The organism is Thalassotalea mangrovi, from assembly GCF_005116735.1.
GTDB classification, from domain to species: domain Bacteria; phylum Pseudomonadota; class Gammaproteobacteria; order Enterobacterales; family Alteromonadaceae; genus Thalassotalea_A; species Thalassotalea_A mangrovi.
The window spans coordinates 1-115,343 of record NZ_SWDB01000027.1 but is presented as its reverse complement, the minus strand read 5'-3'; the positions used below and the strand labels follow the sequence as shown (position 1 = coordinate 115,343).

The window sequence follows — 115,343 nt, the reverse complement described above, 5'->3', positions numbered from 1 at the left end:
TAAATCTAAGTAAACATAGTTAATCTCTATGCTTTTACCCTGGCGGATCTGCATACTAGAGGGCCTGGCAACCGGCACATTAAAACGACCATCACTGCTACTTCGGTACAGGCTGACGGCAAGATCCAAGCCTTTATCATTGCCCGGGTACAAGCCCCTGATACCGGCAACCTCATCGGCAACCGGGATACGCTGGTAATTGTGTCCGACGCTCGGGCCGGGGGCACTGGGGCGTAAATTGGACGGTACTGGCAAGTTGCCAGTTTCATGATCAAGCCCGGACATATGGCCAATCTCATGAACCAATACCGATTGTAAATTATGGCGTCGGGCATTGATGTCCTGCTGGGTCAGCGCCGGGTTTTTATTTTCAGTGAGCCACTGATAATTGGTGTTAAGGCTGATATCTGCCTCGGATAGTTCACAACGACTTTGATAGTATTCAAATTGGGTAATGCCAAGCGTATCGTCATCGAGATCGCTACTAAAGTAAATCTTATTGATGCCATCGCCTAACGAGGAATCGGTAAAATTATCACTGGTGATGGTGTAGTTAAGGTTGCTACCAATAATCTGGTTCCATGATTCAATCGCCGCAATCGCGGTATTTCGGTATCCACTACCGGGTGGAAAAGAAAGATCGGCCAGGCTGATGGTCGCCAGGCCGTCCGGCCAGTGCAGGGCCCCTTGATCGCCGTTACAGCTGTAGTACTGGCTCGCCTGGGTAGACCAGGCCAGGCTCAGTAGGCAAGCACCAAGGAGCAAAGGTCTAGCGGTCATTGTTCGATTAACCTGGCTTTGTTGACGCGAAGCGACGACGGCGAGTATGTAGCTTTGTCTATGCTCTGCACGGGTTTAGCGGTTTGGTTGTGTGGTAACTGCTTAATCTGATTCAGGAAGCTGGCAACGCTGATTGCTGCTAAGTCCTTATTTGCAGGCAGGTTTTTAGGAGCGTTGACGAGGACGACATCTGCGGGTTTAAGGCGGTTAATGGTAATCCGATCGTTATTGATACTAGTCACCGGATTGCCCTGATAGTCATAAATCAGACCGTTATTGATGATAAACATGCCTTGCCCCCAGCCAGAAATTGGCACCATGCGTTCACCATTGCCCTGCAAAAACAGGATAACTTGCTGAGTAATCGAAAATTGTGGAACACCCTGAATCCGTTGAACCAGGCCGTCTACTTCGCCACCGTGGATGACCAGGGTCAGTTGCTCCTGATCGTACGTTCCTCGGATTAGGTTTAGGTCGGCGAGAGTCACAAAACTAACGATAGCGCCATTGGCCATGCGTTGACTGCTGATCGCATCGACACTGGCGATCATGATGGCATCGGCGGCATTGGCCAATTGTGTCAGGGAACGATATTTCAGCGCAGTGGCATTTGCGAACGAGCAGTAAATGCTGATCACAATCAATATTTGTGCGGTAAATACCAGGCGAAATAAACGGATAAGCTGCAACATGTGTGTCGATTATCTTAGTTTTAGAATTAACACTCAGTAGTGGCACTTTCAAAGGCTTGCCATCGGGTGGTTTCAGCAACGCCACCCCGGCGATGAAAGATTACTGAAGCCAAAATCGTCCAGTGATTGGTTGTTATCCCGGACAGCGTCCCTGGTCCGGCAAGGGTTGTATCTTGGTACCGTCAGGAGCTGCACTCATTAATCACCCCTGATTAATTAAAGCTTAGCTCAACAAAAGAAAAGGAGGGAAATTTGCCCCTCAGACCTAACCATCCGCTTTGAGGCGCGCATAAAGAATATCTTTTAACGCGGCACGCTGCATTTTCATTTCATTAAAGTGTTCATCATCCGTTGGCACATTGTTTTCTTCTAATGTACGGATCTTTTTGTCCAATTGGTGATACTCATCACTTTGCGATTTAAACGACGTATCCGTTGCTTTTAATGACTGGATTTTCTCTGCGTATTCTGGGAAGTCGATATCGAGTGCATGGTTTTCAATGGGCATAATGAACCTTTGTCTGTGATCGGGGTTTTAAAAAGTATAGGCAACATTTCTATCCTGACGACCATGATTGGAAAAATCGTGGCGGATTTTTTGATATATGCTTATACCAATCGCATTAAATTATTGCTCACTCAGTGAGAATTTAAAGGCGTTTAGACAAGGCTTTGATTACAGAGAATGGTCGTTCCAGTGTCAAAATCAGTAACGCAGGATAAACGCCTTTAAAACTCACCCGAAGGGAGTTTATCAGAGGCCCATTTACGACCCTATATTTCATTAATATAGAATGACTATATCAATGAAATCTATGTGGTAACTGAACCTCTGCCCTAACTCTGAGTTGTGCACAAACTTAATGTGATTGGTATTATGAGAGCGTGTTGACCTTTGTTGGCCGAATTTTGTTCAATGGGTGTCTGTTAATTGCGAAACTGCCCTCGAAAGATAAACACGCTCTACTAAATCGTAACTTAGGGGGGCGGATTCATGAAACCGCATCAAATTAGACGTGTAAGCGGGCTACATTCGTACCTGCAGTTATGCAGGAGCAGGATAACATTGACTCTTGTGGCCATACCTTGTTGCTTTTTACTGGCCTGTTCTTCAGAGCCACCTACTGTGCAATCCGGTCCCGACAAAGAAGTGAATGAAGCCGGATTAACTCGTGTCGATAATTCGGTGTTGGATTTATCTTACATACGTGAAGATACCGACTGGCGTCAGTACCATAAGCTGATGTTTGCTCAGATAAATGTGAATAACGATCATCCTGATGATTATCGTCCACCTCGTATCGACCCGTTAACGGATGGGCCCAATGCAACCTACGATCTCGATGACCAGACCCTGCGCAAAATGGGGGAAGAATTTATCGAGGTAGCTTATCGGGTGTTTAATGAAGACCAGCCGTTTGAAATAGTCACAGTTGCCGATGCCAATACTCTGGTTATTAATGTTGTAATCACCGATATCCGGCTGGCGGCACCGGTCGAAAAATCACGACGAAGTTATAATTCTATTGGTGGCACGACCTACACGGAATCGTCAGGCAGCCTGGTTATTGCCGCCAGTGTTAAAGATGGCGTTAGCGGTGAAATCTTAGCCCAGGCTTTAGATCGCGGTGCCGCTATTGATCAATGGAAGCAGAATACTCAGGTGTTTAATTGGGGCGATATGCGCACCATTTATCGAAACTGGCTGACCACGTTCAAGAATGGCTTAATGCGGGTAACGGCAGGTTCGAATTAACGCCAAATGGCGCAGCAACCAAGGGATGTTTATCTCGGTTTGATATTTCATCAAACTGCAAATTTGCTGTAACTGAGTTGTCATAAAGCCCACTTAAAGTGTGGGTATGGCGATTCTAAATAGTATTTATCAGGCCGATCTACGTATCTTGCTTTGGTGCCGTAAAGGAAATTCCTGTGATACGTTTCTGACCCTGGTACGAAACCTTTCCAGAACCGGCGACGGTTATCTGCAACTCCTTTTGCCTTGCAGTTACTGGCTACTGGCAGGATCTCAGGCGACGGATTTCTTTATTTTGACCTTGCAGGCGTTCATCATAGAAAGAAGCCTGTATGTTCTTTTAAAGAATACCCTGAGACGGCGTCGACCTCCTCAGGTGGTTCCGGACTTCTCCGCAATTATTCAGGCATCTGATAAATTCAGCTTTCCTTCCGGTCATACCATGGCCGCTTTTACGCTTGCCGGTCTGTTCATTTTTCACCTTGGTGCAGTGGCCGCTCCTCTGTATTTATGGGCAGGTGCCGTCGGCCTCTCACGAGTGATTCTGGGCGTGCATTTTCCCTCCGATATTGTTGCCGGTGCCACTATTGGCACTGGCATCGCATATACAATGGTTGTTTTATGAAAATACTTTATGGAATTCAGGGAACGGGCAACGGACATATTGCCCGTTCAAGGATGATGGCAAAATACCTTGCTGAGTCTGACGTTGACGTAACCTACTTGTTCAGCGGCAGGCCGGCGGAGCGGTACTTTGAAATGGCTGTATTTGGCGACTATCAGTGTCGCCGGGGACTGACCTTTGCTACCCAGGCAGGAAAAATTAATTATTTGCAAACGACCTTCGGCAATAACCTCTGGCAGTTTGCTCGGGAGGTTCGTGAATTGCCGGTTGACGACTATGACTTGATTATTACTGACTTTGAACCGGTGACCGCCTGGGCGGGCAAACTTGCCAGAAAACCGGTATTAGGGATTGGTCATCAGTATGCCTTTGGCAAGAATACGCCACTAGCTGGCGAAAGCTGGTTAGCCAAGAAAATTATGCGCCATTTTGCCCCCGCTGATTACAGCCTGGGATTACATTGGGCACCATATAATGACAATGTATTGCCGCCCATTATTGATACCAGTCTCAGTCGTCAGAAATGTGAAAACTTCTGTTTGGTATATCTGCCGTTTGAGGATCAGCGCCAGGTCACCGCATTATTGAATCAATACCCGGACTATCAGTTTATTCAGTATTCGCCAGAACTGACTGACCAACAGCAGGGCAACGTGCTTTGTCAGCAGGCGGCGCACCAGCGCTTTAAGGAGCATCTTGCCAGGGCCAGTGGGGTGATTTGCAGCTCCGGATTTGAGCTGGTCAGTGAGTGTTTACATCTCGGGTTGCCGATACTGACGAAACCAACCCAAGGGCAAATGGAACAGCATTCAAATGCGCTGGCACTGCAACAACTAAAAAAAGCGACAGTAATGCAGTCACTCGATAACGCTAGCATTCGGCGTTGGTTAGCGCAATTGTCGGTTAATGATAAACGCGTTGCCAGTGCTATTCCGGATGTTGCTCCGCATGTCGTTAACTGGATCCTTGCCGGAGAATGGCAAAGCTACCGGGCTTTGACTGAACTATTGTGGAAGCAAAACAAACCGTCGGAGTAATGTTTATTACCTTGTTTGTTGCTAAAACTGTACAGAATCTTGGAAAGGTCGTAATCTTTTCTTACTATCCCTTAATAGGTAACGTTATGAAAAGGCTATTGATCTCGAGTTTTATTGCATCCTTGCTGATGTTTGTCTGGGGCGCCGTGTTTTGGCAAAGTCCGCTACCCTACAGCGCCACGCAAATGGTCGAAAACCAACAACAGGTTTTAACGGAACTGAACAAGGTATTGCCCGACCCCGGTACTTATGTATTGCCTTCTGCCATGGTACCGGATGCAAACATGGAAGAAGTTATGGCGATGTATGAGCAGGGGCCAATCATTATTGCTCAGGTTAGTGCCGGCAAACCGGCATTCGACCCGATAATTTTTGCCAAAGGTTTCGCTCACTACCTGATCATAGCAATTCTTCTGGGGCTGGCGATGATGCGATTATTGCCGGGCCAGCTTGATCGTTTTACCCGCAAATTTGGACTCGCATTTTTTGCCGCATTGCTGATGGTGGTATTTAGTCACGGTGGTGAATTGATTTGGTGGGGAATTCCCGTTGGCTGGACCTTATGGACAGCATTGTATGAATTTATTGCCATTTTGATTGGCGGATTCATTATGGCCATCGGGATCAAGCCTGCGCCGCAAATCGACATTCAAAACGAATCTTAAAGCCGCAGCTATATAAGTCGCCGATATCGATTGCGGCCGAACCTAGGCTTTGGCAAACTGTGCTCTTATCCCTCTTTGGGGCATAAAAATGGACATTGATGACAGAATTTTATAGGGCAGCCTTTGACTAAGGACAAATTAACAGACAAAGAGTTGGTGCGTTATTCTCGCCACATTATGCTGGATCAGGTCGGTGAACAAGGACAACTGATTCTGAAAAATAGTCATATTATTATCGTCGGTGTCGGTGGGTTAGGTTGTGCGGCAGCTCAATACCTTGCGGCATCCGGCATTGGCCATTTGAGCTTAATTGATCACGATAGCATCGAGCGCAGCAACTTACATCGTCAGATCCTCTTTAAAGTGAATCATTTAGGAAAAAATAAAGCGCAAATCGCCGCAAATCAGCTATTGGCTGCTAACCCGGATATTGTCATCGATGCCATTGACCAGTCAGTGCTTAACGTTAATCTAGTGCCATTACTGGCGTCGAAGCCGATGATACTTGATTGCACCGACAATAGTGATGCTCGTTACTATATCAACCGGATTTGTGTTCAGTACGGTTTGCAACTGGTGTCTGCTGCTGCGATTAACGGACAGGGCCACCTGTTAAGTTTCGACTTATCCTCTGCTGACTCTCCTTGTTATGCCTGTTTGTATCCTGAACCGGTTAATTTGCCACAAAATTGCCAGACCGCTGGCGTGCTAGGTCCCGTTCTTGGGGTGATGGGCAGCCTGCAGGCCACCGAAGCAATACGGCTTCTGCTCGGCAAAACCGAGCACCTCGGTAAGCTGACCCTGTTTGATGCCTGGCAAATGAGCTTCAATGAGTTTCGGGTTAATAAATCCGAACAATGTCGGGTTTGTTGCCGATAAATTTGGCCCGAATTGTAAACGCTCGCTATTCATAATAGCTGTGTTCACCACAGTGTCACTGTTGTTAGTTCGCATCCAGCGCCTCTCTTTACTTACACCGCGATGGCTATAATGAATGCATTAAGCATCATTAAAGGTCGAAGCGATCCATGGACGAATTACCATCTAAGATTCTATGGGGAAAACAAACCCGATTGTCGTTGCAGTATTTTGCAATTGGCACTCATAAATTTTCAGCCGATTTTATCTATGCATTAGTTGCAATCAAACGTGCCTGCGCACAGGTTAATGGCGAATTAAAACGGTTATCAACTACACAAAGCCAGGCGATAATCCAGGCTTGTGATCAGGTTTTGAGCGGACAATATAACGAGCAATTCCCGTTACGAGTCTGGCAAACGGGCTCGGGTACGCAGACCAATATGAACGTTAATGAAGTGCTTGCCAGCGTCGCCAATCAGATTATTCATCAAGCCGGGGCGGAAAACCGCAATGGTGATAAGCAAGATTTACATCCTAACGATCATATCAATCTGTCACAGTCATCCAACGATGTTTTTCCAACGGCGATGCGCATTGTGGTGGCGCAATGGAGTGAACAAAAGTTACTACCGGCAATCGCTACACTGCAACAGCAATTGCAATTAAAACGGGGGCAGTTCAGCCATCAATACACGGTGGCGCGAACCCACCTGATGGATGCGATTCCTATCGGTTCCGGAGCGCTGTTAGCGGCGTTTGACAGCCAGCTTGAAGCGGCAAAAAATGCAGTCCATAGCAGTTTGCAATATGTCCATCGATTGGCGATCGGTGGCACCGCGGTGGGCTCTGGGGCGAATGCACCACAGCGATTTGGCGAGATGGTCAGTCACAAACTGGCTGAACGGTTGCAATTGCCGTTGCAGCAGGATGATAACCTTTATGCTGCGGTCAGTGGTGAAGATGCGATGATTCGCTATAGTGGCGCATTGAAGCAACTGGCGTCGGTTTTACTGAAAATGGCCAATGATTTTCGCTTGCTTGGCAGCGGTCCGCGTTGTGGCTTAAATGAGTGGCAACTGCCAGCCAATGAGCCAGGCAGTTCAATCATGCCCGGTAAAGTAAACCCGACCCAGTGTGAGGCGCTCAGCATGGTTTGCTTCCAGGTTTTCGGTAATGAACTGACCGTTTCACTGGCTGCTGCGAATGGCCAGCTACAACTTAACGCCTGTCGACCGGTGATCATTCACAATGTTATGGAAAGTATCACACTACTCACCGATGCAATGTCCTCGTTTGCCGAAAACGCGGTGGCGGGGTTGAGCGTCAATACCAAGCAAATGCAGCGTAACATGCAACAAAACTTATCGGTAATTACCTTACTTGCCGAGCAGCTCGGTTATGACACAGCGACCCAAATCGTGCGAAAAGCACAACAGGACAATACGTCCTTGGCAGTGGCGGCAAAGGTACTTGGATTATATTCTGAAGCAGAGTTTGAACAATTGATAGCCGAGAAACTGAATCGTTTAGGCGATTAGACAAGCCTTAATTGCTGGTTAATCATGAAATTAATTTTCGGAAATAAAAAAGACGCGTACCCTTATATAGAGCAAGCGTCTTTAATTTTTAAGGTGGTGGAGCGGGGGGGAGTTGAACCTCCTAGATAATGCTCTGAAGCCCTTTAAAAATAAGGGGTGTGGCTTTTGCTGTACCTGAACTGTACCTGAATTTTCAGCCTTTAATCTAGCTCTAATTGGTGTCTGGGGGGTACGAAACCCCCGTCCAAATAGCTGTTTCGGAGGAGCTGTATTCTCATCCGATTTTTGTCAGGGAGGGCTCGCGCCCCTCTTCAAAGTTTAAATTGAACGCCTTAATTTTAGGAAGTTATTATTAGGTTCTGTAATATCTATCCTAAAAGAACATCATTAATTTAATTGCTTTAAAATAAGCTATGGAGAAAATTGGCTAATTAATTCAGTCAATTATACTTCTTCAGGTAGTGGTATGTATTTTTTGCTCAAGGTTTTCGCGTGCTTGGATTCAAATAAATGCTTCTCAAACCATACATGCTTCAAAAATGCTAGCTCATTCCCCACAATATCCTTTCGATCATTTTCATATATTAATGACGCATATTTGAAGATTAAGTCCCAATTATCGTCTTCGATAATATTCAAATAATATACGCCGTTATGATGGAGGATCAGTTCGTTATCGAAAATATTGGGTAAAGATTGGCTACTTTGATACATTTCTATTATGTTTTTATCGAAAACGATCCTTGGATAAACAGATTCTCTACTTTCCAACTCATACGCTTTTGCTACAGCGTGGCTGTATGTAATTCTGCCACTCTGGAAATGTTTAGAGTATGCAATACCGCCTCTTATAAATAACCCTCTTTCAAGAAATGATATAAAAACACTTCTAATGATATTTAAAAAGTCAATAAATTTATCATGAGTATTGCAGGTTATGATAATAGTGTCTGATATCGCTTGAACGCTGAATATTGCTGTATTTACCGAATTAAAAACCTTGAGTGATTGCTCAAGATCTTCTTTAAATTTTTCTTGACCGTTTTGAATGTCTCTTTCTAAGCGATGACGATAAGAAAGCACATCAATTAACGCTGTGTATACGTATTCTGAGCTCATTCAAAAGCCTCAGCGATTTTCTGAATTTCAGCTTTATATTCTTCCATACGATCTTTCCAAGGTTGCCATACCGAACCGTAATACATTTGTCCGTTGCTAGAAGCTTCTTTTGTGTGCTCTTGTTCAATATCAAAAATTGCTCTACCAAACAATTGTGCAACTGGGGCCAAAACTGCCACATCTTTTATTGAAGCTACATAAGGTTTTTTCAAATCAAACCCTTCTTTGGCCGAAAATTTGCCATCTTTACAAAGTGAACTTTCAATTTCTTCTGAAATTTTATCTTGCCACTTGATGTATGATGCTTTGGCTTTTGCTCCGGCATGGACTTTGAAATTTTGTAGAATTGTTCCGGCAAGTTTAGGTTGGCCGGGAAACGGTTCTATTCCATATGGCTCCAGAGATTGAGATATAATCTGATGGCGGTCAATCCATTCACTTATAACATTGCCCAATAATCTAACAGCTTGATAGCAAAACCTATCTGGCACTAAAGGAATAACAATTTCATCGCAGCATACAATAACTGATTTAGTTATCGCACCAGTACTTGGACCTACATCGCATAATATATAATCAAACTCTCTCTCTATCATTAAGGAGCGCAGTAGATTATTTAGGACGATATAGGTGTTTTTTTCATGAATATTTTCTGTAACCGCTTGGTTCCAAGCAGTTCCTAAATATGTTTCTGCTCTTGAAAACTCCAGATCGCCTCGAAAAAGGTACATTGATGGGTAAACATTGTGTTCTGTTAATTCAATAGTATTTTGATCTATAGCTCCCTGTTGACCTTTAAATCTTGGTAGCAGAGCTTCGTAAATTGAAGTACCTGGTAGTGATGCTTCAGGGTCATCTAGGTCATCTCTGGAAGCAAAAAATAATTCGGTAATATTGCATTGAGGATCACAATCGACGATAAGTACCTTTTTACCGATAGATGATAAGTAGGCACCGAGGTTGAAGTTGGTGGTTGTCTTCGAAACCCCACCTTTGTTGTTGTATAAAGCTATTATTTTCGACATCTTTTCCCTCTTTCGAAATAGCATGGTCAATCTGTTAAATTCAACAGTTTGGATCGCGGGAACACCTGAGACTTTTAGACCATTAGCCTTTTCAGCTTTCCCTGTGAAAAATTTGATTAGGTTCAGGAGGTTAAGCGTTTTTTCGCTTATTCACAAGCCTTTGTTTGAGCAGGGAAATAGAAATCGAAATATAAGAGATGGTATTTAAAGAGTCGAAAACAATATCATAGAAACAAGTTAGAGTTATTGAATGACTCAACATTTCATAGTGGCAGTTAATCAACCGTTTAATTGTTTTAAATGGCCGACACTCAGGTTTCTTATCATTAATTTTTAAATGAAAAATGGTACAGGATTGGTACAGAAATATGGAACTATACCTCGGGTTAGTGTACCGACACTGTACCCTTTTCTGTACCATTTTGATGGACTTTATAGCTAGCGAAAAACCTTAAGCTGTTGTTTTTTATGGTTTTTTTCTAACATGAAACAAAAAGCCAAAACCTGCTGGTTTTGGCTTTAATATATTGTTTTTATTGGTTTTTTTTCGATTTAATTGGTGGAGCGGGGGGGAGTTGAACCCCCGTCCAAAAAACCTACATCCTCGGTCCTACATGCTTAGTCACTCTTTTATTTAACCAGTCAGTCGCCGAGCGACAGGCTACGTTCTGGTGAGTCTGATACTGTTTCGCGGTTCACCGTCAGACACAGTTCCCTCGCTAACCCATATTGATATGACCATCGACACCGCAAGCCTATAGGTGAAGCTTTACGGGGATGGCTAGCATTAAGCTGCTAGTGCGAACGTTTCGTCGTTTGCAACTATAGTTTTGCGGCTTTTTACCAGGCCAACCGCCCCTGGGCATGCACCTTGGGTTTCGTGAATCTTGTCGAATCCTAAATCCGCCCCAAAGTGGTCTGGTTTTATGATTAACCAGAAAGCTATTGTAGCTTGTATTTGTTCGACAAACAACGAGGAAAATAATTCAACAACTTTCGCTTAAACATTGCACAAATTGATTTTCACTGTTGTATCCAGGCTAAAAATCGGCGTATGATTGACGCTTGTGGTCATACCAGAAGATGGCTAATATTCTCAGCATTACAATGATTTAACGAAGGCGTTTTATGGCACAACCTCCTAAAGTTCTCGACGTTTATAACAAATGGTCTAAGTTCTCATTTGGTAAACGATTATTTTCCTGGTTCTTTGCCCAGTGGGCCCCTTACTTTAAAACGATAAAGCCACTGGTGTTGGATCTGGAGCCGGGCAAATGTGAAGTCCTGATTAAGAAAAAGAAAGCGGTTCAAAATCATATTGGCACTGTGCATGTGATTGCCATCTGTAATGGTCTGGAAATGGCGATGGGTGCTTGCGCTGAGGCGACCATTCCTGAGCACCTCCGTTGGATCCCAAAAGGGATGACGCTCGACTATACGGCGAAAGCCGGTAGTGATATCCGCTGCGTAGCCGATTGCCGTGATATGATTTGGCAGGAAGGGGATTTTTTAATGCCGGTAACTGCCTATGACAAGAACGATGTGGTAGTCGTTAAAGGACACATCAAGTTGTGGGTAAGCCTGAAACCGAACAAGAAATAATACCAATCACATTAAATTAAAACTCACCCGTAGGGAGTTTATCAGAGGCCCATTTACGGCCCTATATTTCATTAATATAGAATGACTATATCAATGAAATCTATGTTGTAACTGAACCTCTGCCCTAACTCTGAGTTGTGCACAAACTTAATGTGATTGGTATAACTAGTCGATAAAAATAAAAAGCTCCGGCACTTGGCTCGGAGCTTTTTTGGTATTAAGTAAACGCTTATTACTGCAGTTTCTTTTTCATAATACGGCCCTGGTCGACTTTCCATTCCCGCTCTTTGATGTCGGCGCGCTTATCGTGAGTTTTCTTACCTTTACCGAGATAAAACTCCAGCTTTACCCAACATTTTTTCCAGTACATTGCGGTCGCAATTAACGAGTAACCATCTCGTTCAACACTACCGGTCAGGCGATCAAGCTCTCGCCGGTTTAACAATAACCTGCGGCTACGGGTTGGATCACATACCACATGGGTGGAGGCTGCATTTAACGGCAGGATTTCGGCACCTACCAGAAATGCTTCCCCGTCTTTCATCATCACGTAGCAGTCGGAAATATTGACTTTACCGCTGCGAATACTTTTGATTTCCCACCCCTGCAGGCTGATACCCGCTTCAAACTTGTCGGTCAGGGTGTAATTGTGCCTCGCCTTCTTATTTAAGGCGATAGTATTACTATTGGATTGTTTCGATTTTTTCTTTGCCATAACGGCGGATATTATACGTAAAGAATCCCCGAATGGTACTCAAAATCCAGCTTTTTCATCGTTAATTGATTTACACCGCTGCAGGTATCCCGAGACAGTTGATTTTTAATGAGGTTTCAGTATGGCTTTGCTATCATAGCGCAATATTTTTTTAGGGGGTTGAATGCCTGCAATTAATCGAAGTGCGCTGGTGATGCATAGCGCCGCAGATATGTTTAAACTGATCAATGATATCCCTTCATATCCGCAGTTTTTGCCGGGTTGCCGGGATGCGAAAGTCATTAGTCAGGATGATAATTCAATGACCGCGTCTTTGTTGGTATCAAAAGCGGGCGTAGAGAAGTGGTTTACCACAAAAAATGAATTAACCGAAAACCAACGGGTCAGTATGAACCTGTTAGATGGACCGTTTAAACAGCTTAGTGGTGATTGGATAATCACCCCACTTAGTGATACCGCCTGCAAAGTAACCTTACAACTGGAATATGAATTTTCCAGTAAGCTAATTGAATTGGCAATCGGTAAAGTATTCAATACCTTGACCAATAACATGGTAGCGGCGTTTACTCAGCGAGCGAAAGAGGTGTATTAACAACATGAGCGTTGAACAGTTTTTAATTGAAGTGGTTTATGCACTTCCAGAAAAGCAAACTCTGTTATCCTTGCATGTTGATGAAAACTCAACGATAGAACAGGCAATCCAGGCCTCGGGGATCTTACAGCAATTTCCAGAAATTGATCTTAATGTCAATAAAGTTGGGGTCTGGAATAAGGCAGCAAAACTAAAAGATATGATTGAAGATGGCGATCGCATTGAAATCTACCGTCCACTGATAGCTGATCCGAAAGAGGTCCGTAAGCGTCGAGCCGAAAAAGCGAAACAGGAAGGACGCGCAGATAAGGTGACCGGTGGCCGGGTCAACCCATTGCGGGGCGGGTCTAAGTGACGCGAGAGTCACTGGGTGACTAAGGGTGACTAAGGGTGACTAAGGGTGACTAAGGGCGTCTGAAGTGGTTGTAGTTGTGTTAGGTTTTCGACTCAGACTGATCACTGCAAAGCGAATGCAGCATCGAGCCTGAGACTATTATTCAGAGAATTTGTTGTTAGAAAGAAAACAGTCTGGCCAACTTGGATGACTGACATTGACCGGTTTCCTCATCGGTAGAGCCATTAAATGTCTGCTTCACCAGGGCCATGTAGTATTGAATCCTGTCCTGCGCCTTCATTGCCGTTTCGAAAAAGCTATCAGCCTTCTTCACCTGGCGCTCTACCGCCTGATATGCCGGTACTTCGATAAGTTGTGCCAGTGGCTTATTGATTAAAGCATCGTAGGGGGTGAAATGATTACCCATAACCGTGGTAATGTTCACGTGCATGTCTTTGGTAAAGTGGACCTTGCTATCCTCTACAGCTATTGCCTGCGCAGAAAAATGAATTGCCAGCACAGCTGCTACAGCCAGCGAGATTGCGTTTTGTTTCCTTTTCATGCTTCCTCCTTAAGTGGAAGACGTCAAAAAAATATCGAATAAAGCGTGAAATTGACTGGATATCAGTTTACCAGCCCCCGTTCCCCAGTTTTCACAACGACACTGAAGTTGGTTGGTCGTTCATTTATTGTACAGTTAACGGCTATTGTAGGGTAGGCGAGAATAAAGTCAATTACCAATTGTCTGGGACGAATCTACTCTTTCGTGGGACAAACCGCCAGGTGCCGCTGATTCGCTTGATGGAAACTTCACCGCTGCATCGACTTTACTTGGTTCAAAATTAAAGGCTGTAAGTGTTCGTTATTTTTACAGACCAATAAATTTTTCCATTAATAAAATTTTATAAATGTTTTTATCTACCTGTTTTTTCGTAGAAAAGAAATCTTCTTGTGAGGTTGGCCTGAACCTTGCTCCGTTAACCATGCACTTCATTTGTGTTACGGAGGTTATTTTAAATGAAACTGCTAAAAGCTTTAACAATTCCAATAATGGCGGCACTTTTAAGTTTTAGTGGCATTGCTAATGCGGAATTAATCAAAATACTCGACTTTGAAGAGCTTACCGATGCCCTTGGCGAGGGTAATTGGGATAGTCCTTTAATGGTTGAGACTTCAATTCCTGGTCTGTCAGTAACCCTTGAGGTTGGTACAGGGTTTTTGTATCTGGATAAAGGTTCAGGGTTAGGTAACTGTCAATCTGACACTGGCTGCGCGAAAAACCCTGATGACAACTTTAATATTGGTGAAACCTTTACCTTCACCTTTATGGTTGGTGACGAGGTATTCGTACCATTAGGAGCCACCCTTCAGGCTGTCGCTCATGAAGAAGAAGGCTTCTTTGCCGGTAGTCTCGCAGATATGAGTGATGGCGGTGAGTGGGCACTTGATGACAGTACCATTTATACGTTTGCTGAGGGCGAATCGTTCTCAATGACCGTAACCGCAGGTGAGTTTTACATTGCCGCGCTATGGATTGATGATGGCCTGTTACCACCTCAAGCCGTGCCTGAACCAGCTAACCTGGCTTTAATGGCACTTGGTTTACTTGGGCTTGTTGCATCGCGTCGTAAGTTTGGTCGTTAGATTCAAACCATTAGACTATTAAACAAAGCCAGCATAACTGCTGGCTTTTTTGTATATGGAAAATTTTGTTTTAATGAAAGCTCGGCAGGCCTTGGTGTGGCGATATTGCCTTTTATTTGACAGTGCGTTTGCGCTGGCTCATGATCAATTTCTTGGTGTATTTATGCTTCGGATTTTTCAGCACCTGATCGGTCGGTCCTGACTCTATCAACTTCCCATCGTTTAACACTAGCAGCTTGTCACTCAGGTGCTCGACAATATCCAAATCCTGAGATATCAGCAAATAGGCGAGCCCCATTTGTTCCTGCAAATCAAGTAACAGGTTAACCATCTGCGCTCGCAACGATAAGTCCAGAGCGGCGAGAGCTTCATCAAGAATAACCAGCTGTGGTTGTAAGATAATGGCACGAGCCAGGGAAATACGCTGTTTCTGGCCACCCGAAAACATATGTGGATAAAAATGCATATGGTCGGCAAGCAGACCGACTTTTTGCAGGGTCTCGCGAATTTGCACGGTTCGCTCCTGAGCATCCAGGCGGGTATTTAACAGCAGCGGTTCTTCCAGTTGTTGCTTGATGGTCAGGCTGGGGTTGAGGGTATTCCCCGCATCCTGAAAAATCATTCGTACATGCTGGCATCGCTGTTTAAAATTACCGGTTTGCAAATGCTGGCCGTTCAGGTAAATCTCGCCGGTTGTTGGCCTGGCAGCACCGACTAAAAGTTTCGCTAATACCGATTTCCCGGAACCGATGTTGCCGATAACCGCCAGGGTTTCATTGGCATCAAGCTTAAACGACAATGGTTGTAAGACAGTGATGGCTTCTTTTTTCCACCAGTGGTTTCTGACTTTGTAATCTTTGCTTAAGTCTTTAACTTCGATCAGGCTGGCCATCAATAATCTCCTTTATGAGAAAAGTGACAACTGACCTGATGCCCCTGATAGGATCGTATTTGCGGTGCGATAACGCATTTCTTGCGGGCATTGGGACATCGGGGCCCTAATCGACAGCCAATCGGTAAATGTTGCAATACCGGAATAGAACCGGGAAGCGTATCGAGTCGCGATTTCTTTTGCCAATGAGCCTGAAATTTGGGGCTGCTGGCGATTAGCGCTTTGGTGTATGGATGATAAGGCGTATCAAATATTTGTGATGTGGTACCAGCCTCAACGAACTGACCGGAGTACATCACGGTCAGGTAATCGGTCCAGTGGCTGATTTTATCTAATTCATGACTGATCAGCAGAATCGACATATTTTTCAATTGATTTAAACTGGCCAGCAGGCGGAAAATCTGTGCCTGATTTGCAGACTCCATAGACGCGGTCGGCTCATCGGCAATCAGCAGTTTCGGACGCCGTGCCAGGGCCATGGCGATCATGACTCGCTGACACAAAGTGGTGGTGAGCTGGTGCGGATAGGATTTGCTCACCAGGGAATGTTTTTTAATGCCAACCTTGTGCAGTAATTTAACCGCCGCTTCACGTCGTTGTTGTGCCTTTTGCCAGAAAAAACCAGTGAGTTGTTCACTGTCGATGGCTTCTTCAATCTGTTCACCGATGGTGTTCGTGGGATCCAGACAACTCATCGGCTCCTGGAAGATAATGGCGATATCGCGGGTGATGATCTTCTTACGCTCCTCAACACTCAGGCGCAATAAATCCCGTCCCTGCCAATGAAATCGGTCCGCTTCAACTTTCCACTTCTCGTCCAGTACGCCCACGATCGCTTTGGCAAGCAAAGATTTACCGCTGCCTGATTCGCCTACCAGGCCTCGGAATTCACCTTCTTTTAAACTCAGGCTTACGCGCTCGACCGCCTGAATCGGCTCTGAACCAGATTGCAGGGTGATACTGAGGTTTTTAATGTCCAGTAAGTTCATCAGTTCTCTTTTTGCAATTTAAGTGAATGTCGCAAACCTTCGCCAACCAGGTTGGTGACGATAACGGCAATTAGTATCGCCAGTCCCGGCAAATAACTGGTCCATGGCGCGATATAAAATAAATCCAGGCTGTTAGCGAGCATCGAGCCCCATTCCGGCAGCGCAACGGGAGCGCCGAGTCCTAAAAAACCAAGGGCGGCGATATCCAGAATCGCCGCTGACTGAGCCAGTGTCGCCTGGATAATGATTTTATCAATAATGTTTGGGTATATTGAGGTGACCAGTACCCGAAGTTCGGACGCGCCATCAAGTATCGGGATTAATACATAGCCTTTTTGCTGTTCTTCTTTAATCGCATTACGGGTGATATGGATAAACTGCGGAATTAACACCAGACCTATCGCCCAGAGCACGTTGGTCAGGCCAGGTCCGAGAATGGCAACAATAATAATCGCTAGCAGTAATGATGGCATGGATAACACCACATCCAGGAAATGGGTCAGCAAACTGGCCTTGACCCCTCGGGTCAGGGCTGAAACCGAGCCTATTAATACGCCAATGATCAAGGCACAGACAACCACCAGAATACTCAGGCCAAAGGTCAGTGAGGTGCCCTGGATCAGACGTGACAACATATCGCGGCCAAGGTCATCGGTTCCAAGTAAGTAACTGATGTCCCCGTCGGCATTCCAGGCGGGTGGCGTGAGTAGCATATCAAGGTTATTTTCCATCGCCGAATGAGGAGTAATAAAGCTGCCAAAGATGGCAAGCAGTACCAACAATACGTAGCAAAACAATGCCCAGATAGCGACCGGAGTTCGTTTAAACGTCAGCCATAACTGCAAGATAGGGGAGGGGAATTCCTCTTCTATGTAGATCTTATCTCGTGGCATGACGTGTGTACCTTTCTACCGGATTCAAGCTAGCGTATATAAAATCGGCGAGAATATTGATAAAGAATGTGAAGGTTGCCAGCGCAATCAAGCCTCCCTGAATGGCGGTATAATCACGTTGGAAAATGCTGTCTATCAACCAGCTACCAGCACCCTGCCAGTCAAAGATCACCTCGGCAATCATAGCCAGTGTCATCAGGTTGGCAAATTGTAAGCCCATATCACGAATAATCCGCACCAGGGCATTGCGAATACCGTGGTGGTAAATGATCTTGATGTTCGACAACCCTTTGGCTCTTGCTGCCTTAATATAATTGGACTCAAGCACTTCCAGCATTGAAGTGCGAGCCAGGCGAATGAAAATCGTCATTGGCGCAATAGCGACGGTAATTGCCGGTAATACCAGATGCTCCAGAGCGTCCTGAAATGCCTGCCAACGATATGGTGAATCACTGAGCAGAATATCGATAAGTTTAAAGCCGGTGACTTGCTCAATCTCAAACAACAGATTTAACTGCCCTGATGAGGGGAACCAGGACAAGGTGATCGAGAACACCAGAATTAAAATCAGTGCCAGCCAGAACACCGGTAACGAGTATCCGACCATCGCCACCGACAGAATCGCTTTGTCGGTAACCTTATTGTGAAAGATGGCAGCGATAAAACCGAGCGGCACACCAAAAATCATCGCCAGCAATAACGCAGCAAGGCTTAATTCAATGGTAGCTGGCAGGTAGGTGATCAACTCTTCACTGATAGGGTTCTGCGTCGACATCGAAACGCCCATATTGCCGTTAAACAATTCTCTTAGGTAGGCCAGATACTGAAAAAACACGGATTGATCCATGCGATACAGTTTTTCATAGCTGGCCAGTTGCGCGTCCGTGGCATTGACTAACCCGGTGATATTGACAATCGCGGAACCTGGAAAAAAGTAATTGAGACTGAATGCTACAACCGACAACATCAGTAGCGTAAATAACAGTAGATTTAACCGTCGAAGCGCGAACAATACCATGGTTATTGTTTCTCCCCGGCCAGCTTTTTCGTATCAGCGAAGGTGATACCGCCAAATGGCGTCAGAATATTCCCCTGAACCAGACTGGTTTTCGCCTGCGCACGTTTCGCATGGGCGATTGGCAGCAGCGGGAATTCCTCGCTAATCAGTTGTTGCGCCTGCAGGTAGTAGTCACGCCGCTGTTTGGCATTTCGGGTCGACAAGGCTTTAGCAAGCAACTGGTCGAAATTTCGATTACACCAGAAACTGCGATTGCTGCCGGATCTGGCACTGGAGCAACTCAACAATGGCGTGAAAAAGTTATCCGGATCAGGATGATCCGCAGACCAGCCAACCAGCGCGGCCTGATGCTCGCCATCAGATAGTTTGCGTAAGAAGGTCGACCATTCATAGGTGATGATATTGACATTAATGCCAATCCGGGCCAAGTCTGAACGAATTAATTTAGCCATTTTTCGGGCATCAGGGTTATAGGCACGCTGCACCGGTATGGCCCATAAATCCAGGGTAAATCCTTGCTCCAGGCCGGCATCGGCCAATAACTGTTTGGCCTGTTCGATAGAATAGGGTAGTTTCGTCTGGGGTTCGTTGTAGGCCCAGGATGCGGTGGGTAATAACGAGTGAGCAATTTCGGCCTGATCAAAATAGACGGCGTTGATAATTGCTTCCCTGTTAATGGCCAGCGAGACAGCCTGCCTGACCAATGGATTATCAAAAGGTGGCCTGATGGTGTTAAAGGCAAGAAACGCTACATTAAATGAGGTAACTTCTTCCAGTTGTAAATCGTCTCGACTGCGAATCTCCTGAGGGGCAATCGGGTAAGAAATAACATCGCATTCATGGGTCAGTAACTTGGTCAGACGTCCGGTGTTGTTGGGAGTGATATTGAAAATTAATTTCTCGATAGCAACCGGATGTTTCCAGTATTGATCATGGCGCTGATAGCGGATAAAGGCATTAGGGCGGTACTCTTTATACATGAAAGGACCGGTTCCTATTGGCAGGTAATCCAACATAGATAACATGCTTGGTTCGTTTTGAGCAATTAACTGGTCGGCATATTCTTTTGATAAAATCACCGCAAATGGGGCGCCGAGGTTAGACAGAAAAGATGCATCCGGCCGGGTCAGAATAAAGCGAATCGTGTAGTCATCGATCCTCTCAACTTTTTCTACCAGTTGCTCAAACTTGATGCCACGAAAAAACGGGTAGTTGCCGCGAGCAGCACGGTAAAAGGGATTGTTTTTATTGAGGATACGTTCGAAGCTGAAAATAACATCGTCGGCGTTGAGGTTACGCGTCGGCTTAAAATAGCGGGTCTGATGAAACGCAACGTCTTTACGCAGATAAAAGGTTATTTTTTTTCCATCATTGGTAACGTGCCAGGATCTTGCCAGGGAAGGTTCCAGTTGATAGTTATCGCGATTAAAGTCCAGTAAGCGGTTATAAATCTGCCGGGTCGTTGCATCGATGGTTGTGCCCGAGGTGACCAACTGTGGATTGAACGATGTTGGTGACCCCTCTGAGCAATAGACCAGGCCGTCAGTGAATATCGAGTCTTCGGTATTAGCCGGTTCGCAGCCTGAGAGCAGGGTGAGCAAGGCCAACATTAGGTAGCCAGTCATCTTGCTTAGGGGAGAATCACTCTTCACTGTCATTACTATCCAATAAATTGTATTTTTTCAGGTAGCCGCGCAACTGATGATAGGTTAACTCGAGTGCCTGGGCGGTTTTTTTCTGATTAAACTGGTTCGTTGCCAATGCTTCTTTTATCAGTTTAATCTCGTAATCCTGTGACAGGTTTTTTAATGAGACCGGAAATTCAGTGGTTTTGTTTGATTGAACGTTAGTAATTGGTTGCGTCGCAGCAACCTTTTCTGAGTTGTCATGACCATTAACCGGCGCTTTGCTTACGGTTATTTGCCTGTCTGCGGTTTTTACCCGCGCTGCCGGGCGATATGGCGATTCAAAAGGATCGATGACCAGGTTGCTGACCGGAATATGGGGATTGTTATGCCGGTAAACACTTCGCTCAACCACATTTTTTAACTCACGAATGTTGCCTGGCCAATCGTAGTCCAATAGGGCGCGCTTTACTTTCTCATTAAATCCCGAGAACAGTTCAAACTCCAATTCCCGGGCCATATTGATGGCGAAATGCTCCGCCAGAATCAGGATATCTTCCTGTCGCTCTCGCAACGGCGGTAAGGTAATAACATCAAATGCCAGCCGGTCCAGTAAATCAGCGCGAAATTCGCCTTTGTCGGCAAGGGTCGGTAAATCTTCATTGGTTGCCGCGATCAGGCGAACATCAGTTTTGATGGTACGTGAACCGCCGACGCGTTCGAATTCACCATATTCGACTACGCGCAGTAGCTTTTCCTGTATCAGCCCGGAGGTATTGGCAAGCTCATCAAGAAACATGGTGCCGCCATCAGCCTTTTCAAAGCGACCTTCATGACGTTTACTGGCGCCGGTAAATGCACCGCTTTCATAGCCGAACAGTTCACTTTCCAGCAGGTTTTCATTAAGCGCTGCACAATTAAGTTTTAAGTAGCTTTGATCCCAGCGCTTGGATAAGTAATGCAGGCGGGCAGCGACCAGCTCTTTACCGGTACCGCGTTCACCGATAAGTAGTACAGGCTTGGACAAAGGAGCGACCTGGGAAATATGTTCGAGGACTTCTAAAAAACTGTTCGATTGCCCTATCAGGTTATCCTGTTGTTTGAAGCGGCTCATAAACGACCTAATAATTAGTTTATTTCACTAACAAATAGTGTATTTTATTAAAGCCTGTCAGAGAAGTTTTTTTTAACTTTTCTTTTAATCCAGGTAAAACATAGGGTTGCGCGAAGTTTTAAAGTTGGCATTAAAAATGAATAGTAATACCCAGTGATTCGTCATTTGTGCGAACTATGACGAAAATAGACACAACTAAATCAATAAAATGAGGTAATCATTATGGGTGTTTTTTCAAGATTTACAGATATTATCAATTCGAATATCAATAGTCTGCTAGATAAAGCCGAAGATCCGGAAAAAATGGTGCGCTTAATTATTCAGGAAATGGAAGATACCCTGGTAGAAGTACGTTCCTCATCGGCAAAAACCCTGGCTGAGAAAAAAGAACTGACTCGCCAGTTGTCGAGAATTGAAACGGATGTAGCGCAATGGCAGCAAAAAGCTGAACTGGCACTGAGCAAAGGACGTGAAGATTTAGCCCGAGCGGCATTAGTCGAGCGAAAAAAATGTGAAGAGGCTGCCACGGCATTAAGCGATGAGTTGAGCCACTTTGATGATCACATTGTTAAACTTCAGGATGAAATTGCCCAGCTTCAGGAAAAACTGGCAGACGCTAAGGCTCGTCAGAAAGCCATTGTGATGCGAGGTAAAACCGCAACTTCCCGCTTGAAGGTTAAAAGCAAACTGGATTCTGGCAAAGTTGATGATGCCTTATCACGTTTCGACCGTTACGAGCGCAAAATTGACGATTTAGAAGCTCAGGTTGAATCCTACGATTTAGGCTCTAAGTCGCTGGCGGAAGAAATCGCGGAACTGGAAAAAGACGAAAGCGTTGATAGTGAACTGGAAGCTTTAAAAGCGAAGATGCAACCGAAAAAAGCTACGGCGACCAAGAAAACCACTAGCGGTAAAAAATAAACAGAGTAGAAAAGGAGAATTATCGTGGAAGAGTTATTAATGGTTCCTGTCATCCTGTTTATGGCGATTGTCGCTCCGATATGGCTGGTATTGCACTATCGCTCAAAGCGACAAATTGGTCAGGGATTGACAGAAGATGAGTATCAACAATTATCTGAGTTATCGGACCTGGCTGACAAAATGGCGGAAAGAATCAAAACTCTGGAAGCGATTTTAGATGCAGAAACTCCTGACTGGAGGGATAAAGTATGAGCAAGGGCAGAGGCGAATTATTTCGTGACCCGGAAAAAGGTAAACTGGCCGGAGTTTGTGCCGGCCTGGCCGACTACTTCGGTTGGGAAGCCTGGTTAGTACGCATCCTGGTGGTCTCTGGTGTTTTGCTTGGTATGGGTTGGTTTATCATCTTGTATATAGCCGGCTGGTTTATTCTTGATAAAAAACCACATCGAAAAACTGCCAGTGAAATTCATCAGAATTTCAAACAGCAAATGCAGGAAGATGAAATCGTCAATGAGCATATCAAGGTGAAGTCGAGAATCTGGCAGGCGGGCGAACCGCCGAAGCAGGCATTTCGCGATATTCGTACCAAGTTTCATACGCTGGAAACACAATTACAGAGTATGGAACGCTATGTAACCTCAGCTGAGTTTACTGTTTCTCGGGAAATCAATAAGTTATAAACGCAAAGTCGGATCGTGAGGTCTGACTTTTCCTTTCCGTCACTGCTTTGCATTACCTTTCCATCCCTGGTTTTTTCACTTACATTAAGTAAAAGATAACAATGACCCCTGGCTGAAATGGCAATTATAAATCGTAAAAAAATAGCGCGTTGGAAGCACAAACTGCAGTTGGGTGCGAGTGACCTGGTTAATCGTGGTCTGGATCAACACATCAACCTAGCTGTCACAGGATTAAGCCAGAGTGGTAAAACCGCGTTTATTACGTCGCTGGTAAATCAATTAGTAAATGAAGGCCATGGTAAACCGCTGAACTTTTTCAATGCGGTACATGAAGGTCGTTTTATTGCCGCTAAGCGAGTGCCACAGCCAAACCTGCAAATCAGCCGTTTTGATTATGATGCTGCGATGGCAAGGCTGGGTGAGCAGGAACCCGTTTGGCCCGAGCCGACGCGTAGCATCTCACAAATACGCCTGGCGATCCGCTATACACCGCAGGACTCTCTACTTAAATATGCGTCACAAATGTCGACCCTGTACCTGGATATCACCGATTATCCGGGAGAATGGTTGTTAGATTTGTCCATGCTTGAACAGAATTACCAGCAGTGGTCGGAATATATGGCCCAGTTACTGAGTTCAGAGCCAAGACATACTCACGCCAGGGATTTCCTGCAAACATTAGAAGAGCTCGACCCCCTCTCAGCAATGGACGAAAACAGACTGGCTGAGTTGTCACAACAATATACTGAGCTACTGTTAACGTTTCGCAATGATTTGGGATTATCGGTGGTCCAACCGGGCCGGTTTATTTTACCGGGAGAACTCGAAGGGGCCCCGGTACTGCAGTTTGTTCCTTATCCGTTTTTTGACAGGTTAACGGCACAGGACTATAACGCTGCCGATGAACGAAGTTTTATCGGAATGTGTCGGGCGCGTTACGAAGAATATCAATCCGCCATTGTGCGTAAATTTTATAAACAACATTTCGTCAATTTTGACCGACAAATTATTCTAGCCGATTGCCTGACGCCACTGACCAATGGCCCGGAGGCATTCAATGACCTGCAACAGGCGATTGCCCTGATTATGGAGAGCTTTTCTTATGGAAATTCGAACCTGCTGACCCGTCTGTTTGCACCGAAAATTGACCGTATCCTGTTTGCTGCTACCAAAGCCGACCATGTTACCAGTGATCAACATCAGAACCTGACCACCTTGTTGGAGCAGGTGATTATTAAAGCGAAAAAACAATTAAGCTTTGATGCGATTAAAATGAAAACACTGTCCATCGCTTCAATCCAATGTACTGAGCAGGGAAAAAGCGATTATCAGGGTAAACAGCTCCCGGTATTGAAAGGCAAACGCCTTGATAATCATAAGATCATTACCCTGTATCCGGGGTCTGTGCCGGCAAAGCTGCCGCAGCCGAGTTTCTTTAAGCAAAATAACTTTGATTATATTCAGTTTAAACCTATGCATGCAGCAGATGAACATCAGGCATTAGCGAACATTCGAATGGACCAGGTATTGCAGTTTTTGCTTGGAGATAAACTGAAATGAGTCAACCGACAAAGCCAATGGAACAGGAGTTTCAGCAAAAAATTCTGTTCACAGAATCTCATGCCAATAGCCAGGCCAATGGTGAACCGGATAGTCCGGTCGTTCTGCCGGAAGAGGCGTGGCAAGCGATAGATGAAGTTTTTGAAGAAGACGATGTGACGATAGAAAAACAGCGTCCCAAGTGGCTATGGCGGATCGCTGGCATTAGTTTTACCGCGGTTATTGGCTATGAAATGGTGGATTTTTTTATCTCCGGCTTTTCTTCGTCACCGATTATCACCGCTATCTATGCCATCCTTGCAGGTTCGGTGGGCACGATTGCCTTGTTAACCCTGTTTAAGGAGTTGCGTGGGTTACGCCAATATCATCGCCAGCAACATAGCCAGAAACAGGCTGAACAATACCTGCAACTGCAGGGCAGCGGAGATAGCCGCAAGTTTTGCCAGTCCCTGAGTGAGCAGATTCCACTCGATAGTGTGACCGGGCTGCATCAACAGTGGCAACATGATTTAAGTGAACATCTCAATGATAAAGAGGTGTTAACCTTATATTCCCGTCATGTGCTAGCGGATGTCGATAAACAAGCCATGGAACAGGTCGCAAAATTTTCTACTGAGGCAGTGGTGCTGGTAGCGATCAGTCCAATTGCCCTGGTGGATATGATGATATTACTGTGGCGCAATTTACGTATGCTAGATAAGGTGGCGGGTCTTTACGGGATACGCTTAGGTTATTGGAGCAGGATCCGTTTGATAAAGCAGGTTTTTGTAAACATGGTTTACGCTGGAGCCAGCGAAATAATCGCCGATGTCGGAGTCGATATGCTGGGAGTAGGCGCACTTGGAAAACTATCTACACGGATGGCGCAGGGCCTTGGTGCTGGTATGCTGACCGCAAAACTGGGGATCCGCACAATCAAGTTATGCCGCCCGGTACCATTTATTGATAACCCGCCGGGGATTCGTCAGGTTCGCCGTGAAGTGGTCAATCAGGTTCGGCAGTTGATGGCGAACACTGTCTCTTCCAAAAACAACGACAAAACCAATGACTAGATTAAACGTCTATAGGGTGAAAAGTGCGCTGTACTCTTTTCCTTACACCTGTTAAAAATTCCCGGACACGTCTGGGTTTTTATTCTAAAGCCACATTTCATACTATTAGGTCATAAAGTTGTAGATTCATCGACAGACTCAGTTTCGCTCGTTGCATGGCGTTTTTTGTCAGGCACGATGTAAACCATATAACCAGATAAATAATCAGTTTTGTCGATGACCCTGCCAATAAAACCTGAACCCATATCAGGGCAACAAGATAGGAAAAGAAGTTAATGGCTAAGAACACGAAATATGTGTCAAAAGCAGCCGATGAACATGGCATGATCGCATGGACCGAACAGGAAAATCGGATCTGGCAAAAGCTATATGCCCGGCAAATCGACTGTATTCAGGATAAAGCATGTCAGGAGTACCTTGACGGCCTGGCGTTATTAAACCTGCCTGAAGACCGTGTGCCGCAACTGCCCGAAGTCAGTGCGGTATTGCAACAAACAACGGGGTGGCAGTGCGCGCAGGTACCAGCGCTGATTGGCTTTGGTGAGTTTTTCAGATTGCTGTCCGAGAAAAAATTCCCAGTGGCAACCTTCATCCGTGACGAAGACGAATTCGATTACCTGGAAGAACCGGATATTTTCCATGAAATATTCGGGCACTGTCCGTTGTTAACCAATCCGGCATTTGCAAGATTTACCCAAAGGTACGGTGAGCTCGGGTTACACGCCAGTAAAGAAGATCGTGTTTTTCTGGCGCGGCTATATTGGTTTACCGTCGAGTTTGGGTTGTTGCAAACCGAAAACGGACTGAAAATCTATGGCGGTGGAATATTGTCTTCTCCCGGCGAAACTCAATATGCAATGCATGATGAGCGACCATTGAGAAAACCATTCGATGCTGTTGATGTGCTGCGCACGCCGTATCGCATCGATATCATGCAACCAGTTTATTTTTTAATTAATCACATTAATCAGTTAGACGAAATCAGCAATCTTGATTTACCGGCATTAATCGCCGAAGCGAAAGCATTGGGATTGCATGACCCTTTATTTGCACCAAAAATTATTAAACAAGCGAGTTAAGCAATGACAGAACAATTACAAACTCAGGTCTGTGAGGCCTGCCGCGCGGATGCGCCAAAAGTGAGCGACGCGGAATTAGCCGAACTAATTAAACAAATTCCGGATTGGGTACCTATGGCTCGTGACGGTGTAATGATGCTGGAACGTGAATTCAAATTTAAGAACTTTAAATTAGCACTTGAATTTACCAATAAGGTGGCAGAACTGGCCGAAGCTGAGTTTCATCATCCATCGATTCTGACTGAATGGGGTAAAGTGACTATCACCTGGTGGACTCATGCCATCAATGGTTTGCACAAAAACGACTTCATCTGCGCGGCAAAAACCGATGCACTACTAGATAATTAGTAGAATTTTTCATTACTGAAGAAAAAAGCTCCCATGTGGAGCTTTTTTTTTGTAAAATTTAATTTACAGGTGTTAACTCATTCCAATTCGACCAAAAACATAAACAGCGAGTAACTCGGATTGGTATCATTATTCAGGAACCGCAACGTGCGTTTAAAAATTACGTGTCAGGATAGGGTTGGTATCGCACAGGAAGTGTTGGCTATATTAGTCGAGCGGGAAATTAACCTTAAAGGTATAGAAGCCGTTACCGAATCTGGGGAAATATATGTTCATATCCCCGATCTGGAGTTTTCTCAGTTGCAGGATTTTATGCCGCAGCTGCGTTTGATTGGTGGCGTGACGGATGTTAAAACAACGACACACATGCCGTCGGAAAGAGAACATAATTTATTGGAAACCATTGTCCGGACTTTGCCTGACCCACTGATTTCTATTGATATCAGGGCCAATGTTTACGGCTTGAACGAACTGGCCGAACAAAAACTTGGCCTGAAGGAAGCCGAGGTAGCAGGGCAGCCTATCAGTCATTTCATCAAGGGCTTTAATTTTTCCAAATATCTCGATAGTGGCGAAATCCTGCCCCATACCCGTAAGCTACGTTTGCACGATGAAGATTATGTTGCCGATATCCTGCCAATTTATGTACCTGGTGAGAGCGGCAAAGAGGTGTTTACCGGGGCTTTATTGATGTTGAAATCGGAGGCTCGTCTTGGTCAGCAAATTAGTGCCTTTAAACACCCTAAAGGTAACGACTTTGTTGGAATTCAGGCCAGCTCCTCGCAAATGCGCAAGGTTATTCGCGAAGCACGACGCATGGCTGGGTTGGATTCGGCGATTTTGATCCAGGGCGAAACGGGTACCGGCAAAGAGTTATTGGCCCGCTGTTGTCATAATGCCAGTGATCGCAGTGAACATCCGTTTATGATATTAAATTGTGCAGCCCTTCCTGACGATGCAGCGGAAACGGAACTGTTTGGCAAGTACAATCCTGATGGACAAAGCAAACGTGGTTTATTCGATCTTGCTGACGGTGGTACCGTGTTCCTTGACGAAGTCGCTGAAATGTCGCCGAAATTACAAACCAAGCTAATCCGCGTACTTCAGGATGGTAGTTTTCGTCGCATCGATGATGAAAATGAAATCAAGGTTAATGTCCGCATCATTTGTTCTACCAATAAAGATTTGCTGGAACTGGTACAAAAAGGTGAGTTTCGCGAAGATTTGTATTATCGGTTGAATGTACTTGGCGTTACCATTCCGGCACTACGTGATCGTCGTGCCGATATTATTCCGCTGGCCGAAACCTTTTTAAACCGCTCCGCTAAACTCAATCATCGTGGTGAAATGTTTATCGATGAAGAATGCCGTGAGTTTTTAGAGCACTATCCGTGGCCTGGTAATGTCCGTCAGCTGGAAAATGTGATTCTCAGGGCCGCATCTTTAGTTGAAGGTGACACGATAAGTATTGAGCATCTGCAGCTACCTACTTTTACCCGTGACCATGGATATCTGGAGCAGGAATTTAACGGCACCCTCGAAGATGCGGTTAAGGGTTTTGAAGCTGACCTGCTACGTAAACTTTACCCGGCTTATCCCAGCACCCGGCAACTGGCTAAGAAGTTAAGTTTAAGCCACACCGCGATTGCTAATAAACTTCGCGAATACAATATTAATAAGAAGACGGTGAAGATCTAGTTTAGTAACGAGGCTGATGCCTCGTTTCTTTTTTGGAGGGAGACTACGTCTATACAGGGAAACTGCGTCGAGGGAGAGAACCCTTTCGTTGTCAGGTTCTCGGTGACGACTGACATCGCTGACGACTGCGTCGAGGAAGTGTTTTCGAATCTCTCAAACGGTGACAACCTACCGCCTTCAGTACCGTCATCCCGGCGTCGGCCGGGATCTCGTTTTTCATCTTTTTACTGAGATTTCCTGTCGTGGCAGGAAATGACGAAACGTTATGATCTGCTCGCTATATTGGGTGTCTAACGGTGACTAAAGCTGTCTAAAGGTTATGGTCATGGATGACCGGTATGCCGAAAATGCACAAGTGCAAGGATGCACGCAGGTAGAATAACGCAGGAGCAGTTATCGAGGAGCATTTTTCGGTGACAACGAAAAACCTTCAGCACCGTCATCCCGGTGTCGGCCGGGATCTCGCTCTCTCGGCTGTGGCTGAGATTTCCTGTCGTGGCAGGAAATGACGAAACGTTATGATCTGCTCGCTATATTGGGTGTCTAACGGTGACTAAAGTTGTCTAAAGGTGACTAAAGCTGTCTAAAGGTGACAACGAAACACCTTCGGCACCGTCATCCTCGCGTACGCGGGGATCTCGCTTTTTATATTTTGACTGAGATTTCCTATCAAGTAGGAAATGACGAAACTTAGGTGCATTAGCTGCGCTAGAACTGCTGAGGCTTGGCGATAGTGACCGTATGGAATCAACCTCGTGTTGTCAGCCTAAACTTGATGATAAAGAAACGCTTTAACCCGGAGTAACTCCCTGAGTTACGTACCCGAAGCCAATGTTTTCCATTGGCGTACCCGGAATAAATTCAACGAATTTATGTACTCGCTACCGAAGTAAAGCTTTGTCATCGGCAGCGCCTCGATACCTGAAATCTGAATGCTGAAACCTGACGCGTAAAGCTTGGTTTACGACTTTGCCGGGTTTGTCGTAAACATAAAGGCACAAATTTGGCGATTTGTCGCACCCCCTCGCATTGGTCAATACCCTGTTTTCACGTACACTCTTCGTCACTAATTGATATTTAATGATAACGATAAATGGATTAACCAAAGTTGGGTTGAATCTGCTTTACTAAGCCCCAACAAATGAGTTAATCAGCAATGTGTGGAAGAGAGTTTTAAATGAAATTTGCAACCCTTAAAAATAATACCCGCGATGGTCAACTGGTACTGGTATCCCGCGATTTGAAAAAAGCGATTAGCGTCGCTGACGTTGCCACTACGATGCAGCAACTAATCGACAATTGGGCTGACCTGGCGCCTCGTCTTGAGTCAACGTATTCTGACTTAAATGCCGGTGCAATTGAAGGTGCCTTTGATTTTGTTGAGTCTGACTGTGAATCTCCACTACCTCGCGCCTACCAGTGGGCAGATGGTAGTGCCTATGTAAACCACGTAGAGCTGGTTCGCAAAGCGCGCAATGCTGAAATGCCGGAAACTTTCTGGACTGATCCGCTAATGTATCAGGGCGGTTCCGATTCTTTTATTGGTCCACGTGACGATATTGAAATGGGTTCTACCGAGTGGGGCATTGATTTTGAATCTGAAATCGCGGTGATTACCGACGATGTACCTATGGGCGCGACGCCTGAAGAAGCTCAAGATCACATTAAATTATTGATGTTGGTTAATGATGTATCCCTGCGTAACCTGATTCCTGGTGAACTGGCCAAGGGCTTTGGCTTTTTCCAGTCGAAACCATCCAGTGCTTTTTCTCCTGTTGCTGTTACCCCAGATGAGCTTGGTAATGCCTGGGACGGAAAAAAGCTATCTTTGCCGTTAGTCACGCACTTAAATGATGAGTTGTTTGGTAAGCCGAATGCCGGCGTTGACATGACTTTTGACTTTCCAACGATTGTTGCCCACGCTGCTAAAACTCGTCCATTAGGCGCAGGTTGTATTGTTGGTTCAGGTACGATTTCAAATTATGACCGTAGCGCTGGTTCTAGCTGCCTTGCCGAAAAACGTATGCTGGAAATCATTGCTGATGGTCAGCCATCAACACCATTTATGCAGTTTGGTGATAAAGTACGTATCGAAATGTTCGACGAAAATGGCGAGTCAATTTTCGGTACGATTGACCAGACCGTAGTTGAGTATAAGAAATAGAACGATTTTTAAAATCGTATGATTTATAAAAATCGTTGGCTTTAAGCTACAAGCTGTAAGCTATAAGAGGCTTTAAGCTACAAGCTGTAAGCTATAAGAGGTTTACAGCTTGCGGCTTGCAGCTTACAGCTAAATGAAGTGAAGGTGTTATATGATTTCGTTATACGGATATTGGCGTTCATCGGCGGCCTACCGAGTACGCATTGCCCTTAACCTGAAACAGATTGAGCATGAGTTATTGTCGGTTCATTTGGTGAAAGATGGGGGCCAACAACATAGTGCCGAATATAAAGCGTTAAACCCGAATGAATTGGTTCCTACCCTGGTAGATGGAGACTTTACCTTAAACCAGTCGATGGCTATTCTCGATTATCTGGAACATAAATATCCCAGTCCTGCGTTGTATCCACAAGACCTGCAAAAACGCTCGATGGTACAGGCTCTGGCCAATGATATTGCCTGTGATGTTCATCCTCTGAATAATCTGCGGGTGCTCAACTATCTGAGTGATGAATTATCCGTTACTGCCGAACAAAAACAGGCCTGGTATCAACACTGGATTCAGACCGGTTTTATGGCATTAGAGCAACGTTTAGAAAAAACTGCTGGTTTATACTGTTTTGGCGACAACGTGACGATGGCTGATTTATGTCTTATCCCTCAGGTTTATAACGCCAAGCGCTTTAATGTTGACCTTAGCGCATTTCCTACGATTTTGAGAGTCGATGAGAATTGCCAGCAACTCGACGCATTTAAGGCGGCTCTGCCTGAAAATCAACCGGACGCAACCTGATAATTTTTCCTTTGAGGCAGAACAACGACGAATGTTTGCTGCCTCTTTTCACCCTTTTTGAATCACAGTGCCCGTCCCGGCATCCTCATCCTGAATTTTCCTGAACTAATAATTTTTCTTTTTGTCTCAATTAACTAAGCTAAATAAGAGACGGTTTTTTAATTTATTATTGCCCCGATTATCATTACGAGGATCGAATGAACGCTGAACAAAAACAATCAACCGATACACAATCATCGGGACCACTCGGTATCATTATCATTATTATTGTGCTGGTCTTGCTGGGGGCGGGGTATTATATGTTTTTTATTGATAACCCGGCGGATCGTCCTCAACCAGACATTGTCGACTTAAAAGACGAGAAGTTAAAACCGGAGCCTGAAATTCAGGAACCGGAAGATACCGAGCCAGAGCCAATCGAGCCAGAGCCAGAACCTGTCACCACGCCAGAACCACAACCGGAAATGGAGCCAGAGGAAGACACCTTACCTGAGCTCGACAACAGCGATGAGTTAACGCTGGGCCTTATTCGCGAAGTTAGTATGTCGCCGCAATTGCTGGATATATTGGTACCCACTGATGTATTGAGGCGCACCGTAGTATTCGCCGATAACTTTGCTAAAGGACAGGTGGCGACGAAAGAAGCCCCGGTATATTCACCTGATGGAACATTTCAGGCATCACCAGTTAATGATAATGAATTTGTGATTAGCCCGGAAAACTATAGCCGTTATCAAAGTTATATTGAACTTGCCGCCAGTTTTGAGCCTAAGGAACTGGTGGCTATGTATGAACAGTTGTCTCCCTTACTTGAGGAAGCTTATCAGGAGCTGGGTTATCCCGAGCGCTCGTTTGATCAGGTCCGTGATGACGTTATCTCACAAATCCTGGCATTTGAATATCCTGAGCAGAGCCCGGTGTTAATCCAGCCAGGCGTTGTGTATAAATATCAAAGTGAAGACATTGAAGGGCGTTCCGATGTCGATAAATTGCTACTTCGTATCGGTAAAGAAAATGTCCTGCAGCTACAAACAGTTGCCTATCAGTTACAAAAGGAGTTTAATCAATAAATAGCGCAAACCTAAACCGGACTGCCTAGAGCATTTGAAATAGTGCTGACAAACAGCTCACTGTGGTAATGAACGGACAGAGCTTGTTTTGTTGGGTTGTCGTGCTGGTTTGGGAGCGCAACGGATGATAGTGAATCATTCATTAAAGAATGTGTTATTGGCAAGCACATTCTGGATGGAGAAATGGATTTATGAGTACCTTTTTACCGGTAACGCCGGACAATATTCCTCAGACCCAAGCGGGGTTTACTCATTGGCTGGGCCGTAAAATGCTCTCCCTGTCCGGCTGGCAGCTTAGCGGACAACTGCCAAATGAAAAAAAACTACTTGTCATTGTTGCACCGCATACCTCCAATTGGGACTTTATGGTTGGCCTGGCAGCAAAATGGGCCTTAAATCTAAAAGTGAGCTTCCTTGGTAAAGACACGTTATTTAAAGGACCTCTGGGGTGGTGGATGCGAAAACTTGGTGGTATTGCTATTGATCGAAGCGCTCCGCACGGAGTCGTCGGGCAAATGGTTGACGAATTTAACAAGCGGGAACAGTTATTACTGGTGATAGCTCCGGAAGGTACTCGTAAAAAGGTACCGGAATGGAAAAAAGGCTTCATGTTTATTGCCAAGGATGCTCAGGTCCCTGTGCTACCGGTTGAGTTTGATTTTAAGCACAAGCGTATCGTCTTTCACCAAAGCCGCCACATTAGTTCTCAGGTTGAGCAGGAGCTAGATTCCATTAAGGCGCTTTACAGTGCGGAACGGGCGAAGCGGCCGGAGTGTTTTTAGTTTAGCATTAATGTATGCACATTAATGCTGTTAAAGAAGGAGACTAACGTCGGTGAGGAAAGAAACTAGTTTCTTTCGGTGAGGACGTTGTCGGTGAAGACTGCGTCGAGGGAGATATACATCGGTGGGAACTTGAGCAATGCCCCCCTGTCATCCCGGTGTCGACCGGGATCTCGCTCTCACGGCTTTGACTGAGATTTCCTGTCGTGGCAGGAAATGACGAAGCTTTATTACCTGCTAACTATATTGGGTGTCTATAGGTGTCTAGGGGTGTCGAAAGCTGACTAGAGGTGACAACAAATAACCTTTACCTGAAGGAAAGTTTTAATTTTCCGTACCCGGAGCCAATGCTATTCATTGGCGTCCCCGGAATAAAACCTTTGGTTTTATGTACCCGCTACCCTAAAAAAAACTTGCTAGCAGCTAGGCGCAATTTCTGATTGCATGCTAGGAGCTGATTTATCAGCGTGCCAGGAGCGAAGCGTGCTCTAAGCCGGCGTTAAGGCCGTTCGCCCTCCGAAACCTGAGACATGAATCCTGAGACCTGCAAATTTAGCAAAGCGACTCGAAATAGTCGCTTTGCTAAATTTGCACTTTTTCCCTTTTAGGGCTTGCATGCAATGATGTGATTGCGCATAATGCGCGTCGCTGTATTCATTCGTACAGCTTCTGAGGCGCCTCTCTCGGTCCTCCCGCAATGATACTCTGTGAACTCGGCCAGGTCCGGAAGGAAGCAACCGCAGCAGACGACTCATGTGCCGGGATGCGGCTGGGGGAGGGGCCACCAATACTTTTCAAAGGATTCAGGTTTCAGGCCTCAGAATTCAGATTCCTTTATAGCTTACCTTCGCTAAATAAATTTTCGACCATTGGCTAGCATACCTGCTGAATGATAAGTCTTTAGCATGCTTCTTTTATTCGATAGCGACTCTCAGTGTAAACATTAATCAATAATCCAAAAACAAATTCTATCTTTCTTTAGCGAGTATAATGGAATGGATGGTAAGAATAGCGTAGATATGTGTCGAGTATTAAATTCAGGTCAGTCAGGTCTCATAAAACTGGTAACGATTCATGCACTGTTTAAGTATCCACCGACGACAGTCTGACACCGAAAATACGACAACGAGAGTATTTTATCCACCAGCTTAGCTTACCTCTACAACAGTAACGAGGCGTTAACCTCGTTACTTAATCTTCTCGATCTCCACTTCTAGCTTAGCAATAGCCTGTCGGCAGCGGCCTAGCCTCTGATGCAATGTCAGAACTTTAGTTTGCAGTTCGGAACTTTGAGCCGGCGCTCGCTTTAATTCATCCTGGGCATCAAATAGCATTTGTTCAAGTCGCTTTTCAAAGCCCTGGTATTCTGCCAGCTTTTCGTATAGCTCGCGGCTTGGTCGGATTATCTGTGCGGTGATTGATCGTGCTTTCTGACTCGATATCCGTTGTCGACGCTGTAAACGATAGTCACTATCACGATGGCGACTGTCATTCGCTTTTATGGCGGTAATTAACGAAGAGATTTGTAGTTGCAACTGTTCTAACAGGCTATAAGCAAGATCCTGCTGGCTGTGGTCCAGTAAAGTTTGCAGGTGATTTAGCTTTTTCTGAATTTCTGGAATATAGCCACTGTATGTATCATATGAGCGATTAAACAACTTATCGTCGAACAGCGCCTGCTGCTGCAGGTAATAGTGAGAGCGACGATGCCTGTTCTGCTCATCGACCGCCTTTGCATCGAGCACTAACTGTTCAAGTAATTGCTGAAGTCTTTGTATTTGTGGTCTCATCTCGTTCCTTACGACCAGGCGTCTAGCGCAAGTTTTATTGCCATAATGATTACCACGAAAAGAAAGATAGGGCGAATAAATTTATTCCCGTAACGAATTGCCGACCGGGCTCCGAGCCAGGAGCCAAGAATCATAAATAGCCCCATTGACAAACCGACCACAAAGTTAACATGTCCAAGATAAATAAACGTCAGCAAGGAGGTAAAGTTGCTGATGAAATTCATCGAACGGGCAAGGCCGGAACTTAACAAAATATTCATTTTATACAGACCGAGTGATGATACGGTCCAGAACGTCCCGGTACCAGGTCCGGCTACGCCATCGTAAAAACCCAGGCTACAACCTTGCAACCATTGTTTGATACGTAATTTATTGTTCACCTCGGGAAGCCGGTGCGTTTGCTCGGTTGCCGATTTTATGGTGACTGTGTATATCGCACACAACAGGATTATCAGTGGTAACACTTTTTCCAACAACTCACCACTTACCAGATTCACCACCAGAGTGCCGAAAAGCGCCCCAATTGCTGTGGCGACAGCTGCCTGGGCCCAGAACAGGGGGTTAAATAATCGTTTTTTAAAAAATGTCATTGAGGCGGTAAATGATGCAAAACTCGCGGATAGCTTATTGGTTCCAAGCACCATATGAGGAGGCAAGCCTGAGGTTAACAATGCGGGAACGGTGAGCAGGCCACCACCGCCAGCAACTGCATCGATAAATCCGGCGATCAGTCCAACGACAGACAGGGTAATTAATAATGATGGATCGGAAAAAAACTCCAACGGATGTCCCTTTGTAACGGCCTTACCTGACAATAATATGAATGAGCAGAGTTGATAATAATAGAAAGTTAACTCAGTTTGGTGATTGTATCAGTTCTCTGTCAACCGACCAATGAGGAATTTTAGATAGGCATTTTAAAACGGATGAAAGCGGCAGTTATGATTGTCAAGATTGTAATGCTTTGTTACAACTTTTCGTACGAATGATTATGTAATATCTGTAAACGAAGCTTTGCAGTGTAAAAGGAAGAGTAAAGCCAAAAAGTCAAGATAAATGTTAATGAGGTGCTGTAGATCTTAAAATTAGGCTGCTTAAAGCGGGCTGTTGTTCTAAAAACGAAATTATAAGGTTAAAAAAGGGTTAATATTTGCTTGATAAGTGTTCAAAAATGCTGGTTTTGGTTAAAAAGTGTAAAAAAGCTTGTATTAATATTGGTTGATCGGTTGACCTTGGAAAAGTTATCGGTTTAATATCATTGCGACAGATCGGGCAGTAAAGCCCAACTAATACAAAAATACAAAGCATTCAAGCTTTGATTTCTAACAAAAACGAATCACGTAAAGTGGTCCAGGGAGTAAACATGTATAGCAATAATAAACTTGCTAAGTCAGTTCGTCTTGCCCTTATGTTTGGTGCAAGTGCAACTGCAGCTATCTCTGCCAACGCTTTCGCAGCGGAAGAAGAAGCACAAGCAGAAGAAGTAGAACGTATCGAAGTTACTGGTTCTCGCATTAAGCGCACCGACATGGAAGGTGCACTTCCTGTAACAGTAATCGATCGTACTCAAATCGATTTATCTGGTGAGTCTTCAGTTGCAGATTTATTGCGTAACACGACTTTCAACTCAACCGGTTCTTTCCGTCCACAGTCTGGTTCAAGTGCCCAGGGTGTTTCTTCAATCAACCTTCGTGGTATCGGTGCTGACCGTACTTTGGTATTGATTGACGGCCGTCGTTTACCTAAGTCACCTTCTACTGGTGGTACTCAGGATTTGAGCACCATCCCTATGGCTGCTGTTGAGCGTGTTGAAATTCTGACTGATGGTGCATCTGCTGCATACGGTTCTGATGCGATCGGTGGTGTTGTAAACATCATCACTCGTAAAGACTTCAACGGTATGGAAATGAAGCTTGGTGCTGCTCAAATTGAGCACGAAGGCGGCGACCGTGAAGAAGGTTCTGTAGTATTTGGTTCATCTTCTGATACGACTCGTGTATTAGGTGGTGTTTCCTGGAACAAACGTGACATCGTATTTGCTCGTGACTTCCCTTGGTATGAGCCTCAAGCGTCTGTATACGGTAACTCATTCGGTACAGCAGAAGCCGGTTATTACAACTGGACTGCGTTACCAGGTGCTTGTAACGAACCTGATTTCGTAATCTTAGAAAGCTCTGGTGCATTAGCAAACTCTAACGGCGAACAAATCCGTTGTGGTTTTAACTACGCTAACGTTTCTGCCGATGAAGCTTCAACCGGTAACCTGTCTTTATTCGCAAACGCTGAACATGAAATCAACGAAGACTGGACTGTGTTTGCAAACGCAAGCGTATCTAAGTCAAGCTCTTTCGGTCGTTATGCGCCAGTTCCTGACGCAGTATTCGTACCAGCAGACAGCCCGAACAACCCAACTAACCCTGATTCAGCAATGTACGATGCAGCTTTTGGTGAAAACCAGGGCGTTTACGCATGGCACCGTTTTGCGGCTCTAGGTAACCGTGACAACGAAGTTGATTCAGAAGTAATGGATCTTGTTGTAGGTGGTTCAGGTGAAGTTTTAGACAACGTATTTGTTGACTTTGGTGCTCGTCGTACTAAGTCAAAAACTTACGATATCGGTCGCAACTACCTAGTACGTTCAACTGCCGCTGCTTACTTAGCCGACGGTACTTATGATCTGCAATTCCCTAGCCAGAATGATGCAGACGTATTAAACGCAATGAAGGCAACGATTTCTCGTATTTCTGAGTTCAACCAGGACGAAGTATACGCATCTGCCTCATTTGACATCATCGAATTACCAGCGGGTACTATGCAGGGTGTTGTAGGTTTCGAATGGCGTGACGAGTACTACGCTGATCAGTACGATTCACTGTCAGAAGCTGGCCAAATCGGTGGTTCTTCAGGTAACTCTGCTGGCGGTGGTCGTCAGGCACGTGGTTACTACTTCGAAACTCTGATCCCAGTAATCGATAACTTAGAAGTAACTGTTGCTGGTCGTCAGGATGACTACTCTGACTACGGTTCAGACTTCTCTCCAAAAGTTGCTGTTCGTTGGGAAGCTATCGACGGTCTAGTGGTACGTGGTTCTTGGGGTGAAGGTTTCCGTGCTCCAGGTCTTGATATCCTGACTCAGAAAACTGCATTCTCCGCTGACTCAGTGAACGATCCGATCACTTGTGCTGCGGCAGGACAAGATGCTGACTGTGAAATCCAGGTTGATGCATACCGTATTGCTAACCCTAACCTTGAGTCAGAGCAATCTGAGCAAGTAGCTTTAGGTTTAGCTTGGCAGCCACTTGAGTGGTTCAACTTCTCATTGGATTACTACTCAATTGAGATCACTGACCGTATCGCGTTCTTCTCATCTCAGAACCTGATCGACCGTGCTGAAGCAGGTGACCCAATCCCAGCTGGTCTTGGTGTAACTCGTAACAGTGCTGGCGTTATCACTCAAATCGACACTGGTTACGGTAACGAAGGTGACCTAGAAACTTCTGGTTTCGACTTTAACGGTCAATTCACGTTTGAAGTACTTGGTGGTGACTTACGTTCTAACCTTCAGGTTTCTTACATGAATGAGTACACCATTGACGGTGGTCGTGACTACGTAAACGATCCGGGTGTACCAGAGATGCGTGCTACCTTGTCTAATTCTTTCACTATCAGCGACTTTGATTTTGCATGGAACGTCAATTATATTGGTGACACTGCAGAAGACGCAGGTACACAGGAAGGCCACATTCCTAGCTGGACAACTCATGATGTTCAAGCAACCTACAACACTTTCTTCAACAGTAAGATTTCTGTAGGTGTTCAAAACGTTGGCGGCAAGCAGCCTCCACTGTTCGGCTACGACGGTCGTGATTACAACTTCAACCTGTACAACGGTTACGGTCGTATCACTTACGTACGTTACACACAATCTTTCTAAGTTAGTGTGAATCGAATAAAAGCGAGCCTCTGGTTCGCTTTTTTTTTCAGCTTTTGTCAGCATCTTGAATAAATTATTAACGAGTAGCCAACGTCATGAAAAATTGGGATCTTTATTGGAAAACAAATCAGTCACTGGGTACTTTCGGGACAGCAGAAGGTGTATTGGGGATACCGACTTCTTTGGCTAACCATTGGCGTCAGGTATTTCATCGTTATACGGATGCTGGTGAAATAAGAATGCTGGATGTGGGAACAGGAAATGGGGTTTTACCTTTTATTGCTTGTTCGCAGCTGAACAATTTGAATGATATTGTTGCCATCGATCTGGCCAATATCGACCCTCTCAATACGATTACTGATAGCCAGATTACCCAGGTATTACAGTCGGTAAAATTTTTAGGTAATACGTCGATTGAAAACACTCAATTACCAGCCAATTCATTTAACCTAATCACCAGTAATTTTGCCATTGAATATGCGGATCTTGAGATTGCCTTACCGGAAGTATGGCGGTTATTGACACCCGGTGGTGAATTTTATGCAGTCATGCATTCTCCAGATTCTGTTTCTTATCAGGATTCGATTACTGGCCTGAAAGTTATCGATAACTTGCTAAATGAGATGCAGATTTTTAATGCGCTTGAGTCGATGTTTTCAGAACCGGTGTCGGTTTCACAAGCACTCAGAAAAAAACTGTTTAGCTCATTAACTCAATATCGTGGAAGCATATCGGGTAGTGAAGAAGTATTATGGCTCGAACAACAATTAGTAAAAATCGCCGATATATGTATCTGCCATCAAAAGTCAGACTTTGCGACAGGCAAACAAAAACTTGCCTTGTACAAAAATCACACCCTTGCACTTTTTGAACGACTAACGCAACAAATTAAAGCCTCACGACCAAGACCAGAACTAGAAAAATTATTAGGTTCCATCGCTAATGACGAGTACCAATTGCAACCCTTGTCTTTAGAGCAGGAAAGCGTCGCAACCTTATTGGTAATTTCAAAGCCAAAGTAACAGTTATTCAAGCCCCATATACATATTTATATCGGGATGAACAAATATTCGGCAGTAATCCCGAAAAATTCAGCACACCATAAACATTTTTTTGCTTTTCGTTTTGCCTGAATAAATATGCAAAGCATCTTTCTTTTGAGCAATATTCTGCATTAAATAACGCAACCGATATTCAGTCGAATTGTTAACCATAATATCGGCTGAGTGCCCGTAAACTAACCCTTACTATTACTACCCGTTTTTTCGTACGAAAAAACCGGATTTTAAAAGCGTTTATTCACTTTTTCTTCACATATGCGAATTTTTATGAATGAGATTTTCTAAAGTGTTGAGAAAATGAACCGTTAGTAGGTGTTTTTTAATTTGTCAAGTCTTGTCAAACAAATAATATTGAAATAAATTGTTACGGCGTTGTTTAAGTTGTAAACAAATATTAAAACAATTTAAAAAAGCAAGAAAAAATAAAAAACTCCAGGGAGTAGTTATGAAAAATAATAATAGTGGCTTTTTTGGCCGCACTTCATTAGTCAGCACTGCTGTATTAATGGCTTTAAATACGGCTTCTTCTTATGCATTTGCTGAAGAAGCTGTTGTTGAAGAAGAAGTTGAGCGTATTGAGGTTACAGGCTCACGTATCAAACGTGCAGACCTTGAAAGTGCTTCTCCAGTTAGTGTTATCACTACCGAAGACATGAAAATTCAGGGTATTTCCAACGTTGCTGATGCGCTACAAAATCTTACAGCACAGTCGGGTGGTCTAACAGCTGCTGTGAACAACGGTGGTAATGGTAATGCAACCGTTAACCTTCGTGGCTTAGGCTCAAACCGTACGCTAGTTCTTGTAAATGGTCGCCGTATGGTTGCTTCAGGTACTGGTGCAACAGCAACCGTCGACTTAAACACCATTCCTATGGCCGCCGTTAAGCGTATCGAAGTATTGAAAGATGGTGCTTCTGCTGTATACGGTTCTGACGCCATTGCTGGTGTGGTTAACATCATTATGCGCAATGATTTTGAAGGTTTTGAGTTTGATGCCAGCTATTCAGAAACCTCGGAAGGTGACGGTGATGAATCTAGTATCAGTACAACATTTGGACTTTCAAGTGACAAGGGTAACATCACGGTAAACTTAGGTTATTATGACCGTGGTGAAGTTCGTCAAGCAGATCGCCCATATTCTGCGTGTCCTATCGCTGAAGAGATCGATGAGAATGGAAACCCGTCCCTTTACTGTGCCGGTTCGTCTTTCTCGCTTGGTATGAACGCATTTTTGCCTGACGGCCGTCGTGTTCAATTTGAGCCTGGTGGAAACGGTTCAACGTCTCCGCTTGGTTATCACGATTGGATCAATGGTGGTGAGGGTAACGATCGCTATAACTATTCAGCATCTTCATACCTGTTTACTCCTGCTACTCGCTATAACGTTTCAGTTTTGGGTAATTACGAGATTTCTGATAACACTAACTTCTTCGCGGAAGGTTTTTATACAAATCGTCACTCAACACAGCAAATGGCTCCACAGCCAATTTATTATGCGTATGGTGCAAATGGTCGTAACTGGACGATGAGCTCAGATCCAGGTATCTATCCGTTTGTAGGTCTTTATGACTTTGGAACTCCGGGCGTTGATGAAACGATTTATCCTCTGCGTCGTATGCAGGAAGTCGGTCCTCGTGTATTCGAGCAGGAAGTTAACTCAGTACAGTTAACTGCTGGTTTCGAAGGCATGATCGGCGATTATTCCTGGAACGCGTTTTACACATACGGCCGTAACAGCGCGATCGATCGTTCTAAAAACTACATTAACATGGAAAACGCCATTAAATCAGTTAACGAAAACTGTGTGGGCGTAACGGTAACCGGTACTCCGGATAATTACACTGTTGACGGTAACGATCCTTCTCAACCATGTATCAATTACTTTGGTTTAGGTAGCATCAGTGAAGCCGATGCAGCGTACCTACGCTATACCGACCAAGGGACATCAGGTACTGAAATGCACCATATGGGCGCAAGTGTCTCTGGCGACTTATTCAGCTTGCCGGCGGGTGCACTTGGTTTTGCTGCAGGTATCGAACATCGTGAAGAATCAGCGTTTAACCAGCCAGATGCATTCTCTTCTTCTGGTATTGGTTCAGGTAACGCGGTACAACCGACAGCGGGTGGCTACAAAGTAGACGAAGCGTTTGTAGAATTAGTGGTTCCTGTACTATCTGATTTACCACTGGCTCAAAGCGTTGACTTAGAAGCGGCTATGCGTTTCTTCGACTACGATACCTTTGGTTCAGACAACACCTGGAAACTAGGTTTAACCTGGAGAATGAACGACATTATTATGCTTCGTTCTGTAGCGTCTACCGCATTCCGCGCTCCGACTGTTGGAGAGTTGTTCGGCGGTCAATCTGACTCTTACACGAACTACAGCGATCCATGTAATGGTGTAGGTGGTCCTAACGAGAACGCGCAATATGCTGCGGCTTGTGCGAATGACGTTGCAAATGGTTTGATCCCAGGCGATGGCTCTTGGAGTCAAGGTAACGGCCAGGTACGTGCTGTTGTTGGTGGTAACCCGGATCTAGGTCCTGAAACGGCTGACACCTTTACTGTAGGTTTGGTCGTAGAACCATTTGAAGGTTTGAGCTTTACTGTTGATTATTATGATATTGAAGTTGAAAATGTTATCAGCTCTATTGGTGTAGGTACTCGTCTGACACAATGTTACGGCGCTGGCTCTGCAGGTGGTGTTGGTGGTTCTAACTCATTCTGTACAGGTGTTGTGCGTAACGCTGTAGGTGACTTCGACGGTACTCCAGCTACTAACGACAACCTTTCTATCTGGGCTCTTAGCGGTATCGACTATAACATTCAATACAACATTGAAATGTTAGGTCTGGACTGGAATTTCGATTGGGAAGCATCTTATATCGAGAATTGGGAAGTTCAAAGTTTCGCGGGTGAAGATACAGTCGACTACGTTGGCGTAGGTTCTTCTGGCTCTGGTTCTATTCCAGAGTGGAAGCATAACTTTGGCGCTCAGGTACGCGGTGATAGTTGGGCTGTTGCTTATAACCTGTTATGGGTGGATGAGTTAACAACTGAGTCTGTTGCCTTAGGTGGTGACGATCCGGCAGATTATTATGCTCCAACAGCGGATTCGTTCATGTCTCATAACATTAGTGCGTCATGGTACATCACAGATAATATCTCAATTCGTGGTGGTATCGACAACTTGACAGATGAAGAGCCGCCTTACTACTCAGATTACGACGATTCAAACACGGATACTACCTTGTATCACTACATCGGTCGTAACTTCTACGTAGGTACAACAATTACTTTCTAATGAGAAAGTAATTGAGATAAAAGCGATGCTTCGGCATCGCTTTTTTTATGCGAATTGTTTCATATTAACATCAATTTACGGTATTAATGTGCATTAGGAATCAATAAGAGCGATACCACGAATTATGACTGATTTTGAGCATACCGCCCAAATAGTAAAAAAGAACGTTAGCCTTGGGGGCAAAGATCAGAGCATCCAGGCATTAGAAAATCTCCACCAAAGTAATCCCCAAAATAAAGCGCATATCAATCAATTGATTAACTTATACCTGCAACAGGGGCAAATCGAAAAAGCTTGTCAGAGCATGTTTAAATTGCTGACACTGGCTCCAGAACATCAGACGTTGTTTCAGGATTTACTGAAATTCTCCAGCCAACAGGGGCTTTTCATTTACGCAGCTAAAGCAATAGAGCTTGTTAGGTTACAGTCAAATGACGTGAATCCGAATGACTATTTCAACTATGGTTATTATCTGGCTAAGTCTGGGGCAAATGACGATGCAGTTGCTGCTTATCAACAGGCGCTGGATAGGGGCGTAGACAAACCGGAGGAGGTATATGTCGCCATTGCTCAACTATTGGTAAATGCTGATAGACATAAGGCGATTACCCACCTTCAAAAAGCGCTGTCCTTAAAGCCAGACTACATCATTGCAATGTTTAATTTAGCCACGCTTTATGAAGAAATGGGAAACCGGCTGGAGGCACAACAGCTTCTTGAAAATATCCTCGTCCTGGAACCGTTTCACTGCGATGCTTTATCCCGATTAGCAGAGTTGGTGACCGGCAAAGCTAAGCAATTAAAAGTACTTCATGCAATTGACCAGGCACTTAATATAACTAACCTGAATTTGTCAGACAAAATTAATCTGCATTATGCAAGGGCTCATTTGTTCGATAAGTTGGGGCAATTTGATAACGCGTTCCAATCGGCTTTGCAGGCGAATGAGTTAAACAGACAGGTAAACCCTCAATTTGACCTTGAGGAATATGCAAGTAGAGTGAAAAAATTAACGGCATATGTCGATGGCTTAAGTTCTTCACCCCCGCCAATGCCGAGCCCAGTTCCCGTGTTTATTTGTGGAATGTTTCGCTCAGGCTCCACATTGCTGGAGCAGGTTTTAGGATGCCATAGTCAGATAACGCCAGCTGGAGAACTCGCATTTTTCACTAAGTTACGCGAATTTATCCAAAGAAATTTCTCGTCCGGTACCAACCAGGTGAACGAACAAATGCTGAGTAGTTGGCGTAACCAATATGTCGAACTGCTGAGTTCTTATGACAGTGGGCAAAAACTGGTAACTGATAAAAGGCCGGATAATATTGTTAATATCCCCCTGATAAAAGCGATGTTACCTGATGCCAAGTTTATCATTACGCAACGTAATCCACTCGATATCGCTTTATCGGTTTTATTTTTAAGGCTTGGGCCAAGTCAATCTTATGCGACGAGGGTGCAAGATATTTTAGATGTATGCTCGGTTCAGCAAAAATGGTTGCAGGCATTTCAGGAGAAGTATAAAGACGACATTATAGTTGTTAAATACGAGGATATGGTTACGAATTTCACCGAGACTGTGACAACCTTACTGGGTCGGCTGGATTTAAACTTTGAACCAGATTGTTTTAATTTTCATAACGCCACAAATGCGGTACAGACGGCAAGCGTTTGGAAAGTCCGAGAGCCTTTGTTTCAAACATCGCTAGATAAGTGGAAAAATTATCGCATGCATTTAGCGAATCATTCTTGATTGACGCTTTTATATAAGTAAGACGTTGTTAACATGACGGGGTGTTAGTCTAAAAAGAAGAACAGCAAGCCGATACGCAAAATTATGTGTTATCGGCTTGTCTGGTTAATTGGTGTTGTTTGTGCGTCCGCGCTGTAATGTACGTAATGCTTCTTGAGCATCTTGTTTTTCTTTTTCTATTTGCTCAGGGGTTCGACAAATTCGTGTGCCTATATGAGAGCCCGTTACTTTTTCATAACGGCAAATTTTCCCATCATCGTTTTGCGCTATGCGCTCTGACTCAGGGGTGCCCGAGCATGCTGTTATCGCAGTTAATGCAATCATTAAAACTGCGTGTCGGTTTATGTACATTTTGTCTCCTAGTTTTTCTCATTTACTTCATTGAATATACAGCATTTTTGGGATAATTAAAGTGCTTGTTTGGGAATAATGTCAAACGGTGTCGTGACTCTTTTTTCATTGCTTTCAAACGGGGTAGTGCCATGCCAAAAATAAGAGGGGAACAAGACCAACAAACCAGGCTTTGGCGCAAGGCTCTTTTCGCTACTAAGCGGGACAGGGAGTTCGAAACCGGGTTGTCCAAAATTTATATGCCCTTGTCCTGACTCTGATTGTCTCACGCAGGAGGGAACCGAGGCGTAGTAAGCACTACTAAACCAACCGGCTGGGTGATAATGGTTTTTATGAAAACCGCTGCTTTGGAGAATAACTGACCAGGAATCCGTTTCGCTAAAGGCGCCGGTATTTCTCTGTAACAAAGGATGGTTAGGGTCTTTAGGCAGGTTGGCGAGAAACGCACTGATTTGTTCCCGAAACGAACTTACCAATTGCTTTATTATTGGTATTTGATAGTCGAATAACTTTTCACCAGTCTGGCTGCCGTTCACTAAAGTCTGATCAAGAGGGTGTGCTTTCGCATAATGGTACTGGCTAATTACTGTTACCAGTTCCTGATTAAACTCTTCGATACTATTATACCCCTGAGGTACGTTAATCTCGCAGGCCAATATAAATTTCTGATAATCACATAAATAATCATATTGAGCATCCCCCAACAGCCTAAGCGCAATGGATTTATAAGCGAGCCAGCCTTGGTGATAGGGAGACTGTTGCAATAGTAAATTAAATATTTTCAGGGCTCTTTCGGGCTTTTCAATACCCATATAAGCTTTACCAAGCTCTTCTTTCGCAATCTCACTATCTGTATGCGAAGTCGCTAATTTGGCATGTTTAAATGCCCGGTCGAACTTTCGTTGCCTCTGATATAGCCGCGATAATTCTATATTTGCTCCACCGTGTTTTTTATCGTGACGAAGCAACTCCAACAAGGATTGTTCAGCCTCATCAACTAAACCCGCTTGATGTTGCTTTCTCGCTAAGGCTAACTGCAAATTTAGATCGGTAGGGCGTTTTTTAATCGCTCGCTTGTATGACGACAGGAATTCGCTACTTTGACTTTCCCAAAGTATGTGATTTAGCCAGTGGTGAGCATCAATATCGGCCGGCTGATTTTCTACCAGAGCTTCATAGATTTTTTGAGCTTGTGTCGACTGCCCCATTAACGTCAGGCAACTCGCCAGGTTTTTTAGTAGCTCAGGCTGATTTGGTGCCATACTCAACCCCTTTTCAAGTACTAAGATGGCTTTATTCCAAACGCATTGTTTTTTGTATACGATACCGAGATTATTCAGCGCTGCTATGTTTGTTGGGCTATTTTCGATGATGGACTGAAATTCTTGTTCAGCTAATTCCAGTTTTTCCTGGTGTAGGTAACTTTGACCCAACGCCAGTTTAATATTAACGTTGTCAGGATTGAGCAACAGCGCTTTTTTTAACAACAGTTCCGATTCACAATACTTTTTCAACTGGTGATTTAGGAGACCTGATTGATACAAAGCCCGAATATCATTTGGGTTTAATGATAGTAGTCTATTCCATGTAGTTAACGCCTTCATTATGTCGCCTTGCTTTCTATAGTGGATCGCAAGGTTACTGAGTGCGGCTCGATGTTGAGGCGCAATATTTAATACTTTTTGAAGGGTAGCTTCAATCTCTTTGGTATTTCCTGTGGCTTGATCTGCAATAGCCTTCAAATGCCACACATCAGGGTTCTTTGGCTGGATACGTGACAGTTTTTGTAATAAATGCAGCGCTTGTGGGTACTGTTTATTATGTATCAGATTTACAATGTAATTTAAATTGATGGTGGTGTTCATGGAGTCACTAACAACTTGTTTTTTGGTTAAGATACCCTAACCAAATCAAGGTATCCACCGGTATTAAGGATATTTACTGGCAATATATAGTTACAATTTTTTTAAAAAAAATCAGCTCCCACTTTAATCTGTTTATCGAATAGTCGTAATGAGCGCCTTTCCCCTGTTTTACCCTGCTTTAATGTGAAATCAAAAGCTCGTAATGTCTTTTATATTGAAGGCTAGGGCGCAGTTTTCAGGTTTCATTGTCTCTCACGAAAATCAAACAAAGTTACTGTAAAAATGTAAGGCGGCGCGATATGGATACCACAAACCTTGGTTAGAAATTGTCATTAAGTTGTCATTTTTCTGAAGTTTTACTATGGTCTAATTCGTAATACACTGTTTTATTGCATGTTAATAATATAAAAAACTAAGACCAGAAAAGGTCCAGGGAGAAACCATGAATACTAATTCCGTTAGTTTTCACCGGTGTTCTTTAACGTTTTTAAGTAGTGCAGTATTAATCGCGTTAAATTCACTTTCTACAAACGTATATGCTCAGGATGAAGCTGTTGAAGAAGTCGAGCGAATTGAAGTTACCGGTTCTCGGATCAAGAGAACTGACCTTGAAACCCCAGTTCCGGTTACCGTAATCGGGCGGGATGACATCCTTGAGACAGGTGCCTTGAACGTCGCCGATGTCCTTAACCAAACCCCGGTTGCTATCGCGGGTACTGACCAATCTAATTCTGCTTTTACCACCGGTTCGGTGGGCCTGAACACCACTGCCTTGCGTAACTTGGGTGAATCCAGAACCCTGGTGTTAGTCAATGGTCGCCGTTTTGTTTCGGGTGTATCTCCCTCTGTGGGATATGCGGTTGATTTGAACGCCATTCCCGCCTCGATGATTGAACGAATAGAGATCCTAAAGAGTGCATCTTCCGCGGTTTACGGTTCCGATGCGGTCGCCGGTGTGGTTAACATCATCACCCGGAAAGATTTCGAAGGGGTAGAGTTAAACGCCCAAACGGGTATATCCGCCGAAAGCGACCGGGAAAAATATACGGTTAATATGACCGCAGGTAACAGCTGGGACACTGGTAGTGTCACCATGGCGATTGGTTACGATGATGATAAAGGCCTGAAATCGTCTGATCGTGAGTTTTCCGAATTTGACCAGGCCATCGTCCTTGACGATGACGGTAATGAAGTAATCGGCAACATTTTTTCTTCATTCCCGCCAGCGGGCCGCGTTGGTGGTTACAATACCGACGGTACACCATTTAATGGTGCCAGTGATGACAGTGGTGACAGGTTTAACCGGGCATCTTACCGTCAATTGGTAACGCCAATAGAGCGTAAATATGCGGCGTTAAATATCAAACAGGAAGTCAGCGACTCCTTGGAAATGTTTACCGAGGTTAACTGGAACACCTCAAAAACCAATGATTCTACCATCGAACCGGTACCATTTGATGCGATTACCGATGTTTACTTACCGGATCGCGGTGGCGAGGTAGGATTGCTGGTTGGCAATCCGATGGTACCGCAAGGTCTTAGAGATGCCTTGATCGCTGATGGTTTAACTCTGAATGACCCGTTGCCGGGACTGGTACGTCGTATGGTGGAATTTGGCCCACGTTCTACCGATGTTGAGCGTGACACCATTCGCATCGCTTCTGGTTTTGACTGGGACATCAGCGATAGCTGGGTTGTAAACGCCTTTATTAGTTGGGGCAAAACGGACCAACGCCAGGAAAGTGGTGGCCAGGTAAACATTGAACGTACTGCTTTAGCCTTTGATGTCGTAGATGACGGTATGGGCGGTTTGAAATGTCGTAATGACCTTGCTGTATTACAAGGCTGTGTGCCATTGGATTTGTTTGGTGCAGGTACAGTTACCCCTGAAGCGGTTGATTACATCAAGGTTCCAGCCAAAGTATTTGGCCAGGCGGAACAGTTTGTTACCGGTGCCAGTATCGCCGGTGAATTACCGTTTGAGTTGCCAGGTGGTTACATGGGATTGGCTGCGGGTATTGAACACCGCCTGGAAAAAGGCGTGTTTCAACCCGGTGATTTAGCCCAGACTGGTGCTTCCAGTACCAATAAATCGGAACCTACCGATGGCAGCTTTTACACCAATGATGTTTATGCTGAGGTCAGTTTACCGATTTTAGATGCATTGATTGTTGATGCCGCGGCACGTTATGCGGATCATGAAATCGTTGGGGGTCAGACAACATGGAATTTAGGCCTTGAATTTTCGCCATTTGATGACCTGATGTTACGGACCTCATTTGCGACGGCTGTTCGTACGCCAAATATAGCCGATCTTTACGGTGGTCGCGGTGAGACTTTCGCCAATGTGTCGGATCCTTGTAACAATTTACAAGCTGACGGCTCAGATGGACTGGATGCCAATGTTCGGGCGAACTGTTTGTCGATTCCTGAAATTGCGGCGCGGGTTGCAGCACAGGGTGAGTTTGCATTAACTCAAATAGAGGCACAAAGTACAGGTGGTACGATTGGTGGCAGTACAACAGTACAGGAAGAAACGGCCGATACCTTTAGTGCCGGTTTTGTCTGGCAAATCATCGATGACCTATCCATGACCGTCGACTATTACGATATATCCATTGAGGATGCTATCGCAACAACTAGCCGCACAACGGTGCTTACTCGCTGTTTTGATGTTGATCCAAGTACGTTTGATCCAACCTGTACTGATCCATCCGGTCAAATAGGCGCCATTCGTGACGCCAATGGTGCATTGGTCGAGGTCAACTCCGGTACATCAAATGAAAATAACTTTGATACCCAGGGGATCGATTTTGAGTTGTCGTACCGACTTGAAACTGGCGTTGGCGATTTTACCGCCGATTTAGTCTGGAACCACCTGATTGAGTACATCCAGACCAGCATTGAAGATGGTTCTGAGATTGATTTTACCGGCCAGGTATTTACGCCAGAAAATAGAGCCAACCTGAACCTGGGTTATGAGCTTGATAGTTGGGCATTCGCATGGCGCATGCGCTACTGGGATTCATCTGTGGATTCTGTGGACGGCAGTAACTTTAACTTTACTGACTTTGCTGCCCTGGAAGGGGCCAACGTTTTCCCTTCCGTGGTTTACCATGATATTTTCGCCACCTGGTATATTACCGACGCAACCAATGTAACCGTGAATGTGCGTAACTTGTTTGACAAGCAACCGCCGTTTGCGGGGCAGGGTTTTGCCAGTGGTGGTACTGGTATCAACACTGTATCAGAGGCTTATGATGTGACTGGTCAGTACTTCCAGTTCAGCCTGACGATGCAGTTCTAAGGTTTAGCCATGTTAATAAAAGCACCGGCATTGCTGGTGCTTTTTTCCATTTAGAAGTGCTTCTGTGCTATGACGGTGAATGAACAAGTTTTTGATTACTCATTTAAAAACTATTCAGTTTAAAAGCAGTCACTCCTTTAGAGTAAGTCCTATCTACAACCGCCACAGAATTTATTGAAATTCACTTTACTTCTTCCTTCGATCTCAGAGGAACATGCTAGACTTAACAACAGGTACGAAACTTTGGGTAGATGTGTTTGCTGATTATTCCAAAGTGGTGCGAAACGAGCAGGAGATAGCGGTATCTGATCGTTGTATTCAAGTAACATTTCAACAATATCGGTATCGTTTGAACGGAGGTTCATGGTTTAACCTGGGTCGCCGCTAGAATTTGGCTGTTTCCGACGACAATTCATTGGATTCTGTTCGATGGCTTCAGTGCCACTTTGTAAATTGGAAGTTAACTGATTGTCCGGGTTTTTGACGGTGACTGGCAGGTCTGAAATCTTGTTTATGATGTCTTTTTAAGATACAAACAGGTGATTAATATTTGACTTAATACGAGCATCTTAGTACAAAGATGTTAGTCAATATGAATAATCGTGCATTTATTGGCAGTTTTTATTAAAAAAAACGCTATTAAAGCTTAATTTTTAAACAGTTCTTGCGAGTTCAGTAAAATGTTTGACTTTGACGTCAGGCTATTGTCTTATATAGAGCTGTATTTTTAAAAAATCAGAGTAGAAATAACAATTTTGACAACTTGGTTGCTGCATTTTGTTGCAATGAGGTTAACAAGATTGTGTTTCTATTTTTAAAACAACTGAGCACTGAATTTAGTAAATTCAGCACCGCCAAGTATTTGGTAGTGATAAAGTTAAATAGCAATTGGTTGGGAACTATGTCCAAAATAAGCAAGAAAAGCCTAATCGCGTCGTCGATTGTTGGCGCACTGGCTTTGGCAGGTAGCAATTTTGCTTCCGCTGCCAGCCTCAACGAACTTCAAAATGGCGAAGCTACGATCGTTAAAGCTTCAGCTAAGTCTCAAGAGAAAATCAACAGCATCTACGAGCAAACTCAAGAGCTACTGGCTGAGTACCGTACTGTCGTTGACGAAACTGAGAACCTGAAAGTTTACAATGACCACGTACAACGTCTGGTAAACGATCAGCAAGCTGGTATCGATTCACTAGAGCGTCAAATCGGTACTATCCAGGAAACCAAAAAAGGTGTTGTTCCTCTAATGTATAAGATGATCGACTCTCTAGAAGAGTTCATCGCATTAGACATCCCTGTAAACCTGAAAGACCGTACTGAGCGTTTAGAGCGTCTGAAGGACGTAATGAGCCGCCAGGGTATTTCTGTTGCTGAGCAATTCCGTCTGGTATTGGAAGCTTACGAAATTGAAACTGACTACGGTTCAATGTTCTCTGCTTACCAGGGCGATCTGGAATTCGAAGGTAAGAACATTACTGTAGATTTCGTTCACATGGGTCGTACCGTATTGGTTGCTCAATCTCTTGACTTGAAAAATGCCTGGATCTGGGAACACAGTTCTCGTGAATGGAAAGCTCTGGAAGATGAATACCTGAGCCCTATCACTAAAGCAATTCGTATGGCGCGTAAACAAACTGCTCCTGATCTAGTTAAATTACCAGTATATGCAGCGGGGGCTGGTGAATAATGAAAAAGATTATTAAAAGCGCAGTAATCACTGCAACCTTAGCATTAACTGCAGGTATTTCTGTAGCATCTGCCAACACTCTTGATGATTTGTTAAAGCAAGTTAAAGCTGACCGTGTTTCTGAAGCTAAACTTGATCAAAAACGTGAACAGGAATTCCTTTCAGCACGTTCTGACAAGCAGGCGTTATTAAACAAAGCTAAAGCTGAGTTAAAGCGTGAACAAGATCGTAACGCTCGCCTGACTAAGCAATTTGCTGACAACGAGACCATGCTGACAACTAAAGAAGCCGAGCTGGAAGCAGCTAAAGGTGACTTAGGTGAGATGTTTGGTGTTGTGCGTCGTGCTTCTGGTAACGCCTACGGCCGTATCGCAACGTCTATCGTTAGCGCTGAATACCCAGGTCGCGAAGAAGTTCTGGACAAATTAGCCAATGCTAAAGAAATTCCGGTTCTTTCTGAACTAGAAGAATTATGGTTTGCTTTACAAACTGAAATGACTGAATCTGGCAAAGTTTCAACGTTTGACGCTGAAGTTACTATGCTAGACGGTGGCCAGGCGACTCAAACGGTTACCCGTGTTGGTTCATTCAACCTGTTATCCGATCAAGGCTACCTTGATTACAACGATGAGCAAAAGCAAATCCAACCATTAGGTAAGCAACCTGACACAGCGGTTGGTTCTGTTGCTCCTTTCATGGAAACCACTTCAGGTTATGCGCCTCTTTTCATTGACCCTTCAAAAGGTCAAATCCTTAAGCTTGAAACTCAAAAAGCGACTTGGGAAGAGCGTTATCACCAGGGTGGTACCGTTGGTTATGTAATCACAGCGGTTCTGATTTTAGGTTTCTTAATTGCTATCGAACGTCTGATTTTCTTAGGTTCTGTAGGTGCGAAGATCAAGTCTCAGCTTAAGAATACGTCTCAGCCGAACAGCAACAACCCTCTGGGTCGTATGTTGACGGTTTACCAAGAGAACAAAGACATCGATGCTGAATCTCTTGAATTGAAACTTGATGAAGCCATCTTACGTGAAACTCCAAAGGTTGAACGTGGTATCAACATCATCAAGATTTTCGCGGCTATCGCTCCTCTGTTAGGTCTACTAGGTACAGTTGTTGGTATGATTGGTACGTTCCAGTCAATCACACTTTACGGTACTGGTGACCCGAAAATCATGGCTGGCGACATCTCAATGGCACTTGTAACGACTGCTATGGGTCTGATTGCTGCATTGCCTCTAATTCTTGTACACAGCATTGTTGCTGGTCGTGCTAAGACTATTTTCCATGTCCTTGACGAGCAAAGCGCGGGTATCGTTGCTTCTATCGCCGAGAAGGAGAAACAATAATGTTATACCTGATAGAACTTTGGGAATCTGTCAGGGAATTTATTGCGACAGGCGGCTTCGTATTATACTTCGTCGCCTTGGCACTCTTCTTAATGTGGATCTTGATGATCGAAAAGTACTGGTTTTTGACTTCGGTCTACCCAAAAATGAAGCGCGATATTATCGCTCGTTGGGACGCACGTACTGATACGACATCCTGGTATGCACATCGAATTAGAGATGCATGGATTTCTGAAGCGGCAGAGATATTAGACGCACGTATGATAACCATTAAAACCTTGGTTGCTATGTGTCCACTTATCGGTCTGTTGGGTACCGTAACTGGTATGATTGCAGTATTTGAGATTATGGCTGTACAGGGTACAGGTAACCCGCGCCTGATGGCGGCAGGTATCTCAATGGCAACAATTCCAACGATGGCTGGTATGGTTGCAGCCCTTTCCGGAGTATTTTTCAGCTCCCGACTGGATGCTAAAGTTAAAATGGCCAAGGCCAAGCTTGTTGATAGCTTGCCTCATCACTAGAGAGATTTTCTAATGGCACGTAAACGTATTCGTGAAGAAGAAGAAGCTGCAATCGATATGACTCCGATGCTAGACATCGTGTTTATCATGCTTATATTCTTCATTGTTACTACTTCTTTCGTGAAAGAAGCTGGTATTGATGTGCAGAAGCCAAAAGCGGCTAATGCAAGTAAGAAACCATCCGCGAACATCTTTATTGCAATTCGTGAGAATGGTGAAATTTGGATGGACAAGCGTGTAGTTGATGTAGAGCGTGTTTCTGCAAACATCGAAAAACTACTTGCTGAACAACCAACTGATATTGTAATCATCCAGGCTGACAAAGGCGCCCGTCATGGTGTTGTTGTTAAGGTTATGGATGCAATTAAGGATGCAGGAATCGATAAGATTTCCATTGCTGCAGCAACAGGTGCTTAATTATGGTTCGCTTTTTAGTATCAATACTATTGGGCGTGGCTGTAACCTTTGGTCTGTTTGTCTTCATGGCATACTTGATCTCAGGTGGTGCAAAGCGTAATGCAGGTGATCAGGATCAAGTGATCATCGACATTGTGTCGACGCCACCTAAGTCAAATGTTCAGGAGCGCAAACGTGTGCCACCACCACCGCCACCGCCGCCCAAAGTTCCGCCTAAACCACAGGCTCCGGAACCTGACACGAGCAATAACAACAGTGGTCTGTCGTTCAATGTTCCAGGTGTCGAGTTATCCGGTGCATCTGCCGGGATGGATGCTCCAGGTGCTGGTTTCGGTCGTGATGGTGAAGCAACTCCAATCGTCCGGATCGAACCTAAATATCCGATCCAGGCTGCTCGCGACGGTAAAGAGGGCTGGGTACAGCTAAGCTTTACCATCAATGAAGTTGGTGGAGTTGAAGATGTTGAGGTTATCGCTGCTGAACCTAAGCGTATTTTCGACAAAGAAGCCAAGCGTGCGCTTCGTAAGTGGAAATACAAGCCGAAGATTGTTGATGGTAAGCCACTCAAGCAACCAGGCATGACTGTTCAGCTTGACTTCAAAATGGGTCAAGACGGAGGTGCTCAATAATGCTTAAACAAATCATTGGTTCATCTTTGCTTGTTGCTTTTGTTGCAACTGCAACCCTGCCGGTAGCAACGCAAGTTGCTGCTGCAGAGCAACAGGAAAAGCAGAAGAAAAAGACCAAGATCGTTGGTCCGTCAGTAGGTAAAAAAGTTCAGAAAGCTTTTGAAGCCTATTCAGAAGACCGCATTGATGAAGCCTTAGAAATTTTGCTTGATATTGATGCCTCGAAAGAATATGACCGTGCTTACGTGGACCGCTTTATTGCCAACATGTACGCGACTAAAGGTGGTGATGCCAATAGCGCTAAAGCGATTGAGTATCTTGAAAAGGCCACCAAAGGCGATGTTCTAAATGAAAAGGAGCATGCAGACTCAATCAAGTTATTGGCTGATTTGCAGATCCAACAGAAGATGTATCGTGAAGCGTTAGGCAACTACGACGCCTGGATGAAATATACCGGTGAAGAAGATGCCAACACTTACGTCAAGATTGCTCAGGCTCATTACGAGCTGAAAGAGCTGGATAAAATGATTGGCCCAGCGGACAAGGCTATTGCTTTGTACGAAGAGCCTAACCAGAATCCATATATCTTGAAATTGACATCTTATTACGAGCGTAAAAAGTATCCAGAGTCGGTCAAGGTTCTTGAAGAAGTATTGCAGTTGTTCCCAGAAAACAAAACCTGGTGGACACAGTTAGGTATGTTCTACACCCTGGTTGAAGATTATAATCGTGCACTTTACACGCTTGATCTTGCATACAAGCAGGGTTACCTGGAAAAAGAGTCGGAAATCAAAATGTTGGCAAACTTATATGCCAATAACAATGTTCCGTACAAAGCTGCTAAGTTGTTAGAGAAGTATATTGATAACGGGTTAATTCCACGTACCAGTGAAAACCTGTTCTCGATGGCTAACTCTTTCCACGCTGCTCAGGAAATCAAAACTGCCGCTAAATACTTTGGTGATACCGCTAAATTGTCGAACGAAGCCAAGCATTACCGCCGTCAGGGCATGTTGTTGCAACAATCGCAGCAATACACTGCCGCGACTCAGGCATTGCAAAAAGCTATCGATTTAGATATCGATAACAAAGGCTCTGTTTACATGACGATTGCTGAAGCGTACTTCTACCAAGAGAAGTATAAAGAAGCATATGCTGCGATTCAAAAAGCACAGGAAGATCCTAAGTCTCGCCGTGCAGCTCGCAGTTGGGCACAGTACATCAAAGACACAGCCGAGCGTAAGAAAGTTAAAATTTAATATTTAACTGTTTTTACATCGTCTTTTAAAACCAGCCTTCGGGCTGGTTTTTGCTTATAGGGACATAAGTACACTGCATCACAGGGAGGCATGATGCATGTGTTTTTGGATGTATGTATGCCCTGTTAGCTGCCTACACGGAAGTAGGTATATCGAATATGCGGGAGCAAATATTCGATTTGCGGAAGGGGTATGCTTATAGGGACATAAGTACACTGCATCACAGGGAGGGATGATACATATGTTTTTGGATGTATGTATGCCCTGTTATCGTCATGGACGGCGTGTATGTCGAAAATGCATGGATGCCGCCACGGATGGCGGTATATCAATTGTGTATGGAACTGGCAATTGATTCAATTTTCGATGAGCTGCCTACACGGAAGTAGGTATATCGAATATGCCGGGAGCAAATATTCTATTTGCGGAAAGGGTTATTACATGGATGTATGTATGCCCTGTTAGCAGGATGCGGTAAGGGTATGCTTTCATGGACATAAGTACACCGCACGACAATACCGGGAGGGATGAAAGGTATAAAGGCCGCCGCAATTGCCAGGAATCAGCAAATATTAATTTAATTCACAAACTTAGATAATCACCGTATTTTAAGCTATAAGTTATAAAACAATCGTGTAGAGCGATTACACCATTCTGGTCGTAGATGTCACTAAAATATGGAATAATCATTGTTCTTCATTCGTAGTCTCAAATAATAATGTCGGTCTATCATGAACTTAACACATTTAAAGCAGTTGGAAGCTGAATCTATCCACATCATTCGCGAAGTCGCGGCAGAGTTTGATAACCCGGTTATGTTGTATTCGATCGGTAAAGACTCAGCAGTTATGCTGCATTTAGCCATGAAAGCCTTTTACCCGGCGAAACCCCCGTTCCCTTTAATGCATATTGATACGACCTGGAAGTTCAGGGAAATGATTGAATTTCGTGATCGAATCGCTCAAAAGTACGGTATGGATCTGATTACCTATACCAATGAAGAGGGAAGGGCAGCGAACGTTAATCCATTTGATTATGGTAGCGCTAAGTATACGGACATTATGAAAACCCAGGCATTAAAACAGGCCCTTGATAAGCATCAGTTTGATGCGGCATTTGGCGGTGCCCGTCGCGATGAAGAAAAATCCCGGGCAAAAGAGCGCGTTTATTCGTTCCGCGATAAAAACCATCGCTGGGATCCCAAAAGCCAGCGTCCGGAATTATGGAATACCTATAACGGTAAAGTGAATAAGGGCGAGAGTATTCGCGTATTCCCTTTATCGAACTGGACAGAGCTGGATATCTGGCAATATATCTATCTGGAAAATATTGAAATTGTGCCTTTATATTTATCAGCAGAGCGACCTGTGGTTGAGCGAGATGGAACCTTGATCATGGTTGATGACGATCGCATGCCGCTTCACAAAGGTGAGACTCCTAAGATGAAAATGGTTCGATTCCGTACCTTGGGGTGTTACCCGTTAACAGGTGCGGTGGAATCTGAAGCGGTTACGTTGCCGGATGTGATTCAGGAAATGCTATTGACGAAAACGTCTGAGCGTCAGGGGCGGGTGATCGACCATGACTCTTCTGGCTCAATGGAGAAAAAGAAAATGGAAGGTTATTTTTAATCCTGATTAAAAATAACCTTGAAAGCTATAAGGTTGTAAAGCTGTAAGGCGATAAAGAGGTTTTTATTTTACGGCCCTAAAGCCCTAAAGCTTTATAGCCTTAAAGCCGTACAGCTGCAAAATTCAGTTTTATCGGTGGCAGACTGACACGAGTTACAACAATTCCATGTTAAATGGGTTACGGATTAAAATAACGGAGCAACAGGACGAAAAGTAAAACGGCAAAGCAAGGCCATAAAGCTATAAAGCTATAGAGCTATAAGGCGATAAAGTGCTTTTTCCTTACAGCCCTACAGCTTACGGCTTACAGCCTTACAGTTTACAGCTTTTACAACGTCTAACGACTTATTTATGAATGCGATGAATGAACAAACTTTATTAGAAACGGATATTGAAGAATATCTTAAAGTGCATGAAAACAAGGATATGTTGCGCTTTTTGACCTGCGGTAATGTCGATGATGGTAAATCGACGTTGATTGGCCGATTGTTGCACGATTCAAAACTGATCTTTGAAGATCATATGGCGGCAATAAAATCGGATTCTAAGAAATTTAATACCACAGATCAGGAGTTTGACCTGGCATTGTTAGTAGACGGGTTGCAATCTGAACGCGAGCAAGGCATCACTATTGACGTCGCCTATCGTTATTTTGCAACGGAAAAGCGCAAGTTTATCATCGCCGACTGCCCCGGCCACGAACAATATACACGCAATATGGCAACCGGGGCATCCAATTGTGACCTGGCAATTGTGATTATAGATGCCCGTTATGGGGTACAAACACAAACCAAACGTCATAGTTACATATGTTCGTTGTTAGGCATTAAGCACATTATCGTCGCCGTTAATAAGATGGATCTTGTCGATTATTCTCAGGATATTTATCGCAAGATTAAGGAAGATTATAAATCGTTTTCCGAACAGCTGGATATTCCCGATATTCGCTTTGTGCCAATATCAGCCTTGAAAGGTGACAACGTGGTTAATAAGTCCGAGCCGATGGAATGGTACCCAGGCGCGACTTTGATGGCATTACTCGATACGGTGAAAGTAGATACGGATAATAATACCGATGACTTTCGGTTCCCGGTTCAGTATGTGACCCGTCCAAATCTTGATTTTCGTGGTTTTTGCGGCACCATTGCAGGTGGCATTATTCATGTCGGTGATGTGATCACGGCAATGCCTTCGGGTAAAACTTCCTCGGTTAAAAGCATCGTTACCGCCGATGGTGATTTACAATCGGCTTCTGTTGGTCAGGCGGTGACCATTACCCTGAATGATGAAATCGATGTTTCGCGTGGTGATGTGCTAGTAAAGTCAAACAAGCTATCCACGTCTTCCGATAAATTTCGCGCAACCATCGTTTGGATGAACGATGCGGCAATGCAGCCGGGTAAAGAGTATGAATTTAAAATTGGTACCAAAAATACGTATGGCCGGGTGCAAAAAATTGACTATCGTATCGATGTCAACACGCTGGAGCACACTGAAGAAAGTGAGATGCAGTTAAATGAAATTGCGTCTTGCGTCGTTCAGACTAATAACCCGGTTGTCATCGATGAATACGTAAAAGTTAAAGGCACTGGCTCTTTTGTGATTATTGATCGATTGACCAATATTACCGTTGGTGCCGGTATGATTAGTGAGACTACGGTTGCGGATGACGATAAGCCGCAGGCGCGAGAATACTCACAGTCTGAAAAAGACTTGAATGCGTTTATTCGGGCAACCTTCCCCGAGTGGGATTGTAAATCCATTTAGTGATACCTTGATAAGCCGGTTATCCATGACCGGCTTATCCAGTACTCATGTCGTGCTGCGCTGCGCCACAGTGGTTGGATTAGTAGTACTTGCGACTCTCAATTCCTTCAGTTATCTTAAACGAATAATTACAATAAGTTAGAACTTTGTGTTGCTATGATTGTCAACCATAAATACCTGTTCTGACAAAAATCATAGGCGATTCATGCTAAATATCGATCAATGGTTTATGGTGGGTGTGTTTATCACTACCTTTGCAGGATTGATTAAATTCCAAAACGTTCCAGAGCGTGTCTTTGCCGCCTCGACATTGGTTTGTTTAAGCTTTTCATTTGTCAGTACCAAGCAAATATTCACTAATGCCGTTAACCCTGGATTGATCACTCTGATTTTATTGATCACCTGTTCATTTGCCCTGGAAAGAACCAGCTTCCTGCGCATTCTGGCGAATCGGATGATATCCAGAAAAAAGCTGAAATCCTATTTTAGAACCTTGATTGGCACGGCGCTCGCGTCCGCCATTTTAAATAATACGGCTGTGGTGGCGACATTAATATCGCCAATCAAAAACAATAAATTTATCAACCCAGGGAAACTGCTGCTACCTGTCTCATACGCCGCCATACTGGGCGGCACCTTAACCTTGGTTGGAACCTCGACCAACCTTATTGTAAATTCCATGCTGATTGACCAGGGCTTACCTGGGTTAAAATTTTTCGACTTTACCCTGATTGGACTTACAGCTTTAATCGCCTGCCTGTCGGTGTTATTTATCCGCCTTAAAACCTTACCATTCACCGAATCAACAACCAGGAGTGAAAAACACTATTTCGTTGAAGCGGAAGTGATGGAGGATTCAAAATTAATTGGCAGGTCAATTGAAGAGAATGGCCTGCGTAATATTGACTCCTTGTTTTTAGTGGAGATCATTCGTCATGGTCATATGATTTCTCCGGTAACACCAGAAGAGTTTCTGCGACCAGGTGATAAGTTAATTTTTACCGGCGATATATCAAAGGTATTCGTGCTGCAGCAATTTGATGGGTTAAAGCTATTCGCCGAACAGGACGGGTTGTTGCGGGATAACCTGACGCAGGTATTGATTAAACCAGGCAGTGCCATCATCGGTATGACGCTGAAACAGGCAGGCTTCCGGGCGCGATTTGATGCGGCAGTTGTTGCTATTCGCCGTGAAGGGGCCACATTGTCTGGTAAATTGGGCGATTTGGTTATTCAATCCGGCGATTTTCTGGTGCTTGCCGTAGGTAAGGACTTTATTACCCGAACCAACCTGAGTAAGAATTTTTATATAATAACCGGTGTTAAACCGGATAATATGTTAACCGGTTGGCGCGATAAACTAACCTTGTTTGGTTTCCTTGGTTCGATTTCCATCTCGGTGATATTTGAAGTCCCGTTGCTGAAGTGCCTTATCTTTTATATGGCAGCACTGTTTGCAACCAAGTCACTAAGCATCAATGAAATAAAACGCCGCTTTCCATTGGAAATCTGGGTCATTGTAGTGAGTGCCCTGACACTGGCGACGGCGCTTGAGTCTACTGGCCTGTCACAGGTAATCGCCCTGCATGTTCATAACTTTCTATCCGGGCAAAGTGCCATCTTCGCATTTGCAGCGGTGTTTATTATCACCCTGCTGATGACGGAGTTGATTACCAACAATGCCGCAGCGGCGTTAATCTTCCCGATCGCTTATAACATCGCCATCGGTCTTGGCGTAAACCCGGTACCATTTATTATGGCGGTCGCGTTTGGCGCCAGTGGCAGTTTTATCAGTCCTTATGGTTATCAAACCAATGTTATGGTGTTTAACGCCGGTAATTATCGATTAGTAGATTTTGTAAAAGCCGGCATCCCTGTATCATTAACCTATATTACCGTGGTGTTATTTATGATTCCGCAGGTGTTTCCGTTCTGAAGAAGCGGTAAGCGGTAAGTGGTAAATTGCCAGGTGACTGTTTTATTTGGCTCTTGAGTTGGTTGAAAAACTATCGTCGTTTCGAAGATGATAATGGCAAAGTAACGTTGCAGGTACGGAAAAAGAATCAATAGCCGGCTGACAGAAACGACCAATGATTGCCAACCCTGATAGAATCAACATATTGGCCTTGGGAATAGCGAGCAAAACTTACATCTTGAAGCTGTTCCCCTGGAACTAAATTAACACAAAACTAAATTTTAAGGAGTAGGGAATAGCGAAATAGCCAGCCAAGCTTGTCGTTTATATTATAGCTTAGAGCTTATCGCTGTTCCCTGGAACGTTATGCAAACTGAAAACACCGTATGGCATCCGCATCTAGTGACTAAGGCGGACCGTGCCAGATTAAAAAAACAACGTCCCTGTTTGCTATGGTACACAGGACTCAGTGGTTCAGGTAAATCAACCGTGGCGAATGCGGTTGATGATTTATTATTTGAGCGTAAATGCCATACGTATCTCCTTGATGGTGATAACGTCCGCCATGGACTGAACGGCGATTTAGGTTTTAGCGATGAAGACCGGATTGAAAATATTCGTCGCATCAGTCAGGTTTCGAAGTTGTTTGTAGATGCTGGTTTGATTGTCTCTACGGCGTTTATCTCACCGTTTCAATCGGATCGCGATATGGCCAGGAACCTGCTCGACGATGGTGAATTTATCGAAATCTTTATTGATACACCGATTGAAATATGTGAGCAACGGGATCCCAAAGGTCTTTATAAAAAAGCCCGGGCCGGTGAGATCCAGGACTTCACCGGGATTGACTCTGGTTATGACATCCCTCATCAACCGGAAATTCACGTAAAAACTGCTGAGCAGGATATTCGTGCATGTGCAGAGCAAATCGTCGACTATCTGATAACGAATGGTTATGTTAATCAGTAGCAACAAGTTGCTACTGATTAACGGGGTTCAGGATTCAGGTTTCTGGCCTCGGATGGCGAACGGCCTTTAGCTTTCAGCTGCGAGCACATTACATTCCTAGCACGCTATCGCTCCTGGCACACGATTAAAATCGTTCCTGGCATGCAATCAAAGATTGCGCGTAGCAACTAGTAATTTGTTTTAGGGGAGCGGGTATATAAAACCAAAGGTTTTATTCCGGGTACGCCAATCAAAAGCATTGGCTCCGGGTACGTAACTCAAAGAGTTACTTCGGGTGAAGGCTCTTCGTTGTCACCGAAAATTGAATCGGAAATATGTTCCAGACATTTCCGACATACCAGCGTCCATGCCGGCATCCATGCATTTTCGGCATACCGGTCATCCATGACCATAACCGACGATAGTCTGTCACAGAAAATTGCTCCTGCATTTTCTGCAAACAGGCCTTCCCTGGCCATAACCGAGAACCTGACATCGAGAAGGTTATCTCCCTCGACGTAGTCTCCGTCTTTCTAGCAGAGTCGAAGCGGGAGCTTCGACTCTGCATTTGTAACAAAACTTGTAACCCTATAGACCTTGTTATTCGACTGCAGTAGTATCAATATCGATTAAATCCATAAACTTAATTGGAATAACAAAATGAAAACAATGGTTTCGGGCGCTGTATGCTCGTCTTTATTATTACTGGCGGCCTGTAATGGTGAGCCGGCGAACAACGAGAATTCTTCTACCGTTCAGGTAGCTACACAAAAAACGGCACTTACCTCAGGTATTGAAATGGCTAACATGAATAAGGCTATTCGACCTCAGGATGATTTTTATCTGTATGTTAATGGCGGTTGGTTAGACTCGCATCCGATGCCCGCCGATAAAACGGCGATTGGTTCATTTTACGACCTGCGTGATAAAGCTGATGAAGATGTGAAAGCCATCATTGAAGAACTGGCGGTAGCAGGTGAATTGGAAAAGGGTAGTGATGAGCAGAAAGTTGCAGACCTATTCAATTCGTTTATGGATCAAGAGCAACTTAACAAGCTCGGTGTTAAATCGATTGAACCGCTGTTAACGGAAATTGCCGCTATTAACAATAAAGATGAATTGGCAGGCTTTTTCGCGAAAACAGAAATGATTGGTGTAGGATCCCCTCTGCACCTCTACGTAAGTGCTGATGCTAAGCAATCAAGTCGTTACATAGGCCACGTCTGGCAATCTGGGTTAGGGTTGCCAGATCGCGATTATTACTTTAAAGAAGAGCAGCGCTTTAAAGACATGCGTAAAGATTACGTCGCTCACATTGAGAAAATGTTTACTCTTGCCGGTCAGGAAAATGGCCAACAAGCGGCAGAATCTATCATGGCTCTTGAAACTAAACTCGCTAAATTACACTGGACCCGCGTTCAGACTCGTGACAGTGAAAAGCGCTACAATAAGTTTGCCGTTAGCGATCTGAATAGCGTGACCGACAAATTTAACTGGCAAGCCTGGTTAACGACCCTTGGCGCAGACAAGCAGCAGGACATTATTATCAACCAGCCTGACTTTGTCGAAGGGTTTGGTGAACTGGTTGCAGAAGTTTCCATGGACGATTGGAGATCTTACCTAAACTGGCTAGTGATCAATGGTTATGCGTCTTACTTAACGGCTGAACTCGATCAACAGAACTTTGAATTTTATGGCAAAAATATTAACGGTCAGCAAGAGCAAAAGCCGCGCTGGAAACGTGGTGTTAGCCTGGTTAACCGCAATCTCGGTGAAATCATCTCTCAGGTATACGTGAAGCGTCACTTTAAGCCGGAAGCGAAAGCGCGCATGACCGAACTGGTTGAAAACCTGCGTACGGCTTATGGCGAGAGTATCGACGGCCTAGAGTGGATGTCTGAAGATACTAAAAAGGCCGCGCGGGTAAAACTTGCCGCGTTTACGCCAAAAATTGGCTATCCGGATAAATGGGAAGACTATTCTAATATCGATATCAATGCAGATACATTAATTGCCAACCTGCAAAGTGCAAACATATCGAGTTTTCAAAAAGACCTGGAAAAAGTAGGCGGCCCAATTCGTGATTGGGAATGGCATATGACGGCACAAACGGTAAACGCTTACTATAACCCTACGGTGAATGAAATTGTATTCCCTGCCGCTATATTGCAACCGCCGTTTTTCAATATGGCAGCTGATGACGCCGTAAACTATGGCGGTATTGGCGCAGTTATCGGTCATGAAATGGGCCATGGTTTTGACGACCAGGGAAGCCGTTACGATGCCGATGGAAACCTGCGCAATTGGTGGACCGAGCAGGATCTTACTGAGTTTAAGAAACGTGCCAGCCAGCTAGTTGACCAGTACAACGGCTACAAGGTATTTGATGACCTCAACGTTAATGGTGAATTAACCTTAGGCGAGAATATTGGTGACCTTTCAGGACTGACTATCGCTTACCGTGCCTATAAGAATTCACTGAATGGTGAAGAAGCGCCGGTGATTGATGGTTTAACTGGAGACCAACGTTTCTTCATGGGCTACGCGCAGATCTGGCGTGGGAAAGCTACTGAAAAGGCGTTACGTAAAAAGGTAGCTACTGACCCGCATTCTCCGGGGCATTTTAGAGTGTTAGGTTCATTGTCCAATATGCCGGAGTTTGTTGAAGCATACGGTATTAAGGAAGGTGACAAGATGTATATTGCTCCTGAGAAGCGAGTAAAAATCTGGTAACCAGCTCCGAATAAACGGGAGCTTATGCTCCCGTTTTTTATCGCAACCTAATCCCCCTCTTGCCATCCTGGCGCAAACCTTCGCTAATGTCTTGCATTTACCATGGTTCCTTTTTACTATGGTCGTTGCATAAGATTAACCCCCATAAGTTTCAACGAGTTAAACTTATAACGAGTGTGCGAAGATGAATAATAACAAGAAAGCAAACGACGCTGTCGATAACGATGAGTTAACGCCTGAACAGGCGCGGAGACAGTTCATCAAAAAATACGGTAAGTTAGCAGCAGTAACCCCGCTGGCGGTAACGGCATTGATGACACCGAAAACCTCTGCAGCGCCTAAATCCTGCAGACCCAATCAGCAGAATAAACACTGTCCACCAGAGTCGAATGGCTTTTAATCCGGACCGGCGTTAGGTAATTTAAGCTTTAGTGCAACACATTCCCCTGAACAATACACAGCTTCAGTTACTGGTCGATGGGGAGCAGGGACTGTTGTTTTGCCATCAAAGAAATACCCTTCATAAGCTGGAACCTGCCGGGATCGCGTTATTACTGGTCATGGACGCTGGCGTCGATAAGCAACAATGTATCGCACAAATAACCAATTTGAGTCGGCAATCCGTCGAAGATATAGAGAGTCTGTATTGGCTGCTTTCAGGTTTGTACCATGCAAGGTTCGATGCTGATGTAGATGCCAATTTGCCTCCCTCCAACAACGAACCGTTGCGGCAATATCGTGATAGCCTGTATTTTGAAATTGCAAAACGCAATGCCTTCCGCACTGACCGATGCCTGGCTTCGCCGCAAGCTAAGGAAAATTGTCCTGAGCCCGAACTGCTCTGGATTCGAATAGCAGGTCTGGTGTTTCGGCTTTGCTGTAAACATCAACGCCTGCGCACCGAGCTTGAGCAAATATTCAAACCGGTATCGTTCCTGGCAACGGATGTTGCGGGTTGTGCCGAGTTCGCATTTGAAATAAAAATTGGCAAACATGCACCGGCCATCAGCGATGCGCCTGACTCAGAATCCCTCCAATTTGAGTTTTATTCCCAGGGTAAGTTAATTGCAACTGAGCTCAAGTTTAACCAGGTTGCCCCGGTATTAATTGAACGTATTCAGATATTGACGTACCAGGCATCGGGTTTTCGCTTTTGTTTCCACGGTGCCGCCTTGTCTGAAAACCGAAAATTATTGCTGTTGCCAGGCAAATCAGGGGCTGGAAAGTCGACCTTGACAGCTTATCTGGCAAAGCGGGGGTTTGCGGTGCATTCCGATGAAATGATCGCATTCAATGATAAATTCGATGCGTTAACCATCGCAATGCCAATCGCTATCAAACGAGGAGCCTGGGCCCCCCTTGAAAATGAATACCCGCAATTAAAGCACCAGCCAGTGTGGCAACTTAAAGATGGGCGCGACGTTAAATATGTCTGGCCAGACGATGATATTTCACAGGATACATCAACCACGTTTTATTCAGACTGCGATAGTGTTTATTTTATCGCTCCAGACTTTACAACCAGTACTCAACTGAAAAGCCAGGCAATGCCAAAAGAACCTGTACATTCACGCCAGTTAACTGTGATTGAGATGCTGGAGTTATTAATTCGCGGGGGCTATCAGGTTGGCCACGAGTTGTCCGCAAGCGATGTTAAAGACCTGACTAACTTCATGGATAGTGCTGATCGCGACGTGTTGTCATACTGCTCATCGGAACAGGCTTTTCAGTATGTGAAAAAAATCTTAGCCGAAAAGTGATAGTTTTTCTTTAAATGTAAAGCCTGTCAGGGTATGTTGAACAGGTCCTGGCAGCAGGTCGTAGACATGCAATTCTCCAGTCAACCAGCCCCCTGAACACAAAGAATAAATTTTTTATAAGACAGGCAATCACTTATGGGCGCTAAACCAGCAAAAGTCACTCGACAAACCTTTATTGAGTTGGGGCTGCTACTCTCTGACAATACGAAACCGACCGATATCGATCATGACCTGATGATCACTCTACAGACGGAAGAGCTTTATTTGCCGTTAATTGAGTTATCGAATCAATTCTGGCTGACCGGTGCGTTATGTTATCGTCTGAAAAAACTCAAAATATTTTCCCAGCTTCCTCATATTCTGCAACAATACCTTAACGAAGTAAGTACCCTGTACCGACAAAGAAATATCGATATAAAACAGGAGACTACCGATATACATCAGTTACTTGCTGATGCAAACATTGAACACATACTGTTGAAGGGAGCAGCAAGTCTGTTTAATGCGACTTACCCATCACCGGCAATGCGATATATGTGTGATGTCGACATCCTGGTAAACCCGGAGCAACAGCAACAGGCATTTTCGTTGCTTGAACAATACGGCTATCAAACTGATGAAGCTCCTTATGCATTGCACTCGGACAACCACCATCATGCACCGTCATTATGTAAACCGAACAGTATGTGTGGTATTGAAATTCATCGCCAGGGGTTAAAGGCGCCTGCCAGCGAGGTGCTGTCGGACACTTGTATGTGGCAAGGTGCCGAACCCCTTGTTGTTCGGGGAGAACTCACTTGTTGGCAATTGAACCCGACCGACCAGGCGATTCACTGTATCGCTCACAGTGAAATTTCACACTTTGGCTATCGCCAGAAGCACCTGGACCTGCGTCAGTTTTATCATCTGTATCGACTCATCTGTCACTATCAGCAAGACATTGACTGGCGGCGTGTTGAAAAACATTTCCAGCTGGTTAACCAACAAGGATTGTTACAGGCAACCCTGCAAGGAATTGCATTGCTTTTTAACCAGTTAACACCGGTTACACGGGATAATTCAGCGGCGAAACAACATATTGAACAACGTATTCGAATATTTTGTCAGGACTCGAAACTCAGGCAAAAATGGCTGAAGCTGTCGAGAATATTATCGGGTTATGGGCGTGAACAGATTGCCTTTACGTATAATGTATCAGGTATTTTGGGGATTGCTAAAGCGCGCTGCAGGCATTTGATGCGACACGTTAAGTTACTACTTAATAGCGAATACCGACATAACTTTTGGGCGGAGTAAGCTGCAGTATTTGCGGGCATTGCGGCCAGTTTTTGCTTGTCTATTAACGCATCGGGTAACTACTTAAGTAAGGATTTTGTTTCATTTTTTTCAAATCTTGATAGACTGAAAATCAATCAAAACAATAATTAAGAGTCCCTGTGATGGCAAAATTAATTTCGGCCACTTTAGTGTTAACAACAGCTGTACTGGGTATTAGTGCGACATCTGCGTTGGCAATGACACAACAGGACTCATCAGAATTAATCACGCCAGCCTCGAAGAGTGCGCTCGAGTCAGTAAACCGCGAATCTCAGGAACAGCAACTCAAAGCGCCGTCATCGCAATCCGATGCGACACTGACAGCCGCTCAGCAATCAACTACGCAGCAGCAACAAGTAACGTCGGATAACCCTGAGGAAGGTGATAATAAAACGGATGCTGGCGCTCAACAGGACGAAGATAAAGCCAGTGATGAGCGTACCGCCCAGCAAAAACTGGCGGAGCAACGAAAGCTAAACCTTGCTCCACCTCTGCCGCCAAAATCTTTGGGCGGTGGCAATGGCAATGGTGGTTTAGGCTCAGGCCAGATTACCGTGTCCAAAAATTAACTCAGTATTTTCACCCCAATAGAACGGCTGTTACCAATATCGAGCTTGTATGCAGTATCGCTTTCAGTCCCCGCAATTTTTCCTGTTATTGTTGTTAATCTTCTGGTTGCCGGTGCCGCTGGGGTCGAATCGTCCCTGGGCATGGGCGATTCTGGAGATTTGGAGTTTTGGCTTAGTGATGCTCTGGTTGCTGAGCAGCAATTGGCAACAAATCAAGACCCGACTTGCGCCGTATCGATTTTTCCTGTTGGCTTTGACTATCTTCACAGCCTGGCAGGGGCTTCAGTGTATTCCGCTACCGCAGGGCCTTCTCGCTGTGCTATCAAATACCAGCTTGCACTTGCAGTTGCAGGCCGCGTCTGTTGAGCAACCTGATGTGGTGAATGCTTGGTTCACCTTGTCGTTAGATGCCAATCAAACCCTGATAATGTTCGTAAAATCCTGCGCCTACCTGGGGCTTGCCTGCCTGATTTTCTGGCATATCGACAGCCTCCTTAAATTACGCCAGCTACTGGCGGTGATGATACTAGCCGGATTGTTGCAGGCCGTTTATGGCACCTATTCATTATTTACCGATCCCGAGTTTAGTTGGTTTTTTTCCACTAAAACCAATGAGAATGCTACTGGAAGCTTTGTTTATCGTAACCACTTTGCCAATTTTATTGTCCTGACCGCCAGCCTGGTACTTGGTTGGTTACTCGCTATGATCCTCAAAAGTGCCAGGAATTCATCTCGGCAACGTTTTTTTCAGCAATTCTTAAGTGGTTATGTTTCCGGTAAATTTACCTTGCGCCTGATACTGGCCTGTATGGTTATCGCACTGGTTTTATCGCACTCGAGAATGGGTAATTCTGCCTTTTTTATCAGCCTGACATTAACTCTCTGTGTCTGTGTTTTCATTTATCGGAAAAAAAATCCGGCGCTGAAACGTTCTATTGTTATCTTGTTATTCAGTGTGCTTGCCATTGACGCCTTAATTCTTGGAAGCTGGTTTGGAATTGAAAAAGTAAAACAACGAATCGAGAATACCAGTTTAGTCACCGAGTCTCGTGACAATGTAGCAATTGATAGTATTGATTTGGTTTTAGATTTTCCGTTAACCGGCGCAGGTGCTGGTGCGTTTTATACGGTTTACCCAAGTGTTCAGCAACAGGGAGTAAATGGCTTTTATGATCATGCTCATAATGATTATCTGCAATTTGTTATTGAGTACGGGGTACCTGCAAGTGCGCTAATGGCAGCAATCGTCTGGCTGTCTCTGTGGTATGGATTGCAGGCGGCCCTGTATCGAAAACGTTCATTTATACAGGGTGTCGCGCTCGGTAGTGGTATGGCGATCTTTGCGATGCTAATCCATATCAGTGTTGATTTTAACCTGCAGTCACCAAGCAATACGGTCTATTTTATCATCGTCTTATGTATCGCCTGGATTGTTCGTTTTGGCCTCATTCCGGCATCTAACAAGCAGTTTATAACCACTCAGGAACCGCAAAAATCGACCGTAGGGGTTAATTGCTGAAATGTTAACCGTTGCTTGCTGCACGGATATTGATTAACATACCGCTAACAGGCTAATAATAAAAATTAGGCCCCCCGAGATGTTTAATAACAGACAGTATCTTTGCGCTATGATACTGATGTCGTTTCAGGCATCAGCCGTAGAACCAAATGCCATCGACTTAGGTGGTTTTGATCTTATTCCAAGCTTGGTTATTGAACAGTCATTCGACTCCAACATACTAAAGGCGCAAGACGCGAATCAGGAAATCGATTCCTGGATTACTCAGGTGAAGCCAAAACTGGAGTTGGAAAACCTCTATCAGGGCGATGAATACCGCCTTTTCTATGAACTCAATAGTGCCTATTTTTATTCAAGTAGTGACGATAACTTTACCAACCAGGTACTGAAAGGCGAAATTAAATGGGTTTTGGATCGCTACAATCGTTTCAATGTTTTCGTCGACTATGCAATCGATCATGAACGTCGTGGTGAGGGCTATTCAATAGGTTTCGGCGATTATTATCAGCAACCTACTCAATATACGGTGACCCAGGCCGGCGCATTGTACAGTTACGGAGCACTATCAGCATTAGCGAGAATCGACATAAAAGCTAAGGTACGGGATGTTTCCTGGGAAAGCTTGTACGAGAGTGATTTAAACATTGATATTTTAGATGCGGGTAATGGCCTGGCTCCGGACCAGATTGATTTCACGCGCTGGCGCGAATATTCAATGAATGAGGTTGGCGCCACGTTTTTTCGCAAACTGACGGGTAAAACCCAGTTGACGGCCGACCTTATCATCAAAAATTTTAATTACGCTGACGATCCGTTCCAGGCGGATAACCTTGATAGTAAACAGGATGGCTTTTACCTTGGTGTTGAATGGGAATCGACCGGGCTGACCACAGGCTATGCCAAGCTGGGTTATGAACGCAAATCATTCGATTCATCTGCCAGGGGCGATGCTTCCGGAGTGCGATGGCTGGTGGGAGTATTATGGACGCCACTGACATATTCCAACTTTGATTTCTCGACATCAAGGCAGACAACCGAACAGAAAGGTCAGGGTAATGCTATCGATAACACTTATATTGGTTTGCGTTGGCACCATAAATGGTTAAATCGCCTGTCAACAACTCTGAACCTGGCCAGTAGTAATGACAAATATGAAGGCAGTGGCCGCGAAGATGATAATGGGATTTATGGTATCCATGCCAGTTACCATATGCGCCGCAATATCGACGTTGCTGCCGGTGTTAATTATATCGATCGGGACAGTAACCAAAACCTGTTTGACTACTCGGGGATGACGTTTACCGTATCCTTATTATTGACCTTGTAATAGCCATCAAATTAACCAGCGCCCATGCTGTTAACCGAAACTATGTTGTTTAACGTAATGAAAATAAAACTAAATTTAGTCAACCGGACTAACACCTTATTATTCTGCATCCTTGGTTTATTCCACCTCCCTATGGTGAATGCCGGTGAATCGATGGCAATGGAATATCGAATAGACAGTGGTGATAAGATTGCCATTGAAGTATACGGAGAGCCTGAACTTTCCCGGGAAATGCTGTTAAATGACAGTGGTAAGATTAGTTACCCGTTTTTAGGGGAATTAGCCATTCGCGGACTGACATTATTTGAGGTTGAACAAAAGATTCACCAAGGGTTACTGGGTGATTACCTGATCAACCCTAGTGTGTCAGTCAGCATCATTGCCTATCGCCCATTCTTTATCGATGGGGAAGTCAAGAAACCTGGCGGCTATGCCTACCAGCCGGGCTTGACGGTCGCCAAGGCGGCAGCCCTGGCAGGCGGTTTTACTGAACGGGCGTCTTTGCAAAAAATCTTTGTCGTTCGTAGTAGCCATCCGGATAAAACCCCGCAACCCGTCGAACCGCATAGCCTGATTGGGCCGGGTGATATTATCTCCATCAAGCAAAGCTTTTTCTAGGAATGCGTGTGAGTACAACTAAACCTTTCACTGATCACCGACGGTCGATGCAATATGAGGCGAATACGCCAATGTCAGACTCTGCTGATGAAATTGACCTGGGTAAGTTATTTCGGGTGATTTGGCGTCATAAATTGGTGCTGATATCATTTTCCGCGCTGGTAACGGTACTAACCGCTATGGTTATGTCTTCGAAAACGCCAATTTACAGTGCCTCCGCCAGTCTGTTGCTGGAAGCCGAGCAAAACCGGGTACTGCAGTTGGATGATGTGTACGGCGAGGCGACAAGTGCTCAGGAATATTATTATTCTCAACTGGAGATAATTCGCTCGCGTAAAGTGGCTGAAAAAGTCGTTGCAACATTGAACCTTACCGAACACCCTTTTTTTAACCAGCCAAATGAGACACAGCCAAGCCTAAGGCAGACCTTGGTTAACTTATTAAACCCACCAGAGCCGGCTCCTCCTTTGTCGGCAGAGGAAAAAGCTGAACAGAAAAAACAGTCGGTGATTAATTATGTCTGGGGCTCAATGTCGGCGACGCCTATTTCGAAAACCCAGGTGGTAAACGTCGGCTTTGAATCACAGTCACCGCAATTAGCTGCGTTACTGGCCAATGCAATTGCCCAGGCTTACCTTGACAACCATATGGATGTAAACCTGGAGCGGATAGAGAAATCGGCGCTGTGGTTAAATTCGAGTATGGCCGGATTGAAACAAAAACTCGAACATGCAGAAGAGCAATTGGCGGTGTTTGAGGAACGTGAGTCTCTGGTTGATGTACGTGGTATTAAAAGTCTCGCGGCAAAGGAACTGGAAGAGTTATCGGGACAATTACTGCGAGCTCAACAGGAGGTCGACCAGAGTGAGTTGCTTAGTTCACTGGTTGCCGGCAATAGCGATAAGGGCGCTTTAGCGTTCGAAGACCTCAATGCCATACCCGAGGTTTTAAACCATCCGGCAGTACAAAAATTACAGCAGCAGACATTGGCAATCGAAACGAAGAAACAGGAACTTGCCAGCGTTTATGGACCCAAGCACCCTAAGATGATTGCGGTGAACGCTGAACTTGCAAAAGCGCAATTTAACGTTGAACAACAGGTAAATCGGCTGATTAAGAGCCTGGGCACCGATACCAGGCAAGCCAAACAACGGGTTCAACAATTAACGGCGGCAATCGCAGCAGCGAAAACCCGGTTTCAACGATTAACCCGAGTTGAAAATCAACACCGGGAACTGTTGCAGGAAGTGGAAACTAATCGCAACTTGTATGAAGCCTTTTTTTCACGCCTGAAAGAAACCGCACAATTAGAAGGGTTTGAAACATCGGTTGGACGGATTATCGATCCGGCAACGGTTCCTTATGCACCGTCTAAACCTCGTAAGAGCCTGGTTGTGGTATTGGCTTTGATGTTGTCATTAATGTTGGGGGTCGCTTGTGTGCTGTTAATTGAAGCCCTGAATGCGACCATACGCAGCGCCGATGACGTGGAACAAAAGCTTGCGAAAACGTTATTGGGGATCATCCCGCTGATAAATCCGGAGTCGAATAATGCATCATCACCTGGACGGCTAAAGACGTTATTCCGACAGGAGCAGAGATCATCGGCTCATACCCTACCAGCCAATTATTATTTGCTAGATCAGGATCGAGGCTTTAGTGAGGCGGTTCGTACGATCCGCACCAGCATCCAAATGCTCGGTATTGATTCGCCAACGCAAGTGATTGCGGTGACATCCACACTGCCCGGGGAAGGGAAGACTCAATTGAGTAGTAATTTATTTTATGCCCTGGGACAATTACAGAAAACCCTAATCATCGATGCGGATATGCGCCGCCCCAGTATTGCTAAGAATTTTGCCATAAGTTCAAACCAGCCGGGCCTGAGTAATTATATTGCCGGAACGCACCCGCTGGATGATTGCATTGTTGTTGACAAACATAGCCAGATGGATGTCCTGGTAGCCGGCGATTTAGCGCCAAATCCCCAGGAGCTGCTGTCATCCCCCCGATTTAAAACATTGATCGAGAGCTTAAAAGATAACTATGAGCGCATTATTGTTGATACGCCGCCAATACTTGCAGTGAGCGATGCCATCTTGATAGCAGGTTTAAGTGATGCGCTGGTTTATGTGATAAAAGCCGATGATACGAAAGAGCAACAGGTAAAAGCAGCGTTTAAACGACTGCAAACCTCGGGTATTAACGTATCCGGCATCGTGCTCAATCAAGTCGATCTGCAAAAAGCTAAATCTTATGATGCCTTTGAAGGCTATTACGATCAGTATGGTTACAGTACTTAAGCCTTTAACACAGCATCGGGTAGCCATCCTGAAAGTTATCAGCGCAGTTATTCTCGGCTTTTTAATGTATCTGGCGGCATCGTTTGGTATTGCTAACTTATATTTTAAGCAGGCACAACATCAGCTTAATCATTGGCAATTTGCTGGTAACGTCAGTAGCGAGCGTGATTACAGACAGGCGCTTGATGATATTAATAGCGCATTGCTTTTTCATTCCCGGCACAATCAGTATCTCGAATTAAAAGCGCAAATTCTCGAATGGGGGGCAGATGATGGAATCGTCCAACCAACCGGTGCTGTGTTAATGCAGGCTAAGCAGTTATATCTGCAATCGATAAGCTCACGTCCTGCCTGGCCGGCGACCTGGGCGGCACTGGCGATGTTGAAGTGGCGCTTGCAGGAGTTTGACGGCGAGATGATTGGCTATTTGCAACAGGCATTTAAAACGGGCAAAAACAGCCCGGAAGTAAAGTTCGCCTTCCTGGAACTCGGTAAGGTCCTGGCCGACTATTATCCACATCTTTTTCAGCAAATTGAGAGCGAATATCGGTTTTATCAAAGCCTCTAGCTAAATCGCTCGTTTTGCAACTTCATTCGGTTCATCGTGATGCAATGATGATGAAAAAATGCCACCACTATGGCGAGTTCTTTTATCTATTCTATACTTCTTTTTACAACAACAAACGGGCTTAAAGGACGAGTCTTGTTCAATTGGGTATCGCATCAAACTCATTGATTGACGCTTATCGATGTTCGCATGCTGCTCAGTTTTCGGTTGCTGGAAGACCGTAATTGTCCTGTCGTACGACATATCTCCTTGGCTTATATTCGCTGCTTTGTTGCTGTTTGTGGCATCTCGCTTTCACTTATTGTCGTTCTAATTCAGAGTGGAGAAGGGAGTCGCCCGAAATTTTCCTGATTTGATAGATTAGAAAATGGAAGTGCTATGAAAATAATCGTTACCGGGGGCGCAGGCTTTATTGGCAGTGCAGTCATTCGCCATATACTCGAACATACATCGGATCATGTTGTTAATTATGACCGGCTGACCTACGCGGGAAACCTTGACTCAATTCCGCAGCGCTTAGCTCGCCTTGAGGACGGAAATCCTGGCAACTGCCGATATCAGTTTATCAAGGGGGATATTTGTGACGCTGAATTATTCACCGCGTTAATCAATCAATTTCAACCTGACATTATTATGCATCTGGCGGCGGAGTCCCATGTCGATCGCTCAATTGACGACCCAGCGGTGTTTGTTCGCACCAATGTGTTAGGTACCTGCAATTTACTCGAGTGCACACGCAAATATTGGCGTCAGCTTCCCATCAACAGGCAAAAAACATTCAGGTTTTTGCATGTTTCTACCGATGAGGTGTTTGGTGATTTGGACAATAACGACGACAAGTTTGATGAGCAAACGCCTTATGCGCCTTCAAGTCCGTATTCGTCCTCCAAGGCAGGCAGTGATCATTTGGTTCGGGCCTGGGGGCGCACCTATGGCTTACCCGTATTAATTACCAATTGCTCCAATAACTATGGCCCCTATCAATTTCCAGAAAAACTGATCCCGCACATGATTCTCAATGCCCTGCAAGGTCAACCGTTACCCGTGTATGGCGATGGTAGGCAAATCCGTGACTGGCTTTATGTGGACGATCATGCTGAAGCGCTGTTGTCGGTGGCTAAGCATGGTATGCCCGGAGAAACCTATACAATTGGCGGCAATAGTGAGCTGACCAATATTCAGGTAGTGAAAACCATTTGTAATTTATTGAATGCCAAAATCCAGAATAAACCGGCGAATGTCGAGGATTTTAATGACTTAATTACCTATGTCAGTGACCGGCCGGGACATGACAAACGTTATGCCATTGATGCCTCAAAAATCGCCCGGACTCTTGATTGGCGCCCGCAGCAATCCTTTGAGTCAGGCATTGAACAAACTATTCAGTGGTATCTCGATAATGACCAGTGGTGGCAACGGGTGGTCTCGGGAGAGTACCAACTCATTCGATTAGGAGATCGCCGATATCATGAAACCCTATAAAGGCATTATATTAGCGGGTGGTTCCGGTACCCGCCTGCATCCCATAACCATGGGTGTCTCGAAACAACTGTTGCCCGTCTACGACAAGCCGATGATTTATTACCCGTTGTCAGTATTGATGCTGGCGGGCATCAAGGATGTACTGGTGATATCGACACCGGAAGACTTACCCGGTTTTAAACGGCTTTTGCAAAATGGTGAGCGCTTCGGCCTCAATTTAGAGTATGCCGAGCAACCTTCGCCGGACGGGTTGGCGCAAGCATTCATCATTGGTGAACAGTTTATCGGTGATGCCAATGTGTGCCTGGTGCTCGGCGATAACATTTTTTATGGACAACACTTTACCGACAAACTGAAACAAGCGATCGAGTTTGACAGCGGCGCCATGGTGTTTGGCTATCACGTCAAAGACCCAGAACGATTTGGGGTGGTCGAGTTTGATGCCGAAGGCAAGGCTCAAAGCATTGAAGAGAAGCCACAAATACCTAAATCTAACTATGCGGTAACTGGCCTTTATTTTTACGATAACCGTGTCGTTGATATCGCCAAACGAATCAAACCGTCGCCGCGCGGTGAATTGGAGATAACCGAAGTTAATAATGAGTATCTGCGCATGGGTGAATTAAACGTTACCATCCTTGGTCGTGGTTGCGCCTGGCTTGATACCGGTACCCATGATTCATTGGCTGAAGCGGGTAACTTTGTTCAGGCCGTAGAAAAGCGTCAGGGGCTGAAAGTGGCCTGCCTTGAAGAGATAGGCTATCGCAACGGTTGGTTGTCTTCGCGGCAATTGCAAACCTCAATTGAGCGTTACCAAAAAACCGAATACGGACAATATCTGGCGTCTTTGATGCCGATGGAATTGAGTAATAAATACGATGAAAGTTATCGATACAAAAATCTCTGATTTAAAAGTGATTGAGCCACAAACCTTTGGCGATGACCGAGGATTTTTTCTGGAAACCTTTCAGTCGCAACGGTATCGCGAGCTCGTGGGAATCGAGGATGATTTTGTCCAGGACAACTATTCCCGCTCAGGCAAGGGAGTATTGCGAGGCCTGCACTTCCAAATCAAAAAGCCGCAAGGCAAGCTCGTCAGGGTAGTACGTGGTGAAGTGTTTGATGTTGCCGTCGATATTCGTCGTGACTCGCTAACATTCGGCAGCTGGCATGGTGAAGTACTGTCTGAGGACAATAAGCGGCAGTTTTGGATACCGCCAGGCTTTGCTCATGGTTTCGTGGTGCTCTCGGATATCGCCGACTTTGAATACAAGTGCACGGATTTTTACGATCCTGCTGATGAGGGCTCGCTGCTGTGGAATGATATGCAATTGGATATTCAGTGGCCAATGAAGGAGCTTGGCGAGATTACCCTGTCAGATAAAGACAGGCGTGCGGCGCCGTTTTCACAATTTTTAAACAATCAACAGCATTACTGATACCGCTGCAGATAAACCAATTTAAAGGACTAACCCATGAACATACTTGTTATTGGTAAATATGGACAGTTGGCATCCTCGCTCCGCGAGGTCGCAGGTGAACAAGCCGACCAGATGGAGAAGCATTTCTGGTATTTTGCCCCGTCCAGTGAACTGAATGTTGCCGATCGTAAATCGGTACAACAGCTCTTTGCGCGCGTTTGCCCGGACGTGGTCGTTAATACCGCAGCCTACACACAAGTCGACAAGGCGGAGCAGGAAGTAGAGTTAGCGATAGCCGTTAATCAGCTTGGCTGTAAAAACTTAGCCATCGCCTGTGCCAACCTCAATATTCCTCTTGTTCATATTTCAACCGATTATGTATTTTCAGGGGACCATCAATCACCTTACACCCCTGGCGAGAAAACCTGCCCGCAAAATGTTTACGGATTAACTAAGTATCTGGGAGAGCAGGAAGTGATGACCTACTTAAGCCAGTTTGTGATCATCCGCACTGCCTGGGTATTTAGTGAATACGGTAATAATTTTGTCAGGGCGATGATAAAACTGGCACGTCGGAAACAGGAGTTTAATGTAGTCGATGATCAAGTTGGTAATCCGACTTATGCTGGTGATTTAGCGCGCAGCATCGTCGAAATTATCGATGCCATAGACGCGGGAGAAAAACAGTGGGGAATCTATCATTACAATGGCTCCTCATCGACTTCCTGGTATGAATTCGCCCGGGAAATCTTTGCGCTTGCCCACCAACATTCGCTTATTGACCAGCTTCCTTCGATTTCGCCTATCGCTTCTGAGGATTACCCAACAGCGGCAAAACGACCAACGTTTTCAGCCATGTGTAATGAAAAAATAACCCGGCGCTGGCGGGTAAAACCCAGTAACTGGAAAAAGGGCTTAATGAAGGTTATTGACCGGGAGAGGCAGGATATTTGAATGCGCCGACTAACGGCTATAACAAGCTAAAATATGGCGGCAGCAGGATCTTCTTCTATACTTTTCATTAATAAAAACAACCATTAGCATCAAGAGAGTGTTATGGCTTTTACAACAACAAAAATCGCAGTGATCGGCCTTGGCTATGTCGGGCTTCCTCTTGCCGTAGAGTTTGGCAAAAAGTATCTTACCAAAGGCTTTGATATCAATCCGGATCGTATTGAAGAATTGAAAAACGGTCAGGATAACACCCTGGAAGTAAATCCTGAGCAACTGAAAAGCTCATCACGATTAACCTTTAGCAGTGATATCGAGGATATTCGGGCCTGTAACTTTTATGTCGTAACGGTTCCTACGCCAATTGATAAACACAAACAGCCGGATCTGACACCATTGCTCAAAGCCAGTGAAATGCTCGGTAAGGTGATCGATAAAGGCGATATTGTTGTATATGAATCGACGGTTTATCCAGGAGCGACGGAAGAGGACTGTATTCCGGTCATTGAAAAAGTATCTGGGCTGAAATTTAATCAGGATTTTTATGCGGGATATTCGCCTGAGCGGATAAACCCCGGTGATAAACAACATACGGTAACCCAGATCCTCAAAGTTACTTCCGGCTCAACACCGGAAATTGCCGATAAAATTGATGCGATTTATCAGTCGGTGATCACCGCAGGTACCCATAAAGCTTCGTCAATCAAGGTCGCAGAAGCGGCGAAAGTCATCGAAAATACCCAACGTGACGTTAATATTGCGCTTATCAATGAACTGGCAATTATCTTCAATAAACTTGATATTGATACGCTTGAAGTTTTACAGGCGGCGGGTACCAAATGGAACTTCCTGCCGTTTCGTCCAGGCCTGGTTGGTGGCCATTGTATCGGCGTTGATCCTTATTATTTAACTCAAAAAGCTCAGGATATCGGCTATCACCCGCAAATGATTTTAGCAGGCAGACACTTAAATGATGGCATGGGCGAGTATGTGGTCAGCCAATTGGTCAAAAACATGATGAAGCAACATGCCAAGGTGGAGCATGCTAATGTATTGGTTATGGGGTTGACCTTCAAAGAAAATTGCCCGGATCTCCGCAACACCAAAGTCATAGATATTATTAATGAGTTAAAAGAATACAATATGAACGTTGATGTTACCGACCCCTGGTGCAACAAAAGTGAGGCCAAATCTCTGTACGACATCGATGTCATATCGAGACCGAAAACCGATCATTACGATGCGATAATCCTGGCGGTTGCTCATCGTGAGTACCTGGAACTGACCACTTCAGAAATTCGCGAGTGGGGCAGGCGAGGTCATTTTATTTATGACCTCAAATATGTTTTACCCAAAGCCGAAGTTGACCTCAGGCTTTAACACCTGAGGTATCGTGTTAGAGCGTTTCCTTTAGCTCGTACAAGTATTGCAAAGCTTGCCGAGGGCTTAACGCATCAACATCAAGGTGCTGTAACTTATCAATCACCGGATGGTCTTCATTAAAACTGAATGATGCCTGCGGAGCAGCACCTTGTGTCTCAACAGTCACTGGCTGGTTTTGAACAACCGCTTCCAATTCTTTTAATCGTTGTTTCGCGCGTTTTACTACCGCCTTCGGGACACCTGCCAACTGCGCCACTTGCAAACCAAAGCTCTTGCTGGCTGCACCCTCCTGAACCGCATGCATAAAGACAATGGAATCGTCATGCTCGACCGCGTCCAAATGTATATTCGCCAACGTGTCCAATTGCTCTGCCAGTTGCGTTAACTCAAAATAATGGGTCGCAAACAGGGTAAAGGCTTTGGTTTTTTGGGCCAGGTATTCTGCGCAGGCCCAGGCCAGTGACAGACCGTCATAGGTGCTGGTACCGCGGCCGATTTCATCGAGTAATACTAAACTTTTATCACTTGCATTATGCAGGATATTCGCCGTTTCTGTCATTTCCACCATAAAGGTCGAACGTCCCGATGCCAGATCATCGGAGGCGCCGATTCGCGTAAAAATACGGTCGACAATGCCAATTTCCGCCTGTTCAGCAGGTACATAACTACCGATGTGGGCCAGTAACACTATCAGGGCCGTCTGGCGCATATAGGTTGATTTACCGCCCATATTCGGACCCGTGATGATTAGCATTTGCTGCGCTTCGCTCAAGCGGACCGGGTTGGCAATAAAGGGTTGTTCACTCACCTGTTCCACTACCGGATGGCGACCTGCTTTGATATCAATGATACGTTCACAACTAAGTTCAGGTTGCTGGTAATTCAATGATACTGCGCGTTCACTTAAATTGCTCAGTACATCGAGGCTGGCAACTGCATCGGCACAACGTTGCAGTCGATCAATTTCTGGTAGTAACTGGTCGAATAATTCGTCATATAAACGCTTTTCCAGAGCCAGAAAACGACTTTGTGAACTTAGCACTTTTTCTTCGTGCGCCTTCAGTTCTTCGGTGATATAACGCTCATTGTTTTTAAGAGTCTGGCGGCGAATATATTCTGCCGGTACCTGTTCTGATGAGGCTCGGCTGATTTCAATAAAAAAACCGTGTACTTTGTTGTAGCCCACTTTTAAGCTACTAATGCCGGTGCGCTGTCGTTCCTGCTCTTCTAGGTCGGCGAGAAACTGACTGGCACCCTGGCTTAAGTCTCGTAATTCATCCAGCTCCTGGTGATAGTCCTCACGAATAACACCGCCGTCGCGGATCAGGACCGGGGGATTATCGACAATGGCACTCGTTAAGAGATTATGCAGGTGAGTAATTGGCTCGCTTGCGGTTTTTAGCTCGGCCAGTAACGGAGGCAGTTCGCCGCCCAGGATATCCTGGAGTTCAGGTAATAAAGCCAGGGCATTTCGTAACCTTGCCAGATCCCGGGGGCGGGCACTGCGCAGAGCCACCCGGGCAATAATACGTTCAATGTCGCCAACGCCTTTTATCACGTCATAAAGATCCGCATAGATATCCTGATCTATCAAACTGGCAATTGCTTCCTGACGATGTTGCAGCTTCTCAATATTGGTAAGTGGACTGTGCAACCACCGCTTGAACAGTCGCGATCCCATCGGTGATGCCGTTCGGTCGAGGATACTGGCAAGTGTGTTATCTTGACCACCGGCCAGATTCACGGTCAGCTCCAGGTTTTTACGGGTGGCAGCGTCAAGGATCACCGCCTCCTGATATGACTGGGCGGTAATATTACGAATATGCGGCAATGCCGTTCGTTGTGTGTCTTTTACATATTGCAATAAACAACCGCTGGCACAGATACCTAATGCATAGTCCTCAACGCCAAAGCCGATTAAATCTTTGGTGGCAAACTGCTTGGTTAATAATTTATAGCTGGTCTGGTGATCATATTCCCAGTCAGGACGACGTCTGAGTCCTTTGTAAGGCGATAAAATCCCAGGCTGGCTAAACGACTCTGGATAGAGAACCTCGGCTGGAGCAAGACGCTGCAATTCTGCCGATAGTTGTTCTGATGTTTGCGGTTCACACAAATGAAATTTACCAGAACTCATGTCCAGGTATGATACGCCGAATCGACCTTCATGTTCGTACACTGATACCAGCAAATTATCATGGCGGTCCTGTAATAACGCCTCGTCGCTCAGGGTACCTGGGGTAACAATTCTCACTACCTTACGCTCGACCGGGCCTTTGCTCGTTGCCGGGTCGCCTACCTGTTCACAAATCGCCACCGATTCACCGAGCGCGACTAACCGGGCCAGGTAATTTTCCACCGCATGATATGGCACCCCCGCCATCGGGATGGCGTTACCTCCTGACTTGCCGCGGGCAGTGAGGGAGATATCAAGTAAATCCGCCGCTTTTTTGGCATCATCAAAAAACAGCTCATAAAAATCGCCCATGCGGTAAAACAGAAGGATATGCTCAAACTCGCTTTTTATTGCGAGGTATTGACGCATCATTGGAGTATGGCTGGAGAATTGTTCAGGATTCTGGGTCATTAACTTTTATTCGTTATCTAGTGGTAAACGGGCCTGGGGTATCAGACCGAAAACGGATTATTGTTACGGCTGACGCCTTGCCTGTGCACTCGTTCGTTGTCGATGCCACTTTAAGGGTAAAGTCAGTCGCCTAGCGATGATGTTAAAAGATTTACCCTTTGATAGAAAGGGCTAGATGGTTCTGCTGCTGAATTAATAGCAATCAGGTTTGTTTTCAATACAAATACATTATTTTTGTAACCTGTGTTAGAAGGAGCCGTAAACAGCATGTAAATATCCTGTTTTATCACTTGGTATGGTTTAAGTTTTTGTTTTAAATGTATTTTTAAGGTTTTTTGAAAATAATTTAAATTTAGTATTGATACTGTACGATTATACAGTATACTGGGCAAAGTTACTGTATAAACAAGAATACGATTGGAGAGACTAATGGATGCGAACAAAGAAAAGGCCTTATCGGCGGCGTTAGGCCAGATTGAGCGCCAGTTCGGTAAAGGTTCGATTATGAAGCTGGGTGAGAACCGTAGCATGGATGTAGAGACCATTTCAACGGGATCGTTGGGACTGGACATTGCATTAGGTGCCGGCGGCTTACCAATGGGGCGGGTAATCGAGATTTACGGTCCGGAATCCAGTGGTAAAACAACGTTGACGCTGGAAGTGATTGCTGAAGCTCAACGCAATGGTAAGGTTTGTGCCTTCGTTGATGCGGAACACGCGTTAGATCCGATTTATGCGGAAAAACTGGGTGTAAACATCAACGATCTGTTAGTTTCTCAACCGGATACCGGTGAACAGGCTTTAGAAATTTGTGACATGTTGACTCGTTCTGGCGCGGTAGATGTTATCGTTGTTGACTCGGTAGCGGCACTAACACCAAAAGCTGAAATCGAAGGTGATATGGGCGACAGCCATATGGGTCTGCAGGCACGTATGTTATCTCAGGCGATGCGTAAACTGACCGGTAACCTGAAACAATCCAACACCATGTTAATCTTCATTAACCAGATTCGTATGAAGATTGGTGTGATGTTCGGTAATCCTGAAACCACTACTGGTGGTAATGCATTAAAATTCTACGCATCAGTGCGTCTGGACATTCGCCGGATCGGTGCTGTGAAAGAAGGTGAGGAAATCACCGGTAACGAGACCCGAGTCAAAGTCGTGAAAAATAAAATCGCGCCACCGTTTAAGCAGGCTGAATTCCAGATTCTTTACGGTGAAGGGGTTAACAACTTAGGTGAGCTAATTGACTTAGGTGTTAAGCACAAGTTGGTTGAGAAAGCCGGAGCCTGGTATAGCTGTAATGGCGAGCGTATCGGCCAGGGTAAAGCCAATGCGTGTAAATACTTAAAAGAAAACCCAGCAATGGCCAAAGATATCGATGGCAAGCTTCGCGCTATGCTGTTGACAGTAAAAAAAGCCAGTGACGAAGAAGTCACGGAAGCAGAAACTGAATAACGACAATTTTTCGTAACCTAAAAAGCCGCATCAGCGGCTTTTTGCATTTTTAGGGCTTGTTCATTGTTCGACAATGAACGTTTCAATCCTGTAATTAATTTAACTAAACTCATCAGCCACCTAACAAGTACACCTTTCATTTAGACGTCTATACGTTTAGATGTTGAAATGTCTTTATTGATTCAGTAGTATGGTTTCTTCGCTTTTCCGAGGAGGCGCCTGATGCCTATCAAAATTCCCGACCAGTTGCCCGCTCTCGAAGTGTTGGGGAATGAAAATATTTTTGTCATGTCCCACAACCGGGCGGATACTCAGGATATTCGTCCAATGGAAGTGGCAATCCTGAATCTGATGCCAAATAAAATTGAAGCAGAAATTCAAATCCTGAGAATGCTTTCCAATACGCCGTTGCAAATCAACATCGAGCTATTGCGCCTGCATTTGAACGAGTCGAAGAATACGCCACAAGCTCACTTGGATCAGTTCTATCGTTTATTCGATGATATTAAACACAAACACTATGACGGCCTGATAATCACTGGAGCCCCCCTTGGGCAAATTGATTATGAGCAGGTGTTATATTGGGACAAAATTTGCGAAATGTTTGACTGGACGCTTACTAATGTGACATCGACGATGTTTTCCTGTTGGGCTGCCCATGCAGCGCTATATCACTTCTACGGTATTAACAGAACTTTGCGTGAGGACAAATTATCGGGCGTCTATCAACATAATACCCTGGTGACAGATGAAGAGTTGACGCGTGGCTTTGACGAATCATTCCTGGTACCTCATTCCCGCTTTGGTGAAATCAAGCCCGAGGTTTATGCTGGCATTAGTGAGCTGTCTATTCTTGCCGAATCTGAGCAAGCTGGCGCCTATCTGGTAGCGAGTAATGATAAAAAGCTGGTGTTTGTAACCGGTCACCCGGAATATGATGCCAGAACGCTAAAGGATGAGTATTACCGCGACGTTGAGGCCAATCTTGCTCCTTCGGTTCCGGTAAATTATTTCCCCGGGAACAACCCCGAGCTCGAACCCAATAATAACTGGCGCAGTCACGGCAGTTTGTTATTTAGTAATTGGTTAAATTATTACGTGTACCAAATTACCCCTTATATCCTTGAACAGGATAGTCACGATTCCAATGCAGGAAGTTAATTGCAATGTCCGACGCTAACACAACTTTTCAACAACAACTTAAAGAACGTATCCTGGTTTTAGATGGCGCCATGGGCACTATGATCCAAAATCATAAACTGACCGAGCAGGACTTTCGTGGCGAGCGATTTAAAGACTGGCAATGTGACCTAAAAGGCAATAATGACCTGCTGGTGCTGACGCAACCGAAAATCATCGCAGATATTCATCGTCAGTATCTGTTAGCTGGTGCTGACATTATCGAGACCAACACCTTCAATGCCACACCGATAGCAATGGCAGATTATGAAATGCAATCCGTTAGTCGGGAAATTAACCTTGTTGCGGCACAAATCGCCAGAAAGGTCGCCGATGAGGTAACAGCTGAACAACAGGATAAACCCCGGTTTGTTGCTGGTGTGTTAGGGCCAACTAACCGCACCTGTTCAATATCTCCAGACGTTAACAATCCAGCGTTTCGTAATATCGAGTTTGACCAGTTAAAAGATGCCTACATTGAATCAACGACTGCTTTGATAGAAGGCGGCGCGGATTTGATTATGGTGGAAACCATCTTTGATACCCTCAATGCAAAAGCTGCAATCGTAGCCATTGAAGAGGTTTTTGAATCCGTAGGCAAGCGCCTGCCGATTATGATTTCCGGAACCATTACCGATGCTTCCGGCAGAACACTATCTGGACAGACTACAGAGGCCTTCTATAACTCTTTGCGTCACGCCAACCCGGTTGCTTTTGGATTGAACTGTGCTCTTGGTCCAGTGGAACTGCGCCAGTACGTAGAAGAGTTATCCCGAATTAGTGAGTGTGCGGTAAGTGCACACCCCAATGCCGGATTACCAAACGCCTTTGGTGAATACGATTTTACCGTTAACGATATGAATGATCACATCAGGGAATGGGCCGAATCCGGGTTTTTAAACATTGTTGGCGGATGTTGCGGAACCACGCCGGCTCATATCAAAGGTATCGCCGATACCGTCGCAGGTATCACTCCTCGTAAGATCGAGAAAAAGCCCGTTGCCTGTCGTCTGTCTGGCCTGGAAGCACTGACTATCAGTGAAGACAGTTTATTTGTGAATGTAGGTGAGCGCACTAATGTTACCGGCTCAGCGATATTCAGACGATTAATTACCGAAGAAAAGTACGACGAAGCCATAGCCGTTGCTTTGCAACAGGTTGAAAACGGTGCGCAAATCATCGACATCAACATGGATGAAGGTATGCTGGATTCGAAAGCGGCGATGATTACTTTTCTAAACTTGATTGCCGGTGAACCGGATATCGCCAAAGTACCGATCATGCTCGACTCTTCAAAGTGGGATATTCTCGCTGCTGGCTTGAAATGCATCCAGGGCAAAGGTGTCGTTAACTCGATATCGTTAAAAGAAGGCGAAGCGGCATTTCGCGAGCAAGCGAAAACCATTCGCCGCTACGGGGCGGCGGTCATTGTTATGGCGTTCGATGAAGTAGGGCAGGCAGATACCCGCGCCCGCAAAGTAGAAATATGTCAACGGGCTTATCGTATACTTGTCGATGACATTGGCTTTCCGCCCGAAGATATCATCTTCGATCCGAATATCTTTGCCATCGCCACCGGTATCGAAGAGCACAATAACTATGCGGTAGATTTTATTCAGGCAACGAAAGATATTAAGGAAACCTTGCCACATGCCATGGTTTCTGGCGGCGTTTCTAATGTGTCGTTTTCGTTTAGGGGCAACAATCCGGTTCGCGAAGCTATCCATGCTGTATTTCTCTACCATGCCATCAAAAATGGCATGGACATGGGAATTGTTAACGCCGGGCAACTAGCGATTTATCAGGACATTCCTAAGGATTTATTAGAGGCCGTTGAAGATGTGGTGCAAAACAAAGATGACGGTGCTACTGAGCGCCTACTCGACATTGCTGAACAGTATCGGGGGCAACAGTCCGCTGCTACGAACAAAGCCGATTTGGCCTGGCGGGAATTACCGGTCAACAAGCGTCTCGAGCATGCGTTGGTTAAAGGCATTAATGAATTTATCGTTGCAGACACCGAAGAAGCCAGGGTAAATGCCTCCAGACCCTTAGATGTTATCGAAGGGCCATTAATGGATGGTATGAATGTGGTCGGCGATCTATTCGGGGAAGGGCAGATGTTTTTGCCGCAGGTGGTAAAATCCGCGCGGGTAATGAAACAGGCGGTTGCTCATCTACAGCCGTTTATCGAACAGGAAAAAACCGAGGCCAGTTCTAATGGTAAAGTGTTGTTGGCAACGGTAAAAGGCGATGTTCACGATATCGGCAAAAACATTGTCGGTGTTGTCCTGCAGTGTAATAACTTCGAAGTGATTGACCTGGGTGTGATGGTACCCTGCGAAAAAATTCTGCAGGTCGCCAGGCAGGAAAATGTCGATGTTATCGGCTTGTCCGGGCTGATCACCCCAAGCCTTGATGAAATGGTACATGTAGCCTCTGAAATGCAGCGCCAGCAATTTGATATCCCCCTGCTTATCGGAGGAGCCACAACATCAAAAGCCCATACGGCAGTGAAAATTGAACAAAACTATGATCATGGTGTGGTGTATGTACCTAATGCGTCTCGCAGTGTGTCCGTGGTCGGTTCATTATTATCGAAAGAGCTAAAAGCATCACTGTTAGAAAGAATGAGCCGCGAATATGAAACCATTCGGGAACGCCATAACAACAAAGGACCTCGTTCTAATCTGGTAAGCCTTGAAGCTGCCAGGGCAAACCGTTTTCCACTTTCTTTTGAAGAATACACGCCGAAAACACCGAATAAGCTCGGAGTGACGGTGCTCGAACAGTTAGACCTGAATATTATTCGCAATTATATCGACTGGACCCCTTTCTTCTTAACCTGGCAACTGTCTGGTAAGTATCCAAAAATCTTCGAACATCCACTAGTTGGCGAAGAGGCAAAGACGTTATTTGATGATGCTAATGCGATGATTGATGACATTATTGCCAATCAACGAATTCAGGCAAAAGCCGTTATTGGTTTGTTTCCGGCACATCGCAATGGCGATGATATTGAGGTATTTGCCGATGAAGGCAAACAGGACGTTTTAATGACCCTGTGTCAGTTGCGTCAGCAAACTGAAAAGAAAGAAGGGCAGTACAATCGCTGCTTAAGTGATTATCTGGCGGATAAGGATCAGGGCATCAACGATTATGTGGGCGCTTTTGCGGTCTCTGCTGGTTTCGGTGCCGATGAACTGGTTAAAACTTATGACGAAGAGCACGATACCTATAACAGCATTTTATTAAAAGCGGTTGCCGACCGCTTAGCTGAAGCCAGTGCCGAATATCTGCATGAGCAAGTGCGTACTCACTATTGGGGCTATGCCGCTGGGGAACAATTTGATAATGAAGCGTTAATTCGCGAACAATATCAGGGTATTCGCCCGGCTCCAGGGTATCCAGCTTGTCCTGAGCATACTGAGAAAGGCAAGCTTTGGTCATTGCTTAACGTCGAGGAAAACATCGGCATGGAGCTCACTTCAAGTTATGCCATGTGGCCTGGTGCTGCGGTTAGTGGTTGGTATTTTGCACATCCTGATAGTAAGTATTTTGCGGTAGCCAAAATTGATAAAGTGCAGGCGACGGATTATGCCGGGCGAAAAGCGATGGGTATTGAAGAAGCGGAAAAATGGCTGGCGCCAAATTTAGATTATTAATCAGCAGCAATACAAGCTTAAGTAAGGAAAAAAGGGCATCGAACGATGTCCTTTTTTCGTATTGTTCAGCCATTATTAGTCTCAATCCGCAATCCTGTTTATTTACTAATCGGAAGCGATTTGGCTAGTGAATGATTTGTGCTTTGATATATTTGCATAGCTGATTTGTTTGCCAATTGCATACTGGCGTTAAAAACGTCACTAGCTACCTGTATTTTTATTTTTATGTAGGTAAAATGGGCGGGTCTTCAAATACAGATATAGGAACGACGTGTCGGAACAACCAGCGCAAGCAATTAATAAGGAAGTGAAAAAAGCGGCTTACAATTATTTAGCCAGACGAGAACATTCCCTGCAGGAGTTAAGGCAAAAATTAACACTTAAGGAATATTCTGGTGACGACATTGAGCTGGTACTGGAAAAACTGGTTGAGCAGGATATTCAAAGTGACCTTCGTTATGCACAAAGCGTAATCCGACAACGTATTGCAAAAGGCTATGGTCGTTCCTATATCAATAATGAATTGAAACACAAAGGACTCGCCTCTGGTACAATACATGAGGCCCTGATCAGCGAGCCGACCGACTGGTTCGAACTCGCCAAAGGTGTGTACCAAAAGCGATATGGCGACACCGCTATTACTGATCAGAAAGACAAAGCCAAACGCGTGCGATTTTTACAATCCCGGGGTTTTGATTTTGAACAAATTTCCGCTGCAATGACAATAGATGAAGTTGGACAATGACAATGATTAAATCCAGTGCCCAGATTAGACAGGCATTTTTAAACCATTTTGCAAAAGAGCAACACCAAATAGTTGCCAGTAGTTCGCTGGTTCCTGGAAATGACGCAACCTTGTTGTTTACCAATGCTGGTATGGTGCCATTTAAAGATGTATTTCTTGGCGCCGAGTCTCGTAGTTACACGCGAGCCACTTCATCGCAACGTTGTGTTCGTGCCGGTGGCAAGCACAACGATTTAGAAAACGTCGGTTATACCGCGCGTCATCACACCTTTTTTGAAATGCTGGGTAATTTTAGTTTTGGCGATTACTTTAAACCAGAAGCGATACGTTTCGCCTGGTCATTTTTAACTGAGACATTAAAGCTTCCAGTAGAAAAATTGATGGTCACGGTTTATGAAACCGATGATGAAGCGTTTGAAATCTGGAATAAAGAAATCGGCGTGCCGGCTGATAAAATTGTCCGTATTGGTGATAAACCGGGCGGCAAAAAGTTTGAATCCGACAACTTCTGGTCGATGGGCGATACCGGTCCATGTGGCCCTTGTACGGAAATTTTCTATGATCACGGTGAACACATCTGGGGCGGACCTCCAGGTAGCCCGGAGGAAGACGGCGATCGCTTTATCGAGATTTGGAACCTGGTATTTATGCAGTTCAACCGTCAGGCCGATGGGTCGTTGGATAATTTGCCGAAACCTTCGGTAGATACCGGCATGGGCCTTGAGCGTATTGCTGCCATTATGCAGGGGGTACACTCTAACTATGAAATTGACTTGTTCCAGGGCCTGATTAAGGCCGCTGCTGAGCTGCTTGATGTCAAAGACCTGAATCACAACTCGTTAAAAGTTATCGCCGATCACATTCGTTCCTGTAGCTTTATGATTGCCGACGGAGTAATGCCATCCAATGAAGGGCGTGGTTATGTATTACGTCGCATTATTCGCCGTGCCATTCGCCACGGTCACAAGCTGGAAGCCAAATCTCACTTTTTCCATAAGTTGGTGGCTGCGCTGGCACAACAGATGGGCGAGGCCTATCCAGAACTGGTTAAGCAGCAAGCGGTGATTGAAAAAATCCTGCGTATTGAAGAGGAACAGTTTGGTCGCACACTGGATCGTGGCATGGCATTGCTGGAAGACATTATTGCCGGCCTTGACGGCAAACAAATTGCTGGTGCCGATGTTTTTAAACTTTACGATACATACGGATTTCCGGCAGATTTGACCGCCGACATTGCTCGTGAACGCGAAATAACCATTGATGAAAGCGGATTCGAGACGCATATGCAGGCCCAGCGCGAACGCGCTCAGCAGGCTAGCCAGTTCGGCACCGATTACAATGAGCAGTTAAAATCGGAACAGCACACCAGCTTTACGGGTTACACCAACAGCGATTATTCAGCAACTGTCGTTGAATTGTTCAATGACCAGGGCAAGGTATCAACGCTGGGCGCTGGTGAAAAAGGTGTTGTCGTTTTGGATAACACGCCGTTTTATGCAGAGTCCGGTGGTCAGGTCGGTGATACCGGTATTATCAGCGCCGGTGATGCGGAATTTGAAGTGACCGATACGGTAAAACTGGGTAATGCGTTTGCCCATCATGGTATTGCCCGTGGCAATATCCAGCTTAATGCCCGGGTAAAAGCCTGCATTGATGCTGAACGCCGCGCTGCGATTGTTAAAAATCACACCGCCACCCACTTGTTACACGCCGCCCTGCGCAACGTATTGGGTGATCATGTAACGCAAAAAGGTTCGTTGGTTGATGACGAAAAGCTGCGTTTTGACTTTTCCCATTTCGAAGCCGTTACCAGTGACGAGCTGCGGGTAATTGAGCAACTCGTTAATCAACAGATTCGTAACAATAGCCAACGCGAAACGGCATTGATGCAAATTGACGAAGCCAAAGCCAAAGGAGCAATGGCCCTGTTTGGTGAAAAGTATGACGATGAAGTGCGGGTAGTTACACTTGGCGATTTTTCCACGGAATTATGTGGCGGCGTTCATGTCAATGCTACGGGTGAAATTGGCTTATTCAAAATAACCTCTGAAGCGGGTATTGCTGCCGGGGTGCGCCGTATTGAAGCGGTAACGGGTGAAGCGGCGCTGGCATTTGTAGAAGCTCAGACTGATACGTTAGATGCAATCTCTGCCCTGGTAAAATCTGATCGTGCTAATGCGTTGACAAAAGTTGAGCAGGCGATTCAAAAAGCCAAGCAGCTGGAGAAAGAAGTTGCCCAACTTAAGCAAAAAATGGCCGCTCAGGCTGGTTCTGACCTGGTGAGCAATGCCATTGAGATTAATGGCGTGAAAGCCCTGGTTGCCAACGTTGAAGGCAGCGATCCGAAAGCCCTGCGAGATATGGTGGATGACCTGAAGAATAAACTTGGCAGCGGCATAGTTATGCTCGGCCTGGCCAACGGCTCGAAAGTGAACCTGATTGCCGGTGTTACTAAAGACTTAACCAGCCAGGTGAAAGCCGGAGAGTTGGTTAACATGGTGGCGCAACAGGTTGGTGGTAAAGGCGGTGGTCGTCCTGATATGGCTCAGGCTGGCGGCAGTCAACCGGAAAACCTGGATAGCGCGTTAGCATCCGTACAAAACTGGTTGTCCGAAAAACTTTAATTTACAGCAATGGCAATCATTGTTCAGAAATTCGGGGGAACCTCTGTAGGTTCCCCCGAGCGTATCAAAGCGGTGGCCGCGCAGGTCATTGCTACCCGTCAACAGGGACATCAGGTGGTGGTGGTTTTGTCGGCCATGTCTGGTGAAACCAACCGACTGATGGACCTTGCCCGTTCAATCGACCCGGTAGCGAGTGGCAGGGAACTGGATATGCTACTTGCCAGTGGCGAACAGGTTTCTATTTCTCTGCTGGCGATGTCGCTTATCAAACAAGGCTTTTCAGCTGTCTCCTTTCTAGGCCATCAAATCGGTATTCGTACCAATAACCGGTTTAACAATGCCCGTATTATTGATGTTGATAATAAACGCCTGGCAGCCGAGCTTGAACAAGGTCATATCGTAATTATTGCCGGATTTCAGGGTGTTGATTATGAAAACAACATAACTACGCTCGGACGAGGCGGTTCCGATACCTCAGCGGTTGCCATCGCCGCCGCATTACAGGCGAAGGAATGTCAGATTTTTACCGATGTCGATGGTGTTTATACGACGGATCCACGAATTGATCCAACGGCGAGAAGAATTCCTGCAATTACCTTTGAAGAAATGCTGGAGATGGCGAGTTCGGGTGCGAAAGTGCTGCAGACTCGTTCTGTTCAGTATGCGGGGAAGTTTAAAGTGCCGTTGCGGGTATTATCGAGTTTTATGCCTGGGGAGGGCACTATGATCGATTTTCAACAGGAAGCGGCGTCTACCAACCCTGTGAGTGCAGTGACCGCGCAAAAAGAAGAAGCGATGTTTTCGTTGAGCAGTCAGACAGATCTGGTCGCGCTTAATGCCAGGGTTTTCTCCGAACTTGCTGAACTGGATATCGAAGTCGATATGATAGTGCAATCCTGCACCACGCCAGGATTAATGAATCTAAATTTTACTGTGCCTCGTAATGACTTTTATAAGGCTGAGCAGTGTCTGGTGGCATTGCAAGACGAGCTGGGACTGCTTGATATTGAAGGGAACCAGCAACTCGCCAAAGTTTCGGTGATCGGCAATGGTATTCGTTGTCATACGGGGATAACCGCGGCCATTTTCGCAACGCTGGCAGCGGCAAAAATTCGGGTTTTCCTGGTCAGTACCTCTGAAATTAAAATTTCCGTATTGGTGCTAGAGAGTGATTTAAATCATGCCGTGCAGACTTTACATAAAAAGTTTTTGATTAAATTAGAGAATTAATAACTTTTTTTCAGTTTGTTTGCTAAATTTTGGTAATGCGTTAGGTAAATTTTAAGTTAATTTATTTTGTCTGTTCGGTGAGTCTGATAACATTAACGTGATTTCTAATTTAAAGGAGAGCATGAAGGATGCTTATTTTAACAAGACGGGTTGGAGAAACTCTGATGGTGGGCGATGACGTCACCGTCACAGTTTTGGGAGTGAAAGGTAACCAGGTTCGAATCGGCGTAAATGCCCCGAAAGAAGTTTCAGTCCATCGCGAAGAAATTTACATGCGAATTCAGGCTGAAAAAGGGGATGAAGACAACGTCGGTAACCAATAATTAGCGACTGAAAAAACGAGCCTTCAGCACATATTGGCGTGAAAAACCAGCAGGTTGTTTGAATAATCAGCAAACGGAAATAAATCCGAAAAAATCGTTTGACTTATTTTTCGAATCTATTAATATGCACGCCATCGGTGAGGTGGCCGAGAGGCTGAAGGCGCTCCCCTGCTAAGGGAGTATAGGCGTTAAACCCTATCGAGGGTTCGAATCCCTCCCTCACCGCCATTCAATTTTTGAATGGCGATTCGATTGCGGACACGTAGCTCAGCTGGATAGAGTACCTGGCTACGAACCAGGCGGTCGCAGGTTCGACTCCTGCCGTGTCCGCCACTTCTTCTAGGTGGTAAAAAACAAGAAATCAACAGTTCCTGTTGGCGCGATTCCTAACGTGTATAATTGGACAGTATCAAGTACTGTGACACTTGATTGCGGACACGTAGCTCAGCTGGATAGAGTACCTGGCTACGAACCAGGCGGTCGCAGGTTCGACTCCTGCCGTGTCCGCCATTTTTCGAGAAGGCAGAGTTTTCACTCTGCCTTTTTACTTCTTACAAATAGCTGCGAATGATAGTTATCCAGACTAGGCTTTCGCGAATATCGCAGCTATATTTACAGTTTTTGCGGACACGTAGCTCAGCTGGATAGAGTACCTGGCTACGAACCAGGCGGTCGCAGGTTCGACTCCTGCCGTGTCCGCCACTTCTTCGAAAAGGCAGAGTTTTATACTCTGCCTTTTTTGTATTTAATCCCCCTGCAATAACTTTCAACTATTCCACTAATCGCGATATTTTCCTTATCTTTGCAGTGGCTCCAGCCTGAACTAATTGTCGATTTATTGCCCGTAGCTGTTGTTTTTTGTTCACATTTTTTACACTATTTTGACAATTGCTCATTGATTATAAAAATTGGAGTGATTATTCTATTTCTTTTGGACATGGATATGCAGTATGGAAAACATCGCAGAAACCTTTATCGAAGCCGGTACATTAATGGTAGTCGGCATGGTGTTTGTCTTCGCTTTTTTAAGTTTATTAATTGTTGCCATCCACCTGCTTGCTAAAGTTGGACGCTACTTTCCTGACCCGATCTCGGTTGAAAAAACACCTCGGCATCTCCCATCGTCATCTGCCATGGAAAAACCCGTTCCGGCGCCAATCGTTGCCGCAATCACTTCGGCCATCAGCCACTACAGAAAAAATAAAACAACAAAATAGGAGCATTGCATGACAAATCCATTAGGTATTACGGAACTCGTGCTTAGAGATGGCCACCAGTCATTGCTGGCAACTCGGATGCGGTTGGAAGATATGCTACCCATCGCCCCAACATTAGATGAGATTGGCTTTTGGTCGATTGAATCCTGGGGCGGCGCAACGTTTGATTCCTGTATTCGTTATCTCGGGGAGGATCCCTGGCATCGGATTCGTGCGTTAAAAGCGGCTATGCCAAAAACCAAACAGCAAATGTTGTTTCGTGGCCAGAATATCCTTGGTTATCGTCACTATGCTGATGACGTTGTTGAAAAATTTGTTGAACGAGCGCACGTAAACGGGATTGATGTATTTCGCATCTTTGATGCGATGAATGATACCCGCAACCTTGAAACCGCTATTAAAGCGGCTGTAAAGGTCGGTGCCCACGCACAGGGTACGCTCTCATACACAGAAAGTCCGGTGCATACGCTGGAAGGCTGGCTGACCATGGCTCGCAAATTAGAGGACATGGGAGCTCATTCCCTGTGTATTAAAGATATGTCCGGTTTGCTGAATCCTTACGATGCCCAGGAACTGATTATGGGTATCAAAGAGTCCGTGTCTTTACCCATTTCCCTGCATTGCCATGCAACTACCGGATTGAGTGTGGCAACCCACATGAAAGCCATCGATGCCGGAGTCGATGTAATCGATACGTCGATATCATCGATGAGTATGACTTATGGTCATTCACCGACAGAATCTATTGTCTCAATAGTTGAGGGGCGTGAGCGTGACACCGGGCTAGATATGGTAAAACTTGCGGAAGTGGCGGCTTATTTTCGCAATGTTCGTGAAAAATATGCGAAATTTGAAGGTAGCCTGAAAGGCGTTGATGCCCGTATTTTATTGGCTCAGGTTCCAGGTGGCATGTTAACCAATATGGAAAACCAGTTAAAAGAACAGGGCGCCGCAGACAAGCTTGATGAAGTATTAACCGAGATCCCTAAGGTTCGCAAAGACTTAGGCTACATTCCGTTAGTGACTCCAACGTCGCAGATCGTCGGCACCCAGTCGGTGCTTAACGTGCTGACCGGAGAACGTTATAAGTCCATTACCAAAGAAACCGCTGGTGTTTTAAAGGGTGAATATGGTGCGACACCAGATGCCGTCAATGCCGAATTGCAAGAGCGCGTCCTCGCCGGTGAGGCGGCGGTTACCTGTCGCCCTGCCGACTTGCTAACCCCGGAAATGGACAAACTTTCTGAAGAGTTGGAAAGCTTAGCCTCTGAAAAAGGCATTGAACTGGCGGATGACAAGATTGATGACGTGCTAACCTATGCACTGTTCCCGCAAATTGGCCTGAAATTCCTGGAGAATCGTAATAATCCCGATGCCTTTGAGCCAGCTCCTTCGAAGGAAGATACTAAACAAACGCCTGCACAGGTTAGTGCCAGCGTGCCGACCGGTGGCCCGGAGAGTTACTCGGTAAGGGTTGACGGTAAGGTGTACGAGGTGGTCGTGGCACCAGGTGGCAGTATAGAAAATATTGCTCCGGCTGGCGATGACGCCATCAAACAATCGGCTTCAGTGGATTGCTCTGATACCTTAAATGCTCCTCTTGCCGGTAATATTTTTAAAGTTCTGGTGAGTGAAGGTCAGGCAGTTGATGCCGGTGACGTCGTGATGATCATGGAAGCGATGAAAATGGAAACTGAGATCCGCGCGGTGACACCGGGTACAGTTACCGGCATCCTGGTGAAACAAGGCGATTCGGTTGCCGTTGGTGATCCACTGTTGAATCTCGGATAAGGGCATAGTCATGGAGTCGATAATTACCCTATGGGAATCAACGGGGCTGGCCAACTTTCACTATCAGCAATTGATCATGATGGCTGTAGGCCTGGGCTTGTTATATTTGGCCATTGCCAGAAAATTTGAGCCCTTACTTTTACTGCCTATCGGATTTGGTGCCATTCTGACAAACATTCCTATCGCCGGCTTTACTGAAGCCGGTGGCTTATTAAAGTATGTTTATGATGCTGGGATAGACACGGGCATCTTTCCATTACTAATCTTTATGGGCGTCGGCGCGATGACCGACTTTGGCGCCTTAATTGCAAACCCGAGAATGCTATTGCTCGGCGCTGCTGCTCAATTTGGTATCTTTGCTACCTTATTTGGCGCTATTGCGTTGAACCTGATTCCTGGTTTTGATTTTAGCCTCAAAGATGCATCGGCAATTGCGATCATCGGCGGCGCAGATGGCCCAACCGCTATCTTCCTGGCTTCCAAGCTGGCCCCGGATTTACTCGGTGCGATTGCCGTTGCGGCATACTCCTACATGGCCCTGGTGCCCATTATTCAGCCACCAATTATGAAGGCCCTGACTAATGAACAGGAACGCAAGATAGAAATGAAGCAGCTTCGGCATGTAAACAAGTTTGAGAAAATTATTTTCCCACTTGCCGTGTTGATGATGACGATTCTGTTTTTACCGGCGGCGACACCGTTAGTTGGCATGTTCTGTCTTGGTAATTTAATGCGCGAATGTGGCGTCGTTGATCGCCTCAGTTCTACTGCACAAAATGAATTGATCAATATCGTGACCATTTTCTTAGGGCTCGGCGTTGGTTCAAAGTTAAGTGCGGATAAATTCCTCAATGCAGAAACGCTCGGTATTCTCGCCCTCGGCGCGATAGCATTTTCGATCGGCACTGCCGCTGGCGTGTTGATGGCAAAACTGATGAGTAAGGTTTCAAAAGACCCGATAAACCCCCTGGTGGGTGCTGCCGGTGTATCCGCAGTACCCATGGCTGCACGGGTCGTTAATAAGGTTGGCCTGGAAGCCAATGGCCATAACTTCCTGCTGATGCACGCGATGGGGCCTAACGTCGCCGGTGTTCTCGGCTCGGCGGTTGCCGCGGGTGTGTTACTGGCGCTTGTTGGTTAATCATCAATGTAAAACGAGCAACAAGGACAGGTTTTTTCTGCCCTTGTTGCTTTAAAGCGCAGCCTGCAGCAATATGATGACTAAATTGGGAGAATTAACATGTCGAACCATGAAAAAATAAACTACCTGGAATTTCCGGCCAGTGATTTAGGTAAAGTACGTGCTTTCTATGAACAGGTGTTTTCCTGGCAGTTTACTGAGTATGGTGATACCTACCTGGCATTTAATGATGGTGTTATCGATGGTGGTTTTTATCAGGCCGACACGCAAAGTACTCAGCAATCTGGTGGTGTATTAGTCGTTCTTTATTCAACCAATATTGGCGAAACTGAACAAAAGATAGTTGCCGCAGGAGGCAAGATCAGTACCCCGGTGTTTGACTTTCCCGGCGGTCGGCGCTTTCACTTTAAAGATCCAAACGGCAATGAATTAGCGGTGTGGACGGATCAGCCGTAAACGGCGTTACCAAGCCTGCCGCGGGGAATGTTAAATCCGTTTCTCTGCTATATTGTTAGACTGTAATTCATTTTCTGATTGAGGTAGTTATGCAATTACAGCGATTCACCCTAACCACCTTTCTGGTTATTCTGTGTAGTTTATTAAGTTTCAATGCGGTTGCCGATGATTACTCTGACAAATGGCGCATTTATTTCGACGGAAAAGCAACCGAAGATGGCTCTTTTACCCTGACCTTTCAGCAGGAGGGCAGTGATGAAGTGTTAACTGCCGTCGTAGAAATTGAAAAAGGTACCCGGGAAAATAATGCTGCCCGCATTACCCGGCGCCAGCTTGACGGTGAAGTGAAAGGCTACGATGTGGATAAGGAAGATGGGGAAGAAGTACAGTTTAGAACTCGAATTGGCGCCGAAAAGTTTAAGCTGACCATTGATGATAGCAATCTCCATGGCCTGGATGTAAAGCTTAAGAAAAAACGCTTTTAATCAATAAATAACGCTACATACACAGAGCCTACCAATATCGCTCCATGGTGATGTGACCGGGTTCGCGGGTTCTATGTTTGCGAAATCCATGTTCGCTGAGCAGGGTATTGGCGTCGGTGATCATCGCCGGGTTGCCACACAAAATAATGTGTGATGTTTCAGGGGTTAACTGCTGTGGGATTTGCGTTTCCAGCTCCTGATAAAAGTGGGTAATGCGGCCATGTAAGTAGTCTGGGTTCGTTTCCCGGCTGAGAACCGGGTAATAGTGGACGTTTTCCCCCATCTGACTGAGTTCGCTAAGATAATGGATTTTACCTGCGTCGCTAACACCATGTAACACTACAAACTCTTTATATTTTTGCCTTATCTGTGGATCCTTTAATAGTGACAGGGCGATACCTACGCCAGTACCAGTTACCCAAAACCAAAGGTTGTCTGCATCGGGTAGCCGTTGGTGGGTGATAAGGCCATTGGCGTTTTTGTACAGATAAATATCATCGCCGGTGTTTAGCGCTTTAAGCCTGGGCGAAAGTAAGCCGTCAGCGACTTCGACCAGGTAAAACTCCTGAAATTTGTCGCTGGGGTGGTTGATAAAAGAATAGGCGCGGCTGACCAGTTTGCCGTCAATCATCAGTCCAAGTTTGGTAAACTGACCGGCATAATAGGGAGGTAACGGCGCTTGTACCTTTATTGCGAAGCACCCGCCTGTAAACTGCGTTACTTGAACTACCTTGCCGGTAACAAACCTGTCTTGCATGCATGCAACCAAAGTTGATTAATTATGCTTTGGTTATAGCTAAGTTAAATTAACTAAGCAACTGATAATTCCACAGTTTAATGTCATAACCGGGTGGCGAAAAACGCCATGGAGCGCGTCAAACGCGCTAGCCAATGAAAGTATCGTGGTGGTTATTTGCCACCTGCTGGGCGTCTCGGTTGTCCTTTTGAACCCGAACCAGGTCTACCCCGGCGGCGGTTTGAGGTGTTTTTCGCATAAGGGTTATCAGCGCGAGGTGATTGTTTTTTCTTCTCTGGTCTGTGACCGACAGCAACATCCGCGCTTCGTTGTCCGTCCTGATGTTCAACCTTAGGTTTTTTCGGTTTCTTCGGCTTTTTCGGTTTAAATGGTCGTACATCATGAGATTTGGGCAGCTCATTTGATGCCTCAAACCCCTCGACTTCCTGCCGCGGGATCAGTTTTTGGCTGAGGCGTTCTATGGCGACCAATAACTTAAACTCGTCGGCACACACCAGGGAGATAGCCTGGCCGCTACTGCCGGCTCGTCCGGTGCGACCAATACGATGAACGTAATCTTCGGCAACATGAGGCAGTTCAAAGTTCACTACCTGTGGCAGCTGGTCAATATCAAGGCCACGGGCAGCAATGTCGGTGGCGACCAGCGCCCGAATTTTACCTTCTTTAAATTGCGCCAACGCTTTGGTTCTCGCCCCCTGGCTTTTATTCCCATGAATGGCTAAGGCACTGATACCATCCTCCTCGAGGTGGCGTGTCAGGCGATTCGCGCCATGTTTGGTTTTACAGAATATCAATACCTGCTGCCAGTTATGATGACCAATCAGGTAGGATAGTAACTTGGGTTTTTTCTTTTTGTCGGTCGGGTAAACCCATTGCTCGACAGTAACCGCAGTGGCATTAGCTGGGTTGACCGATATTTCTATTGGTTTATGAACCAGCTTTTTCGCCAGTGCTTTTATGTCCTCAGAAAAAGTGGCTGAGAACAACAGGTTCTGGCGCTTTTTCGGCAGTAATTCGAGAATTTTATTAATATCACGAATAAAGCCCATATCTAGCATTCGGTCCGCTTCATCGAGTACCAGAACTTCAACCTGATTGAATTTCACCGCGTTTTGTTGATGCAAGTCCAGCAATCGGCCTGGGGTGGCAATCAGTATATCGACGCCCTTGCGAAGGCGCATCATTTGGGGATTAATTTTTACCCCACCAAACACCACGGCAGAGGATAAGTCCAGTCCCTGGCCGTAAGTCTCAACGCTCTCGGCGACCTGTGCTGCCAATTCCCTGGTCGGGGTGAGAATCAAAGCGCGAATATGATTACTTTTGACTTGTTCACCCTGATTTAATCGCTCAAGGATTGGCAGGGTAAAGCCTGCAGTCTTACCGGTACCGGTTTGTGCAGCTGCCATTACATCCTTGCCGCTTAAAACCGCAGGTATCGCTTGCTCCTGAATAGGAGTGGGATTCTGATATTGTTGGCGTTTAAGGTTTGCAATAATTGCCGGGCTCAGGCCCAGAGCGTCAAAACTCATAGAATTCTCATTGTGGGATAAAGCAGGCCTTTTGACCTGCGTAAGCGGTGGTGCAGGGTACAGTATAGCAAGGGGCGGCGCAATCATTATGGCCGCAGTAAACTGTTTACTCGGAGGTTAGATGGATCATCATAGTAAAAAAGCCAATGATAATCAGATTAAAAGCAGCAATGTACATAAAGCCTTTAAATCCATCTTTGGCACTGTAATTATGCTGTTTCAGGTACCACCACCAGACCAGGCACATGATAATGGGTACAAGAATAAATAATCGTATCATAGTGTTGTAACTTACCGGATTGTTGTTGGTATATTTTTTAAAAGCTTAACTTGCTTGCTTATTGCTTGCAATTATCTTTGCCAAAGGCTTTCTGATGCTATACAGAAATAGCAGGCTGGGGATCACCATCAGTGCCGTGAGTACGAAAAACAATGCCCAATTACCATCCAGGCCATCAACAATCACTCCGGAATAAGAACCAAGGGTTACCCGACCAAAAGTGCCTATTGACGCCATTAACGCATATTGACTGGCGGTAAAGGTGCGATTGCACAGAACCGATAACAGGGCGACAAATGCGACACTGCCCCAGGCTCCGGTGAATCCGTCTACCAGTACCGCTACCGCAAGCAGCCATTGGCTTGGGCCTGTCAGGGCAATCACCGAAAATATCAGGTTAGATAATGCCATCGCGATACCGCCAATAAACAGGCCTTTGATAATCCCAAATCGTATCGTAAAGACACTGCCTATCAGGGAAAATAATATGGTTACCCACCAGTTCATCAGTTTGGAAAAGACTGCGATATCGGTATTGGAATATCCAACTTCCTTGTAAAACACCAGGCTCATTCGTCCCAGGTAAGCCTCGCCAAGTTTAAACAAGAAGATAAACATCAGTACTGACAACGCAAACCGGGTACCGTTGCGGGTAAAAAACTCATGTAATGGTGCTACTAACGTGGTTAACAACCAGGCAATGATGCGGTGTAATCCGTTAACCTGGATTTGCGGCGAGGTTGAAGCCATTTGTGGTTGTTGATGCAGGGCTTTTAGCAGGTAAAACATCAGCCCCAACAGGCCAATGCCGATAACGCTGCTGAATGAAGCTGCATCGCTGCGATCAATTAATTGTTCCGGCCAAAGTGGAAAGCTAAAGCCGGCATAGGCAATTAACGCAATTAAGCTTAACATGCTGGCGATAATGCCTGAGCTAAGCATTGGGTGTTGGGGAACTTGCTGTAAAAAGCCCTGCTGAATTTCATCCTGTTGTTGCGCCCGGTTTGTCTTAGGTTCGGAAGCGACCAATACGACGATTAACAAAACACTCATGATTAATGTCAGCACCAGATAGACCTGTGGCCAGTACAGCTGAGTATGATCGACTAGCAAAAAGGGGATTGCACCAAGGCCGGCATAACCGGTCCACCAGCCAGAGGTTGCCATCGCAGAACCGGCTGCCATACTGGCGTCGTCCTGATCCAGTACATCGATACGATAGGCGTCTATGGCAATGTCCTGAGTCGCAGAGCTTACAGCCAGGCACAAGCCAACGATGGCCATTGTTGCCAGTTGTGAGGTTGCGTCAAACATGGATAACGCACATGCACAGATAACGATGGCGATTTGGGTGAGGAATATCCAGCTGCGCCGCTGTCCCATTAATCGGCCAATAACCGGCAGTTTTACCCGATCGACTAAAGGTGACCAGAGGAAGTTAATCGAATAGGAAACAAAGATTAATCCAAATAAACCCACAGAAGAGCGGCTCAGGCCTTCATCGGTTAACCAGGCAGTCATGGCCGAACCAATCAATACCCAGGGAAAACCGCTGGCAATGCCAAAACAAAAAATCGTTAATAATTTGGGATTGGAGAAATACGATAAAGATTGACGAAATGAATGCACAAATTAGAGTCTTTGTTATGAGCGCTGTCCCGAGACTAGCAAATTATCAGCTGTCCATACAAGGAGAAAAACGCTGGAGGCGAGAAACCGGGTAACAGAGGCGAGAGTTCGCTCGATTTGATTAAACCGGGCGCCATCCGACACAGTGAATTGGATAACGTCCTTGCCCCTCTAAAAAGTCCATGCAGGTTTCTATTTCGAACTTCAGGTTCCAGTCGTTATCAAGGTCGTTTAAGGAGCCTGAACCCAACTTAAGTTCATGCAGTAAATGCCAGAAAACCCGTTCGCGAGCATTGTTCGGTGTGTCATCGGTGACTTTGAGGATGTTCCATTCTTCAAAGCAGTCCCAGATAAACAAATTCAGTTCAGTCGGATGTACTTCTTTTTTTAACAGCGCATTCAGGTAGTACATCAATTGTGAGATTTTTTCATTGATAAAGTGGTCGACTGGCACGGCAACCTCGATGTTTTAGCGCAATTTATTATTTTATGTCAGCGTCTGGCCGCAGAAAAACGTCCTGTATGCTGATCCCTTTTTAGTCAAAAACTAACCTAACGTATTTGCGTGGAAAAGGGAAGAAGGAAGTGTGATTGCAACCTGAAGGTCTCATCGGCTGACAATTGCGACCTTAGGGTCTCATAGGGTGGGGTTGCGACTTTATGTCTCACCGGGTGACAGCTTCGAGCTAGAGCTCTCACAGGGTGACTACGGTGGCTAATGTCTAGTTTAAGTTAATCATTGGCTAACAATCGGCTTGAAAATCCAACTCTTGGTGATAACGGGTTGAAAAGGTTAATGTCTCTTACCAGTGAAACGAAGACGGTTAAATTTCACTTAATACTTATCGAATGAAACTCAAAGACTGCTTGTTGTTGGATTCTAATTCAACTTATTTCGTAATTCATTCCATATCTTAATTTGATAGGAAATCTTAATGTATTAATGGACTTTTATATTCTCTTTTCTTTTATCATTTGCATATATCGGCTCATCTTATTCTAAAAAAAATGACCTTATCGATTCGAAAGATAGCAAATTGGTATATGAATACGCCGCGCATAAAAGTAATGCTCCTTATCAACTGCATTGCTGCATATTCATTTGTTATTTTACTTTTGTTTTTTCTTAAAGCGTTGCGGCAGCCAGGCACAAAGCGGTAAAAAATAAAGTGCTATCAATTAATCATTAATAGCACTTTTAATGCAATTACCTTTGACACAAAAATGTATGCACATGAAAGGTAAATTGCTTACCATTCGGTGTCTTGTGTGCGCTTGCAATTAAATAAGCACTGTGAGTATGTCAAGATTAAACGAGACACAACTACCACATAATTACAAACTCAGTTATTTACAACTTATTTCAACTGTTTTTGGGGTCCACATCGGCCCAATAATTGTACTTGCAGCGGCGCCAGCTAAGCCATTAATAAAGGAAGTTTCGGTTTTAACCGTAACCCACTCCTGCTTTTGACAAACTTTATTTAAATCGACAGGAGAAGAACCTTCATACAATGAAAGTATAAAGTTGTGATGCCATTGCTCTTTATGAACAGTCGCTTCTGTAGTAACAGGTACTTTATCAAAATGAATAGTAGTGCATGCAGATAGCGAAAATATTGCGATAAATGTTAGTGCTTTTTTCATGATATTTCGCCCGCCTCTGAACACCAAACTTTGACTGAATGAGGTGAATAAATGCCTAAAGTAATTAAACCCAGTACGCCCTCAACAAAGGTTTGTTGAGATTGCATCTGGATAACTTCTCGGTTACCACATATTTCAGTCACATTTACTCTATGTTCTCCAACGATTCCCCATAAAAAAAAGTGCTTTGATTCTTCATAAGTTGGTTCGGAAGAGTATTTTGCCGTTTGCTCTGGTTGTATGGTTATTGTTGAGCATCCTGTTAGCATGATGCTAACCAAAAATACAAATTTCTTAATCATATTTAACTCCTTTTAGAATAAGAAATACCTGTCAGATACAGGAAATAAAAGATTATCAGATAACTTAATGAAAATAATTGTTTTTTTTGGGTTGGATCGATCAGGGCCAACTCGACATTTAATTGATAGATTACGCCTACATACGTTTTTTATTATCAATTGCTCACGAGCCGTTATATGAACCGACACGTTTGCGTCCGTCAATATAATCCGGTAATTTGGGTAAACAGTCAGAGGCTGGAATGAGCTGTGAGTTCAATTACTCTTAATGCTTTTGCGTAAGTAAGTGGCAATAATTTCTGCAAGTAAGTTTACAGGCGGCGTTCCGTTATCTCTACTTCGTGATCAAGTATAGAATAGGTCTTTTTGTCTCTTTTTGTCAGAAGAAAACTCTTTAATTTTAGGGATGGTTTTTCAATTAAATGCCAAGAAAAAATCGATAAACATAATGCGATAGTAAAGCTAAATAAGAACACTTGAAGTGGTGAAATATTTTGCCAATAAATGACTAAAGATTGTTGGACTGGCCAAGCGTATATATACATTCCATATGAATAATCCCCAAGTTTGTTATAACTTAGTATGCGCCCAGTAGGGAGATACGCAAGACATAAAATAATGTAGCCCAAGCTGCATACATAAGCAGTATAAAAAGCTTCCTTTCCAAAAATTCGAGATATAAGTACAACTAATATAACGGCTCCTAAATATTTTAAATTCAAATATATGTGCTTCCTGATTAGATATATTGTTCCGCCTATAAAAAAAAGCGCAGTAAACCTAAACAATTTTTCATAAAATGTTGCGAAATAGTCATCATAAAAATGGGCGTAAATACACAGAACTAAGCTACAGGAAGCGATGCCGATTATACCTAAACTTACAAGGTAAGGAGCGAAATTAAACTTTCTTAAAGTAACATATAACATTCCCAATCCTGCGATGACTGCGTACATTCTCAGTTCCCAAGGTAAGGTCCACAATGAACCATTGACCGCCCTGTCAAATGGGGCATTCAAAAACACACCAGGTAGGTTTTGGTAGTCTGTAAATATAATCGTCGAGTTATAGAATAGAAAATCACGAAGCTCAATATGAGTAAGATATTGCGTTAAAGGAAGATCCGTTATAAACGCCCCCCAAAGGCAACACAATATAACTGAACATAGCAAGGCGGGATAAATTCGTAACAACCTCGATATGGTAAACATTATTAAGTTGGTGTTTGCAAGAAGACTTTTGCAGACCAACAAACCACTTGTAATAAAAAATATGTCGACAGCAATCCATCCCAACGAAATCCCAAGGTAATCAGATACAAAAAGTTTCTCTGATGTAGCGAGAGGGAAACTATGGCTAAATATAACCAGGACGGCTGCGAACATTCGGATGAGGTTAAAGTTGTTATTCTTGCCGTCTACTACTGCTGAAAGGTTTAAGCCCACTCCCTGCTTCATAAATAAAATCCATCTCAATCTAACTTAGATCTAATATTAGTACCAAAAGATCATTTTTCTAATATTATGAGACGCGAAGCAGAACTGAGGCTATCGCCGCTTAATTTTAACTAACTTCTTTTGCTCATTATGCGTGCATTAACACTCCCAAATCACCTTATATTAGCAATTGCTAACGGGCAGCTAATGGCACAATTCAGTCATTCAAGGTTGGCCAAGATTCCCTGTAGTATCAGGGAATGACACAAGGGCTTTTGCTTTTTGCTCGGAACAGCGTGTGCTCGGAGCTGATGACATCAGCGTGCTCGGAGTGGCATTTTCTGCCACGTACTCGGAGTATCGCTTGCGATACGTGCTTAGGGAGTTTCAATCCCGTCATTGGCACTTAAGAGGAACTCGGACTTAGTTTAAGATACCGTGTAGTATCACGGTATGACGATTTTGATTTGCTTTTAACTAGGAGCGACGCTGTTTGTCGCGTGCTAGGAACAATCTTTGATTGTGTGCTCGGAGTGACGTTTTCCGTCACGTGCTCGAAGTATCGCCGTTTGATACGTGCTGCGGGAGTTATAACTCCCGCGAAAGGCATCAGCCTTCGTGAATATACCCTTCCGGCATTAACGTCGCTTTGATAAGAATAAGCGGCTCGACTGGCACGTCATCAAGGTTTAAGTCTTCGTTAAACCCGGTTTCAACGCCGGCCATTTCCATCAACAATTCTTCGCCATGAGTCACGTAACCAAAAACGGTATAGCCCCAGTTACGTCCCGGATCGAGGCTGGTGTTATCACCAACGTTGAAATAAAACTGACGAATCGCTGAATGGGGATCGTTCTGTCGGGCCATGGCAATGGTACCGACTTCGTTTTTCAAGCCATTACCCGATTCATTGTATATTTCTTTACCATTTTTGCGGGGGATATGATTGCTGTCGTAACCGCCACCCTGAACCACGAAACCGTCAATCACACGGTGAAAAATCGTATTGTTGTATTCACCGGCAATGACATAGTTAATGAAGTTGTTGACGGCTATAGGTGCTTTAACCCGATTTAATTCAACGACGATGACACCTTTGTTGGTTTCCATTTTTATTTGTGGATACAGGTTACTGGCGGCGATCACTTTCCCTTCAGGTTGTGGGTGAGCCAATGCCTGGGTAACTATCAATGGTAAACAAACTACGATGACCAACAACTTCTTAAGAAACATGTCCTAACCTTTATTAGCTTTTAATGAATGTTTGCAACTGTTCGTCTTCCAACACCTGGCCAATCAGCTTAGACAGTTGGGTATTGAAATCTTTTTGCAGAGTTTCAAGGTTAGCACTTAAAGGTCCACGGCTGGTAGCTCGCAGGGTAAAAGTCTTCGACATAGTTTGTGCCGAATTTTCTAGTTTAACCTGTAGTTTGATGATGGTATTGGCACGATAATCAAGGACGTCCTGATTTACATAAGTGCGGGCACGCTCGACATCAAAAATCACTTTCAGGTCGCTTTGTTCGTTTACGTTCAAGCCCTGGCTAGACAACTGATAACGAAATTGGTTATTCAGTACCTTAGATAGGGCCGCCGAAGAATCGATCGTCGTTGAAGGACGGTCAATATTCAGTACTTCGATGATATGGCCTTTATCGCGACTATCGGTAACCGATATCTTGGCGCTCTTCTGGTCATAAATTCGGATCGGAGTATTCATAATATCCGGTTGCAATTCGACCATGCCGGTTTTTTCCGCACATGCCGAAGTGAGTAATACAGTACCAATAATAAGGAGATTTTTTAGTTTCATAATTTTACCGCAGATAACACAACAAATTTCTTATTACTCGAGACAACACGGGCATTACCAAACAGTCTTTTTAATTTGACATGGTATCCCAGTTGTCTGTTGCCTATTATCCTGACTTCACCACCACTATCCAAGACTTGATAACAATCTTGAAACATTTGCCAGGCGATATGATCAGTGACCGCCTGTTGTTGGTGAAATGGGGGATTACATAAAACCAGGTCAAGGCTCGAAGCCTCTACCTGGCTTAAACAATCGTTCCAGTGAAACTGACAATGGGACAATTGTTGGGGAAAGTTTTGCTCTACATTGATTTTTGCTGAAGCTACCGCCATGTACGATTCATCAAAAAAATGTAGTTTAATATCAGGTTGTTGCTGTAACAATGCTAATCCGAGAACACCATTTCCGCAGCCCAGGTCAGCGACTTTGCTGCCGGTTTTCACTTTCGGCAGGTGCTGCATCATAAAACGGGCACCGATATCCAGGCTATCACGGGAAAACACATTGCTATGGTTGCTAATCGTTAAACTAGGCATGCCTGATTCATTCAATTGCCATTGTTTTAGCTCGGGCAGTGGAGCCTGAAGTTTTACATTTCTGTTAACGAAAATCAGTCGTGATTTTTTCCAGGCGAGCGAAGTCTGGCAATCACCAAGTTGCTGTTCGACCAGTTTTAATGTCGAGGTATGTATCTCTTTTGCCTTGCCAGCAATAATAATTTGCGTACCGTCGTGACAAAGGCGGTGAATCTGTTGCAGCTGATAGTGAAAGTGCGCTTTTATTTTCGGTAGTTTTACCAGCACCAAATCAACTTTATCAGCAGGCATTTCGATGCTGTTACAGAATTCAATATTGTCTTGTGACAGCAGGTTATTGGCCAGGTTTGCTTTACAACCCTGAGTTGCCACATACGAGTCACTAATAAATGTCACCTGTTGCTGGCTAAGGGCGCAACACAGGGCACCGAAACTGTCATTGAAAATGGCAATTTTCTTAGCATCAGTAGTGGGAGTAATTAGAGACTGTTCAACGAGGGTTTTTAGCAGGTATTCATCGCCACTGTCCCAGGCCTGCAGGCTTCGATTGACCTGGGCGGCGGGGAAGCGTTCGAGCACAAGCAACTCCGCTCGCTGGGCATCATCAATGCTGTCGGGCGCTTGGTCTAATAACAAACCTTCCGCTTTTCGCGGATTCAGGCAGGGGCTGAGCATTTGTTTTTGTTCTCGTCGCTTTAATGCTAAACACGATGGCTTAGCAAATGATTCGGTTTCAATGCATCCACTGTGACGGGGATGTTAATTTTTCTTTAAAAATTTAACCAACGAGGCTATTGTCGCATTATTCAAAGTCAGATGCCACAGGCAACCCATGGCTATTTCCAAAAAACTACAAGGTTTTATCAGATCCGATCCCAGATCTAAAGGAGCTCAATATTTCTGCGATGATAACTTGTTGTTTATGCCTGCATTTTATTCACAACAACAGGCCGCGGATATGTTTGTTAACCTGCAGCATGAAATGAAGTGGCGTCAGGAGCAAATTTCCATTTTTGGAAAAAAGGTTTACATCCCACGACTGCAGGCCTGGCATGGTGATCCGGAAAGTACCTATCGATATTCGGGACTGGACTTGATTCCCGAACCATGGACGGCAACACTGAAGCAGATACTTGTGGATGTAAACATGGTCACCGGATTGACGTTCAATTCAGTGCTCGGAAACTGGTATCGTCATGGCCAGGACTCAATGGGCTGGCATAGTGATGATGAAAAAGCGCTTGGCGATAAGCCAGTAATTGCCAGTGTATCCGTGGGACAGGAGCGACGGTTTTGCCTGCGGCACAAAAGCAGTGGCGAAAAGCAGACAATATTATTAAAATCTGGGAGCTTAATAATCATGTATGGGTCGTTACAGGAAAACTGGCAGCATAGTCTGCCAAAATCTGCCAAACCTATGCATGGCCGTATCAATCTTACCTATCGCATCATAAAGCATCCGGTAGTGCCCGTATCTAAGTAACTTCAACGGGTTACTTTCTAGCTAAGAGTTTTTTATATGACAATTGCCGCACAAATCGAACAAAAGTTAATTTCTGAGCTATCACCGACTCATTTGCAGGTGATTAATGAAAGCTATATGCATAATGTGCCAGAGGGCAGTGAATCTCACTTTAAAGTCGTCGTGGTTAGCGAACAGTTTATCGGGCAGCGATTACTGCAACGCCACCGTGCCATCAATGCCGTATTAGCAGACGAGTTAGCAAATCATATCCATGCCCTGGCAATTCACGCCTATGACCCGGAACAATGGCATAAGATGTCTGCCGATCAGGTACCAAGTTCTCCTGATTGCGCGAGTAAAAAATAGAACGGCCGCATTAAAGGTGGGAGAGGGTTGGCAGAACTACTTCCACCGAAAATACGCGTCCGTGCATTTTCGGCATACCAGCCATCTGCGGCTATAACCTTCAAGGCTTGCCTTGACTCCAAATTTGAAGCTTGACTTCAACTCCACCCTCGAATCGTTTTTTGATTCGATTCCACCTTCCACCGAAAATACGCGTCCATTCATTTTCGGCATACCAGCCATATGCGGCTATAACCTTCAAGGCTTGCCTTGACTCCAACTTTGAAGCTCGACTTCAACTCCACCCTCGAATCGTTTTTTGATTCGATTCCACCTTCCACCTTCTTCCTTCCTATTTCCCTCTAATTCTGGTATCAATAGCTAAAAAAATAATAACTCAGCGTCATCAAGGACTTGAAGAAGCCGTTATTTGGGGGATTGAATGTTCGGTCAGTGGCTTGCAAAAGTCGTTACATTCATTGATAAGGTCAATGAAATCCTGGGAAGGCTGATAGCCTGGTTAACCCTTGTTATTGTATTACTTACCTTTTTGGTTGTGGTATTGCGCTATGGTTTCAATATTGGTTCGATCGCGCTACAAGAATCTGTTCTTTATGCCCATGCCACTATTTTTATGTTGGGCGCTGCCTATACCTTAAAACATAATGGCCATGTGCGCGTCGATGTGTTTTATCACCGCTGTAGTGAAAAAACTCAGGCCTGGATAAATCTATTCGGTACTGTGTTTTTGCTGCTCCCGGTAATGATTTTTATGGCCTGGATCAGTAGCGATTTTATCTCCGCCTCCTGGAATATCATGGAAAAATCCCGTGAACCCGGGGGACTGCCATTTGTATATCTCAATAAGTCTTTGATTTACGCCCTAGCTTTTACCATGAGCTTGCAAGGCATTGCCGAGGTTTGCCGTAATGTTTTAATACTGCAGGGCAAGCTCGATGTAAAGCATGAAGAGATGGAGCAGGTGTAATGGAATATTTAGCATTATTAATGTTCGCCTGTATCTGTCTGGTGTTACTTATCGGTTATCCGGTAGCGCTGACACTGGCCGGAACGTCCTTGCTATTTGCTGGCGTAGCGGCGCTTTTTGGAGCATTCGACACCTCTTATTTATCGGCATTTCCCAGCCGAATCTATGGCATTTTAAATAATCAGACCCTGTTGGCAGTGCCCCTGTTCGTGTTTATGGGGGCGGTTCTGGAAAAGGCACAAATCGCCGAGAAACTGTTAACTTCGATGGCGCAACTGTTTTCGAGGTTTCCCGGTGGTTTGGCAATCTCGGTCACCTTGGTCGGTATGCTGCTGGCAGCAAGCACCGGAATCGTCGGCGCTACCGTTGTTACCATGGGTCTGTTATCACTTCCGACGATGCTTAAGCGTGGTTATAACACCTCGTTTTCCACCGGTATTATTTGTGCGACAGGTACCTTAGGACAAATCATTCCGCCGTCCATTGCCCTGGTGCTACTTGGTGATGTGTTAAGTAATGCATATCAGCGGGCGCAGCTGGATATGGGCAATTTTAACCCGGACACGGTGAGTGTTGGTGATTTGTTCGCGGGTGCGGTAATCCCGGGTTTATTGTTGGTTGGACTGTATATTGCTTACATTATTATTATCACCTGGTTAAAGCCAGAAATGGCACCAGCCCATGGTGCAGATAAGGAAGCGGTTAACTGGTCGAGTTTATTGGGTGCATTGCTACCGCCACTAGCCCTGATGGTGATCGTATTAGGTTCGATCCTCGCTGGCTATGCAACGCCAACGGAAGCTGCCGGTGTTGGTGCCTTCGGCGCACTGGTACTCGCCGCTGCGCAAAAGCAGTTAAGCCTGGATGCGTTAAAAGCGGTCATGCAATCGACATTGAAAATCTCCTCGATGGTATTCATGATTTTAATTGGTGCCAGTTTGTTTTCTTTGGTCTTTCGCGGCCTCGGTGGCGAAACCCTGATTCATGGTATTTTCAGTGACCTTCCGGGTGGGGTAATATCCGCAACCATATTGGTAATGGTAGTGATTTTCCTGCTTGGCTTTATTCTCGACTTTATAGAAATTACCTTTGTCGTGATCCCAATTGTTGCGCCGATTTTATTGATGATGGGCTTAGATCCGGTTTGGCTTGGCATTATGATCGCGGTCAATCTACAAACCTCCTTTTTAACGCCGCCGTTTGGCTTTGCCTTATTTTATTTGCGCGGTGTTGCCGATAAGAGTATAAAAACCCTGGAAATTTATAAAGGTGTATTGCCCTTTATCCTGATCCAGTTGATATTGCTGGTGGCCCTGGCAATTTTCCCGGAGCTCGCGACCTGGTTACCGGATAATTTGTATTCCTGATGGTTGTGGTTGTCGGTCATTGAAGCGTGTCGGCCAACCTAGTTAAAAATAATAAGGACAATAATGAAAAAACAGACGATTAAAGCGTTGCTTATTGCCGGTCTTACCCTGGCGATGGCTGCCTGCGGTGAAAAACAGGTTCAGTCCGGCAGCGATGCGGCGCCACAAAAAAACTATAAGTGGAAACTTGTTACCTCCTGGCCCAAGAATTTTCCGGGTCTGGGCATGGGGCCGGAAAAATTTGCCAAATATGTGAATGCCATGAGTAATGGCCGGTTAACCATTGAAGTCTTTGGCGCCGGACAATTAGTTCCGGGATTTCAGGTATTTGACGAAGTCTCGACCGGTGGCGCGCAAATGGGCCATAGCGGAGCCTATTACTGGAAAGGAAAAGCACCAGCCGCGTCGTTTTTTGCGGCGGTTCCGTTTGGGATGAACGCTCATGAAACCAATGCCTGGTTACATTATGGTGGCGGTCTTGAGTTGTGGCGCGAGCTATACAAACCGTTTGGCGTGATCCCGATGGCTGGTGGCAACACCGGTGTCCAGTTTGCTGGCTGGTTTAACAAAGAGATTAACAGCATGGCAGACCTAGAAGGTCTTAAAATGCGCATTGGTGGCATCGGTGGTGAAGTGTTTAAACGCGCTGGTGGAGTACCGGTCAATATGCCGGGTGGCGAGATATTTTCATCATTACAAAGCGGTGCGTTGGATGCATCGGAGTGGGTCGGACCTTATAACGATAATGCCTTTGGCTTTTATAAAGCCGCTAAGTATTACTATTCTTCCGGCTGGCAGGAACCGCAGGCAACGTTAGAATTCCTGATTAACGAAAAAGCATTTAATGAATTACCAGCCGACCTGCAGGAAATTATCGAAGTGGCAGCACGTGCAGTAAATCAGGATATGCTTGATGAATACACAGCGCGTAATGCCAACGCCCTGAAAACTTTGGTAAATCAACATAATGTTGAAGTGCGCACTTTCCCTGAGCCGGTGATGCAGGAACTAAAAAAACTCAGTGAAGAGGTAATCATGGATATGGCGAAACAGGATGCAATGGTCGCGAAGGTGTGGGACTCTTATCAAAGCTTCTATCAGGACATTCGCGAATATCATCAGCTTACCGAACAAGCCTATTATCAAAATCGACAGTAATGTCGTAATACCAATCACATTAAGTTTGTGCACAACTCAGAGTTAGGTCAGAGGTTCAGTTACAACATAGATTTCATTGATA

The 115,343-nt window shown here is 45.0% G+C and carries 99 protein-coding genes, 4 tRNA genes and 2 other RNA genes (1 of these 105 running past the window's edge); 74 read left to right on the top strand and 31 right to left on the bottom strand.

The features are described 5' to 3' along the window. The 3 genes from E8M12_RS11305 to E8M12_RS11295 form a co-directional block, all read right to left on the bottom strand. A protein-coding gene (locus E8M12_RS11305) for a matrixin family metalloprotease (protein ID WP_136736247.1) crosses the window boundary here: on the bottom strand, positions 1 to 780 show its 5' portion. The gene continues 687 nt to the left of window position 1, outside the view; only the first 780 of its 1,467 coding nucleotides appear in the window; it begins with the start codon at positions 778 to 780; the stop codon falls past the left edge of the window. Further along, on the bottom strand, positions 777 to 1,472 hold the full coding sequence (locus tag E8M12_RS11300; protein WP_136736246.1) for a hypothetical protein: 696 nt from the start codon (positions 1,470 to 1,472) through the stop codon (positions 777 to 779). The genes E8M12_RS11305 and E8M12_RS11300 overlap by 4 nt, the downstream gene beginning before the upstream one ends. A gap of 265 nt (positions 1,473 to 1,737) precedes the next feature. Further along, a complete protein-coding gene (locus E8M12_RS11295; RefSeq protein WP_136736245.1) occupies positions 1,738 to 1,980 on the bottom strand; it encodes an HP1242/YdcH family protein in 243 nt (80 codons plus the stop codon). Positions 1,981 to 2,598: 618 nt separating this feature from the next. On the opposite strand from E8M12_RS11295, the gene E8M12_RS11290 reads away from it, so the two are divergent. The 6 genes from E8M12_RS11290 (at position 2,599) to E8M12_RS11265 (ending at position 7,954) form a co-directional block, all read left to right on the top strand. After that, the gene (locus E8M12_RS11290; RefSeq protein ID WP_246034117.1) at positions 2,599 to 3,228 is read left to right on the top strand and encodes a DUF3313 family protein; all 630 of its coding nucleotides are present in this window, start codon (positions 2,599 to 2,601) and stop codon (positions 3,226 to 3,228) included. Between the two features lie 106 nt (positions 3,229 to 3,334). Then, the gene (locus tag E8M12_RS11285; RefSeq protein ID WP_136736243.1) at positions 3,335 to 3,853 is read left to right on the top strand and encodes a phosphatase PAP2 family protein; all 519 of its coding nucleotides are present in this window, start codon (positions 3,335 to 3,337) and stop codon (positions 3,851 to 3,853) included. Further along, positions 3,850 to 4,890, top strand: coding sequence for an MJ1255/VC2487 family glycosyltransferase (locus E8M12_RS11280; protein WP_136736242.1), 1,041 nt, complete (start codon positions 3,850 to 3,852; stop codon positions 4,888 to 4,890). The genes E8M12_RS11285 and E8M12_RS11280 overlap by 4 nt, the downstream gene beginning before the upstream one ends. 86 nt (positions 4,891 to 4,976) lie before the next feature. After that, positions 4,977 to 5,555 (top strand): hypothetical protein, encoded by a 579-nt coding sequence (locus tag E8M12_RS11275; protein ID WP_136736241.1) that lies wholly within the window; start codon positions 4,977 to 4,979, stop codon positions 5,553 to 5,555. A gap of 123 nt (positions 5,556 to 5,678) precedes the next feature. After that, positions 5,679 to 6,434, top strand: coding sequence for a HesA/MoeB/ThiF family protein (locus E8M12_RS11270; protein ID WP_246034115.1), 756 nt, complete (start codon positions 5,679 to 5,681; stop codon positions 6,432 to 6,434). 149 nt (positions 6,435 to 6,583) lie between these two features. Beyond that, positions 6,584 to 7,954 carry a class II fumarate hydratase gene (locus tag E8M12_RS11265; protein ID WP_136736240.1) on the top strand — a complete coding sequence of 457 codons (1,371 nt, stop codon included), beginning with the start codon at positions 6,584 to 6,586 and terminating at the stop codon, positions 7,952 to 7,954. 444 nt (positions 7,955 to 8,398) lie between these two features. On the opposite strand, the gene E8M12_RS11260 is transcribed toward E8M12_RS11265, so the two are convergent. The 3 genes from E8M12_RS11260 to ssrA all read right to left on the bottom strand — a co-directional run bounded on the left by E8M12_RS11260 (position 8,399) and on the right by ssrA (position 11,008). Continuing rightward, a complete protein-coding gene (locus E8M12_RS11260) occupies positions 8,399 to 9,073 on the bottom strand; it encodes a hypothetical protein (protein WP_136736239.1) in 675 nt (224 codons plus the stop codon). After that, positions 9,070 to 10,098, bottom strand: a complete 1,029-nt coding sequence (locus tag E8M12_RS11255; protein ID WP_136736238.1) for a ParA family protein — start codon at positions 10,096 to 10,098, stop codon at positions 9,070 to 9,072. The genes E8M12_RS11260 and E8M12_RS11255 overlap by 4 nt, the downstream gene beginning before the upstream one ends. A gap of 557 nt (positions 10,099 to 10,655) precedes the next feature. Further along, positions 10,656 to 11,008, bottom strand: a transfer-messenger RNA (tmRNA) gene (gene ssrA / locus E8M12_RS11250). Positions 11,009 to 11,226: 218 nt separating this feature from the next. On the opposite strand from ssrA, the gene E8M12_RS11245 reads away from it, so the two are divergent. Next, a complete protein-coding gene (locus E8M12_RS11245; RefSeq protein ID WP_136736237.1) occupies positions 11,227 to 11,700 on the top strand; it encodes a hotdog fold domain-containing protein in 474 nt (157 codons plus the stop codon). Between the two features lie 232 nt (positions 11,701 to 11,932). Here E8M12_RS11245 and smpB read toward each other — a convergent pair whose 3' ends face one another. After that, positions 11,933 to 12,415 carry an SsrA-binding protein SmpB gene (gene smpB, locus E8M12_RS11240; RefSeq protein WP_136736236.1) on the bottom strand — a complete coding sequence of 161 codons (483 nt, stop codon included), beginning with the start codon at positions 12,413 to 12,415 and terminating at the stop codon, positions 11,933 to 11,935. 163 nt (positions 12,416 to 12,578) lie between these two features. Between smpB and E8M12_RS11235 the strand changes: the two genes are divergently transcribed. Together E8M12_RS11235 and E8M12_RS11230 are read left to right on the top strand one after the other, a co-directional pair. Further along, positions 12,579 to 13,007: a type II toxin-antitoxin system RatA family toxin gene (locus tag E8M12_RS11235; protein ID WP_136736235.1), complete on the top strand. Its 429-nt coding sequence runs from the start codon at positions 12,579 to 12,581 to the stop codon at positions 13,005 to 13,007. Between the two features lie 4 nt (positions 13,008 to 13,011). Then, positions 13,012 to 13,362: an RnfH family protein gene (locus E8M12_RS11230; RefSeq protein WP_136736234.1), complete on the top strand. Its 351-nt coding sequence runs from the start codon at positions 13,012 to 13,014 to the stop codon at positions 13,360 to 13,362. A gap of 157 nt (positions 13,363 to 13,519) precedes the next feature. Here E8M12_RS11230 and E8M12_RS11225 read toward each other — a convergent pair whose 3' ends face one another. Further along, positions 13,520 to 13,903: a hypothetical protein gene (locus E8M12_RS11225; RefSeq protein WP_136736233.1), complete on the bottom strand. Its 384-nt coding sequence runs from the start codon at positions 13,901 to 13,903 to the stop codon at positions 13,520 to 13,522. A 455-nt stretch (positions 13,904 to 14,358) separates the two neighbouring features. Here E8M12_RS11225 and E8M12_RS11220 point away from each other — a divergent pair, with 455 nt between their 5' ends. Continuing rightward, positions 14,359 to 14,985, top strand: a complete 627-nt coding sequence (locus E8M12_RS11220; RefSeq protein WP_136736232.1) for a PEP-CTERM sorting domain-containing protein — start codon at positions 14,359 to 14,361, stop codon at positions 14,983 to 14,985. A gap of 112 nt (positions 14,986 to 15,097) precedes the next feature. On the opposite strand, the gene E8M12_RS11215 is transcribed toward E8M12_RS11220, so the two are convergent. From E8M12_RS11215 to pspF, 6 genes are read right to left on the bottom strand one after another with little or no spacing between them, the layout of a single operon-like run. Further along, a complete protein-coding gene (locus tag E8M12_RS11215; protein WP_136736231.1) occupies positions 15,098 to 15,877 on the bottom strand; it encodes an ATP-binding cassette domain-containing protein in 780 nt (259 codons plus the stop codon). Continuing rightward, on the bottom strand, positions 15,877 to 16,866 hold the full coding sequence (locus E8M12_RS11210) for a peptide ABC transporter ATP-binding protein (protein ID WP_136736230.1): 990 nt from the start codon (positions 16,864 to 16,866) through the stop codon (positions 15,877 to 15,879). Before E8M12_RS11210 ends, E8M12_RS11215 begins: the two co-directional genes overlap by 1 nt. Continuing rightward, positions 16,866 to 17,759 carry an ABC transporter permease subunit gene (locus E8M12_RS11205; protein ID WP_136736229.1) on the bottom strand — a complete coding sequence of 298 codons (894 nt, stop codon included), beginning with the start codon at positions 17,757 to 17,759 and terminating at the stop codon, positions 16,866 to 16,868. Before E8M12_RS11205 ends, E8M12_RS11210 begins: the two co-directional genes overlap by 1 nt. Beyond that, positions 17,746 to 18,777, bottom strand: coding sequence for an ABC transporter permease (locus E8M12_RS11200; RefSeq protein WP_136736228.1), 1,032 nt, complete (start codon positions 18,775 to 18,777; stop codon positions 17,746 to 17,748). The genes E8M12_RS11205 and E8M12_RS11200 overlap by 14 nt, the downstream gene beginning before the upstream one ends. 2 nt (positions 18,778 to 18,779) lie before the next feature. After that, a complete protein-coding gene (locus tag E8M12_RS11195) occupies positions 18,780 to 20,435 on the bottom strand; it encodes an ABC transporter substrate-binding protein (protein ID WP_246034114.1) in 1,656 nt (551 codons plus the stop codon). Next, entirely contained in the window at positions 20,419 to 21,516 is a 1,098-nt protein-coding gene (gene pspF / locus E8M12_RS11190; RefSeq protein ID WP_136736227.1) for a phage shock protein operon transcriptional activator, read from the bottom strand. Before pspF ends, E8M12_RS11195 begins: the two co-directional genes overlap by 17 nt. 222 nt (positions 21,517 to 21,738) lie before the next feature. Here pspF and pspA point away from each other — a divergent pair, with 222 nt between their 5' ends. The 13 genes from pspA (at position 21,739) to ffs (ending at position 34,441) form a co-directional block, all read left to right on the top strand. Beyond that, positions 21,739 to 22,437 carry a phage shock protein PspA gene (gene pspA, locus E8M12_RS11185; RefSeq protein WP_136736226.1) on the top strand — a complete coding sequence of 233 codons (699 nt, stop codon included), beginning with the start codon at positions 21,739 to 21,741 and terminating at the stop codon, positions 22,435 to 22,437. Between the two features lie 39 nt (positions 22,438 to 22,476). Then, positions 22,477 to 22,689 carry an envelope stress response membrane protein PspB gene (gene pspB, locus E8M12_RS11180; protein ID WP_136736254.1) on the top strand — a complete coding sequence of 71 codons (213 nt, stop codon included), beginning with the start codon at positions 22,477 to 22,479 and terminating at the stop codon, positions 22,687 to 22,689. After that, positions 22,686 to 23,117, top strand: coding sequence for an envelope stress response membrane protein PspC (pspC, locus tag E8M12_RS11175; protein WP_136736225.1), 432 nt, complete (start codon positions 22,686 to 22,688; stop codon positions 23,115 to 23,117). Before pspB ends, pspC begins: the two co-directional genes overlap by 4 nt. A gap of 117 nt (positions 23,118 to 23,234) precedes the next feature. Beyond that, entirely contained in the window at positions 23,235 to 24,677 is a 1,443-nt protein-coding gene (locus E8M12_RS11170) for a YcjX family GTP-binding protein (protein ID WP_136736224.1), read from the top strand. Beyond that, complete coding sequence (locus E8M12_RS11165) at positions 24,674 to 25,729, top strand: YcjF family protein (protein ID WP_136736223.1); 1,056 nt, start codon at positions 24,674 to 24,676, stop codon at positions 25,727 to 25,729. Before E8M12_RS11170 ends, E8M12_RS11165 begins: the two co-directional genes overlap by 4 nt. A gap of 275 nt (positions 25,730 to 26,004) precedes the next feature. Continuing rightward, positions 26,005 to 26,808, top strand: coding sequence for a phenylalanine 4-monooxygenase (gene phhA, locus E8M12_RS11160; protein WP_136736222.1), 804 nt, complete (start codon positions 26,005 to 26,007; stop codon positions 26,806 to 26,808). A 3-nt stretch (positions 26,809 to 26,811) separates the two neighbouring features. Next, complete coding sequence (locus tag E8M12_RS11155; RefSeq protein ID WP_136736221.1) at positions 26,812 to 27,156, top strand: 4a-hydroxytetrahydrobiopterin dehydratase; 345 nt, start codon at positions 26,812 to 26,814, stop codon at positions 27,154 to 27,156. A gap of 147 nt (positions 27,157 to 27,303) precedes the next feature. Next, a complete protein-coding gene (gene tyrR / locus E8M12_RS11150; RefSeq protein WP_136736220.1) occupies positions 27,304 to 28,854 on the top strand; it encodes a transcriptional regulator TyrR in 1,551 nt (516 codons plus the stop codon). A 1,177-nt stretch (positions 28,855 to 30,031) separates the two neighbouring features. Continuing rightward, positions 30,032 to 31,018, top strand: a complete 987-nt coding sequence (locus tag E8M12_RS11145) for a fumarylacetoacetate hydrolase family protein (protein ID WP_136736219.1) — start codon at positions 30,032 to 30,034, stop codon at positions 31,016 to 31,018. 154 nt (positions 31,019 to 31,172) lie between these two features. Next, positions 31,173 to 31,811 (top strand): maleylacetoacetate isomerase, encoded by a 639-nt coding sequence (maiA, locus tag E8M12_RS11140; RefSeq protein ID WP_136736253.1) that lies wholly within the window; start codon positions 31,173 to 31,175, stop codon positions 31,809 to 31,811. A 197-nt stretch (positions 31,812 to 32,008) separates the two neighbouring features. Then, a complete protein-coding gene (locus tag E8M12_RS11135; protein WP_136736218.1) occupies positions 32,009 to 32,881 on the top strand; it encodes a DUF3014 domain-containing protein in 873 nt (290 codons plus the stop codon). 191 nt (positions 32,882 to 33,072) lie between these two features. Further along, positions 33,073 to 33,663, top strand: coding sequence for a lysophospholipid acyltransferase family protein (locus E8M12_RS11130; protein WP_136736217.1), 591 nt, complete (start codon positions 33,073 to 33,075; stop codon positions 33,661 to 33,663). A gap of 681 nt (positions 33,664 to 34,344) precedes the next feature. Further along, an RNA gene (gene ffs / locus E8M12_RS11125) (signal recognition particle sRNA small type) lies at positions 34,345 to 34,441 on the top strand. A 409-nt stretch (positions 34,442 to 34,850) separates the two neighbouring features. Here the strand turns inward: ffs and priC are convergent. Both priC and E8M12_RS11115 read right to left on the bottom strand, forming a co-directional pair. Further along, positions 34,851 to 35,453, bottom strand: coding sequence for a primosomal replication protein PriC (priC, locus tag E8M12_RS11120; protein ID WP_136736216.1), 603 nt, complete (start codon positions 35,451 to 35,453; stop codon positions 34,851 to 34,853). A gap of 8 nt (positions 35,454 to 35,461) precedes the next feature. Continuing rightward, positions 35,462 to 36,235 (bottom strand): TSUP family transporter, encoded by a 774-nt coding sequence (locus E8M12_RS11115; RefSeq protein WP_136736215.1) that lies wholly within the window; start codon positions 36,233 to 36,235, stop codon positions 35,462 to 35,464. 581 nt (positions 36,236 to 36,816) lie between these two features. Here E8M12_RS11115 and E8M12_RS11110 point away from each other — a divergent pair. From E8M12_RS11110 to E8M12_RS11095, 4 genes are all read left to right on the top strand, one after another. Further along, positions 36,817 to 39,387: a TonB-dependent receptor gene (locus E8M12_RS11110; RefSeq protein ID WP_136736214.1), complete on the top strand. Its 2,571-nt coding sequence runs from the start codon at positions 36,817 to 36,819 to the stop codon at positions 39,385 to 39,387. 95 nt (positions 39,388 to 39,482) lie between these two features. Beyond that, positions 39,483 to 40,409, top strand: a complete 927-nt coding sequence (locus tag E8M12_RS11105) for a class I SAM-dependent methyltransferase (protein ID WP_136736213.1) — start codon at positions 39,483 to 39,485, stop codon at positions 40,407 to 40,409. A gap of 544 nt (positions 40,410 to 40,953) precedes the next feature. Then, positions 40,954 to 43,752 carry a TonB-dependent receptor domain-containing protein gene (locus E8M12_RS11100; protein WP_169303126.1) on the top strand — a complete coding sequence of 933 codons (2,799 nt, stop codon included), beginning with the start codon at positions 40,954 to 40,956 and terminating at the stop codon, positions 43,750 to 43,752. Positions 43,753 to 43,876: 124 nt separating this feature from the next. Then, complete coding sequence (locus E8M12_RS11095) at positions 43,877 to 45,502, top strand: tetratricopeptide repeat-containing sulfotransferase family protein (protein WP_136736211.1); 1,626 nt, start codon at positions 43,877 to 43,879, stop codon at positions 45,500 to 45,502. Between the two features lie 105 nt (positions 45,503 to 45,607). Here E8M12_RS11095 and E8M12_RS11090 read toward each other — a convergent pair whose 3' ends face one another. Together E8M12_RS11090 and E8M12_RS11085 are read right to left on the bottom strand one after the other, a co-directional pair. After that, positions 45,608 to 45,853 carry a hypothetical protein gene (locus E8M12_RS11090; RefSeq protein ID WP_136736210.1) on the bottom strand — a complete coding sequence of 82 codons (246 nt, stop codon included), beginning with the start codon at positions 45,851 to 45,853 and terminating at the stop codon, positions 45,608 to 45,610. A 56-nt stretch (positions 45,854 to 45,909) separates the two neighbouring features. After that, a complete protein-coding gene (locus tag E8M12_RS11085; RefSeq protein WP_136736209.1) occupies positions 45,910 to 47,718 on the bottom strand; it encodes a tetratricopeptide repeat protein in 1,809 nt (602 codons plus the stop codon). A gap of 442 nt (positions 47,719 to 48,160) precedes the next feature. On the opposite strand from E8M12_RS11085, the gene E8M12_RS11080 reads away from it, so the two are divergent. The 11 genes from E8M12_RS11080 (at position 48,161) to cysC (ending at position 63,169) form a co-directional block, all read left to right on the top strand. After that, complete coding sequence (locus tag E8M12_RS11080) at positions 48,161 to 51,025, top strand: TonB-dependent receptor plug domain-containing protein (RefSeq protein ID WP_136736208.1); 2,865 nt, start codon at positions 48,161 to 48,163, stop codon at positions 51,023 to 51,025. 910 nt (positions 51,026 to 51,935) lie between these two features. Next, a complete protein-coding gene (locus tag E8M12_RS11075) occupies positions 51,936 to 52,709 on the top strand; it encodes a DUF3450 domain-containing protein (RefSeq protein WP_306416222.1) in 774 nt (257 codons plus the stop codon). Further along, positions 52,709 to 54,058, top strand: coding sequence for a MotA/TolQ/ExbB proton channel family protein (locus E8M12_RS11070; protein WP_136736206.1), 1,350 nt, complete (start codon positions 52,709 to 52,711; stop codon positions 54,056 to 54,058). Before E8M12_RS11075 ends, E8M12_RS11070 begins: the two co-directional genes overlap by 1 nt. Continuing rightward, positions 54,058 to 54,582, top strand: coding sequence for a MotA/TolQ/ExbB proton channel family protein (locus E8M12_RS11065; protein ID WP_136736205.1), 525 nt, complete (start codon positions 54,058 to 54,060; stop codon positions 54,580 to 54,582). Before E8M12_RS11070 ends, E8M12_RS11065 begins: the two co-directional genes overlap by 1 nt. 12 nt (positions 54,583 to 54,594) lie before the next feature. Further along, a complete protein-coding gene (locus tag E8M12_RS11060; protein ID WP_136736204.1) occupies positions 54,595 to 54,999 on the top strand; it encodes an ExbD/TolR family protein in 405 nt (134 codons plus the stop codon). Positions 55,000 to 55,001: 2 nt separating this feature from the next. Beyond that, on the top strand, positions 55,002 to 55,628 hold the full coding sequence (locus E8M12_RS11055; protein WP_136736203.1) for an energy transducer TonB: 627 nt from the start codon (positions 55,002 to 55,004) through the stop codon (positions 55,626 to 55,628). After that, positions 55,628 to 56,887, top strand: a complete 1,260-nt coding sequence (locus tag E8M12_RS11050; protein WP_136736202.1) for a tetratricopeptide repeat protein — start codon at positions 55,628 to 55,630, stop codon at positions 56,885 to 56,887. Before E8M12_RS11055 ends, E8M12_RS11050 begins: the two co-directional genes overlap by 1 nt. A 731-nt stretch (positions 56,888 to 57,618) precedes the next feature. Next, positions 57,619 to 58,518, top strand: a complete 900-nt coding sequence (gene cysD, locus E8M12_RS11045; protein WP_136736201.1) for a sulfate adenylyltransferase subunit CysD — start codon at positions 57,619 to 57,621, stop codon at positions 58,516 to 58,518. A gap of 360 nt (positions 58,519 to 58,878) precedes the next feature. Further along, on the top strand, positions 58,879 to 60,285 hold the full coding sequence (cysN, locus tag E8M12_RS11040) for a sulfate adenylyltransferase subunit CysN (RefSeq protein ID WP_136736200.1): 1,407 nt from the start codon (positions 58,879 to 58,881) through the stop codon (positions 60,283 to 60,285). A 205-nt stretch (positions 60,286 to 60,490) separates the two neighbouring features. Further along, the gene (locus E8M12_RS11035) at positions 60,491 to 62,221 is read left to right on the top strand and encodes an SLC13 family permease (RefSeq protein WP_136736199.1); all 1,731 of its coding nucleotides are present in this window, start codon (positions 60,491 to 60,493) and stop codon (positions 62,219 to 62,221) included. A gap of 345 nt (positions 62,222 to 62,566) precedes the next feature. Next, positions 62,567 to 63,169 (top strand): adenylyl-sulfate kinase, encoded by a 603-nt coding sequence (gene cysC / locus E8M12_RS11030; RefSeq protein ID WP_136736198.1) that lies wholly within the window; start codon positions 62,567 to 62,569, stop codon positions 63,167 to 63,169. Positions 63,170 to 63,426: 257 nt separating this feature from the next. Here cysC and E8M12_RS11025 read toward each other — a convergent pair whose 3' ends face one another. Continuing rightward, positions 63,427 to 63,627: a hypothetical protein gene (locus tag E8M12_RS11025; RefSeq protein ID WP_136736197.1), complete on the bottom strand. Its 201-nt coding sequence runs from the start codon at positions 63,625 to 63,627 to the stop codon at positions 63,427 to 63,429. A gap of 181 nt (positions 63,628 to 63,808) precedes the next feature. On the opposite strand from E8M12_RS11025, the gene E8M12_RS11020 reads away from it, so the two are divergent. From E8M12_RS11020 to tviB, 15 genes are all read left to right on the top strand, one after another. Continuing rightward, complete coding sequence (locus tag E8M12_RS11020; protein ID WP_136736196.1) at positions 63,809 to 65,881, top strand: M13 family metallopeptidase; 2,073 nt, start codon at positions 63,809 to 63,811, stop codon at positions 65,879 to 65,881. 184 nt (positions 65,882 to 66,065) lie between these two features. Then, the gene (locus tag E8M12_RS11015) at positions 66,066 to 66,281 is read left to right on the top strand and encodes a hypothetical protein (protein WP_136736195.1); all 216 of its coding nucleotides are present in this window, start codon (positions 66,066 to 66,068) and stop codon (positions 66,279 to 66,281) included. Between the two features lie 31 nt (positions 66,282 to 66,312). Continuing rightward, entirely contained in the window at positions 66,313 to 67,641 is a 1,329-nt protein-coding gene (locus E8M12_RS11010; RefSeq protein ID WP_136736194.1) for a hypothetical protein, read from the top strand. A gap of 135 nt (positions 67,642 to 67,776) precedes the next feature. Continuing rightward, entirely contained in the window at positions 67,777 to 68,937 is a 1,161-nt protein-coding gene (locus E8M12_RS11005; RefSeq protein ID WP_136736193.1) for a nucleotidyltransferase family protein, read from the top strand. Between the two features lie 143 nt (positions 68,938 to 69,080). Continuing rightward, complete coding sequence (locus tag E8M12_RS11000; RefSeq protein WP_136736192.1) at positions 69,081 to 69,527, top strand: hypothetical protein; 447 nt, start codon at positions 69,081 to 69,083, stop codon at positions 69,525 to 69,527. Positions 69,528 to 69,576: 49 nt separating this feature from the next. Further along, the gene (locus E8M12_RS10995; protein WP_136736191.1) at positions 69,577 to 71,046 is read left to right on the top strand and encodes an O-antigen ligase family protein; all 1,470 of its coding nucleotides are present in this window, start codon (positions 69,577 to 69,579) and stop codon (positions 71,044 to 71,046) included. Positions 71,047 to 71,125: 79 nt separating this feature from the next. Then, entirely contained in the window at positions 71,126 to 72,373 is a 1,248-nt protein-coding gene (locus E8M12_RS10990; RefSeq protein WP_136736190.1) for an outer membrane beta-barrel protein, read from the top strand. A 57-nt stretch (positions 72,374 to 72,430) separates the two neighbouring features. After that, positions 72,431 to 72,991: a polysaccharide biosynthesis/export family protein gene (locus tag E8M12_RS10985; RefSeq protein WP_246034112.1), complete on the top strand. Its 561-nt coding sequence runs from the start codon at positions 72,431 to 72,433 to the stop codon at positions 72,989 to 72,991. Positions 72,992 to 72,999: 8 nt separating this feature from the next. After that, positions 73,000 to 75,294, top strand: a complete 2,295-nt coding sequence (locus tag E8M12_RS10980) for a GumC family protein (protein ID WP_169303125.1) — start codon at positions 73,000 to 73,002, stop codon at positions 75,292 to 75,294. Next, positions 75,278 to 75,862: a hypothetical protein gene (locus E8M12_RS10975; protein ID WP_136736188.1), complete on the top strand. Its 585-nt coding sequence runs from the start codon at positions 75,278 to 75,280 to the stop codon at positions 75,860 to 75,862. The genes E8M12_RS10980 and E8M12_RS10975 overlap by 17 nt, the downstream gene beginning before the upstream one ends. 378 nt (positions 75,863 to 76,240) lie before the next feature. Further along, complete coding sequence (gene rfbB / locus E8M12_RS10970; protein WP_136736187.1) at positions 76,241 to 77,344, top strand: dTDP-glucose 4,6-dehydratase; 1,104 nt, start codon at positions 76,241 to 76,243, stop codon at positions 77,342 to 77,344. Continuing rightward, entirely contained in the window at positions 77,331 to 78,251 is a 921-nt protein-coding gene (rfbA, locus tag E8M12_RS10965; protein WP_136736186.1) for a glucose-1-phosphate thymidylyltransferase RfbA, read from the top strand. The genes rfbB and rfbA overlap by 14 nt, the downstream gene beginning before the upstream one ends. Further along, positions 78,223 to 78,783 (top strand): dTDP-4-dehydrorhamnose 3,5-epimerase, encoded by a 561-nt coding sequence (gene rfbC / locus E8M12_RS10960; RefSeq protein WP_136736185.1) that lies wholly within the window; start codon positions 78,223 to 78,225, stop codon positions 78,781 to 78,783. Before rfbA ends, rfbC begins: the two co-directional genes overlap by 29 nt. Before the next feature lie 36 nt (positions 78,784 to 78,819). Then, positions 78,820 to 79,719, top strand: coding sequence for a dTDP-4-dehydrorhamnose reductase (gene rfbD, locus E8M12_RS10955; RefSeq protein WP_136736184.1), 900 nt, complete (start codon positions 78,820 to 78,822; stop codon positions 79,717 to 79,719). 102 nt (positions 79,720 to 79,821) lie between these two features. Further along, positions 79,822 to 81,096, top strand: a complete 1,275-nt coding sequence (gene tviB / locus E8M12_RS10950; RefSeq protein WP_136736183.1) for a Vi polysaccharide biosynthesis UDP-N-acetylglucosamine C-6 dehydrogenase TviB — start codon at positions 79,822 to 79,824, stop codon at positions 81,094 to 81,096. 16 nt (positions 81,097 to 81,112) lie between these two features. On the opposite strand, the gene mutS is transcribed toward tviB, so the two are convergent. Next, positions 81,113 to 83,686: a DNA mismatch repair protein MutS gene (gene mutS / locus E8M12_RS10945; protein WP_211245031.1), complete on the bottom strand. Its 2,574-nt coding sequence runs from the start codon at positions 83,684 to 83,686 to the stop codon at positions 81,113 to 81,115. A gap of 429 nt (positions 83,687 to 84,115) precedes the next feature. Between mutS and recA the strand changes: the two genes are divergently transcribed. The 16 genes from recA (at position 84,116) to E8M12_RS10865 (ending at position 100,003) form a co-directional block, all read left to right on the top strand. After that, positions 84,116 to 85,147 carry a recombinase RecA gene (gene recA, locus E8M12_RS10940; RefSeq protein WP_136736182.1) on the top strand — a complete coding sequence of 344 codons (1,032 nt, stop codon included), beginning with the start codon at positions 84,116 to 84,118 and terminating at the stop codon, positions 85,145 to 85,147. 222 nt (positions 85,148 to 85,369) lie between these two features. Continuing rightward, positions 85,370 to 86,308 (top strand): homoserine O-acetyltransferase MetA, encoded by a 939-nt coding sequence (gene metA, locus E8M12_RS10935; RefSeq protein WP_136736181.1) that lies wholly within the window; start codon positions 85,370 to 85,372, stop codon positions 86,306 to 86,308. A 5-nt stretch (positions 86,309 to 86,313) separates the two neighbouring features. After that, positions 86,314 to 89,991: a methionine synthase gene (metH, locus tag E8M12_RS10930; protein WP_136736180.1), complete on the top strand. Its 3,678-nt coding sequence runs from the start codon at positions 86,314 to 86,316 to the stop codon at positions 89,989 to 89,991. Between the two features lie 271 nt (positions 89,992 to 90,262). Continuing rightward, positions 90,263 to 90,736, top strand: a complete 474-nt coding sequence (locus tag E8M12_RS10925) for a regulatory protein RecX (RefSeq protein ID WP_136736179.1) — start codon at positions 90,263 to 90,265, stop codon at positions 90,734 to 90,736. 2 nt (positions 90,737 to 90,738) lie between these two features. Next, the gene (gene alaS, locus E8M12_RS10920) at positions 90,739 to 93,360 is read left to right on the top strand and encodes an alanine--tRNA ligase (RefSeq protein WP_136736250.1); all 2,622 of its coding nucleotides are present in this window, start codon (positions 90,739 to 90,741) and stop codon (positions 93,358 to 93,360) included. 9 nt (positions 93,361 to 93,369) lie between these two features. Continuing rightward, positions 93,370 to 94,590 carry an aspartate kinase gene (locus E8M12_RS10915; protein WP_136736178.1) on the top strand — a complete coding sequence of 407 codons (1,221 nt, stop codon included), beginning with the start codon at positions 93,370 to 93,372 and terminating at the stop codon, positions 94,588 to 94,590. 128 nt (positions 94,591 to 94,718) lie between these two features. After that, a complete protein-coding gene (gene csrA / locus E8M12_RS10910) occupies positions 94,719 to 94,913 on the top strand; it encodes a carbon storage regulator CsrA (RefSeq protein ID WP_136736177.1) in 195 nt (64 codons plus the stop codon). 136 nt (positions 94,914 to 95,049) lie between these two features. Then, a tRNA-Ser gene (locus E8M12_RS10905) sits at positions 95,050 to 95,141 on the top strand. Positions 95,142 to 95,169: 28 nt separating this feature from the next. Beyond that, a tRNA-Arg gene (locus E8M12_RS10900) sits at positions 95,170 to 95,246 on the top strand. 100 nt (positions 95,247 to 95,346) lie between these two features. Further along, positions 95,347 to 95,423 (top strand) — tRNA-Arg (locus tag E8M12_RS10895). Between the two features lie 115 nt (positions 95,424 to 95,538). Further along, a tRNA-Arg gene (locus E8M12_RS10890) sits at positions 95,539 to 95,615 on the top strand. A gap of 248 nt (positions 95,616 to 95,863) precedes the next feature. Further along, positions 95,864 to 96,130: an OadG family protein gene (locus E8M12_RS10885; RefSeq protein ID WP_136736176.1), complete on the top strand. Its 267-nt coding sequence runs from the start codon at positions 95,864 to 95,866 to the stop codon at positions 96,128 to 96,130. Positions 96,131 to 96,139: 9 nt separating this feature from the next. Further along, complete coding sequence (oadA, locus tag E8M12_RS10880; protein ID WP_136736175.1) at positions 96,140 to 97,921, top strand: sodium-extruding oxaloacetate decarboxylase subunit alpha; 1,782 nt, start codon at positions 96,140 to 96,142, stop codon at positions 97,919 to 97,921. Between the two features lie 10 nt (positions 97,922 to 97,931). After that, positions 97,932 to 99,062: a sodium ion-translocating decarboxylase subunit beta gene (locus tag E8M12_RS10875; RefSeq protein ID WP_136736174.1), complete on the top strand. Its 1,131-nt coding sequence runs from the start codon at positions 97,932 to 97,934 to the stop codon at positions 99,060 to 99,062. 99 nt (positions 99,063 to 99,161) lie between these two features. Continuing rightward, positions 99,162 to 99,518, top strand: coding sequence for a VOC family protein (locus E8M12_RS10870; RefSeq protein ID WP_136736173.1), 357 nt, complete (start codon positions 99,162 to 99,164; stop codon positions 99,516 to 99,518). Between the two features lie 89 nt (positions 99,519 to 99,607). After that, entirely contained in the window at positions 99,608 to 100,003 is a 396-nt protein-coding gene (locus tag E8M12_RS10865; RefSeq protein WP_136736172.1) for a hypothetical protein, read from the top strand. A gap of 28 nt (positions 100,004 to 100,031) precedes the next feature. On the opposite strand, the gene E8M12_RS10860 is transcribed toward E8M12_RS10865, so the two are convergent. The 11 genes from E8M12_RS10860 to E8M12_RS10815 all read right to left on the bottom strand — a co-directional run bounded on the left by E8M12_RS10860 (position 100,032) and on the right by E8M12_RS10815 (position 110,613). Beyond that, a complete protein-coding gene (locus tag E8M12_RS10860; protein ID WP_136736171.1) occupies positions 100,032 to 100,760 on the bottom strand; it encodes a ferredoxin--NADP reductase in 729 nt (242 codons plus the stop codon). Positions 100,761 to 100,912: 152 nt separating this feature from the next. Next, entirely contained in the window at positions 100,913 to 102,292 is a 1,380-nt protein-coding gene (locus E8M12_RS10855; protein WP_136736170.1) for a DEAD/DEAH box helicase, read from the bottom strand. A 106-nt stretch (positions 102,293 to 102,398) separates the two neighbouring features. Beyond that, on the bottom strand, positions 102,399 to 102,572 hold the full coding sequence (locus E8M12_RS16330; RefSeq protein ID WP_169303124.1) for a hypothetical protein: 174 nt from the start codon (positions 102,570 to 102,572) through the stop codon (positions 102,399 to 102,401). Between the two features lie 45 nt (positions 102,573 to 102,617). Continuing rightward, the gene (locus tag E8M12_RS10850; protein WP_246034110.1) at positions 102,618 to 104,201 is read right to left on the bottom strand and encodes an AmpG family muropeptide MFS transporter; all 1,584 of its coding nucleotides are present in this window, start codon (positions 104,199 to 104,201) and stop codon (positions 102,618 to 102,620) included. A gap of 121 nt (positions 104,202 to 104,322) precedes the next feature. After that, entirely contained in the window at positions 104,323 to 104,655 is a 333-nt protein-coding gene (locus E8M12_RS10845; protein WP_136736169.1) for a hypothetical protein, read from the bottom strand. An 893-nt stretch (positions 104,656 to 105,548) separates the two neighbouring features. After that, a complete protein-coding gene (locus tag E8M12_RS10840) occupies positions 105,549 to 105,848 on the bottom strand; it encodes a Bor/Iss family lipoprotein (protein WP_136736168.1) in 300 nt (99 codons plus the stop codon). Further along, positions 105,845 to 106,150: a Bor family protein gene (locus E8M12_RS10835; protein ID WP_136736167.1), complete on the bottom strand. Its 306-nt coding sequence runs from the start codon at positions 106,148 to 106,150 to the stop codon at positions 105,845 to 105,847. The genes E8M12_RS10840 and E8M12_RS10835 overlap by 4 nt, the downstream gene beginning before the upstream one ends. Before the next feature lie 311 nt (positions 106,151 to 106,461). Beyond that, positions 106,462 to 107,607 (bottom strand): acyltransferase family protein, encoded by a 1,146-nt coding sequence (locus E8M12_RS10830; RefSeq protein ID WP_136736166.1) that lies wholly within the window; start codon positions 107,605 to 107,607, stop codon positions 106,462 to 106,464. Between the two features lie 588 nt (positions 107,608 to 108,195). Next, positions 108,196 to 108,819: a peptidylprolyl isomerase gene (locus tag E8M12_RS10825; protein ID WP_136736165.1), complete on the bottom strand. Its 624-nt coding sequence runs from the start codon at positions 108,817 to 108,819 to the stop codon at positions 108,196 to 108,198. A gap of 13 nt (positions 108,820 to 108,832) precedes the next feature. Then, positions 108,833 to 109,399 (bottom strand): YajG family lipoprotein, encoded by a 567-nt coding sequence (locus E8M12_RS10820; protein ID WP_136736164.1) that lies wholly within the window; start codon positions 109,397 to 109,399, stop codon positions 108,833 to 108,835. Next, entirely contained in the window at positions 109,396 to 110,613 is a 1,218-nt protein-coding gene (locus E8M12_RS10815) for a methyltransferase (protein ID WP_136736163.1), read from the bottom strand. The genes E8M12_RS10820 and E8M12_RS10815 overlap by 4 nt, the downstream gene beginning before the upstream one ends. Positions 110,614 to 110,770: 157 nt before the next feature. Here E8M12_RS10815 and E8M12_RS10810 point away from each other — a divergent pair, with 157 nt between their 5' ends. The 5 genes from E8M12_RS10810 (at position 110,771) to E8M12_RS10790 (ending at position 115,261) form a co-directional block, all read left to right on the top strand. Next, positions 110,771 to 111,421, top strand: coding sequence for an alpha-ketoglutarate-dependent dioxygenase AlkB family protein (locus E8M12_RS10810; RefSeq protein ID WP_136736162.1), 651 nt, complete (start codon positions 110,771 to 110,773; stop codon positions 111,419 to 111,421). Between the two features lie 36 nt (positions 111,422 to 111,457). Beyond that, positions 111,458 to 111,769, top strand: a complete 312-nt coding sequence (locus E8M12_RS10805; RefSeq protein WP_136736161.1) for a BolA family protein — start codon at positions 111,458 to 111,460, stop codon at positions 111,767 to 111,769. A gap of 421 nt (positions 111,770 to 112,190) precedes the next feature. After that, the gene (locus tag E8M12_RS10800) at positions 112,191 to 112,736 is read left to right on the top strand and encodes a TRAP transporter small permease subunit (protein ID WP_136736160.1); all 546 of its coding nucleotides are present in this window, start codon (positions 112,191 to 112,193) and stop codon (positions 112,734 to 112,736) included. Then, the gene (locus tag E8M12_RS10795) at positions 112,736 to 114,103 is read left to right on the top strand and encodes a TRAP transporter large permease (RefSeq protein ID WP_136736159.1); all 1,368 of its coding nucleotides are present in this window, start codon (positions 112,736 to 112,738) and stop codon (positions 114,101 to 114,103) included. The genes E8M12_RS10800 and E8M12_RS10795 overlap by 1 nt, the downstream gene beginning before the upstream one ends. A gap of 63 nt (positions 114,104 to 114,166) precedes the next feature. Beyond that, entirely contained in the window at positions 114,167 to 115,261 is a 1,095-nt protein-coding gene (locus tag E8M12_RS10790) for a TRAP transporter substrate-binding protein (RefSeq protein WP_136736158.1), read from the top strand. The last annotated feature ends 82 nt before the right edge of the window (positions 115,262 to 115,343 follow it).

Coding starts and splice junctions, on each gene's coding strand:
- E8M12_RS11300 (WP_136736246.1), bottom strand. CDS start 1,472: ATGTTGCAGCTTATCCGTTTATTTCGCCTGGTATTTACCGCACAAATA.
- E8M12_RS11295 (WP_136736245.1), bottom strand. CDS start 1,980: ATGCCCATTGAAAACCATGCACTCGATATCGACTTCCCAGAATACGCA.
- E8M12_RS11285 (WP_136736243.1), top strand. CDS start 3,335: ATGGCGATTCTAAATAGTATTTATCAGGCCGATCTACGTATCTTGCTT.
- E8M12_RS11280 (WP_136736242.1), top strand. CDS start 3,850: ATGAAAATACTTTATGGAATTCAGGGAACGGGCAACGGACATATTGCC.
- E8M12_RS11275 (WP_136736241.1), top strand. CDS start 4,977: ATGAAAAGGCTATTGATCTCGAGTTTTATTGCATCCTTGCTGATGTTT.
- E8M12_RS11265 (WP_136736240.1), top strand. CDS start 6,584: ATGGACGAATTACCATCTAAGATTCTATGGGGAAAACAAACCCGATTG.
- E8M12_RS11260 (WP_136736239.1), bottom strand. CDS start 9,073: ATGAGCTCAGAATACGTATACACAGCGTTAATTGATGTGCTTTCTTAT.
- E8M12_RS11255 (WP_136736238.1), bottom strand. CDS start 10,098: ATGTCGAAAATAATAGCTTTATACAACAACAAAGGTGGGGTTTCGAAG.
- E8M12_RS11245 (WP_136736237.1), top strand. CDS start 11,227: ATGGCACAACCTCCTAAAGTTCTCGACGTTTATAACAAATGGTCTAAG.
- smpB (WP_136736236.1), bottom strand. CDS start 12,415: ATGGCAAAGAAAAAATCGAAACAATCCAATAGTAATACTATCGCCTTA.
- E8M12_RS11235 (WP_136736235.1), top strand. CDS start 12,579: ATGCCTGCAATTAATCGAAGTGCGCTGGTGATGCATAGCGCCGCAGAT.
- E8M12_RS11230 (WP_136736234.1), top strand. CDS start 13,012: ATGAGCGTTGAACAGTTTTTAATTGAAGTGGTTTATGCACTTCCAGAA.
- E8M12_RS11225 (WP_136736233.1), bottom strand. CDS start 13,903: ATGAAAAGGAAACAAAACGCAATCTCGCTGGCTGTAGCAGCTGTGCTG.
- E8M12_RS11220 (WP_136736232.1), top strand. CDS start 14,359: ATGAAACTGCTAAAAGCTTTAACAATTCCAATAATGGCGGCACTTTTA.
- E8M12_RS11215 (WP_136736231.1), bottom strand. CDS start 15,877: ATGGCCAGCCTGATCGAAGTTAAAGACTTAAGCAAAGATTACAAAGTC.
- E8M12_RS11210 (WP_136736230.1), bottom strand. CDS start 16,866: ATGAACTTACTGGACATTAAAAACCTCAGTATCACCCTGCAATCTGGT.
- E8M12_RS11205 (WP_136736229.1), bottom strand. CDS start 17,759: ATGCCACGAGATAAGATCTACATAGAAGAGGAATTCCCCTCCCCTATC.
- E8M12_RS11200 (WP_136736228.1), bottom strand. CDS start 18,777: ATGGTATTGTTCGCGCTTCGACGGTTAAATCTACTGTTATTTACGCTA.
- E8M12_RS11195 (WP_246034114.1), bottom strand. CDS start 20,435: ATGACAGTGAAGAGTGATTCTCCCCTAAGCAAGATGACTGGCTACCTA.
- pspF (WP_136736227.1), bottom strand. CDS start 21,516: ATGAGCCGCTTCAAACAACAGGATAACCTGATAGGGCAATCGAACAGT.
- pspA (WP_136736226.1), top strand. CDS start 21,739: ATGGGTGTTTTTTCAAGATTTACAGATATTATCAATTCGAATATCAAT.
- pspB (WP_136736254.1), top strand. CDS start 22,477: ATGGTTCCTGTCATCCTGTTTATGGCGATTGTCGCTCCGATATGGCTG.
- pspC (WP_136736225.1), top strand. CDS start 22,686: ATGAGCAAGGGCAGAGGCGAATTATTTCGTGACCCGGAAAAAGGTAAA.
- E8M12_RS11170 (WP_136736224.1), top strand. CDS start 23,235: ATGGCAATTATAAATCGTAAAAAAATAGCGCGTTGGAAGCACAAACTG.
- E8M12_RS11165 (WP_136736223.1), top strand. CDS start 24,674: ATGAGTCAACCGACAAAGCCAATGGAACAGGAGTTTCAGCAAAAAATT.
- phhA (WP_136736222.1), top strand. CDS start 26,005: ATGGCTAAGAACACGAAATATGTGTCAAAAGCAGCCGATGAACATGGC.
- E8M12_RS11155 (WP_136736221.1), top strand. CDS start 26,812: ATGACAGAACAATTACAAACTCAGGTCTGTGAGGCCTGCCGCGCGGAT.
- E8M12_RS11145 (WP_136736219.1), top strand. CDS start 30,032: ATGAAATTTGCAACCCTTAAAAATAATACCCGCGATGGTCAACTGGTA.
- E8M12_RS11135 (WP_136736218.1), top strand. CDS start 32,009: ATGAACGCTGAACAAAAACAATCAACCGATACACAATCATCGGGACCA.
- E8M12_RS11130 (WP_136736217.1), top strand. CDS start 33,073: ATGAGTACCTTTTTACCGGTAACGCCGGACAATATTCCTCAGACCCAA.
- priC (WP_136736216.1), bottom strand. CDS start 35,453: ATGAGACCACAAATACAAAGACTTCAGCAATTACTTGAACAGTTAGTG.
- E8M12_RS11110 (WP_136736214.1), top strand. CDS start 36,817: ATGTATAGCAATAATAAACTTGCTAAGTCAGTTCGTCTTGCCCTTATG.
- E8M12_RS11105 (WP_136736213.1), top strand. CDS start 39,483: ATGAAAAATTGGGATCTTTATTGGAAAACAAATCAGTCACTGGGTACT.
- E8M12_RS11100 (WP_169303126.1), top strand. CDS start 40,954: ATGGCTTTAAATACGGCTTCTTCTTATGCATTTGCTGAAGAAGCTGTT.
- E8M12_RS11095 (WP_136736211.1), top strand. CDS start 43,877: ATGACTGATTTTGAGCATACCGCCCAAATAGTAAAAAAGAACGTTAGC.
- E8M12_RS11090 (WP_136736210.1), bottom strand. CDS start 45,853: ATGTACATAAACCGACACGCAGTTTTAATGATTGCATTAACTGCGATA.
- E8M12_RS11085 (WP_136736209.1), bottom strand. CDS start 47,718: ATGAACACCACCATCAATTTAAATTACATTGTAAATCTGATACATAAT.
- E8M12_RS11080 (WP_136736208.1), top strand. CDS start 48,161: ATGAATACTAATTCCGTTAGTTTTCACCGGTGTTCTTTAACGTTTTTA.
- E8M12_RS11070 (WP_136736206.1), top strand. CDS start 52,709: ATGAAAAAGATTATTAAAAGCGCAGTAATCACTGCAACCTTAGCATTA.
- E8M12_RS11065 (WP_136736205.1), top strand. CDS start 54,058: ATGTTATACCTGATAGAACTTTGGGAATCTGTCAGGGAATTTATTGCG.
- E8M12_RS11060 (WP_136736204.1), top strand. CDS start 54,595: ATGGCACGTAAACGTATTCGTGAAGAAGAAGAAGCTGCAATCGATATG.
- E8M12_RS11055 (WP_136736203.1), top strand. CDS start 55,002: ATGGTTCGCTTTTTAGTATCAATACTATTGGGCGTGGCTGTAACCTTT.
- E8M12_RS11050 (WP_136736202.1), top strand. CDS start 55,628: ATGCTTAAACAAATCATTGGTTCATCTTTGCTTGTTGCTTTTGTTGCA.
- cysD (WP_136736201.1), top strand. CDS start 57,619: ATGAACTTAACACATTTAAAGCAGTTGGAAGCTGAATCTATCCACATC.
- cysN (WP_136736200.1), top strand. CDS start 58,879: ATGAATGAACAAACTTTATTAGAAACGGATATTGAAGAATATCTTAAA.
- E8M12_RS11035 (WP_136736199.1), top strand. CDS start 60,491: ATGCTAAATATCGATCAATGGTTTATGGTGGGTGTGTTTATCACTACC.
- cysC (WP_136736198.1), top strand. CDS start 62,567: ATGCAAACTGAAAACACCGTATGGCATCCGCATCTAGTGACTAAGGCG.
- E8M12_RS11025 (WP_136736197.1), bottom strand. CDS start 63,627: ATGGCCAGGGAAGGCCTGTTTGCAGAAAATGCAGGAGCAATTTTCTGT.
- E8M12_RS11020 (WP_136736196.1), top strand. CDS start 63,809: ATGAAAACAATGGTTTCGGGCGCTGTATGCTCGTCTTTATTATTACTG.
- E8M12_RS11015 (WP_136736195.1), top strand. CDS start 66,066: ATGAATAATAACAAGAAAGCAAACGACGCTGTCGATAACGATGAGTTA.
- E8M12_RS11005 (WP_136736193.1), top strand. CDS start 67,777: ATGGGCGCTAAACCAGCAAAAGTCACTCGACAAACCTTTATTGAGTTG.
- E8M12_RS11000 (WP_136736192.1), top strand. CDS start 69,081: ATGGCAAAATTAATTTCGGCCACTTTAGTGTTAACAACAGCTGTACTG.
- E8M12_RS10995 (WP_136736191.1), top strand. CDS start 69,577: ATGCAGTATCGCTTTCAGTCCCCGCAATTTTTCCTGTTATTGTTGTTA.
- E8M12_RS10990 (WP_136736190.1), top strand. CDS start 71,126: ATGTTTAATAACAGACAGTATCTTTGCGCTATGATACTGATGTCGTTT.
- E8M12_RS10985 (WP_246034112.1), top strand. CDS start 72,431: ATGAAAATAAAACTAAATTTAGTCAACCGGACTAACACCTTATTATTC.
- E8M12_RS10975 (WP_136736188.1), top strand. CDS start 75,278: ATGGTTACAGTACTTAAGCCTTTAACACAGCATCGGGTAGCCATCCTG.
- rfbB (WP_136736187.1), top strand. CDS start 76,241: ATGAAAATAATCGTTACCGGGGGCGCAGGCTTTATTGGCAGTGCAGTC.
- rfbA (WP_136736186.1), top strand. CDS start 77,331: ATGAAACCCTATAAAGGCATTATATTAGCGGGTGGTTCCGGTACCCGC.
- rfbC (WP_136736185.1), top strand. CDS start 78,223: ATGAAAGTTATCGATACAAAAATCTCTGATTTAAAAGTGATTGAGCCA.
- rfbD (WP_136736184.1), top strand. CDS start 78,820: ATGAACATACTTGTTATTGGTAAATATGGACAGTTGGCATCCTCGCTC.
- tviB (WP_136736183.1), top strand. CDS start 79,822: ATGGCTTTTACAACAACAAAAATCGCAGTGATCGGCCTTGGCTATGTC.
- mutS (WP_211245031.1), bottom strand. CDS start 83,686: ATGACCCAGAATCCTGAACAATTCTCCAGCCATACTCCAATGATGCGT.
- recA (WP_136736182.1), top strand. CDS start 84,116: ATGGATGCGAACAAAGAAAAGGCCTTATCGGCGGCGTTAGGCCAGATT.
- metA (WP_136736181.1), top strand. CDS start 85,370: ATGCCTATCAAAATTCCCGACCAGTTGCCCGCTCTCGAAGTGTTGGGG.
- metH (WP_136736180.1), top strand. CDS start 86,314: ATGTCCGACGCTAACACAACTTTTCAACAACAACTTAAAGAACGTATC.
- alaS (WP_136736250.1), top strand. CDS start 90,739: ATGATTAAATCCAGTGCCCAGATTAGACAGGCATTTTTAAACCATTTT.
- E8M12_RS10915 (WP_136736178.1), top strand. CDS start 93,370: ATGGCAATCATTGTTCAGAAATTCGGGGGAACCTCTGTAGGTTCCCCC.
- csrA (WP_136736177.1), top strand. CDS start 94,719: ATGCTTATTTTAACAAGACGGGTTGGAGAAACTCTGATGGTGGGCGAT.
- E8M12_RS10885 (WP_136736176.1), top strand. CDS start 95,864: ATGGAAAACATCGCAGAAACCTTTATCGAAGCCGGTACATTAATGGTA.
- oadA (WP_136736175.1), top strand. CDS start 96,140: ATGACAAATCCATTAGGTATTACGGAACTCGTGCTTAGAGATGGCCAC.
- E8M12_RS10875 (WP_136736174.1), top strand. CDS start 97,932: ATGGAGTCGATAATTACCCTATGGGAATCAACGGGGCTGGCCAACTTT.
- E8M12_RS10870 (WP_136736173.1), top strand. CDS start 99,162: ATGTCGAACCATGAAAAAATAAACTACCTGGAATTTCCGGCCAGTGAT.
- E8M12_RS10865 (WP_136736172.1), top strand. CDS start 99,608: ATGCAATTACAGCGATTCACCCTAACCACCTTTCTGGTTATTCTGTGT.
- E8M12_RS10860 (WP_136736171.1), bottom strand. CDS start 100,760: ATGCAAGACAGGTTTGTTACCGGCAAGGTAGTTCAAGTAACGCAGTTT.
- E8M12_RS10855 (WP_136736170.1), bottom strand. CDS start 102,292: ATGAGTTTTGACGCTCTGGGCCTGAGCCCGGCAATTATTGCAAACCTT.
- E8M12_RS16330 (WP_169303124.1), bottom strand. CDS start 102,572: ATGATACGATTATTTATTCTTGTACCCATTATCATGTGCCTGGTCTGG.
- E8M12_RS10840 (WP_136736168.1), bottom strand. CDS start 105,848: ATGAAAAAAGCACTAACATTTATCGCAATATTTTCGCTATCTGCATGC.
- E8M12_RS10835 (WP_136736167.1), bottom strand. CDS start 106,150: ATGATTAAGAAATTTGTATTTTTGGTTAGCATCATGCTAACAGGATGC.
- E8M12_RS10830 (WP_136736166.1), bottom strand. CDS start 107,607: ATGAAGCAGGGAGTGGGCTTAAACCTTTCAGCAGTAGTAGACGGCAAG.
- E8M12_RS10825 (WP_136736165.1), bottom strand. CDS start 108,819: ATGTTTCTTAAGAAGTTGTTGGTCATCGTAGTTTGTTTACCATTGATA.
- E8M12_RS10820 (WP_136736164.1), bottom strand. CDS start 109,399: ATGAAACTAAAAAATCTCCTTATTATTGGTACTGTATTACTCACTTCG.
- E8M12_RS10815 (WP_136736163.1), bottom strand. CDS start 110,613: ATGCTCAGCCCCTGCCTGAATCCGCGAAAAGCGGAAGGTTTGTTATTA.
- E8M12_RS10810 (WP_136736162.1), top strand. CDS start 110,771: ATGGCTATTTCCAAAAAACTACAAGGTTTTATCAGATCCGATCCCAGA.
- E8M12_RS10805 (WP_136736161.1), top strand. CDS start 111,458: ATGACAATTGCCGCACAAATCGAACAAAAGTTAATTTCTGAGCTATCA.
- E8M12_RS10800 (WP_136736160.1), top strand. CDS start 112,191: ATGTTCGGTCAGTGGCTTGCAAAAGTCGTTACATTCATTGATAAGGTC.
- E8M12_RS10795 (WP_136736159.1), top strand. CDS start 112,736: ATGGAATATTTAGCATTATTAATGTTCGCCTGTATCTGTCTGGTGTTA.
- E8M12_RS10790 (WP_136736158.1), top strand. CDS start 114,167: ATGAAAAAACAGACGATTAAAGCGTTGCTTATTGCCGGTCTTACCCTG.